102 protein-coding genes, 7 tRNA genes and 2 pseudogenes (1 of these 111 only partly in view) are annotated in these 105812 nt (G+C 51.5%); 37 read left to right on the top strand and 74 right to left on the bottom strand.

Annotated features, from left to right (window positions below; all coding sequences use genetic code 11):
- The 7 genes from E3E26_RS10130 to E3E26_RS10100 all read right to left on the bottom strand — a co-directional run.
- On the bottom strand, positions 1 to 1616 hold a 1616-nt coding region (locus E3E26_RS10130; protein WP_167901179.1), incomplete at its 3' end, for an NADH-quinone oxidoreductase subunit C.
- Between the two features lie 3 nt (positions 1617 to 1619).
- Positions 1620 to 2528, bottom strand: a complete 909-nt coding sequence (locus tag E3E26_RS10125) for a respiratory chain complex I subunit 1 family protein (RefSeq protein WP_240911713.1) — start codon at positions 2526 to 2528, stop codon at positions 1620 to 1622.
- A 4-nt stretch (positions 2529 to 2532) separates the two neighbouring features.
- Positions 2533 to 4512, bottom strand: a complete 1980-nt coding sequence (locus E3E26_RS10120) for a complex I subunit 5 family protein (RefSeq protein WP_167901178.1) — start codon at positions 4510 to 4512, stop codon at positions 2533 to 2535.
- A gap of 6 nt (positions 4513 to 4518) precedes the next feature.
- Positions 4519 to 5970, bottom strand: coding sequence for a hydrogenase 4 subunit D (locus E3E26_RS10115; protein ID WP_167901177.1), 1452 nt, complete (start codon positions 5968 to 5970; stop codon positions 4519 to 4521).
- 14 nt (positions 5971 to 5984) lie between these two features.
- Positions 5985 to 6482: a 4Fe-4S dicluster domain-containing protein gene (locus E3E26_RS10110; protein ID WP_167901176.1), complete on the bottom strand. Its 498-nt coding sequence runs from the start codon at positions 6480 to 6482 to the stop codon at positions 5985 to 5987.
- Positions 6483 to 6487: 5 nt separating this feature from the next.
- Positions 6488 to 8551 (bottom strand): formate dehydrogenase subunit alpha, encoded by a 2064-nt coding sequence (gene fdhF, locus E3E26_RS10105; protein ID WP_167901175.1) that lies wholly within the window; start codon positions 8549 to 8551, stop codon positions 6488 to 6490.
- 419 nt (positions 8552 to 8970) lie between these two features.
- A complete protein-coding gene (locus tag E3E26_RS10100) occupies positions 8971 to 9522 on the bottom strand; it encodes a TetR/AcrR family transcriptional regulator (protein ID WP_167901174.1) in 552 nt (183 codons plus the stop codon).
- 180 nt (positions 9523 to 9702) lie between these two features.
- Between E3E26_RS10100 and E3E26_RS10095 the strand changes: the two genes are divergently transcribed.
- From E3E26_RS10095 to E3E26_RS10070, 6 genes are all read left to right on the top strand, one after another.
- Positions 9703 to 9948: a HypC/HybG/HupF family hydrogenase formation chaperone gene (locus E3E26_RS10095; RefSeq protein ID WP_167901203.1), complete on the top strand. Its 246-nt coding sequence runs from the start codon at positions 9703 to 9705 to the stop codon at positions 9946 to 9948.
- A gap of 1 nt (position 9949) precedes the next feature.
- Positions 9950 to 11053, top strand: a complete 1104-nt coding sequence (gene hypD, locus E3E26_RS10090) for a hydrogenase formation protein HypD (RefSeq protein WP_167901173.1) — start codon at positions 9950 to 9952, stop codon at positions 11051 to 11053.
- Between the two features lie 92 nt (positions 11054 to 11145).
- Positions 11146 to 13458: a carbamoyltransferase HypF gene (hypF, locus tag E3E26_RS10085; protein WP_167901172.1), complete on the top strand. Its 2313-nt coding sequence runs from the start codon at positions 11146 to 11148 to the stop codon at positions 13456 to 13458.
- Between the two features lie 46 nt (positions 13459 to 13504).
- Positions 13505 to 14515, top strand: coding sequence for a hydrogenase expression/formation protein HypE (hypE, locus tag E3E26_RS10080; protein WP_167901171.1), 1011 nt, complete (start codon positions 13505 to 13507; stop codon positions 14513 to 14515).
- A 78-nt stretch (positions 14516 to 14593) separates the two neighbouring features.
- Entirely contained in the window at positions 14594 to 14887 is a 294-nt protein-coding gene (locus E3E26_RS10075; protein WP_167901170.1) for a hypothetical protein, read from the top strand.
- The gene (locus E3E26_RS10070; RefSeq protein ID WP_167901169.1) at positions 14884 to 16083 is read left to right on the top strand and encodes a cysteine desulfurase; all 1200 of its coding nucleotides are present in this window, start codon (positions 14884 to 14886) and stop codon (positions 16081 to 16083) included. Before E3E26_RS10075 ends, E3E26_RS10070 begins: the two co-directional genes overlap by 4 nt.
- 43 nt (positions 16084 to 16126) lie before the next feature.
- Here E3E26_RS10070 and E3E26_RS10065 read toward each other — a convergent pair whose 3' ends face one another.
- From E3E26_RS10065 to E3E26_RS10045, 5 genes are read right to left on the bottom strand one after another with little or no spacing between them, the layout of a single operon-like run.
- Positions 16127 to 17263 (bottom strand): ATP-NAD kinase family protein, encoded by a 1137-nt coding sequence (locus E3E26_RS10065; RefSeq protein ID WP_167901168.1) that lies wholly within the window; start codon positions 17261 to 17263, stop codon positions 16127 to 16129.
- Between the two features lie 4 nt (positions 17264 to 17267).
- Entirely contained in the window at positions 17268 to 18713 is a 1446-nt protein-coding gene (locus E3E26_RS10060; protein ID WP_167901167.1) for a potassium channel family protein, read from the bottom strand.
- 33 nt (positions 18714 to 18746) lie between these two features.
- Positions 18747 to 19697 (bottom strand): radical SAM protein, encoded by a 951-nt coding sequence (locus tag E3E26_RS10055; protein WP_167901166.1) that lies wholly within the window; start codon positions 19695 to 19697, stop codon positions 18747 to 18749.
- Between the two features lie 44 nt (positions 19698 to 19741).
- Positions 19742 to 19984 (bottom strand): DUF4405 domain-containing protein, encoded by a 243-nt coding sequence (locus E3E26_RS10050; RefSeq protein ID WP_167901165.1) that lies wholly within the window; start codon positions 19982 to 19984, stop codon positions 19742 to 19744.
- Positions 19985 to 19988: 4 nt separating this feature from the next.
- Positions 19989 to 20780 carry a hypothetical protein gene (locus E3E26_RS10045; RefSeq protein ID WP_240911712.1) on the bottom strand — a complete coding sequence of 264 codons (792 nt, stop codon included), beginning with the start codon at positions 20778 to 20780 and terminating at the stop codon, positions 19989 to 19991.
- 68 nt (positions 20781 to 20848) lie between these two features.
- Here E3E26_RS10045 and E3E26_RS10040 point away from each other — a divergent pair.
- Together E3E26_RS10040 and E3E26_RS10035 are read left to right on the top strand one after the other, a co-directional pair.
- Positions 20849 to 21134: pseudogene (locus E3E26_RS10040) on the top strand (Rossmann-like domain-containing protein); the annotation flags it as partial.
- 128 nt (positions 21135 to 21262) lie between these two features.
- Positions 21263 to 22507 (top strand): MFS transporter, encoded by a 1245-nt coding sequence (locus E3E26_RS10035; RefSeq protein ID WP_167901164.1) that lies wholly within the window; start codon positions 21263 to 21265, stop codon positions 22505 to 22507.
- Between the two features lie 20 nt (positions 22508 to 22527).
- Here E3E26_RS10035 and cdr read toward each other — a convergent pair whose 3' ends face one another.
- The 5 genes from cdr to E3E26_RS10010 form a co-directional block, all read right to left on the bottom strand.
- On the bottom strand, positions 22528 to 23853 hold the full coding sequence (gene cdr / locus E3E26_RS10030) for a CoA-disulfide reductase (RefSeq protein WP_167901201.1): 1326 nt from the start codon (positions 23851 to 23853) through the stop codon (positions 22528 to 22530).
- Between the two features lie 60 nt (positions 23854 to 23913).
- Entirely contained in the window at positions 23914 to 25080 is a 1167-nt protein-coding gene (locus tag E3E26_RS10025; protein WP_167901200.1) for a 60S ribosomal export protein NMD3, read from the bottom strand.
- Between the two features lie 53 nt (positions 25081 to 25133).
- Entirely contained in the window at positions 25134 to 25433 is a 300-nt protein-coding gene (locus E3E26_RS10020) for a DUF424 domain-containing protein (protein ID WP_012571264.1), read from the bottom strand.
- Between the two features lie 77 nt (positions 25434 to 25510).
- Entirely contained in the window at positions 25511 to 29728 is a 4218-nt protein-coding gene (locus E3E26_RS10015; RefSeq protein WP_167901163.1) for a S8 family serine peptidase, read from the bottom strand.
- 241 nt (positions 29729 to 29969) lie between these two features.
- Positions 29970 to 31007, bottom strand: coding sequence for a hypothetical protein (locus E3E26_RS10010; protein ID WP_167901162.1), 1038 nt, complete (start codon positions 31005 to 31007; stop codon positions 29970 to 29972).
- A 57-nt stretch (positions 31008 to 31064) separates the two neighbouring features.
- Between E3E26_RS10010 and E3E26_RS10005 the strand changes: the two genes are divergently transcribed.
- The 6 genes from E3E26_RS10005 to E3E26_RS09980 all read left to right on the top strand — a co-directional run bounded on the left by E3E26_RS10005 (position 31065) and on the right by E3E26_RS09980 (position 40201).
- The gene (locus E3E26_RS10005) at positions 31065 to 33530 is read left to right on the top strand and encodes a glycosyltransferase family 39 protein (protein ID WP_167901161.1); all 2466 of its coding nucleotides are present in this window, start codon (positions 31065 to 31067) and stop codon (positions 33528 to 33530) included.
- 243 nt (positions 33531 to 33773) lie between these two features.
- On the top strand, positions 33774 to 36125 hold the full coding sequence (gene ppsA, locus E3E26_RS10000) for a phosphoenolpyruvate synthase (protein ID WP_167901160.1): 2352 nt from the start codon (positions 33774 to 33776) through the stop codon (positions 36123 to 36125).
- A 158-nt stretch (positions 36126 to 36283) separates the two neighbouring features.
- Positions 36284 to 37669, top strand: coding sequence for an MATE family efflux transporter (locus E3E26_RS09995; protein WP_167901199.1), 1386 nt, complete (start codon positions 36284 to 36286; stop codon positions 37667 to 37669).
- A gap of 39 nt (positions 37670 to 37708) precedes the next feature.
- Entirely contained in the window at positions 37709 to 39133 is a 1425-nt protein-coding gene (locus tag E3E26_RS09990; protein WP_167901198.1) for an MATE family efflux transporter, read from the top strand.
- A 218-nt stretch (positions 39134 to 39351) separates the two neighbouring features.
- On the top strand, positions 39352 to 40020 hold the full coding sequence (gene upp / locus E3E26_RS09985; RefSeq protein WP_167901159.1) for a uracil phosphoribosyltransferase: 669 nt from the start codon (positions 39352 to 39354) through the stop codon (positions 40018 to 40020).
- 93 nt (positions 40021 to 40113) lie between these two features.
- Positions 40114 to 40201 (top strand) — tRNA-Leu (locus E3E26_RS09980).
- Positions 40202 to 40675: 474 nt separating this feature from the next.
- On the opposite strand, the gene rpiA is transcribed toward E3E26_RS09980, so the two are convergent.
- Genes rpiA through psmB form a run of 5 tightly spaced genes read right to left on the bottom strand, consistent with a single transcriptional unit; the run spans position 40676 to position 45665 of the window.
- Complete coding sequence (gene rpiA, locus E3E26_RS09975) at positions 40676 to 41359, bottom strand: ribose-5-phosphate isomerase RpiA (protein ID WP_167901158.1); 684 nt, start codon at positions 41357 to 41359, stop codon at positions 40676 to 40678.
- 4 nt (positions 41360 to 41363) lie between these two features.
- Positions 41364 to 41717, bottom strand: a complete 354-nt coding sequence (locus E3E26_RS09970; protein ID WP_370520117.1) for a hypothetical protein — start codon at positions 41715 to 41717, stop codon at positions 41364 to 41366.
- A gap of 39 nt (positions 41718 to 41756) precedes the next feature.
- Complete coding sequence (locus tag E3E26_RS09965; protein WP_167901196.1) at positions 41757 to 43091, bottom strand: pyridoxal-phosphate dependent enzyme; 1335 nt, start codon at positions 43089 to 43091, stop codon at positions 41757 to 41759.
- Between the two features lie 5 nt (positions 43092 to 43096).
- A complete protein-coding gene (locus tag E3E26_RS09960; RefSeq protein ID WP_167901157.1) occupies positions 43097 to 45043 on the bottom strand; it encodes a beta-CASP ribonuclease aCPSF1 in 1947 nt (648 codons plus the stop codon).
- 10 nt (positions 45044 to 45053) lie between these two features.
- Positions 45054 to 45665 (bottom strand): archaeal proteasome endopeptidase complex subunit beta, encoded by a 612-nt coding sequence (gene psmB / locus E3E26_RS09955; protein WP_167901156.1) that lies wholly within the window; start codon positions 45663 to 45665, stop codon positions 45054 to 45056.
- Positions 45666 to 45774: 109 nt separating this feature from the next.
- Between psmB and E3E26_RS09950 the strand changes: the two genes are divergently transcribed.
- Together E3E26_RS09950 and E3E26_RS09945 are read left to right on the top strand one after the other, a co-directional pair.
- A complete protein-coding gene (locus E3E26_RS09950; RefSeq protein WP_167901155.1) occupies positions 45775 to 46938 on the top strand; it encodes a hypothetical protein in 1164 nt (387 codons plus the stop codon).
- Between the two features lie 67 nt (positions 46939 to 47005).
- A complete protein-coding gene (locus tag E3E26_RS09945) occupies positions 47006 to 47293 on the top strand; it encodes a potassium channel family protein (protein WP_370520115.1) in 288 nt (95 codons plus the stop codon).
- A gap of 9 nt (positions 47294 to 47302) precedes the next feature.
- On the opposite strand, the gene E3E26_RS11405 is transcribed toward E3E26_RS09945, so the two are convergent.
- The gene (locus E3E26_RS11405) at positions 47303 to 47488 is read right to left on the bottom strand and encodes a hypothetical protein (protein ID WP_370520118.1); all 186 of its coding nucleotides are present in this window, start codon (positions 47486 to 47488) and stop codon (positions 47303 to 47305) included.
- 278 nt (positions 47489 to 47766) lie between these two features.
- Complete coding sequence (gene gdhA, locus E3E26_RS09935) at positions 47767 to 49029, bottom strand: glutamate dehydrogenase (protein ID WP_167901154.1); 1263 nt, start codon at positions 49027 to 49029, stop codon at positions 47767 to 47769.
- 623 nt (positions 49030 to 49652) lie between these two features.
- Here gdhA and E3E26_RS09930 point away from each other — a divergent pair.
- Positions 49653 to 51236 (top strand): sodium-dependent transporter, encoded by a 1584-nt coding sequence (locus E3E26_RS09930; protein WP_167901153.1) that lies wholly within the window; start codon positions 49653 to 49655, stop codon positions 51234 to 51236.
- Between the two features lie 156 nt (positions 51237 to 51392).
- Positions 51393 to 52121, top strand: coding sequence for an alpha-glucosidase (locus E3E26_RS09925; RefSeq protein WP_167901152.1), 729 nt, complete (start codon positions 51393 to 51395; stop codon positions 52119 to 52121).
- Here the strand turns inward: E3E26_RS09925 and E3E26_RS09920 are convergent.
- The 3 genes and pseudogenes from E3E26_RS09920 to E3E26_RS11325 all read right to left on the bottom strand — a co-directional run.
- Positions 52118 to 52435 (bottom strand): P-II family nitrogen regulator, encoded by a 318-nt coding sequence (locus E3E26_RS09920; protein WP_167901193.1) that lies wholly within the window; start codon positions 52433 to 52435, stop codon positions 52118 to 52120. The two genes, E3E26_RS09925 and E3E26_RS09920, sit on opposite strands and share 4 nt — an antisense overlap.
- 77 nt (positions 52436 to 52512) lie before the next feature.
- Positions 52513 to 52641 carry a hypothetical protein gene (locus E3E26_RS11275; RefSeq protein WP_255453737.1) on the bottom strand — a complete coding sequence of 43 codons (129 nt, stop codon included), beginning with the start codon at positions 52639 to 52641 and terminating at the stop codon, positions 52513 to 52515.
- A gap of 230 nt (positions 52642 to 52871) precedes the next feature.
- A pseudogene (locus E3E26_RS11325) lies at positions 52872 to 54557 on the bottom strand (1,4-alpha-glucan branching protein); the annotation flags it as partial.
- Between the two features lie 124 nt (positions 54558 to 54681).
- Between E3E26_RS11325 and rqcH the strand changes: the two are divergent.
- Complete coding sequence (gene rqcH / locus E3E26_RS09910; protein WP_167901150.1) at positions 54682 to 56631, top strand: ribosome rescue protein RqcH; 1950 nt, start codon at positions 54682 to 54684, stop codon at positions 56629 to 56631.
- Here rqcH and E3E26_RS09905 read toward each other — a convergent pair.
- Both E3E26_RS09905 and nikR read right to left on the bottom strand, forming a co-directional pair.
- Positions 56628 to 57047: an amino acid permease gene (locus tag E3E26_RS09905; RefSeq protein WP_240911711.1), complete on the bottom strand. Its 420-nt coding sequence runs from the start codon at positions 57045 to 57047 to the stop codon at positions 56628 to 56630. The genes rqcH and E3E26_RS09905 overlap by 4 nt on opposite strands.
- Positions 57048 to 57063: 16 nt before the next feature.
- Complete coding sequence (gene nikR / locus E3E26_RS09900; protein ID WP_167901149.1) at positions 57064 to 57480, bottom strand: nickel-responsive transcriptional regulator NikR; 417 nt, start codon at positions 57478 to 57480, stop codon at positions 57064 to 57066.
- Positions 57481 to 57561: 81 nt separating this feature from the next.
- Between nikR and E3E26_RS09895 the strand changes: the two genes are divergently transcribed.
- Positions 57562 to 58008, top strand: a complete 447-nt coding sequence (locus tag E3E26_RS09895) for a hypothetical protein (RefSeq protein ID WP_167901148.1) — start codon at positions 57562 to 57564, stop codon at positions 58006 to 58008.
- Here the strand turns inward: E3E26_RS09895 and E3E26_RS09890 are convergent.
- Entirely contained in the window at positions 58005 to 59012 is a 1008-nt protein-coding gene (locus E3E26_RS09890; protein ID WP_167901147.1) for a TIGR00341 family protein, read from the bottom strand. The genes E3E26_RS09895 and E3E26_RS09890 overlap by 4 nt on opposite strands.
- Before the next feature lie 572 nt (positions 59013 to 59584).
- Between E3E26_RS09890 and E3E26_RS09885 the strand changes: the two genes are divergently transcribed.
- Positions 59585 to 60916: a TrpB-like pyridoxal phosphate-dependent enzyme gene (locus E3E26_RS09885; protein ID WP_167901146.1), complete on the top strand. Its 1332-nt coding sequence runs from the start codon at positions 59585 to 59587 to the stop codon at positions 60914 to 60916.
- Here E3E26_RS09885 and E3E26_RS09880 read toward each other — a convergent pair.
- Complete coding sequence (locus E3E26_RS09880; protein WP_167901145.1) at positions 60913 to 61584, bottom strand: Ribonuclease P protein component 3; 672 nt, start codon at positions 61582 to 61584, stop codon at positions 60913 to 60915. The two genes, E3E26_RS09885 and E3E26_RS09880, sit on opposite strands and share 4 nt — an antisense overlap.
- The gene (locus tag E3E26_RS09875; RefSeq protein WP_167901191.1) at positions 61581 to 62036 is read right to left on the bottom strand and encodes an RNA-binding protein; all 456 of its coding nucleotides are present in this window, start codon (positions 62034 to 62036) and stop codon (positions 61581 to 61583) included. Before E3E26_RS09875 ends, E3E26_RS09880 begins: the two co-directional genes overlap by 4 nt.
- A 103-nt stretch (positions 62037 to 62139) precedes the next feature.
- Between E3E26_RS09875 and E3E26_RS09870 the strand changes: the two genes are divergently transcribed.
- Both E3E26_RS09870 and E3E26_RS09865 read left to right on the top strand, forming a co-directional pair.
- The gene (locus E3E26_RS09870) at positions 62140 to 62367 is read left to right on the top strand and encodes an AbrB/MazE/SpoVT family DNA-binding domain-containing protein (RefSeq protein WP_167901144.1); all 228 of its coding nucleotides are present in this window, start codon (positions 62140 to 62142) and stop codon (positions 62365 to 62367) included.
- Positions 62364 to 62735, top strand: a complete 372-nt coding sequence (locus E3E26_RS09865) for a PIN domain-containing protein (protein ID WP_167901143.1) — start codon at positions 62364 to 62366, stop codon at positions 62733 to 62735. Before E3E26_RS09870 ends, E3E26_RS09865 begins: the two co-directional genes overlap by 4 nt.
- A 9-nt stretch (positions 62736 to 62744) precedes the next feature.
- On the opposite strand, the gene E3E26_RS09860 is transcribed toward E3E26_RS09865, so the two are convergent.
- The 3 genes from E3E26_RS09860 to E3E26_RS09850 form a co-directional block, all read right to left on the bottom strand.
- Positions 62745 to 63779 (bottom strand): hypothetical protein, encoded by a 1035-nt coding sequence (locus E3E26_RS09860; RefSeq protein WP_167901142.1) that lies wholly within the window; start codon positions 63777 to 63779, stop codon positions 62745 to 62747.
- Positions 63769 to 64647 carry a DUF4855 domain-containing protein gene (locus tag E3E26_RS09855; RefSeq protein ID WP_167901141.1) on the bottom strand — a complete coding sequence of 293 codons (879 nt, stop codon included), beginning with the start codon at positions 64645 to 64647 and terminating at the stop codon, positions 63769 to 63771. The genes E3E26_RS09860 and E3E26_RS09855 overlap by 11 nt, the downstream gene beginning before the upstream one ends.
- A 222-nt stretch (positions 64648 to 64869) precedes the next feature.
- A complete protein-coding gene (locus E3E26_RS09850; RefSeq protein ID WP_012571102.1) occupies positions 64870 to 65454 on the bottom strand; it encodes a 50S ribosomal protein L15e in 585 nt (194 codons plus the stop codon).
- Between the two features lie 127 nt (positions 65455 to 65581).
- On the opposite strand from E3E26_RS09850, the gene E3E26_RS09845 reads away from it, so the two are divergent.
- Complete coding sequence (locus tag E3E26_RS09845; RefSeq protein WP_167901190.1) at positions 65582 to 66655, top strand: Xaa-Pro peptidase family protein; 1074 nt, start codon at positions 65582 to 65584, stop codon at positions 66653 to 66655.
- A gap of 68 nt (positions 66656 to 66723) precedes the next feature.
- Here E3E26_RS09845 and E3E26_RS09840 read toward each other — a convergent pair whose 3' ends face one another.
- Positions 66724 to 69216 (bottom strand): DUF5711 family protein, encoded by a 2493-nt coding sequence (locus E3E26_RS09840; protein WP_167901140.1) that lies wholly within the window; start codon positions 69214 to 69216, stop codon positions 66724 to 66726.
- A 345-nt stretch (positions 69217 to 69561) separates the two neighbouring features.
- Here E3E26_RS09840 and leuS point away from each other — a divergent pair, with 345 nt between their 5' ends.
- Entirely contained in the window at positions 69562 to 72456 is a 2895-nt protein-coding gene (gene leuS, locus E3E26_RS09835; protein WP_167901139.1) for a leucine--tRNA ligase, read from the top strand.
- 3 nt (positions 72457 to 72459) lie between these two features.
- Here the strand turns inward: leuS and E3E26_RS09830 are convergent, their stop codons facing one another.
- The 3 genes from E3E26_RS09830 to E3E26_RS09820 all read right to left on the bottom strand — a co-directional run bounded on the left by E3E26_RS09830 (position 72460) and on the right by E3E26_RS09820 (position 74413).
- Positions 72460 to 72828, bottom strand: coding sequence for a hypothetical protein (locus E3E26_RS09830; RefSeq protein WP_167901138.1), 369 nt, complete (start codon positions 72826 to 72828; stop codon positions 72460 to 72462).
- Entirely contained in the window at positions 72828 to 73637 is an 810-nt protein-coding gene (locus E3E26_RS09825) for a hypothetical protein (protein WP_167901137.1), read from the bottom strand. Before E3E26_RS09825 ends, E3E26_RS09830 begins: the two co-directional genes overlap by 1 nt.
- Before the next feature lie 218 nt (positions 73638 to 73855).
- The gene (locus tag E3E26_RS09820; RefSeq protein ID WP_167901136.1) at positions 73856 to 74413 is read right to left on the bottom strand and encodes a hypothetical protein; all 558 of its coding nucleotides are present in this window, start codon (positions 74411 to 74413) and stop codon (positions 73856 to 73858) included.
- Between the two features lie 145 nt (positions 74414 to 74558).
- On the opposite strand from E3E26_RS09820, the gene E3E26_RS09815 reads away from it, so the two are divergent.
- Complete coding sequence (locus tag E3E26_RS09815; protein ID WP_167901189.1) at positions 74559 to 75368, top strand: class I SAM-dependent methyltransferase; 810 nt, start codon at positions 74559 to 74561, stop codon at positions 75366 to 75368.
- A 3-nt stretch (positions 75369 to 75371) separates the two neighbouring features.
- On the opposite strand, the gene E3E26_RS09810 is transcribed toward E3E26_RS09815, so the two are convergent.
- The 11 genes from E3E26_RS09810 to E3E26_RS09760 form a co-directional block, all read right to left on the bottom strand.
- Positions 75372 to 76400: a polyprenyl synthetase family protein gene (locus E3E26_RS09810; protein ID WP_167901135.1), complete on the bottom strand. Its 1029-nt coding sequence runs from the start codon at positions 76398 to 76400 to the stop codon at positions 75372 to 75374.
- A 69-nt stretch (positions 76401 to 76469) separates the two neighbouring features.
- Positions 76470 to 77792 carry an RNase J family beta-CASP ribonuclease gene (locus tag E3E26_RS09805; RefSeq protein ID WP_167901134.1) on the bottom strand — a complete coding sequence of 441 codons (1323 nt, stop codon included), beginning with the start codon at positions 77790 to 77792 and terminating at the stop codon, positions 76470 to 76472.
- A gap of 152 nt (positions 77793 to 77944) precedes the next feature.
- Positions 77945 to 79069: a type 2 isopentenyl-diphosphate Delta-isomerase gene (fni, locus tag E3E26_RS09800; RefSeq protein ID WP_167901188.1), complete on the bottom strand. Its 1125-nt coding sequence runs from the start codon at positions 79067 to 79069 to the stop codon at positions 77945 to 77947.
- A gap of 57 nt (positions 79070 to 79126) precedes the next feature.
- Positions 79127 to 79570, bottom strand: coding sequence for a hypothetical protein (locus tag E3E26_RS09795; protein WP_167901133.1), 444 nt, complete (start codon positions 79568 to 79570; stop codon positions 79127 to 79129).
- A 10-nt stretch (positions 79571 to 79580) separates the two neighbouring features.
- A complete protein-coding gene (locus tag E3E26_RS09790) occupies positions 79581 to 79796 on the bottom strand; it encodes a hypothetical protein (RefSeq protein WP_167901132.1) in 216 nt (71 codons plus the stop codon).
- Between the two features lie 227 nt (positions 79797 to 80023).
- On the bottom strand, positions 80024 to 80734 hold the full coding sequence (locus tag E3E26_RS09785; protein WP_167901131.1) for a hypothetical protein: 711 nt from the start codon (positions 80732 to 80734) through the stop codon (positions 80024 to 80026).
- 4 nt (positions 80735 to 80738) lie between these two features.
- Complete coding sequence (locus E3E26_RS09780) at positions 80739 to 81323, bottom strand: hypothetical protein (protein ID WP_167901130.1); 585 nt, start codon at positions 81321 to 81323, stop codon at positions 80739 to 80741.
- Between the two features lie 179 nt (positions 81324 to 81502).
- Positions 81503 to 82285 carry an isopentenyl phosphate kinase gene (locus E3E26_RS09775; RefSeq protein WP_167901129.1) on the bottom strand — a complete coding sequence of 261 codons (783 nt, stop codon included), beginning with the start codon at positions 82283 to 82285 and terminating at the stop codon, positions 81503 to 81505.
- Positions 82282 to 83304, bottom strand: a complete 1023-nt coding sequence (locus E3E26_RS09770) for a mevalonate kinase (RefSeq protein WP_370520114.1) — start codon at positions 83302 to 83304, stop codon at positions 82282 to 82284. Before E3E26_RS09770 ends, E3E26_RS09775 begins: the two co-directional genes overlap by 4 nt.
- A 42-nt stretch (positions 83305 to 83346) precedes the next feature.
- A complete protein-coding gene (locus tag E3E26_RS09765) occupies positions 83347 to 84222 on the bottom strand; it encodes an MEMO1 family protein (protein ID WP_167901187.1) in 876 nt (291 codons plus the stop codon).
- A gap of 35 nt (positions 84223 to 84257) precedes the next feature.
- Positions 84258 to 85325 carry a pyridoxal-phosphate dependent enzyme gene (locus E3E26_RS09760; protein ID WP_167901127.1) on the bottom strand — a complete coding sequence of 356 codons (1068 nt, stop codon included), beginning with the start codon at positions 85323 to 85325 and terminating at the stop codon, positions 84258 to 84260.
- A 70-nt stretch (positions 85326 to 85395) separates the two neighbouring features.
- Between E3E26_RS09760 and udp the strand changes: the two genes are divergently transcribed.
- Positions 85396 to 86232 (top strand): uridine phosphorylase, encoded by an 837-nt coding sequence (gene udp / locus E3E26_RS09755; protein WP_167901126.1) that lies wholly within the window; start codon positions 85396 to 85398, stop codon positions 86230 to 86232.
- A 214-nt stretch (positions 86233 to 86446) separates the two neighbouring features.
- A complete protein-coding gene (locus E3E26_RS09750) occupies positions 86447 to 87187 on the top strand; it encodes a hypothetical protein (protein ID WP_240911710.1) in 741 nt (246 codons plus the stop codon).
- A 34-nt stretch (positions 87188 to 87221) separates the two neighbouring features.
- Here the strand turns inward: E3E26_RS09750 and E3E26_RS09745 are convergent.
- Positions 87222 to 87299, bottom strand: a tRNA-Arg gene (locus tag E3E26_RS09745).
- Positions 87300 to 87404: 105 nt separating this feature from the next.
- Here E3E26_RS09745 and E3E26_RS09740 point away from each other — a divergent pair.
- Positions 87405 to 87482, top strand: a tRNA-Gly gene (locus E3E26_RS09740).
- A gap of 147 nt (positions 87483 to 87629) precedes the next feature.
- Here the strand turns inward: E3E26_RS09740 and E3E26_RS09735 are convergent.
- The 5 genes from E3E26_RS09735 to E3E26_RS09715 form a co-directional block, all read right to left on the bottom strand.
- Positions 87630 to 88967, bottom strand: coding sequence for an NAD(P)/FAD-dependent oxidoreductase (locus E3E26_RS09735; protein ID WP_167901125.1), 1338 nt, complete (start codon positions 88965 to 88967; stop codon positions 87630 to 87632).
- 122 nt (positions 88968 to 89089) lie between these two features.
- Entirely contained in the window at positions 89090 to 89893 is an 804-nt protein-coding gene (gene mtnP / locus E3E26_RS09730; protein WP_167901124.1) for an S-methyl-5'-thioadenosine phosphorylase, read from the bottom strand.
- Between the two features lie 41 nt (positions 89894 to 89934).
- Complete coding sequence (locus E3E26_RS09725) at positions 89935 to 91236, bottom strand: hypothetical protein (RefSeq protein ID WP_167901123.1); 1302 nt, start codon at positions 91234 to 91236, stop codon at positions 89935 to 89937.
- A 92-nt stretch (positions 91237 to 91328) separates the two neighbouring features.
- The gene (locus tag E3E26_RS09720) at positions 91329 to 91538 is read right to left on the bottom strand and encodes a hypothetical protein (protein ID WP_167901185.1); all 210 of its coding nucleotides are present in this window, start codon (positions 91536 to 91538) and stop codon (positions 91329 to 91331) included.
- Between the two features lie 85 nt (positions 91539 to 91623).
- Complete coding sequence (locus tag E3E26_RS09715; RefSeq protein WP_167901122.1) at positions 91624 to 92475, bottom strand: damage-control phosphatase; 852 nt, start codon at positions 92473 to 92475, stop codon at positions 91624 to 91626.
- A 419-nt stretch (positions 92476 to 92894) separates the two neighbouring features.
- On the opposite strand from E3E26_RS09715, the gene E3E26_RS09710 reads away from it, so the two are divergent.
- The 5 genes from E3E26_RS09710 to E3E26_RS09690 are packed head-to-tail and all read left to right on the top strand — an operon-like array spanning position 92895 to position 96085.
- Positions 92895 to 94241 (top strand): signal recognition particle protein Srp54, encoded by a 1347-nt coding sequence (locus E3E26_RS09710; protein ID WP_167901121.1) that lies wholly within the window; start codon positions 92895 to 92897, stop codon positions 94239 to 94241.
- A complete protein-coding gene (locus tag E3E26_RS09705) occupies positions 94238 to 94477 on the top strand; it encodes an Lrp/AsnC ligand binding domain-containing protein (RefSeq protein ID WP_167901120.1) in 240 nt (79 codons plus the stop codon). Before E3E26_RS09710 ends, E3E26_RS09705 begins: the two co-directional genes overlap by 4 nt.
- A gap of 4 nt (positions 94478 to 94481) precedes the next feature.
- A complete protein-coding gene (locus E3E26_RS09700) occupies positions 94482 to 94982 on the top strand; it encodes a YkgJ family cysteine cluster protein (RefSeq protein WP_167901119.1) in 501 nt (166 codons plus the stop codon).
- 54 nt (positions 94983 to 95036) lie between these two features.
- The gene (locus E3E26_RS09695) at positions 95037 to 95753 is read left to right on the top strand and encodes a phosphoribosyltransferase family protein (protein ID WP_167901118.1); all 717 of its coding nucleotides are present in this window, start codon (positions 95037 to 95039) and stop codon (positions 95751 to 95753) included.
- 5 nt (positions 95754 to 95758) lie between these two features.
- Positions 95759 to 96085, top strand: coding sequence for a hypothetical protein (locus tag E3E26_RS09690; RefSeq protein WP_167901117.1), 327 nt, complete (start codon positions 95759 to 95761; stop codon positions 96083 to 96085).
- On the opposite strand, the gene E3E26_RS09685 is transcribed toward E3E26_RS09690, so the two are convergent.
- Positions 96071 to 96523, bottom strand: coding sequence for an Lrp/AsnC family transcriptional regulator (locus tag E3E26_RS09685; protein WP_012571076.1), 453 nt, complete (start codon positions 96521 to 96523; stop codon positions 96071 to 96073). The two genes, E3E26_RS09690 and E3E26_RS09685, sit on opposite strands and share 15 nt — an antisense overlap.
- Positions 96524 to 96590: 67 nt before the next feature.
- On the opposite strand from E3E26_RS09685, the gene E3E26_RS09680 reads away from it, so the two are divergent.
- Positions 96591 to 96668: transfer RNA gene (locus E3E26_RS09680), tRNA-Arg, on the top strand.
- 413 nt (positions 96669 to 97081) lie between these two features.
- Positions 97082 to 97837, top strand: coding sequence for a metallophosphoesterase (locus E3E26_RS09675; RefSeq protein ID WP_167901184.1), 756 nt, complete (start codon positions 97082 to 97084; stop codon positions 97835 to 97837).
- On the opposite strand, the gene E3E26_RS09670 is transcribed toward E3E26_RS09675, so the two are convergent.
- Together E3E26_RS09670 and E3E26_RS09665 are read right to left on the bottom strand one after the other, a co-directional pair.
- On the bottom strand, positions 97809 to 99131 hold the full coding sequence (locus E3E26_RS09670) for a lipopolysaccharide biosynthesis protein (protein ID WP_167901116.1): 1323 nt from the start codon (positions 99129 to 99131) through the stop codon (positions 97809 to 97811). The two genes, E3E26_RS09675 and E3E26_RS09670, sit on opposite strands and share 29 nt — an antisense overlap.
- 25 nt (positions 99132 to 99156) lie before the next feature.
- Positions 99157 to 99456, bottom strand: a complete 300-nt coding sequence (locus E3E26_RS09665) for an FUN14 domain-containing protein (RefSeq protein WP_167901115.1) — start codon at positions 99454 to 99456, stop codon at positions 99157 to 99159.
- A 124-nt stretch (positions 99457 to 99580) separates the two neighbouring features.
- Between E3E26_RS09665 and E3E26_RS09660 the strand changes: the two genes are divergently transcribed.
- On the top strand, positions 99581 to 99907 hold the full coding sequence (locus tag E3E26_RS09660; protein WP_012571072.1) for a PadR family transcriptional regulator: 327 nt from the start codon (positions 99581 to 99583) through the stop codon (positions 99905 to 99907).
- 98 nt (positions 99908 to 100005) lie between these two features.
- On the opposite strand, the gene E3E26_RS09655 is transcribed toward E3E26_RS09660, so the two are convergent.
- The 15 genes from E3E26_RS09655 to E3E26_RS09585 all read right to left on the bottom strand — a co-directional run.
- Positions 100006 to 100164: a 50S ribosomal protein L40e gene (locus tag E3E26_RS09655; protein ID WP_012571071.1), complete on the bottom strand. Its 159-nt coding sequence runs from the start codon at positions 100162 to 100164 to the stop codon at positions 100006 to 100008.
- A 58-nt stretch (positions 100165 to 100222) separates the two neighbouring features.
- Positions 100223 to 100310, bottom strand: a tRNA-Leu gene (locus tag E3E26_RS09650).
- 40 nt (positions 100311 to 100350) lie between these two features.
- Positions 100351 to 100956 carry a 30S ribosomal protein S2 gene (gene rpsB, locus E3E26_RS09645; RefSeq protein WP_167901114.1) on the bottom strand — a complete coding sequence of 202 codons (606 nt, stop codon included), beginning with the start codon at positions 100954 to 100956 and terminating at the stop codon, positions 100351 to 100353.
- Between the two features lie 14 nt (positions 100957 to 100970).
- Positions 100971 to 101996: a hypothetical protein gene (locus E3E26_RS09640; RefSeq protein WP_167901113.1), complete on the bottom strand. Its 1026-nt coding sequence runs from the start codon at positions 101994 to 101996 to the stop codon at positions 100971 to 100973.
- A gap of 6 nt (positions 101997 to 102002) precedes the next feature.
- On the bottom strand, positions 102003 to 102176 hold the full coding sequence (locus tag E3E26_RS09635) for a DNA-directed RNA polymerase subunit K (RefSeq protein ID WP_012571068.1): 174 nt from the start codon (positions 102174 to 102176) through the stop codon (positions 102003 to 102005).
- A gap of 21 nt (positions 102177 to 102197) precedes the next feature.
- Positions 102198 to 102275: transfer RNA gene (locus E3E26_RS09630), tRNA-Pro, on the bottom strand.
- A 17-nt stretch (positions 102276 to 102292) separates the two neighbouring features.
- Positions 102293 to 102490, bottom strand: coding sequence for a DNA-directed RNA polymerase subunit N (locus E3E26_RS09625; protein WP_055430130.1), 198 nt, complete (start codon positions 102488 to 102490; stop codon positions 102293 to 102295).
- A gap of 33 nt (positions 102491 to 102523) precedes the next feature.
- The gene (locus E3E26_RS09620) at positions 102524 to 102931 is read right to left on the bottom strand and encodes a 30S ribosomal protein S9 (RefSeq protein WP_012571066.1); all 408 of its coding nucleotides are present in this window, start codon (positions 102929 to 102931) and stop codon (positions 102524 to 102526) included.
- Between the two features lie 11 nt (positions 102932 to 102942).
- Entirely contained in the window at positions 102943 to 103371 is a 429-nt protein-coding gene (gene rplM / locus E3E26_RS09615; protein WP_167901112.1) for a 50S ribosomal protein L13, read from the bottom strand.
- A gap of 6 nt (positions 103372 to 103377) precedes the next feature.
- Positions 103378 to 103740: a 50S ribosomal protein L18e gene (locus E3E26_RS09610; protein ID WP_167901183.1), complete on the bottom strand. Its 363-nt coding sequence runs from the start codon at positions 103738 to 103740 to the stop codon at positions 103378 to 103380.
- Between the two features lie 53 nt (positions 103741 to 103793).
- Positions 103794 to 103881, bottom strand: a tRNA-Leu gene (locus E3E26_RS09605).
- Position 103882: 1 nt separating this feature from the next.
- Positions 103883 to 104665, bottom strand: a complete 783-nt coding sequence (locus E3E26_RS09600) for a DNA-directed RNA polymerase subunit D (protein ID WP_167901111.1) — start codon at positions 104663 to 104665, stop codon at positions 103883 to 103885.
- A gap of 29 nt (positions 104666 to 104694) precedes the next feature.
- Positions 104695 to 105114 carry a 30S ribosomal protein S11 gene (locus tag E3E26_RS09595; protein WP_012571062.1) on the bottom strand — a complete coding sequence of 140 codons (420 nt, stop codon included), beginning with the start codon at positions 105112 to 105114 and terminating at the stop codon, positions 104695 to 104697.
- Positions 105111 to 105653, bottom strand: a complete 543-nt coding sequence (locus E3E26_RS09590) for a 30S ribosomal protein S4 (protein ID WP_167901110.1) — start codon at positions 105651 to 105653, stop codon at positions 105111 to 105113. The genes E3E26_RS09595 and E3E26_RS09590 overlap by 4 nt, the downstream gene beginning before the upstream one ends.
- Positions 105654 to 105663: 10 nt before the next feature.
- Positions 105664 to 105812, bottom strand: the 3' end of a protein-coding gene (locus tag E3E26_RS09585; RefSeq protein ID WP_167901109.1) for a 30S ribosomal protein S13. It continues 301 nt past the right edge of the window; 149 of the gene's 450 nt are visible here — the last part of the coding sequence; its start codon lies off the right edge, out of view; it ends in the stop codon at positions 105664 to 105666.

Below are 105812 nucleotides of genomic sequence, written 5' to 3'. Positions count from 1 at the left end.
ATGAGCGGAGCATCGGCGACGCTGTAGCCCTTGAGCATCTCTGGAACGGCGGGCAAGTTGTTGTAAGTCGGCGCCCTGACCTTCCAGCGATAGACCTTGTTCTTCCTGTCGGTCATGACGTAGTGGATGACCTCTCCCCTTGGAGCTTCACTGTAGCCGAGGGCCTCTTCATACTCCGGAAGCTCCCCTATCGGCACGAAGACGTCTCCTCCCGGCATTTGGTCAATGGCCTGCTCAATTATCCATATGCTCTCGAGCACCTCGTCCATCCTGATGAGGAACCTTGCCAAGACGTCGCCCTCCTTGTAAACCGGCACCTTGAAGTCCAGATCCTTGTAGGCCGCGAAGGGCTGGTCTCTCCTAACGTCAATGTTCCTTCCGCTGGCCCTGCCGTTCGGACCGAGAACAGAATATGCCTTGGCAACTTTGTAGGGCAGAATTCCAACCCCCTCGGCCCTCTTGACAAAGGTTGCCGTACCGGTCGCTATCTCGATGAACTCCTCGACCTGCTTCCTGAGCTCCCTGATCTTCTCCATTATCATCTCCTTGCGGTAGTCGAGGAAGTCCCTCCTAACTCCTCCGACGATGTTGATTCCGTAGGTCTTCCTGTTTCCTGTGAGCCTCTCTGCGAGCCACATGACGGGCTCCCTGACGCGCCAAGCGTGCATGAAGCCAGTGTCAAAGCCAGTCAGGTGAGCCGCAACACCAGCCCAGAGCATGTGGGAGTGAATCCTCTCTATCTCAAGCATTATCGTCCTTATGTACATGGCCCTCTCAGGGATTTCAACGCCGGCTATGTTTTCAACCGCCTGAGCGTAGCTCGTCGAGTGCTGGAAGCCACAGATTCCGCAGATTCTCTCGGCTATGAAGAGCACCTGGTTGTAGGTCAGCCTTCCTTCTCCTATCTTCTCGATTCCCCTGTGGGAGTAAAAGCCGCGGTAGTCAACGTCAACCACCGTTTCTCCCTTGACGAATATCCTGAAGTGGGCCGGCTCGTCGAGTGCCAAGTGGTACGGACCAATCGGAACTGTCATTGTGTCGGGCGGCCCGGGCTTGTAGTAACACTTTGGAGTGTCCATCGGCGAGGCCTTGTAGTCATGGTCCTTCCTGAGCGGGTAAACCCCTTCCGGCCAGTCTTCCGGCAGGACGAGCCTCCTCAGGTCGGGGTGGCCTTTGGGGTTGAAGCCAAGCAGGTCGTAGACTTCCCTCTCCGCCCAGAGGGCTGCTGGAAGCTCCGCAGCTATGGAGGGGAACTCCGGGTTGTCCTCGTCGAGGTAGGCCTTCAGAATAACCCAGTAGTTCCTCTCCCCGTTTCCAGGCTCAACGGCAACGTTTATCACCGGAGCGTAGGCGAACTTTCCGGCGATGCTCCTCTCATCGGTTCCTATTCCCATCGAGAAGTGGGTTTCTTTCAGCTCGGGATGGTTGTGCCAGTGGAGGACCATCTCCGGAAGTGCCTCCCTATCAACGACAAACAGGTACTGGTTCCCCGTCAGCTTCTTGCACTCGAAGATTGCCCTCCTAAACTTCTCCACGAATTCCTTTAGATGACCATCCTCAAGGACGTCCTCAACTTCAGCTGATCTGCATCCACCTGCACACACGCTGCACTCCATAATTCACCACCCCACCAGCGCTATTATCAGGACAGCAAGGGACATCAGGAAGACCTTCTTGTTAAGGGAAACCGCCTGGTCGATCCTCAGGCGGGCGTTTGCAGCCTCAACGGCCACGGCAAGCGAATAAAGCAGAAATGTAACGACCAGCTGGGCGACGAGCAGTGCCACTGAGCTTGTTATACCGAGAGACCTCATGGCGGGAATCACAATCATAGACGCCAGCAACCAGAGCAGGACAACCCTCTTGACGAGCAGGGCGTACTTGAAGACTCCGAGGAGCCTTCCGCTGTACTCGGTGAGCGGGCCTCCGATTACTTCGGTCTCCGCCTCAGCTATGTCAAATGGAACGAAGCCGCCCTCAACGTAGACCGCGTAAGCCAGCAGGATGTAAGCGAGGGCAACGGAAAGCGAGAGGCCAGCGCTGAAGGGCATCTCAGCGACGTTGAGCGTTCCAAGCTTGAATGCCAGGACACCGAAGACGACGGCCAGCACTGGCTCAATCGAGAGTATCAGCATGACCTCCCTATGTCCGCCTATGTGCGAGAACGCGTTCTGGACGGAGAAAGCAGCAAGTACCATCACTACGCTGACCATTGCCATGACGTAGAAGAACACTATGAGGCTCTTTCCAAAAGCTAACACCGGCTCGTTTCCGAAGGGAAGCATTAGGCCGCCGGCAATGGCAGATGCGAGGGCTATGTACGGGGCCAGCCTGAAGATTGGGCTGTCAGTGGGGAGCACTGACGACAGCTTGAGAAGCTTTTCGAGGTCGTAGAACGTCTGCATTATAGGAGGTCCTCTCCTGTACTGAATCCTCGCTTTTATTCTTCTCCCTATTCCGTCAAGGAACGGTGGAAGGAGGAAGAGGACGATTGGAGCGGCGATAATGCTTACGTAGTCCATCACCATCACCTCACAACACGAGGAGTGCGAGTATTATCACCGTGGTCAGCATTGAAGCCAGGAAGAGCTCGTCCATGGACACTGAGATGCCCGCTGCCAGCACGGCGATGTTTTTGACTAGATCCATCATCGGCGCGAAGAATGCCTCGTCCAGGTACCTGACGGTGCGGTGGCGAAGCTCGTCAAGGGTGAAGGAGCGCTTCTTCTCCCTGCCGGTGTAGACGAGGCCCCTGGCGAGAACGAGGTAGACGGACATCAGAGCAGAGAGAAGGACCCTTCCGACCTTGCCAGCGGCACTTCCAAGCTTGTAGATGCCCTCCATCTCGGTAAAGTACTGCCTGTAATAGTCCCTGGCCTTCGCTCCATACCTCTCCCCCGGCAGGAAGAGCGCTCCAGTGTTCCAAGGTTTGACATCGGCGGTCTTTGGCCTGAAAACGAAGTATGAAGCAACCGCAATGAACGAAACTGCAAGGAGCAGGGCTATTGGTGAGAAGTACTCAAAGTCAGTGGATATCGAGCCCATTGTAACGGTGACGTCGCCGCCATTCAATGAAATCGTTAATATCGGGTAAGCGATAGCCGGAAGTACTCCAACGGCAAGTGAAGTTAAGGCAATGATTCCCTCACCGAGGAGCATGCCCGACGGGACTTCCCTGGCGTTCTCAGTCCTCTCGTTCGGTTCACCTCCAAAGGCAGAGGTGTAGAGCTTGAGCGAGTACGCAAGAGTCACCGCACTCATGAACACCGCCATTACGGAGCCAAAGACAAAGAGGCCGATTCCAGAGTAGTAGCCGGCCTGGTAAATCATCCACTTCGAGAGGAAGCCGCTGAAGAGGGGCACTCCAGCGAGGGAAAGCGCACCTATGACGGTGAAGAGCGACGAGTACGGCATTGCCCTCCTCAAGCCACCAAGCTCGTTGAGGTCAGCCGTTCCGGCGGAGTACTCGAAGTTGCCCGAGATGAGGAAGAGCAGCCCCTTGAAGAGGGTGTGGTTGAAGGAGTGGAAGACTCCGGCGAGGAAGGCCAGATAGGCCAGGCTCTCCATGCCCCTCGTTAGGAAGACCATACCCATGCCCACCGCGAACCAGATGTAGCCCATTTGTCCAACGCTTGAGTACGCCAGGAGTCTCTTCGCGTGGGTCTCTCTGAGGGCATAGAGGGTTCCGAAGGTCATGGTGAGTATGCCGACGATGACGAGAACGTAGCCAACGCTCTCACTGCATGGCAGGGCGTTGCAGAGGAGCCTTATCAGACCGTAAACCGCCATCTTCTCCATGACGCCGGCCATCAGCGAGGCTATATTGCTGGGAGCTGCCTCGTAGGCATCGGGCACCCAGAACTGGAAGGGCACGCTTCCAGATTTCGCAAGGAAAGTTACGAGGAACATCGCGTAGAGCAGCTTGAGCTGGGCCGGAGAAATGGACGATGCAACCTCCTTAAGCGTGGCGTAATCAACGCTGAAGCTTCCAGTGGCGGAGTAAATTATGCCGAGGGCCACGAAGAGGGGCACCGTGTTGGCGAGCTGCATGGTAAGGAGGTATTTAATTCCAGCGTCCTGCTGCCTCCAGCTCACGAAGACGAAGGAAGTTAGAGTCATCAGCTCCCAGAAGAAGACGAACCAGAGCAGGTTTGACGTCAGAGCCACGAATACAATCGACAGCACGAACGTGCCGTAGAGGAGGGTGTACGCCAGTGGTCTTCCGATATCTCTGTGGACTTCCATATAAGAGATGGAGTACACTGAAACCACGAGGCTGAGCAGGGCGATGATGAACAGGAACGGGAGGGAGAGGCTGTCTATGATTAGGGGAATGCCCAAAAAGCTCTCCTGAACGGGAAGCCCCCGGGATAGGGCATCAGCAGCTATGCCCAGGAGGGATAAGGATGCCATGGCTGAGAGGACGCTCGAAATCTTAATGCTCCGCTTAAAGTCCCCAACCAGGCCGGAAATCGCTGAGAGTGAGTAGAGCGCGATCGGAATTTCCATCATCCCGCATCACCCCATGAACCCTATCTGAGTCACGAGCTTCACGCTCAGGAACGGCGCAACGATGGACAGGACTATTAGGACTACGAGGACAAAGCGCATCAGAGGAGAAACTTCTGCACTCTCCTGGAGGGGCTCGCTGAACACCATCCTCTTAATCCACCCGAGCGATACCGCAAGGAAAACCGTGGCATCGGCCAGCACTAGGAAGAGCGGAATCCAGCCAACCCAGCTAGTTATTGAAGACGCGTTCATGAAGAGGTACGCCTTGCTGAAGAACAGGCCGAGCGGAGGAACTCCAGCCAGGCCGAGAAGGGCTAAGAACCAGCTTGCACCAACGACCGGAACGAGCTTTCCGAGGCCCTTAATCTTCTCCATGTCGAGCGTTCCAAAGGCGTAGCTGAAGGTTCCCGCGGTGAGGAAGGCAAGACCCTTGACGAAAGCATGGTTGGCCAGCTGGAACATGGCCGCCTGGAGGCCGTAAGCCGAGCCGAGCACGGCATAGAGCACGCCGACGTACATCACTCCGGCCTCTGCTATGGTGGAGTAAGCAAGGAGTCTCTTGGCGTCCTTCTGGAGCGGGTAGTAGAGAATTGCTATGAGCAGGGTCAGCGAGACAAAGACGAGCATAACGTAGAAAGCTGTCTCTGGAATCGGCTGCATGAACTGGGTAACCCTGGCGAGCAGATAGACACCCATCTCAACCATCGCTGCACCGTGGAGGAAGGCACTCGCTGGGGTAGGAGCGGCCATCGCGTCCGGAAGCCATGAATAGAGCGGGAACTGGGCGCTCTTGGTAAAGGCCGCAACCATTACGCCAAGGAACACGAGAAGCTTGAGCTCATCATTCAGGTTCTGGAGCGCATAGATGCTCAAATCATGGAGCTTGAGGATGCCAATGCCAACGGTGGTATAGAGGCCCACCATGGCACCGAAGTTCGGCACGAGCAGGGCCTTGTACGCAGCCCTCTCGGCTTTCGGACTCTTATAATACCCAACGACACCCCAGCAGGCGAGTCCCATTATCTCGAAGAATATGAGCAGCTGAAGCGTCGTGGAGGAGTATATGAACGCCAGCGTAGCCCCAACGAAGATGACCATCCAGGCGTAGAACCTGCCCTTATCAGAGTAGACTGGGTGCTGCTTGTTCCTCTCGCTCATGTAGTCAACCGCGTAGAGAAGGAACAGCACGCCAGCCAAGCTCACTACAAAACCGACCAAAACGCTCATCGGGTCGATTATAACGCCGTAGACCTCACCGAGGGAAGAAGTTTCGAGGTAAACGATGTGATGAGCGCCACCGACCTTTAGGTATTCAAGGACTCCAACCAGATTAGCCAGGAAGGAAGACACAACGGCGATGAGCATGAATACATCGGCCTTTCTACCGTCTAATTTGAACAGGAGTGGACCGAGGAGCAGGGGGATCAAAAAAGATATGATGAAGGGAGAGGCGTTCATCCCGGCACCTCCTTTCATCTGATGAGGTAGGCCTCGAGGACGTTGGTCCTGTCGCCGATGTCCTTAAGCTCGGCGACTATCTTTCCTTCTCTGGCCCAGAGGACATCGTTTATGTCGCCGTACTTGAGGGCCTCAGTTGGGCACGCTGAGACACAAGCTGGAAGCTTTCCTTCGGCTCTCCTGTGGGCACAGAGGTCGCACTTGTCCATTATCTTGTTGTACTCGTCTATCTTCGGAATGCCGAATGGACATGCAACTGCACACATGAGACAGCCGATACACTTGAGGGGGTCGAGAACGACTGCGCCATCATCGTCCTTGGAGAGCGCGTTAACTGGACACACTTCCATACATGGAGCCTTTTCACAGTGGCGGCAATTGAAGGCGACGCTGGTCAAGTCAGGGAACTCAAAAACCCTAATCCTCGCCTCCCCGTGCTCCATTTCACAGGCGACTTCACAGGCCTTACAGGCGATGCAGCGCTTGAAATCGATAAATATCTTCTTGCTCATTTAAATCACCCCTCAACCTTGGAGATCCTACATGCGGCCGTCTTCAGCTCGGGCATCTTGGCGTATTCGTCGAGGACGTCCGTAGTCAGGTAGTTGAAGTCCCAGTGCCACGGCGCGGCAACGACGCCCTCCCTGATGTGCGGTGTGACCTTAGCCTTGAAGACGAGCGCTGTCCTCCTGGTCTCGACCCTCACGAGGTCGCCGTCCTTTATGCCGAGCCTCTTCGCGTCGTTCTCGTTGATCTCAATGTACTCCTCCGGCCACCTCTTGCTCAGGCTCTTGCTCCTGTGGCTCATGGTTCCGGTGTGGAAGTGGCCAACGAGCCTGTAGTTAGTGAGCCAGAAGGGATACTCCTCATCGGGGACTTCTCCAGGTTCTTTATACTCCACAGGTATGAGCTGGGCCTTTCCGTTTGGCGTGAGGAAGCCCTGGACAAAGAGTCTCGGAACCTCAGTGTTTTCGTCTGGGCAGGGCACCATACAGCCTTTGAGGTTCTTCTTTAGCCTCTCGGGTGTTGCGCCAGCAAGGGGTGGAATCGTTCTGTTTATCTCTCTCAGGATGTCGTCTACGTCGGAATAGTTGAAGTACTCTCCAAGGCCGAGTTCTTTCGCGAGCATTACGATAATCTCCCAGTCCGGCTTGGCCTCTCCTGGTGCATCAGCAGCCTTAAAGCTCCTCTGGACCCTCCTCTCGAAGCTTATGGCGGTTCCATCTTTCTCGAACCATGCAGCGGCTGGAAGGACTATGTCGGCGTACTTCGCGGTCTCACTGAGGAATATGTCCTGGACGACGAGGAACTCGATGTTCTTAAAGGCCTCCTCGACCTTCTTAAGGTTCGGAAGGGCCTTAGCGGGGTTAGTTCCCATGACGTAGAGGGCCTTGAGCTTGCCCTCGAGGATTGCATCAATCATCTCAACGTAAGTGATTCCAGGCTTCTCCGGAATCTTGAAGCCCCACACTTCCTCAATTCTCCTCCTGTGCTCCTCAGCGTGGAGCGGGAACTTTCCTGGCAGTGATTCTGGCTCAACACCCATGAGTCCAGCACCCATACCGTTGTGAGCACCTGGTATCGCTCCGGACATAACGCCCTCCTTTCCGAAGTAGCCGCAGAGAACCATCATCTCAGTGAGGGCCATAACTGTCCTCGTTCCGTTGGCGTGCTGGTTCACACCCTCGTTCGTCAGCAAGGCGGCAGTTCCGGCCGTTGCAAAGGTGATTGCAGCTTTCCTTATGAGCTCGGCCGGAACGCCGCTGACTTTCTCGGCCCACTCTGGAGTGTACTTTTCGACGGTCTTGGCGAGCTCCTCAAAGCCTTCTGCACGCTCTGCCACGAAGTCCTTATCGTAGAGCTCCTGGGTGATTATGACGTTGAGCATAGCCAAGGCAATGGCAAGGTCGGTTCCAGGATATGGCTGCAGGTGCATGTCCGCGTACTTGGCTGTTTTCGTTTTTCTCGGGTCAATCACGATGAGCTTGGCACCGTTGTCAAGGATTGCTTTCTCAATGTACTGGCCGAAGAAAACCGGATTAGTTGCGGCTGGATTGTATCCCCAGAGGACGATGACCTTAGCCTTAAGGATGTCCTCGAATGGGTTCGTCAGGCCAGGATGTCCGAGAACCATTCCTTTACCTGCAACAGCTGTTGACTGGCACATCCTACATACATACTCGATGTTGTTCGTTCCCAAAGCTCTAGCTAGCTTCTGGAGGACGTAGTTCTCTTCTATGGAACATCTTTCACTTCCGAGAAAAGCGAGAGCTTCCGGGCCGTACTTTTCCTTGATCTCCTTGAGCCTCTGGGCGATTTCTCTAATTGCCTCTTCCCAGCTTATCTCGACGAACTTGCCCTCGCCTCTCTCTCCGACTCTCTTGAGAGGCTTCTTAAGCCTGTCTGGGTGCCTGAGATACTGGAATGAGGAAACACCTTTGGGACAGAGCTTGCCGTGGTTCCTGGTGTCATGTTCGTAGTCAAACTCAATTTTCTTGGGGTATCCATTCACATTTACTATGTAGAACCTACAACCAACGGAACACCACGGGCAGACCACTGGCACCAACTTCTCTGCCATATGCACCACCCAAGTCGGCTATGACTGACTGGTCAGTTTACTCGAACGCAGTGAGTAATGAATCATTTAAATAATTTTCCTTAACTTTGTGTTGTGCACATAGTTGATTTTTTAGTGCAAATCCATGACCATTTGGTCAATTAGTAACAAAAAGTACAGATTTTGTTATCTACCAAAATCATATTATTCAGATCAGTATGAGAATGCTAAAATGAGTAACAATTCGCGTATATGGAGCTGCACTTTGAACCACAATAACGAGATGAACACAAAAGAGCATCCTTAAGTTAAACAGATTTCCCATATGAAAACGGATTTGTTTAGTGATTACGTTTACCAACCCCAGACAACAGCACTCAAATGCACAAAGATGCTCAAGAAAAAAATGGATTATGCAAAAAATTATTCACAACAACACCCTAGTTTTTCAAACTTTTCTCTATTAACTTAATGAGTTCCGAAACGTAATCCACATCCGGGGTGCACGAATATTCAGCAAAAACCAATCTCGAAAAGAGGGCACCATAAAACGCCTTAAAAACCACCATGGCAGTTTTTTCATCCACGTTTGCGAGCTGTGATATCTTCTTGGCACCCTTGGAAATCGCCTCTGTGCAGAATGTTCTGTGGATTTCCTCAACCTCTTTTATTTTGCTCCTCACCGCCAGCGTGTAGAAGAAGAGGGACCGCAAGATAGGGTCGCAGTAATATACTATGTACGCCTTCGCAATACTGTGAAGAAACTCCGTAAGGCTCTCGTACTCCTTCTCGAGCTCCTCCCTTATTGCTGAGTACGGCAGGGACTGGAGAGCAACGATTTTTATCAGCTCTTCTTTACTCTTAAAGTAGTTGTAGAAAGTACCCTTAGCAACCCCCGCCCTCTCGACGATTTCATCAACGGTAGTCTTATCGTAGCCCTTCTCGGCAAAGAGTTCCTTTGCAGCTTTCAATATCCGTTCTCTGGTGTCCATTCCCAGCACTCCCCGCATTATACTGACTGGGAGGTCATTGGCGTTATATAAAAAAGTTGCGGCAATTCAAATAATTCGCGAGAAAGGCTGGAGAGTTTATCCCTGTAGTTGAGATTATATGAAATTCTTTTTTATGCAACATTTAAAAAGCTCCAGGCAAACCTAAAACAGGTGAGAGAGATGTGTCTGGCAGTTCCAGCTAAGGTCGTTGAGATCAACGGAAACGTTGCGATTGTTGATTTCGGAGGCGTAAAGAGGGAAGCGCGCCTTGACCTGCTTCCTGATGTCGAAGTTGGCGATTACGTGATTGTGCATACGGGCTTCGCAATAGAGAAGCTGGACGAGGAGCGCGCTAAGGAGATACTCGAAGCATGGGACGAAGTCTTTAGAATAACCCAGGGCGAAGAACTCCCGCGGAGGTATTGAAATGCTCGAAAAGTTCAGGGACAGGGAACTCGCCCAGAAGATAGTCAGGGAAATCCACGAAGAGGCAAAGGGCCTTGAAGAGGTTCGTTTCATGCACGTCTGCGGAACCCACGAGGACACAGTAACGAGAAGCGGAATCAGATCACTGCTTCCGGAGAATGTCAAAATCGTCAGCGGCCCCGGCTGTCCCGTCTGCATAACGCCGGTCGAAGACATAGTCAAGATGCAGGAGATAATGCGCCAGGCCTATGAGGAGGGCGAAAGAATCATTCTCACGACCTTTGGCGACATGTACAAGATACCAACGCCAAGAGGAAGCTTCGCCGACCTGAAGAGCGAAGGCTACGACGTCAGGGTGGTATATTCCATCTTTGACGCCTACAAGCTCGCCAAGGAAAACCCCGACAGAACAGTGGTTCACTTCAGCCCTGGCTTTGAAACCACTACTGCACCAGCCGCTGGAATGCTCAACGCAGTCGTTGAAGAAGGATTTGAAAACTTCAAAATCTACTCCGTTCACCGCTTAACGCCCCCAGCAGTTGAGGCTCTGGTGAAGCAGGGCACGAGGTTCCACGGATTAATAGACCCAGGCCACGTCTCCACAATAATAGGAGTGAAAGGCTGGGAATACATAACCACCGAGTACGGTGTTCCCCAGGTTGTTGCCGGCTTCGAGCCGGTTGACATGCTCCTCGCGATCCTGCTCCTGATAAGGATGGTCAAGGAAGGCAGAGTTGAGATAATCAACGAGTACACAAGGGTCGTCAAGTACGAGGGCAACGTCACCGCTCAGGCTCTCATCGAGAAATTCTTTGAGGTAAAAGACGCGAAATGGCGTGCCTTAGGGGTTATTCCCAAGAGCGGACTTGAGCTAAAGGACGAGTGGAAAGAGTTCGAGATAAGAACCTACTACAACCCAGAGGTTCCCAAGCTCCCAGACCTAGAGAAAGGCTGCCTCTGCGGGGCAATACTGCGCGGCTTGGCACTTCCACCGCAGTGCCCGCACTTCGGCAAGACATGCACACCAAGGCATCCAATAGGCCCATGCATGGTGTCCTACGAGGGAACATGCAGCATCTTCTACAAATATGGGGCTTTGTTCTGACACCAAAGGTTCAAAACTCCTCTCAAGTTTTTAACTTTTGGTTTTAGAAACCTATAAAGGCTGCAAAAACCAAGAAGGAAGCGGTGAGAGGAATGAAGGCCTACAGACTTCACGTTCAAGGCATCGTTCAGGCCGTCGGATTCCGGCCGTTCGTTTACAGGATAGCTCACGAGCACGGTTTAAGGGGTTACGTCAAGAATCTCGGCGATGCAGGTGTTGAGATAGTCGTTGAGGGTCATGAGAAGGATATAGACGCGTTTCTGCGAGATCTGAGGGAGAAGCTCCCCCCTCTGGCCAGGATCGAGAAGATTAAAAAGAAGGAGATCCCGATTCAGGGCTTTGACCGCTTCTACATCGAAAAGAGCTCCCAAGGAGGGAGCGGGGGAGACTCGATAATCCCGCCTGACATAGCCATATGCGAGGATTGTCTAAGGGAGCTCTTCGACCCAACCAACAAGCGCTACATGTACCCCTTCATTGTCTGCACCAACTGCGGACCGAGGTTCACAATCATCGAGGATTTACCCTATGACCGCGTGAACACAACAATGAGAGAGTTCCCGATGTGCGACTTCTGCGAGAGCGAGTACAAAGATCCTCTCAACAGGCGCTACCACGCCGAGCCCGTCTGCTGTCCGGTCTGCGGGCCGAGCTACCGGTTATACACCAACGACGGTGAGGAGCTCATAGGTGACCCCCTGAAGAAGGCCGCGGAGCTAATAGATAGGGGCTACATCGTGGCCATCAAGGGAATCGGCGGAATCCACCTAGCCTGCGACGCGACGAGGGAAGATGTGGTTGCCGAGCTAAGGAAGAGAACCCACAGGCCACAAAAGCCCTTCGCAATAATGGCGAAGGACGTGGAAACTATAGAGGAGTTTGCCTTCATATCCCCGGAGGAGCTGGAGGAACTGAAGAGCTACAGAAGACCCATCATGACGCTCCGCAAGAAGGAGCCCTTCCCGCTTCCGGAAAACCTAGCTCCCGGCTTGCACACCATCGGTGTGATGCTCCCCTACGCCGGCACCCACTACATCCTCTTCCACTACTCCAAGACTCCGGTTTACGTCATGACCTCTGCCAACTATCCGGGCATGCCAATGGTCAAGGACAACGAGAAGGCCTTCGAGGAGCTGAAGGACGTTGCCGACTACTTCCTCCTCCACAACAGGAAGATACTCAACAGGGCCGACGACAGCGTTGTCAGGTTCGTCAATGGGAGGAGGGCGGTTATAAGGCGCTCCCGCGGCTTCGTCCCGCTTCCAATAGAGATTCCCTTTGACTACAGAGGATTGGCGGTCGGTGCAGAGCTCATGAACGCCTTCGGAGTGGCCAAAAACGGTAAGGTTTATCCGAGTCAGTACATAGGAAATACGTCGAAAGTGGAAGTCCTTGAGTTCATGCGCGAGGCGGTGGAGCACTTCAAGAGGATTCTCAGGGTTAGGGACTTCGATTTAATCGTGGCCGATCTCCATCCAAGCTACAACACCACCAAGCTCGCCATGGAAATGGCCAACGAACTCGGCGTCGAGTTCCTGCAGGTCCAGCACCACTACGCCCACATAGCCTCGGTCATGGCGGAGCACAACCTTGACGAAATAGTCGGCATAGCGGTCGATGGAGTCGGATACGGAACGGACGGGCACACGTGGGGCGGCGAGGTGATCTACCTCTCCTACGAGGATGTTGAAAGGCTGGCACACATCGATTACTATCCGCTTCCCGGCGGTGATTTGGCGAGCTACTACCCACTGAGGGCTCTGATGGGAATTTTAAGCAAGGTATACGGCATAGAGGAGCTGGAAGAGGTAATAGAGAAGTGCTGTCCAAAGGCCATCGAAAGCCTCCGCTACGGAAAAGTCGAGTTCAACGTCGTCCTCACCCAGTTGGCGAAGGAAGTAAACACGAGCTACGCCTCATCTACGGGTAGAGTGCTCGATGCCTTCTCCGTTCTGCTCAATGTGGCCTACAGAAGGCACTACGAAGGCGAGCCGGCAATGAAGCTTGAGAGCTTCGCCATGCGCGGCAAGAACGACCTCGGCTTCAGCGTTCCTGTGGAGGGCGAGCTGATAAAGGTGGAGGAGCTCTTCCAGCAGGCACTTGAGATCAATGCCTCTCCTGCGGACGTGGCCTATTCAGTCCACCTGGCCCTTGGAAGGGCTTTCGCGGAGATAGCAGTGGAGAAAGCTAAGGAGTTCGGCGTCAAGAACGTTGGAATCAGCGGTGGTGTTGCGTTCAACGAGCTTATCGTGAAGACGGTGAGGAAGATAGTGGAGGCTAATGGTTTGAGATTCTACTCGACTTACGAGGTGCCGAGGGGCGACAACGGGATAAACGTCGGCCAAGCCTTCTTCGGTGGACTTTACCTGGAGGGATATCTAACGAAGGAAGACCTGATGCTGTGAAAAAGTTAAAGGTGCTCACCATCAAGATGAAAATGGAGGGATAAGCATGAAAATCAAGCTCGAACACGGAGCCGGTGGAGAAATAATGGAGGAGCTCCTGAGAGACGTCATACTGAAGAACCTCAGCCTGAAATCTGCGGGTGGAATCGGCTTGGATGCCCTCGACGACGGGGCCACAATACCCTTCGGGGATAAACACATCGTTTTCACCATCGACGGCCACACCGTGAAGCCCCTCTTCTTTCCGGGGGGAGACATAGGACGCCTGGCAGTTAGCGGAACGGTGAACGATTTAGCCGTTATGGGCGCAAAGCCCCTCGCGCTGGCGAACTCAATGATAATCGGGGAGGGCTTCGACGGGGAAGACCTGAAAAAAATCCTCCGCTCGATGGACAAAACCGCCAGTGAAGTGCCCGTTCCAATAGTCACAGGCGACACGAAGGTCGTCGAGGATGAGATAGGCATGTTCGTCATAACGGCAGGCATAGGAATCGCAGAGAGACCTATAAGCGACGCTGGGGCGAAGGTCGGCGACGCCGTCCTCATCAGCGGGACGATAGGCGACCACGGAATAGCACTGATGAGCCATCGCGAAGGGATAAGCTTCGAGACCGAGCTTAAGAGCGACGTGGCCCCAATCTGGGAGGTCGTTGAGGCAGTTGCAAAGGCCATCGGTTGGGAGAACATCCACGCCATGAAGGACCCCACGAGGGGTGGTTTAAGCAACGCCCTCAACGAGATGGCCAGGAAGGCAAACGTTGGGATACTGATAAGGGAAGCCGACGTGCCGATAAAGCCCGAAGTCAGAGCGGCAAGTGAGATGCTCGGCATAAGCCCATTCGATGTAGCAAACGAGGGTAAGGTCGTGATGATAGTTCCGAAAGAGCACGCTGAGGAAGCACTAGAGGCTATGAGAAAGACGGAGAAAGGAAAGAACGCGGCGATAATTGGTGAGGTTATAGAGGACTACCGCGGAAAGGTCTTAGTTGAGACCGGCATAGGCGGAAAGAGATTCCTTGAGCCGCCTGCGGGAGACCCCGTTCCGAGGGTTTGCTGATTTTCCCATTTTTGTCCTTAACCTTGGGTTTAGGAAAGTTATAAATCGTCTCCCTCCGAGTTCTCAATCGGTGGGAGCATGATAATCGCCAAACCCTGCGTTACAATGAAGGGTATCGTGATTGGGGCATATTCCTGGGACAGAAAGATCAAAGTTGACCTTACCGGGACGGCCCAGTGCCTGAAGGAAAAGGGCTACGTAATCAAAAAGCTCATTCCAGGGATGATGCTAATCCTCGAGATGGAAGGCTATGAGGTCAGCGTCTATCCAAGCGGCAAGATAATCATCAAACTCCTCGAGGATTCGAAGAAAGGTGAGGAGATGGCTAGAACCATATACGACTGCGCCGGAATACTGGAGGTGATTTCATGAGGATTCCGGAGGATGTTAGGAAGGACATACCCCTGACGAGCGAGGTGATTTACTTCGACAACACAGCCACTTCACTCACGCCGAAGCCAGTGGTTGAGGCCATGGACGAGTACTACCTGAAGTACCGCGCCAACGTTCACAGGGGCGTCCACAGGCTCTCCCAGATGGCGACGCACAAGTACGAGGAGTCCAGAAAGATCGTTGCGGACTTCATCGGGGCCAAGTTCGAAGAAATAGCCTTCACAAAGAACACGAGCGAGAGTTTAAACCTAGCCGCCCTCGGTCTGGAGCACATCTTCAAGAAGGGCGACAAAATCGTAACCACTCCCTACGAGCACCACTCCGATCTGCTTCCCTGGCAGCGCCTGGCCGAGAAACTCGGCCTTAAGCTGGAGTTCATAGAGGGCGACGACGAGGGCAACCTTGATTTAAGCGATGCGGAAAAGAAGATAAAGGGAGCGAAGCTTGTCGCTGTTCAGCACGTCTCGAACGCGCTGGGAGTAATCCACGAGGTGGAGGAGCTCGGAAAGATGGCCAAGGATGAAGGCGCGATATTCGTAGTCGATGCCGCCCAGAGCGCCGGCCATATGGAGGTTAACGTTAAGAAGCTCCACGCGGACTTTTTGGCTTTCTCCGGCCACAAGGGGCCCATGGGGCCGACTGGAATAGGCGTGCTATACATCAGGGAAGAGTTCTTTGATACCTTCGAGCCGCCCCTCATAGGCGGTGGGACTATTGAGGACGTTAGTCTAGACGGCTATAAGCTCACAGAGCCGCCAGAGCGCTTCGAGGCCGGAACGCCGAACATAGGTGGTGCGATAGGCCTCGCAGCAGGAATCCGCTACATCGAGAGGATTGGGCTGGGCAGAATCGAGAGACAGGAGCACAAGCTTGTTAAGAGAACCACCGAAGGCCTCGACGAGCTCGGGGTCCCGTGGTATGGACCGAAGGACCTGAAGAAGCATGCAGGAGTCGTAAGCTTCAATGTGCCTGGACTTCACCCCCACGACGTCGCTGCTATACTCGACGACCACAACATAATGGTCCGCTCCGGCCACCACTGTGCTTTGCCGGTGATGAAAAAGCTTGGAATAAACGGGACGGTGAGGGCTTCATTCCATGTCTACAACAGCCTCGAAGAGGTCGAAACTTTCCTCGGAGTCATGGAGGAGCTGGTAAATGGTCTGAAGACCTAATGCCCTTTCCCTATGTTTATTGTTCTATGCCTGAGAGACCTATCTAAATAACCCTCACCATCCGCTCCATCCAGGGGCTTACACGAACCCTGATATAACCCCTGAGCTTCTCATCGACCTTCTTATCACCGGTATATACCCTGATGGTACCGTTTTCAATCTTTGAAGGCGTCGCAACGACGATTATGTTCTCCTTTGGAATGCGCCTCAGGACTTCTGGAGAAAACTGCTGGTTGCCCCTGCCAAAGAGGAATCCAAGACCCCCGATCACAGTGACAACTATCCTGGGATTTCTGTCAGCAAACTCCAGAAGGTCTTTCTCGGTGGCATCTTTAACTAAAAGCTCAGCCTCTCCGTCCTTCACCTGGACTACGTCGACACCAAGAAGGGTTCCCTCTATACCGAGCTTCTCCTTTATTCTCTTTACCGTCGAGCCAGCACCGAGGAAGTAAATCCCATCGCTTTCAAGGATTTCCTCGGCCAATGCCTCGGCTATAGCTTCAAGCTCTTCCTCCTCGTCGAGTGGGGTCGCTTCCTTGCTCCCCTGGACAAGGGTCTCGACGTAGGGGACGAGGGCTTTTCCATAGAGCCTTGCTTTAACCTCATCGTGGCGGTAGGCATTCTCATCTATGTCCTTAACCCCCCTCTCCACGAGCTTTGCCCGCCCCCTGAGCCACTCCACCAGAACCCTTGCGGCATCCTCCGGGGAGGTTGCAAAAACTCCCGAGTACATCTTGACACCGGTAGGAATTCCCAGAATCGGAACCTTCTCATCGACGGCCGAGTGAACGTCCCTTGCCGTTCCATCTCCGCCAGCGAAGATTATGAGCTCAACCTTCCCGAGCATGCGCCTGGCGAGCTCCCGCGTGTCTTCCGAACTTGTATCCGGTATCTTAACTCCGAGGATTTCACGAGGGCTTATTTCCCTGTGTTGTATCACCTCAAAAGGGAAGTTGAACTCCCTCAAAACATCCTCACCGAGACCATTTGGTCCGGTAAGGAACTCTATCGAGCGGGCTTCTTCATAGTGGGAAAGCTCTTCCAGGAAGAGCCTGACCAGATCAGAAGTTACCGGTCTCGCACCGCGCTTAATCGCTTCCTCAACGACTCCGTCGGTGCCCTTCAGGGCAACCCTGCCTCCCATGCCCGCTATGGGGTTGATGATCAGCCCGACCTTCATGGACTCACCTCATGTATTTCCTGGCAAAGACGGTAAGGAACACTGCCCACATGAACATTCCGAACAGCGCCTCAACGGACGCTATAACCCTGCCCACTCCCACGGGGTGGTAGTCGCCATAGCCAAGAGTGGTGGCGGTCACAACGCTGAAGTACTCGTAGTCGAGAAATCCCATGTTACCTGAAATGCCTTCCACGCTCTGGGTTAAGAAGAAGAGGAGCGGGAAGAAGACGTTAACGGCCGCGAGCCATAACAGTATCGGCCTCTTCCAGTCCATTCCGTACTTGCATGTCAAATCGGCGAAGAGCCATTCAAAGGTCGCCTCCAGCTTCAGCAGGACCTTCTTAATTCCCCTCACCCTCGCTGTGAGGCGGGACTGCCTTCTGGAAACCATTTCTTTGTAATAATACTCATCGGCACGCTCTAGATCACCGTTCCGCTCCCAGCTAGTTCTCGCTATCCTGTAGAATATCTCCGCCATCCTCGGGTTGTTGAAGCGGCAGTCCTCAACGACAACGAAGCCCTGAACGTTTAGCTCGAGGGGAAGGTGGGGCAGAACCGTCACGTTCCAGGTGGCATCGCCGTAGAAGCCAACCCTTCTGAAAATGAAGTTACCCATCACGATGACGTGAACGAACTCAGGGGACTTTATCCTGCCGCCAAGAATTTCAGCGTGACCAAAGACATTGAGGTTTTCAAGGACGAGCTGGCCATGGAAGTGCCTCACGCTCAGTCTAACCTGCCTCTTAAAGCGCGCGGATTGGTCAAACCTGACGTCCCTGAAGGCGAGTACCGTTGCTTTCACACTCCTCTCCGACGAGCCAGAGGGTGTTATGCCGTGCTCCTCGAGAATGCGCTTCATAAGTGGATACCTGACGTTCACACCTATTCTGCGAACGTTATCCAGATTGCTAAGCTCTATCCTGCCCGTTGCCGTCTTTCTCTCACCGTATTCCTCCTCACTCTTCTCGGCCTTTCCAACGTACTCTGTCGAGTTAATCATGAGATACCGGACGCTCGAGTTCCTGACGTATATCGAGTTCGAGAACCTCACGCGGAGAATATTGAGGCCAAAGACATTGGAACCATGGACAAGGAGCGTTCCGACCTTACTCTCAAAGACGACTATTCTGCCTGCGTAGGAGTTGTAGAAAGTAATTCCCGGAACTGTAACATCGTCGAATAGAATTGTCTTAATCCGCGAGTTTTTGAAGACTATCGGTTTTTCAGCCCTGAACTCACTTATTTTAACTTCATACAGGTAGACACCCTCAAAGTATGTCTGACCCTCCTTCAACCTCTTGAGAAAGGCTTCCTCTTTGATGCGCTTTATATCCTCCCCGAACAGGCGTTCGCCCTCGTCGTAGGGGATATGGAGGGCGCAGTACTTAGAGCCTTCAAGGGACTTCAACCTGCACTTTTTACCGCTTTCGTAGGTATACTCGCACATGGCTCTCCCAAATAGACTCGCTCGAGCAGGTAATTAAGGTTTTCTCCTGCTTTCCAGAGCTCTCATGTAGAACTTCTCCCCGTTATAGTCCAGCTCTATCAGCAGACCCCTCCTCAAAAGCTTCTCAACGACGCTCCAGTCAGCATGGGCTTTCCTCAGGAGCTCCCTAACGGCCTCCTCACGCATAGGATGAACAGCGGTGATGCTCAGTATGTCCTCCTCAACGTTGCCCGAGAAAGCGAAAGCGTTGCCTTCATAGCCTATGAGGTACTCCACCCTATTCTCCCCCAGGACACCAGCAAAGGCCTGAAAAGCATCGTTTATCGTTTCCTCGCTTGGCGGCTTTACCCAGGATTCCGCGGGGGGCCTCGTGGGGATGGCTATGTAAGCTTTGTCTGGGTCCAGCTCCTCCAAGAACTCGGCGATTCTCTTGAACTCATCGCCGTAATCCACGTTGACCAGCATGCTCTCGATTACAAGCTTTCCGGTGAAGTCCGCTGCAAATTCGAGCATTCCGTCCAAGATTTTCTCAAGGCTCAGGCTCTTGTGAGGCCTGTCTATTCTGCGCCAGAGGCTTTCGCTCACCGCATCGAGCTTCAACGAGACGAAGTCGAAGCTCAGGAGTTCCTCCCTGACATCATCACGCCATATCAGCGAGGAGTTCGTGAGTATCGCCAAAGGGATGCCAAGCTCCTTCAAAAGTTCGATTTCTTTTCCCAGGTTTGCATCGAGAGTTGGCTCGCCGTCTGGAACAAAAGTTATGTAGTCTATTCTCTCCCCCAGCTCCTCAGCGGCTTCTACCTTTTTCCGAACTTCCTCGAAGATGAATTCCGGTTCGTAAAAAGCCCTCCTCTCGACCTCCATCCTCAGTGTTCTTCCTATCTGACAGTAAACGCAGGCGTAGGAGCAGACCTTGTCGGGAATGTTGTTGACACCCAAGCTTTTTCCTAACCTTCTCGATGGAACTGGACCAAAGGCTATCATGGCACCACCAGAATTAGGTTAGCCTAAAAGCGTATAAACTTTGCTCACGAACGGAGCTTCCTGAAGTAGGCCTTCATCGCAGACCAGTTAAGGGCTATGTGGACGAACGACAGCCCGAAGAAGGCGAAGCCGATGTATGTGTGGAGGGTATCGGCCAGACTAACCGGCAGGTTTAACCCGAATTGAGCTGCCAGTGGAGCAACCAGCAGAATTATTCCTGTTATTCCTGTAATTAACCATAGAGCAAAAAGGGTGAGTGAAACCCACATCCTCAGCTTATAGCTCATGGCACTACCCCCTCACAAACCTCTGACCGTTTATTATGATAACGTCCGCCTTCAGTTCATTATCTTCATAACTTGCGAGGACTTCAACCCTCTCTCCAACGTGGAGAAGGAGAAGCATGTCCTTCCAGTTGTATTCAGCCCCATCCGGCCCCGTCCACTTGCCCCTCACCACTATCGTCTGCCCCTCCACGACAAAATAGCGGTCACTCAAGTTGACCTCCTCAACGACGCCTGTGATGTTCAAAGTCGTGACGTTGAGCACTTCCTCGGGATTCGTCACGGTGAGATTGATATCCTCGGGGGGCTGTCCGATGTAGAACCCGATGGTTACCCTCTCCTCAGTACCGTAGGGACAGCCACTGCCGTATTTAAACACGACGTCAAGGGTGCCGTTGCCGAGAACTCTGACGGTGTACTGCTTGAAAGCTGTGTATGGGTCAAGGAGCTCCGTCTCAGTCTCGTTGATGACCTCAACGTTTTCGGGATTCTCCGTAACTATCTCCCAATCAGAGTACGGACAGGGCTGGGCGTGTTTGAACTTCACGGTAACATTGAGGATAACCTCCGTCCCAGGCTCAGGAACGTAGGCCTCAGCTGGAACCACACAGAGCAAATCGGAACCCTCATGAGAAACTGCAGATCCAGCGTATATGACGCCGTTTGACGCGATTACAGAGGAATTAGACGGAAGAACTGAGGTGGTGCTGGAAAGCCTTTTCTCTTCCCATTTAACCACGAAGGGAAGGGCAGTGAACAGGATGCAAAGGATGAATGCCGCGATGAGTTTCCGTTCCATACATCAAAAACTTACATATGAAAGAGAATTTAAGCTTTTTGGTACAATTGTCCGTAAACGAAAAACTGAGTGACTCGCGGGAGTACTGGCTTTTGCCGGAGGTCGATGCAGTAATGGCAAGTGCAACCTGCATCCTGAACGGAACCATCGACATGCTACTTGACAGGGCTAAAAACGCCAGAATCTTCTCTTGACCGGTCCAACAGGCCAGGTTCTTCCCGAGTTCTTTAAGGGCACAGGGGTAACACACATAGCCTCGATGAAGGTTGTGAACATCGAAAATGCAATACTCCAGCTGAAGCTTGGCTGCTTCAGGGATTCTCCGACGAGAGCAAGAAGTACGTCGTTGAGCTTGATGGAGTTTTCTTCTTTTGTCGTTTCTTCTACACATATTCAATGAACAATTCTGAACATTATAGTCTTCTCCGTGTCACAAATCTTTTTAAACCGAAAGCGACTCCCGAAGGCCTCAAGGTGAGAAAATGAGTCAGAGAGTTTCGGTTGCGGTTAGAAACGCAATGGTCTCGAACCGCTACCGCTACGTTCCCAAGATGCCGCGGTGGTTTTACTCCTTCGTGCCATTCAAGGTAGCCACGGGTGGAAGTTCCGCCTTGGTCAGCCTGTATCTCCTTGAGCTTGGCGGGAACGCCTCAACCGTCGGTCTTACTTTCGCACTGGCGAGCTTGGCATCGATGCTCGGCGCCCTTTTCTGGGGAAAGCTCAGTGATAAGACTCTAAGGAGGAAACCCTTCATACTGCTCGGCTTCGCGAGCGTGCCAGTTTTCCTAACGCTTATGGCATTCGTCAAAACACCGGCTCAGCTCATCGCTATAAACACTGCCTACGCATTCTTCCTTGCATCGACGCTTTCCGTGCCGATAGCCCTGGTTTTAAGGAGCGTCAGAAAGCACAGCTGGGACTACGGCATAGGGAAGTTTAACGAGATAAGCGGCTGGGGCTGGGTGCTCGGTCTAGTTCTCGGCTTCGGCCTGTCAAGGTTTCTCACGATTCCCCAGCTGTTCGTAGCATTCGCCCTCCTCGGTCTGCCATCGGTGTTCATGGCCCAGAGGATGATACGCGAGGTTCCGATATACGTCAACAGAAAAGCCATAAGAGCATTCGGCAACTACGTCATCGAGAAGGCTCGCTACTTCCCGAGTTTCATCCTCCACACCAACTTAAGCCTTCCAAACGGTCTGAAAAGGTTCTACATATCGTTTCTGCTCTTCTGGATAGCGGCAGGACTGTATTTCCCGCAGGTCCCCGTGCTCCTTACGGAGAACGGCTTCACCAGAGAAATCATTTACCTTGCCCTGATCGTCAACTCCACCATAGCAGCCCTCAACTACACTCGCGTCGGGATGAGCATGGGTGAAAACAAGGAAGGAACGCTCAGAAAAGGCCTCCTTCTCAGGACGGGGGCGTTCGTAGCAATCACCGTCGGCGCGCTGATCTCTCCAGCACTGCTCCCCCTGGCGTTCGTCTCATACGCTCTGGCTGGCTACTCCTGGACCTTCATAGGCGTCTCATCCACGGCCATAGTTAGTGAAAAGGCTGGTGAAAAGGAAAATGGAAGCGCCATGGGGACCTACAACGTCGTGAGCTCTGCTGGTTACATAGCCGGGAGTGCCCTCGGCGGATATGTCGTCTCGGCCTTCGGCTTTGGCATGACCTTTGGCCTTGGGGTGGCCCTTTTGGGTGGGAGCGTACTGCTACTGAGGAGGTAAAAGAGCTGTAAAAAAGAGCTTCAGAACTTAAGAACTCTTGCGAGAACGATCAGCGGGTCCCAGACCGGGGCGAACGGTGGAGCGTAGGCCAGATCCGTGAAGAAAACATCCTTCGTGGTGAATCCCGCCTGAATCATGGCCGCTGCAGCATCAATCCTTGGCAGTATCTCCCCACCGACGGCCTGAACGCCGAGCAGCCTGTTGGTCTCGTTGTCAACGACGCCCTTGAGATAGATCTCCTTAGCTCCAGGATAGTAGTGCGGCCTCGTCTTCGCCTTTATGAAGGCGGTTCTAACGTCGTAGCCCTCTTTTACCGCCTCAGCTTCAGTTAGGCCAGTCTTACCTATCTCAAGGTCAAGGAACTTGGTTATGCTGGTACCAAGGACACCCGGGAAGGTTATTTCCTTGCCGGCGATGTTGCTCCCAGCCACGTACCCCATCTTATTGCCGGGCGGAGCCAGCGGAATCCACACACGCCTGCCGGTTATGATATGCCGAGTCTCGGCTACATCTCCAGCTGCATAGACGTTCTCAACACTTGTCTGCATTTTCTCGTTCGTCCAGATTGCCCCAGTTTCGCCTATTCTAACTCCGAGCTGTCTGGCTAGTTCGGTGTTGGGTTTTATGCCCGTCGCGATTATAACAAGGTCAGCAGGATACTCAGCGGCGTCGGTGACTACCTTTTCGACCCTTCCGTCACCTTCTATCCTCATCGTCAGCTCCTGCAGGCGGAGGTTGAGGTGAGCTTTGAGCTTCTCCTCTACAATGTCGGTAATCTCCTTGTCGAAGGTCTTCCGGAGAATTCTCTCGCTCCTGCCGATGAGCGTTACGTTCTTGCCCTGGGCGACAAATGCCTCGGCCATCTCGAGGGCTATGTAACCTGTTCCGATGACGACGACGTTTTTAACGTCGTTCTTCTCAAAGTACTCCTTTATGGCGACGGCATCCGGAGGGAGGTCCGCGGTGAAAACCCCCTTAAGCTCGGTTCCCTCTATGGGCGGAACCTGAGGAGAGGCGCCATTGGCGAAGACGAGGTAGTCCCACTCGTAGGTGTGTTCCCCGTCCCCCTCGCGAACCCTTACGGAACCCTGTTCGACCTCTATTACCTCCGCCTTCATGTGGAGGTCTATGCCGCGCTTCTTGATGAAGACCTCCGGCGGATAATGCATGAGCTTCTCCTTCGGCGAGATTCCTTCTACCACGTATGGAACTCCGCAGGGAGCGTGGCTGACCCATTCTGTTGCTTCAAAGACCTTAACGTCCCATTCCGGCTTCAGGCGCTTGATGCGAGATGCAGCGCTCATTCCAGCTGCTCCACCACCTATGATAACGACTGTCTTTCTCATGAGCATCACCAAAAGAGGTTCAAAACCTTCGGTTAAAAAAGTTGGTGGGACAAAAGCGAGTCATTCCCTTCTCCGCAGGAAGTACTTTCTACCCTTCACCTCGACCATCCTGTAGACCTCGCCCTCTCTAAGCTCTATCCTGGGCTTTTCAAGCTCATAGGTCTCGTAGGTCTCCATGTCCATGAGCTGGACCTCGTTCGGAGTTATGCTTGTCACCATGGCCTCGTTCTCCTCGTACTCCGCCCAATCTATGCCCTCCCTCTTCACGGTCTTCCAGTCCCTGTGCTCGCTTTCGTTGGTCGAAAGGTTCCTGAGGCTCATGCCCTTTCCATCAACCCGTTCAACTTCATAGACATTGCCGCGCTTGTCTTCGACTATGTCTCCTTTCTGGAACTTCGGGATTCTAACGCTCACGCTCGTGCGATAGACTTCCTTGCTCGTCTGCCTGTCCATGCCCACGAGTTCATAGGCCTCACTTATGGTTCCGCCGAAGCGTTCCTTTATTGCTTGGGCAAGCTTTCTGGCACTTGATGTCGAACCCATGTAGAAGTCCAAGCCCTCTTCCTTCTCTATGGTATCTTGGATGAAGCCCATTCTGTCCTTGCGCATTATCTCGTCAACCTTCTCCTCCACGAGCTTGCCTATCGCTTTACGTTCCTCTTCAGTTAGAGGTCTATCTTCCGCCCTGACCTGAAGGATAGCCTCAAAGTAACCGCCGAGGAACTTCTGACAGCGGGGACACACCGTCTGGCGGACGTAGACCGTCACGTACTTGACTTCGTCGTGGAGCTCACGCTGGAGCTCGTGGATTCTGGCCTTAACACGAACTTCATAGGTTATTATGGCAGGGAAGTACTCGATGTGCCAGTCCACTGGCTGGAAGGCTACTACTGCCGCTCCAACCGGGAGATCGTTTATTTCCTCAAGTTCTTCCATTGAAACTACCTCAAAGCTCCTCACGCGTTCATCGAGGGAATCCCCGAGCTCCTCAAGAAGAGCACCCTCAGCAACTTCAAAAATAAGCTCCTCAAGCTCGTAGGTGCTTGGGTCAACCCACACTCCCCGCTTCTTGTAGCTCCCACAGTTTTGACAGAGCTCGGTGTTTATCTCTCTTTCGATAAGCAGGACAGGGTTCTCTTTACGGAAGCACACCTGGCAGAGACCATCCACCAGCGGCCCACCCTCGCTCTCGCTTATTCCACATCTGTAGCAGAACCTCTCGCTCATAGTTCTCACCGGAGAAGAAGTGAGAAGGGAGGTTTAAAAAATCTCTGATTTCCTCAGAGGAACATCTTGGCCATTTGTGCATGTGGAATTCCCTGGATCCTCAGGACTCTATCCTCGTCCACATAGCCCAGCTCTATAGCCTTTCTAACGCATCTTTCGCCCGTGAGGTTAGCTATCGTGGCTTCCTCGAGAAGGCTTTCCAGGGCATCTTCCTCAACTAATTCTCCTTTGTAAAAGCGTTCCTTCACTTCTAATTTGAGCTCTCCTTCTCTGAAGGTCTTTCCAAGAAGCTCCTCGTCGCATGCTGCCAACAGAACTTCTCCCTGAACGCGATAGACCTTGATGTATATCATGAACGTCACCGAGAAGAGAAACATCCGGTGGTTTAAAAGCATTGGGTAGAAAAATCAAGAGAGAAGAAAAGAGGGCATCAGCCCTCGGAACCTTCTATCTCGTTAACGGCCTCCTCGAGTATCCTGTAGGCCTTGAGGATGTTGAGGTAGGCCTTCCTGACGTACGGAAGTGCCGCAACGGCAAGGTTCTCTCTGTACGGGTTCATGTACTTCTTGCCCTCCTCGTAGTACTCGTCGGCGAGCTCCTTGTAGTATAGGGCCTCCTGGAGGGTCTCGTTGTCAACACCGAGTTCAACGGCCTTCTGGTAGAGCGGACCGAACTTCTGGTCGTACCTCCAGTAGAGCATGTACCAGACGTAGTTCCAAGTGCTGATGATGTAGCGGGCGGTTCTGTACTCGATGGTGACTGTAACCGGGGAGGCGTACTGGACCTTGGTAATGACGTATACCGCGTTGGTGCCCTCGAGAGTGTAGTAGCTGAGCACATGGTCGCCACTGACTTTGACGTACTGGGTGTCGACCGGAAGGGTCACGAGAAGGTATCCAGTCGTACCGCTGGAACCTTCAGCGGTAATTTCTATCATCGTGCCGCTGTCCGAAACCTTGGTTACGCTACCAAGTCCCGTGGCGATGTATGGTTCTATCTGAGTTGCATAGTAAACTTCGCTGCCAGCGAGCTCCTTCACTTTGACCGTGAATGTTCCGGAGTAGTCCATGTAGTAGTCACTGATGACGTGGATATTGAAGGTCTCCTCAAACTTAAGTGGGACGAAGTAGACATCCACTTCACCGTTGTCAGTGTAGTACTCCCTGCCGTTCACGATGACCTTGGCTGGAGCGTTTATCAGCTGCATGGTCGCAAGGTCAAGGAGCTTGATCTTAAGCACTGACTGCTTGCCAAGTGTGGCCTCTGAATAGACTGCCACAAACATCTCAGGACTGCCCACCTGGAATATCATAGGCGCGTAGGTGAGAGCCTCGCCAGTGTCGGAATCGACGAGACCCATAACTCCAAGGTAAGTTCCATAGTTGTTTAGCTCAACAGTGGCCTTTATGGTCTTGCTGGTGCCATCTGTGAATGTAAACGGAGTACTATCAACGCTGACGTTGCCGTTATCGCCGAGTATCTGGTAGTAGAAGACGTACTGGATTGGGTTGTAGCCAACTGTGTCGTAGCCGTAAACCGCGATGAGGTAATAGCCCGGCTCTGGCATAAACCTCTCAAATACCTCGTCGGAGGTTGGGCCTATCTGCTCCCAGTAGAGGGTGTAGTTCGTGAAGTTCACGAGGTCCTCGTAGGTCGGGAAGTAGAACACATACAGATCGAGGTCAGCGTTCGGGTCTTCTGGCTGGGTGATTCCGAACTTGATGTAATAGTCAGAGCTGGTAATCCCCACTGCACCTATGATATCCCAGTCGCTCTGGTTGACTTCCCTGATCATGGCGTATGCCTCGTCCAGCCTGCCAACACCATAGCCGACGACGCTGGCGTTGAGGGTCATGTAGTTGTTCTCAACGACTGCACTAACGCTGACGTTGTTCGGTGAAGGGATGTCTTTCTGGATGATTTCGGGGGTTATTGAGATAGAACTAATCTTGACTTCAATCTCATAGGTAGAGGTGTCATATCCGCTATAGTACTTGGTGAAGGTACTGCTGTAAGCGGTTATTTCCCAAGTTCCCTCTTCCGGATCAGGTATGTACCATGTGTACTCAAAGATGTTTCCTGCAGGGTTAGCACCGACGTAGTAGTAACCTGGCACATAGCCAGCAACAACACTGCCAGTGGGCTTTGCGATTATAAGGGTGGTTCTACCCATTGGATTGCCGTTCTCATCGGCGGGAACACGAAGTGTAACCTCAAGCATCTTGGTTCCACGTGGGACATCAACGAAGTAGTGCTTGGCCTCACCGGGGCTTTCGACGTCCGAAAGCTTAACGCTGGTCTCTCCGTTCGGGTTCATTGGGATGTCAACGGTAACCGCCACATAACCGTCAATGTAGCTGGTGTCCGGGTCGTCTATGTAGATGAGACCAACGTAGGTGCCGCTCTTCTGGAGCTTGGAGTAGTCAATGTTTATGGAGAACTGTCCGATAGTGGCGTTTCCTGCGATGACCTCAGTGGTGTTCGGGATAATCCAATCAACGTTCGTGCTTATCTTGTAGGTCTTTTCCGCAGAGGTGTACCAGAGACCCCAGCCAGGTATGTAGTCCATCGGGTAGAAGTATACCGGAACGCTTCCTGGGTACTCATCCCTTATGTAGACGCCGCGGTAGAGGTACGGGAGTTCAAACATTGCCTGGAAGTAGCCATTGAACTCTATCATGGCTGGTGAAAGCGGTATTAACTCCTGACCTATTGGATTCTTGAAGCTCGTGAAGGTGGTTCCAGCATAGATGTAGGTAGTTGGCTCCTGGCTGAGCTCTTCAAGAGTCTGTATGGCTTTGTCGACCTGTATGAGACCGAATCCCTGATCAATCATTGTCTGATTGGTGGGAGCAGCGCTCATCTCAAGGGCGCGCTTTATCATGACCGGGTCATAGTTAAGACCGTGCTGCTTTGCATAGCTGATCATAAGTGCAACTGCACCGCTGACGTGCGGGGTGGCCATCGAGGTACCGCTCCATATTCCATAGTATCCGTAGGAGTAGTTGTAAACGATAGTGTACCACATTGGGAGACTGGAGAATATCAGTGTTCCTGGGGCCATAACATCAGGATCAAGGAGGCCATCCATCCTCGGGCCCCTGCTGGAGCTCATTGCAGGCCCATTGGCAACCCCCTCGACACCGTACCAGAACTCCCACCTTTCGCTGCTCCAGTAGTTGCCGACAGTGATGGCAAGGTCAGAGTCACCAGGCGAGCCGACGGTGTTGGTCGTTGGACCGTCGTTTCCAGCCGCTATTGAGAATACGACTCCAAACCAATCGCTAAGCAGGTTAACGTAGAATATTTCGGGGTTCTCGAGACCGTCGTTGTACTCCGGAGAGCTTCCAAGGGACATGCTTATAACATCCGCACCGTTTAGGGTAGCATATATCATTCCGTTGATAATCCAGCTTGTTCTTCCGAATCCATACTCACCAGGAAGTACCTTGACTTCCATGAGCTGGGCGTTGGGAGCTACACCGTAAACGCCGTAGAACACTGGATCAGTGGGCAGGCCGACACCTGCAACGGTACCGCTGACGTGAGTTCCGTGACCGTGAGCGTCCCACATGAACATTGCGTAGTACGGCGCCTCGAACTCGGCAAACGCAACGTTAACGAGGCTGGTGTTAAAGGTGAAGTATTCACCAGTCTCATTATAGAGGCCAACTCCAGTGTCATCAGTAAAGTTATTGTTCATGTTGGTGTCCATGTATGCGGTGTAAGTGCCGTTGTTGTCAACGATGAGAACTGGGTAAACGTCGTCCTTATCACCATCAAAGTTCAAGTCAAAGTACCTCTCCGGGAGGAGTCCGATATAGTACATGTCACCGGTTATGTTGCCGACGTAGTAAGTGCCCATTGTGTAGTTGGTGAATTCCTCAGGGTGGTCATAGTAGAGGTAGTAAACACCCCAGTCAAGTGTAACGTTCTGGTTGACCGCTATGGTGCCATTGGTGACAACACTAGTGTTGTAATAGATGTCAGCAATTCCCTCATCGCTCGCATCATATACGTCAATTATCTTCCTTCTTCCGTCGAGGGTCATCTGAAGGAACGGGTGTCCAACGTCAACTCCGGTATCGAGAACGGCAACTGTAACGTTGTCACCGAATACGCCGTAGTTAATCCAGGCATCGTAGGCCTTGATAGTGAAGACGCTCATGAACATGTTAGGCAGCTCGGGAACGTCTTTGGAGGGTTCCCCACTACCCACTTCTGGCAGAACTGGCTCCTCAAGCTTGACGATAGCGTCCTTCCAGACGTAGAGGATTCCCGGAATATCAGCAAGCTCCTCAACTTTAGAAACAGGCATAGTAACGACGATGAATTGGTACTGAGGCTTGCTTATAGGGTCGATTTCACCCAGCTTCTTTAGGGCGTTGTAAACGTCCATGGCATGCTCTCTGTCAGGTGCAACTATGAGCCTGACGGTCTTGTCACTGGTCTTGATGATCTTCTGTATCTGTTCTTCTATGGTTGAACCGCTGATCCATTCCCTTTGTGAGGGAGTGTCGCTCGTTTGAATGGTAGAGGTTGAGCCCATTACAGGCGCAGCTGAGACTGGCACTGTTGATAGCGCCATTGGAATTGCCGAGAGTAGCATCACTACCACGACTAAAAGGCTCAGAGCCTTCTTATTCATCCTGACACCTCCTAATCGTAATGCTCATCTATACTGTGAAGAGCCCATGGATATAAAGATTTCGTTCTATGGAGTAACCCTAACGCCTCTACTAACCATGTAACACCAGTAGTGACTCTTTTTGGGCATTAGAATGCCAGTTCATCAATCTCAGTAGAACAGAAAGTGAATCTGATACAGAGCGATGTGACTCTCACACTCTTCTTAGAATCCACCTTGACTCGGATAGGAACAGCACCGGTTACTCCTTTAGAAACAGCAGTGCCCCCAGAAGGAATATCAGCAGGAAAGCGTCGATTCCAGGATCGAGGGCATATACCATAATGGCAAGCACAAATGCAAAACTTTTTGTGTTTTTCTCACTCTCCCTCAGGAGGAAACCTAACAAAAAAGCCTCCAGAAGTCCAAAAAATCCAAAATCGGCAATTGCCTGTCCGAAAAAGAAGTACGTGTAGTTGCCGCTCGCCCCAAAGAGCCCGGCAATCATATGCCTCGGATTGTTGCTGAACAGCAGACTCCCATGGAAGATGCCAGTCGGAAGGGAAAGACGAACCAAGTTGTGAAACACTAAAAAAGTAAAACCAATCCTAATCAGAATTGCTTCGATGCTGCCGCTGAGCCATATCACCAAAAGGCCTAAGAGGAGACCACTTCCCAGAGTTTTGGCATCAACTCTGAAAATCCCACGAGAGTACAGGTCAAAGACGTAGGCGAGATACATCAGCACTATAAGGGAGCGGAACGTTCCGAGGAAGAATATGAAGGTAAAGATCAGGAATAGTAGAGTCTTCACTTTGGTGCTAGTGTCTGTGTACACAATGCCGAGGGCCCCCAAAAACGCAGAAAAGACAAGCGGTCCAACTAGCTCATACCTCAGGTGTTTCTCAAATAGAGGAACACCCACGGCCAGATAAAGACCAACCGGGATAAGAAGGGCAATAACCAAAGCATGAACTGCAAATCTGTTGTACACATTGATACGGAGACAATAAGCCACGATGAGCAAGATGGCCAACAGCGGGCCGAGGGGAGATTCAAGGAATGAGAGCACGAATATACCCAGAGTGTAGAACCAAGGATTTATCTTGAATCTGGTTGAATATCCGAGAGCAAATACTGCAAAGAACGCCAGAGCATAAACCACGCCTAACAGTAGCATCGAGGGAGAAAGGCCCTTAGCATAAATCAGCTCCCTCAACTCGCCGTCAAAGTAGTTGGAATAGAGGGAGATGAGGAGATAACTGAAAAAGGCGAGGCTAAAGATTTTTAACCCCCTCACTTTACCACCAACTAATGTTAAAGGGAGAGCTTAAAAGGTTTGAGGGGTGCCGGTGAGATGAAAACCAGGGCTGAAAAGCGTTACCTTCCACTGCTCCTCGTCGCGTCTTTTATCATCAGGCTGATACCCCACAGAACTCTTCTGCTGGCGACCTACGACGAGTACCTTCACAGAGACATAACACTGAGGCTCGCCGAGCAGGGATTAAGTGCGATATCAAAAGATATTCCCTCCCTTCTCGGTCTAAGGGCCTACAGCTACCCACCGCTCTTCCACATCATCGGAGCAGCAGTGTATAAGCTGTTCCCCTCGGATTACATATTCTTCATACTCCCGCCCATCTACGGCACCATAGCTGTGTTTGGCTTCTATCTCGCCTTTAAAGAGCTCATGGAAGATAGAAAGCGCGCACTCCTTGCGACGGCGCTTTTAGCTTTCGCTCCGAACTTCATATACAGGACTGGGCTTTACATACCTGAGAACCTCGGACTGGCAATGTTCTCCTTCAGCCTGCTGTTCCTGATAAAGTTCCTGAAGACCAGGCGTCTCAAGTATCTGATAGTCCTCGGCGTTCTGCTTGGGGTGTACATGCTCACCCACAGGGGATGGATATTCTTCATGATGGCAGCCGCACTGATAGTTTTCTCCTACCTGTGGCCAACGGTAAAGAGGAACCTCCACTACTTCCTCGCCCTGCTAGTTCTGGCGTACATAGCATACCTCCAGGTCGAGTTCATTAACTCCCTCGTTGCGGACTTCTTCCTGAGGCTGCAGAAGACGGAAGTCAGCTTCTTGGGCTACTTCAAGTGGATAGGGATCATCCAGCTCGTATTTGGCGCTCTCGGAACGAGATACTACCTCGAAAAAGATCCCATAAGGCGGGGCTTTGCCCTCTGGGCCTGGGCATTTATGTTCGCCGGCGGTATCTCCTTCCGCTTCCGTGACCCCTACGCAACGATACCTCTCGCTGCTATGGCCACCGAGTTCCTGATGGACGAAGTATTCCCAAGGATGACTTTACTCCTTAGAAAATCCTTTGAGGATGTCAAAGGATTCGGAGCGGGCTGGATCAGAAAGGTCACAGCAAAGAAGAGCTTCGCGACAGCAGTTATCATGTTGATGCTCTTCGTTCCCTTCGCCCAAGGAACCTACGGTGCCTTCAAGTACATCAACCCACCGACCATTAGCGACAAGGAGGCCTATCAGTGGGTTATCGACAACACTCCTGAGAACGCCACCATACTCGTCTGGTGGGACATGGGATACCTCATCATAGGCAACACCCACAGGAAGGACGTTGTCATCTGGAAAAAAGTCTATCAGGGCTTCTTTGGTGAGGCGCCAACGGCAATGGAAGCGAGTCAGGCGTACAACGACCACGTTGTAATGTTCAGCTCCAATCAGAGGGAGCGCGTCTATTTCCTCATGAAGAAATACAACGTGAGCTACATCTTCGTGGACAAGACAAGACTGAGCTACGGCCTCATCAAGTACGGCCTCATGGAATACGCCCCCTACGATACCCACTTCAAGCTCGAGTTCTGCAACGGCAACGCCCAGATATACCGCTTCATTCCGGAGCCTGAACTGAAGCCGGTGGATCCCTTCCCGCTGAACTACACCGGAACCTATGAGCCCCTCATAAGCTTCCTGGAGAAGTTCTGGACCGGCTACAACTACGCAGACTTCGATGACCGCTACAAGGCCTACTTCAACCTCAACGCTTGGATGGTAAAGCTCTACACGAGGCTCTACGAGAAGACGGGAGATGAGGCATTCAAGGAACGCACCGACTGGCTCCTCCAATGGCTCTCTTACAAGCAGATGGACAACGGAGCCTTCCCGTGGGGCGTTCCGCCGAATGATTTCACGCTCTACACGGCATACACCCTTGAACCCCTGAAGGACATCAATTTCGATGGTAAAGAGAAGTCAATTGAGCTCCTCGAGAGCCGGGAGATGGAAGACTACTTCATGACGACGCCGAAGGACGAGAAGGGGTCACTTGTCGTCAACGCCATGCTACTTCCTCTCTACAAGGAGCTGGGAATACTCAACGAGACCACTGAGAAAAATGTGCTTGAGGAAATACTTAAAGAGCAGAAGAGGGGAGGCAGCTGGAACGATAACGTGGGAACGACCGTGGCGATAGCCTCAGGCCTCGCCAGGTACTACCAGCTGACGGGCAATGAGACGGTGCTCGAGTCGATAAAGAAGGCCGCGGAGTGGCTGAGGGATCAGCAGGAAGAGAGCGGAAAGCTAAAGGCTGAGAAGTTTGAGTACGCCTACTCGCGCGCCACCTACGCTCAAATGGCCTATATATACCACGTCGCTGGATTCACCGAGGATGAAAACAAGACGATACAGTTCATCTTCAACACCTTTGATCCCAACAGAGAAGTCCACCCACTGGACACAATATTAACCATGTACCGTCACTTCGGCTACGCCTACGGCCAGGATAAAGCCCTGGACATGATAAATGAACTGCTGAGCCTTCATCCCCTCGTAAAGTTCGAGTGAGGCTTGTATTTTCATTTTTGTCATATTTTCATCCTCATGCCCAACCACTTCAAGCGATATGAGTGAGAAATCCCAACATAAAATGAAGAATTAGGGGAGCCTTATTTTACCAATGGACACATTGAATATCTCTTTCATTCCTGTACGCCAGAGAACACCTCTGGATAGTTAATTTTAAATATGAACTCTCGATATATCACCCGCAGTAAGCAACTGCAGTAAACCACTGTGGAGGGGATTTGGATGAGTGAATACAAGTTTATAAAGTGGTTTGAGGAGCTCGGAAAGAAAGATGTTGCCCTTGTTGGTGGCAAGGGTGCAAACCTCGGCGAACTTACCAACGCCGGCATTCCGGTTCCGCCCGGATTCTGTGTTACTGCTGAGGCCTACAAGTACTTCGTTGAGAACGTCCGCGTTGAGGACGGTAGAACCCTTCAGGAGTGGATTATGGACATCATCGCCCAGACCAACGTTGATGACTCCAAGCAGCTCCAGGAGAACACCGCTAAGATAAGGGAGAAGATCATCTCCATGGAGATGCCAGAAGAGATAGCCAAGGAGATCGTTGACGCCTACAAGAAGCTCAGCCAGCGCTTCAACAAGGACGCCGTTTACGTTGCCGTCCGCTCTTCTGCCACCGCTGAGGACCTTCCTGAGGCTTCCTTCGCCGGCCAGCAGGAGACCTACCTCGACGTCTATGGCGAGGACGACGTTCTCGAGAAGGTCAAGCGCTGCTGGGCCAGCCTCTGGACAGCTAGGGCCACCTTCTACAGGGCCAAGCAGGGCTTTGACCACAGCAAGGTCTACCTCAGCGCCGTCGTCCAGAAGATGGTCAACAGCGAGACCAGCGGTGTCATGTTCACCGCCAACCCGGTCACCAACGACAGGAGCGAGATCATGATCAACGCCGCCTGGGGCCTCGGTGAGGCCGTCGTCAGCGGTGCCGTTTCTCCGGACGAGTACATCGTTGAGAAGGGCACCTGGAAGATCAAGGAGAAGTACATCGCCAAGAAGGAGATAATGATAGTCAGGAACCCCGAGACCGGCAAGGGAACCGTCACCGTTAAGACCGCCGAGTACCTCGGCCCAGAGTACGTCGAGAAGCAGGTCCTCACCGACGAACAGATACTCGAGGTCGCCAAGATTGGTGCCAGGATCGAGGAGCACTACGGCTGGCCACAGGACATCGAGTGGGCCTACGACAAGGACGACGGCAAGCTCTACATCGTCCAGTCCAGGCCGATTACGACCCTTAAGGAGGAAGTCAAGACGGAGGAGGCCGAGATGACCGAGGAGATGAAGGTTCTTCTCAAGGGTCTTGGAGCCTCACCCGGTATCGGTGCTGGTAAGGTTGTCGTCATCTTCGACGCGAGTGACATAGACAAGGTCAAAGAGGGCGATGTCCTCGTCACCACCATGACCAACCCGGACATGGTTCCGGCCATGAAGAGGGCCAGCGCTATTGTCACCGACGAGGGCGGAAGAACCTGCCACGCTGCCATCGTCAGCAGGGAGCTCGGTATTCCAGCCGTTGTCGGTACCAAGGATGCTACCAAGGTCCTCAAGGACGGCATGCTCGTTACCGTCGACGGTACCAGGGGTGTCGTCTACGAGGGCATAGTCAAGAGCCTCGTTAAGGGCGAAGAGGAGAAGGCCGCTGGCGGTCAGGTAGTTGTCGCCGGTGCTCCGCTCATCACCGCCACCGAGGTCAAGGTCAACGTCTCGATGCCTGAGGTCGCCGAGAGGGCCGCCGCCACCGGCGCCGACGGAGTTGGCCTCCTCAGGGCCGAGCACATGATCCTCGGCATCGGTGCCCACCCGATCAAGTTCATCAAGGAGGGCAAGGAGGAAGAGCTCGTTGAGAAGCTCGTCGAGGGCATCAGGAAGGTCGTTGAGGCCTTCTACCCGAGGAGGGTCTGGTACAGGACCCTTGACGCCCCGACCAACGAGTTCCGCGAGCTCCCAGGTGGCGAGGACGAGCCAGAAGAGAGGAACCCGATGCTTGGCTGGAGAGGCATCAGGCGCGGTCTCGACCAGCCGGAGCTCCTTAAGGCCGAGTTCAAGGCCATCAAGAGGCTCGTTGACGAGGGCTACGACAACATCGGTGTCATGCTCCCGCTCGTCAGCCACCCAGAGCAGATAAGGAAGGCCAAGGAGATAGCCATGGAGGTCGGCCTCATTCCGCACAAGGACGTCGAGTGGGGTGTCATGATCGAGACCCCGGCCAGCGCCCTCATCATCGAGGACCTCATCAAGGAGGGCATCGACTTTGTCAGCTTCGGTACCAACGACCTCACCCAGTACACCCTCGCCATCGACAGGGACAACGAGCGCGTCTTCAAGCTCTACGACGAGAAGCACCCGGCCGTTCTCAAGCTCATCGAGAACGTCATCAAGGTCTGCAAGAAGTACGGCGTCGAGACCAGCATCTGCGGCCAGGCCGGCAGCGACCCGAAGATGGTCAAGCTCCTCGTCAGGATGGGCATCGACAGCGTCAGCGCCAACCCGGACGCCGTCGAGCTCGTCAGGAAGACCGTCGCCAGGGAAGAGCAGAAGCTCATGCTCGAGGCCGCCAGGAAGAGGCTCTTCGAGTGAACCTCTTCGAGCAGCGCTCCGCGCTTCCTTCTTTTCTATCTCCTTTGATTTCTATCTCCTGTGACTTAACGCATTCTCCGGTTTTCCGAAAAACAGAAATGGATTCTTTATCCACGGCAAGGCTTTTATATTAGCGTTTCGACATTCATTTGATTGGCATGGACGGCGACAGAAGGGACAAAATAGATGCGATGAGGCAGCAAATCGTCGAGGGACACGTGGAGAAGACCCTCATCAAGTTAGCTTCCCCGCTCATAATCAACAACTTAGTGCAGGTTCTTTACAATCTCACGGACACCTTCTGGCTCGGCAAGCTCGGCAGGGAAGAGCTCTCTGCACCGGGGACCGCGTGGCCCCTCGTGTGGTTCTTTATGAGTATAGGGATGGGCTTTGCAATAGCAGGCTTCGCCTTCGTGAGCCAGTACGTGGGAGCCAAGAGGTACGACGAAGCAAACAGGGCGGCCGGCTCACTTTACTCCCTCATGATGATATTCTCCGCAATTGTAGCTGTCGTCGGTGTTCTGATAGCGCCTCTGGCGATGGATTTTATGAACGTCACGCCTGAGGTTTATGACTATGCCCTGAGCTACACGAGGATAGTCTTCATCGGGATACCATTCTCCTTTACGCTCTTCGCTTTCAACTTCCTCCTGAGGGCTATAGGAGACACTAAGACGCCGATGAAGATAAACGCATTCACGGTCTTCCTTAACATAGTCCTAGACCCGTTTCTGATCTTCGGCTGGCTTGGCTTTCCGGAGCTGGGCGTCGTCGGAGCGGCTGTAGCTACGATGGTCTCAAACAGCATCGGTTCGCTCATAGGCGGCTACCTGCTCTTCAAGGACAAGGTTGGAATCCACCTAACGCTGGAGAACCTGAAGCCAAACTGGGACTTCTACAAGCGTATCTTCAGGGTAGGCATTCCGTCAAGTGTCGGCTTCTCCACGGATGCCCTAGGCTTCGTTGTGCTTACAAGGATTATATACGGTTACGGAACTGTAGCCTTCGCAACGTACAGCATAGCCAACAGGCTGATCAACTTCATGTTCGCCTTTGCCAACGGCATAAGCCAGGCCATGGGTACGATGGTAGGTCAGAACGTTGGGGCAGAGAAGTACAAGAGGGCCAAGAAGATAGCCGAAAAAGCGATGCTCATCAACTTCATGATCCTGAGCGCTGGAACGGCCATAGTCATCGTTTTCAGGCCGCAGATATTCGGCTTCTTCATAAAGGACCCAGAAGTTTTAGCGGAGAGCGTCAAGTTCGTGAAGTACTTCGCGGTCTCACTGCCCTTTTTCGGCATACTCTCCGCGGTAAGCAACGTCTTCCAGAGCGCCGGCCACACTAAGAAGGCCATGGTGCTTGGCATGATAAGGCTCTGGATCCTGAGAATTCCCCTCGCTTACGGTCTCGGACTGTTCCTGAATGACACCATCGGCGTCTGGCTTGGTATGGGGCTGAGTAACATCCTCAGCGCACTGTTCGCTCTCGCCTGGTTCCTCCGGGGGAGCTGGATGAGAAAGATAATAGAAAAAGCACCATAACCCTTTTATATCAGCGTTTCGATTGCCGTCTGATTGAATATGAGGGACTCCAAAGTTCAGAGGATGCGCGAGGAAATTCTCCACGGGCCCATTGAGAAGACGCTTCTGTCTCTCTCGCTTCCGCTCATAATCAACAACTTAGTGCAGGTTCTTTACAATCTCACGGACACCTTCTGGCTCGGCAAGCTTGGAAGAGCAGAACTTTCAGCCCCTGGAACGGCATGGCCAATGATAGGGACTCTCATGGCTTTAGGCATGGGCTTTGCAACTGCCGGCTTTGCTCTGGTCGGCCAGTACGTTGGAGCTGGAAGGTACGACAGGGCCAACAAGGCAGCTGGCTCGCTCTACTCCCTTGTCCTCATATTTGCGACAATCGTTGGCGTATTCGGCTACTTCGTGACCCCCCATGCGCTTCATTTCATGAAGGTCTCGGAGAGCGTCTATCCCTACGCCCTGGCCTACACCCGAATAATTTTCCTTGGCATACCCTTTGCCTTCACCAGCTTCGCCTTCAGCTTCCTCCTGAGGGCGGTTGGTGACACCAAAACGCCAATGAAGCTCAATCTTTTAACGGTGGCCATTAACATAATCCTTGATCCGATACTTATCTTCGGCTGGCTCGGCCTTCCGGAGATGGGGATAAAGGGAGCCGCCCTGGCAACGATAACGGCCAACAGCGTTGGCTCACTCATTGGGGCTTACCTCCTCTTCAGCGGTAGGGTTGGGGTCCACCTGACGCTTGAAACCCTCAAGCCCGATCTGGAGTTCTACGGCAAGATATTCCGCATAGGGCTACCCTCGAGCGTCGGACAGTCGGCAAACAATTTTGGCTTCGTAGTCCTGACGAGGATTATATTTGGCTTCGGTGATGTGGCTTACGCTGCCTACATAATCACCACCCGTCTCGTGAACGTCCTCACGAGCATAGCCAGGGGAATAGGAATGGGAATGGGCACAATGGTTGCCCAGAACGTCGGTGCGGAGCAGTACGAGAGGGCCAAGAAGATAGCCGAAAGGACGATGATGGTGAACTTCGCGATAGCCTCGCTTTCAGTCCTCCTCATAGGGATCTTCCGGGAGGAGATTTTCCGCATCTTCCTCGATGATCCTGCCGTGATAGGGGAAAGCGCGATAGTGCTCAAGTACTTCCTCATCTCAGTCCCGTTCTTCAACGGCATCTTTGTCGTCGTGACCAACGTCTTTAGGAGTGCGGGCCATACCAAAAAGAGCATGACGCTGAGCATACTGCGTCTCTGGGGACTCAGGATACCTCTCAGCTACGCTTTTGGATATATACCGGCGATAACAATACTCGGGCTCACGATACCCCTTGCCGAGCTCTTCAACTTCACCAGCAAGGGCGTTTTCTTTGGTATGGGCTTGAGTAACTTCATAGCCGCCGGCGTTGCATTAGTATGGTTCGTGCGGGGCACATGGATGAAAAGGATAATTGAAAGATGGTAATCTCCCCATTTTGCTCCCAAAAGGCAGAGCCTGAAAAGTCGTTAAGTAAAGATACTCGTGAAAAGTTTCCTGCTTTCACGAGTAAGAACCGATAATTTTTTAAAACTTTCTTGGAAATTCTAAGTAAAAATTCGAACCTAAAATCAGGGGTGCAATCAGCGGCTCAAATCAAGGGTCAGACTAATAAACCCCCTCCCCAACCCCCTTTTGGTGATGGCATGATCAGGGACGAACGCTGGGAAGGTGTCTACTCTTTTGAGGACTCCCCATTCATTATGGAGATTTTGACTGAGTTAAGAGACGAGAGCACAGGTCCGATAGCCTTCAGGAAGGGTCTTGTCAAGCTTGGCAGATACATGGCCTACGAGATAACCAAGACAATGGAGACCGAGAGAATCAGGATAAAGACGCCCCTCGAAGAGACCGACGGAATCCTCATCACTGACAGGCGCAACGTTGTCATAATAACCGTTTTGAGGGCGGCAATACCTCTTATGGAAGGGCTCATTAAGGTTCTCGACCACGCCCGCGTGGGAATAGTCTCGGCCTCCCGCGGTAAGGCTCCGAAGTTCGAAATAGAAATGAAGTACGTTAAGGTACCCCAGATAACGGAGAAAGATACAGTCATCATAGCCGACCCAATGATAGCGACGGGTTCGACGCTGATTAAGGTTCTCGATGAGGTCAAGAAGTACGGGAAGGCCAAGCGCTATGTCATCGTTGGTGTCCTTGCGGCTCCGGAGGGAATAAGCAGGATAAAGGAAGCTCACCCCGACGTGGAGATGTTCGTCGCGGCGATAGACAGGGAGCTCAACGAAAAGGGCTACATCCTGCCGGGCCTTGGCGATGCTGGAGACAGAGCATTTGGAGCGCCGATTAAGGTCTGAGGTGCGTTTCTTTCCTTTCTCGATTTTCCAGGATGCACGACCTACGTTAAATTTATAAGTTCGCTCCTGATTATTCCTTCTGACCCGCAGTGCGCGGGGGTTGCCGAGCCTGGTCAAAGGCGGTGGACTCAAGATCCACTCCCGTAGGGGTTCCGGGGTTCAAATCCCCGCCCCCGCACCATTCTAACAAACTTTTGCCGAACAAAAGTTTGATCAAAGTTGGTATGTTTCTTTTAGATTCCTCGATTCTCATGTGGTTTGTTCGTTATCAGACGGTCCTACAGTGTTTCGCTCCAACATGGCGCCCAGAGGGGGCCAAGAGAAAATAGAAACAACTTAGAAGATCCCAATGCTCAACAAGAAACCAATTTGTGATTTGCCACTTTTAGAAAGATATACAAACTCTTCCAGCAAGTTTTGAGGGAGTTTAAAACTTTGATCAAACTTTGCAGTGTAAAGTTTGCTTTGCTTCGCATGTTGAGACTGCGTCTCAACACGTCGGGAAGCTTCGCTTCTCACGAAGCGCTGGCGGAAAGATTCTAACTGCTTCTGAAATGCTGAACCACAAGGTTTTGTGCACTTAACAGTCCAGATCATTCACAGAAGGCCAACATAGAAGAGATGCATAGAAAGGACAAAAATCGAAGAATTGAATTCAGCGCTCCATCCTCTTAACTCCCTCTCTCGTACCGACGAGGACGATGTCAGCTATGTCAGCAAAGATGCCGTTCTCGACAACGCCTGGAATGTTGTTGAGCTCTATCTCGAGGTCAAGGGGGTCGTCTATCCTGTGGAACCTTGCGTCGAGGATGAAGTTGCCGTTCTCGGTAACGACCGGACCGTCCTTTTTGCTCCCCATCCTCAGTTCGGCTGTGGCGTTGAAGACCTCAAGTTCTTCGGCTATCGCGCGCCAGGCTGCCGGAATAACCTCTATGGGGACCGGCATCTTCTGGCCGAGCCTCTCAACTAGCTTGCTCTCATCAACGAGGACGAGGAAGGTTCCGGCGCGGTACTCGATGATTTTCTCCATCGTCAGAGCGGCGCCGCGCCCCTTGATGAGATTGAGGTGCGGATCTACCTCGTCGGCCCCGTCGACGGCTATGTCTATGGCATCGACCTCGTCGAGGCCGAGAACCGGAACGCCGTACTCGAGAGCGAGAAGCCTTGCCTGATAAGAGGTTGGAACACCGTAGACGTCCTCAAGCTCCTCCTCCATGATGAGCTTGCCGAGGTACTCGATGAAATAGGCGGTCGTTGAGCCCGTGCCGAGGCCCACTACCATGTCATCCTCGATGAACTTCAGGGCCTCCTTCGCGACGGCTCTTTTCAGTTCTTCCATACGCTCACCCCGCTACCGTTCCGTTCTGCGTGAGTTGATACAGCAGGCTCTGGTTTGAGTAGAACTGAGGCTGGAAGTTTATCATGAGTGTGTAGCTGAGCATGGTGAAGTAGAGCCAGAACAGGAACCAGCTCCAGAAGGCCTTCTTCAGAATCATGCGCTCGTCCTCTATCTCTGGCGGCAACTCCTTTATTAGAGCCAGCACGAACTTGTCGATGACGAAGTATAGCGCGATGCCGAGCAGCCAGCCGTACTGAACCTTAGTCGCCGCTATTCCGCTGATTAATCCGGTGATCAGTCCCCATAGATACACGGACAGTGAAAACTTATGCTCAATTGCCAGCTTCACATTCTTCACCTACGGTTAGCTTTTAAAAGATGTTTTAAAACCTTTCCGTTAGGCAGAGAGCGTCTCGAGGAACTTTCTACCCTTCTCCGTGAGCCCGTAGTACACGCGCCGTCCCTTCCTATGGGATTCCTCTATGAGACCGAGGCTTTCGAGCTCGCGCAGGTGCTGATAAACGGCCTGATACTTGAGCGGCTTCTCCAGTGCTTCCCATATCTCGTAGCCATACATGCTCCTTTCGCCGAGCAGCTTTAGGATTTTGAGCTTGGTTCCTCCAAGGGCGAACTTTTCCCTGCTCTCCGAGTAGTGGCCCTTCAATCCGGAGCTCGTCACGATTAGGGCTATTCTGTCGTCCCTCTCAAAGTAGCCCTCCTCGGCGAGCTTGAGGAGCGCCGGGACTATTACCACTGAAGCGTACTCGGCAAAGATACCCTCCTTCGCGAGGAGCCTCTCGCCCAAATCAAGCTCGTCCTCCCCAACGAGGACTGCAGTTCCGTCCGTCTCCCGTATAGCCTCAAGGGCGAGCTCCTTTGTGAGGGGGTTCTTGACGTAGAGGGCCAGAGCTTTGGTGGGCTCGGCCTTAGGCTCAACGCCGAGAACCTCGCTTGCTATAGGGGAACACCTCTCAGTTTGAACCGCTATAAGCTTGGGCATCTCATCGATTGCACCAATCTCCAGGAGCTCCCTAAAACCTTTGTAGATGCTGTAAAGGTTGCTGCCGCTTCCAGTGGGCACTATCACGTGAGTAGGGTTGAGCTCCTCCCAGAGCTCGAAGGCCACCGTTTTCTGGCCCTCGAGGCCAATCAGGTTGCTCTCGGGAGTGACGTTGTACAGGCCCTTACCCTCGGCCAGCCCCTCAGCGTAGCTTATGCCCTCGTCAACGCTCTCGCCGTAGCGTATGATTTTGGCCCCAAAGGCAGCAATCTGAGTTAGCTTGCACTTCTCTATGAGCTTGGGGACTACCGTGTAGGCCTCTTTGCCAGCTCTGGCTGCATAGGCCGCCAGGGAAGCCGCCGCGTTCCCGTTGCTGGCGACGACGAAACCGTTCTCAGCGTGGGGCAGGCCATAGGAAACGGCAACCGTGATTAGCCTGTCCCTGAAGGAGCCGGTCGGGTTCCTCGTTTCATCCTTGATGAAGACGTTTAGTCCGAGTTCCTCGCCAAGTTTGGCCCTAAGAAGAGGCGTTCCACCCTCGTGGAGGCTGATAATCTCATTAACGTCTGGCAGAAGCTCCCTGTAGCGCCAGACGCCCTTATCCCTGTTTCGCCATCTTGACACATCAACATTCTCGTAGTCGTAGGCTATCCTAAGTGGCTCGCCGCAGGAGCACGTGGGGGGAATAAGAGAAGAATAGAGCCTCCCGCAGGAGGGACACCTAACGAACATACCCATCACTTCAGCCTGATTGCGTCGAGGTTGTTCGGGGCCCTCGTGCTGATGCCGAACTTCTTGTGGATGCTTGTTGAGAGGTCAAGGCACTTGTGGGGCTCTCCGTGGACTGTGATGACCCTCTCGGGCCTCGGTCTCAGCCTTGCTATGTAGCTTATGAGCTCCCTCCTGTCGGCGTGACCTGAGAAGCCGTCGATGGTGTGAACCTCCATGTTGACCTTGACGACCTCGGTCTTGCCTCCCTCGCCGACGAGCGGGATTTCCCTGAGTCCCCTCTGCACCTGTCTTCCAAGGGTTCCCTCTGCCTGGTAGCTGACGAATATCATGCTGTTCTTTGGATCCGGAGCGAGCTGCTTGAAGTACTCCACGCTCGGTCCGCCGACAAGCATGCCCGAAGTAGCTATGATTATCGCCGGCTCACCGCTGTCTATGATGTCCTGCCTCTCCCGGGAGTTGGCGACGGGCTTGAATATCGGGTTGAGGAACGGGTTGTAGCCCTCGTGGAATATCTGCTCGCGGAGGTGTCTGCTGAGGTATTCTGGATAGGCCGTGTGTATGGCAGTGGCCTCCCAAATCATTCCATCGAGGTAAATTGGCACCTCTATGCCACCAACCCTCGCGTACTCCTCGAGAACCATCATTATCTCCTGGGCCCTACCGACGGCCATGGCTGGAATGAGAACCTTGCCCTTCCTCCTTATTGTCTGGTGAATGACCTCAATCAAGCGCTTCTCAGCTTCCTCACGCGGCATCTGGTAGTCGTTGCTTCCACCGTAGGTGGACTCCATGACAAGGGTCTCGAGCCTCGGGAACCTCGAAACGGCCGGTTCGAAAAGCCTCGTTGGGATGAACTTGAAGTCTCCGGTGATTGCTATGTTGTGGAGGCCGTTGCCTATGTGGAGGTGGACTATGGAAGAACCAAGGATGTGGCCGGCGTTGTGAAGGGTAAGGCGCATGTCCGGCGCTATGTCCCTGACCTCGCCGTAATCCAGGGTTATGGTGTGCTTGATGACCTCCTTGATGTCCCTCGGTCTGTAGAGCGGCTCGACGCCGTTCATCTGCTGAATCTCGATGAAGTCCTGCTGGAGGAGGACCATAAGGTCCCTGGTCGGTGGGGTCGTGTATATCGGTCCGTCGAAGAGCTTGTAGCGGAAGAGATACGGAAGCATACCACTGTGGTCAAGGTGAGCGTGAGTTATGATTATCGCATCGAGAAGGCCTGCATCCAGGACGTAGCGGAACTCCGGAGCATCGAAGTGAGGGAAGGCCTTCTTGGGGTCACGGAGGGCAGCTATGTTAACACCGAAGTCAACCAAAACGTAGCTCTCGTTGGTCTGGACGAGAAGGGCACTCCTGCCGACTTCCCTGAAGCCTCCGAGACCGGTTATCCTTATCCACTCGCTCTTGAGTTCGGGCTTGCGGTAGATGTTCCTGCCGACCTGACGGAGGAACTTCCTCCTGTCCTTGCTCTCGGTCTGGAGTATCTGCCTGATGGAGTATATCGTCTGGCTCTGAAGCGGAGGAGTTCGTATCACCTTGGGAGCCCAGTGAACCTTCTGGGTTATCAAGCGGAGTGTTTCACCGTTCTTACCTATCACTAGACCCGGCTTCTTGGCTTCTATGAGGACTTCACCCACGGACGGGTCAAAGCTGATGCTGGTTATCTCTGCCTCCGGCGGAACTATCTCCTTTATCATCTCCTCAGCCTTCTCCGGCGGGAGGAGAACCTCCGGATCCGGCCTGACGCTTATCCTTTTCTTGAGAACCTTGGCGAGGTTCTTGATGAGCTCCCCATCCTGCATTATTGCCTCGGGGTTCTTGACGTAGATAACGAGCTCAGGCCCCTCGAACTCGACGTCTGTTATTCTAGCCCCCCTCGGAACCATCTGGGAGATTACCGCTTTTATATCGCGTAGAATGTCGTCAACGAACGTCTCTCTCCTTATCAAAGTCACCACCTCACTTCAGAAGAGCCTCTATTTCCTCTCTGTTCAGCTCCCTGTAGCCCTCCTCCGTCACGGTTACGAGTGTTATTCCATCGCCTGTGAAAACATCACGCCTCGTGGCAATTTTTATAGCCTTGAGGGCAAGCTTAACGCCCTCTTCAACATTAATGTCGTCCTTATACCCATCTTCAAGAACTGCGAAGGCTAGCTCCATTCCAGAGCCGGCTGCGGTGAACTTATCCTCTGTAACGCCGCCCGCCATATCGAGGGAATACAGTGCGGGCTTCTCATCATAACCGGCTATGAGAAACCATCCGAAGTACGGCATGAACCTGCTCCCGTGGAGAATGTTAGAAGTAAGCGTTGCGAGGGCCTTAACGCCCATCTCCCTCCCGACCTTGGCCCTGTAGAGCCTAACCTCAGCCCTCAGAAGTCTAACAAGCGAGAGAATGTCCCCGACGCTTCCAGCTCCAGCCAGGGCCAGATGGTCATCTATCTGAAACACCTTAGTGACTTCCTTTGACAGCACCATGTTGCCGAGCGATGCTCTCCTGTCCGCCGCTAGGACAACGCCGTCCTTACATACAATGCCGACCGTAGTCGTTCCCTTTAGCTTTTCAGCCAATTACAACACCCCTGCTAGTATGCTTTTAGAATAGAAGAACTTCTACAAGTGCGGTTTAGGGGAATAGTATTTAAAGGTTTCGTCCTAAGGGGACTTCTAGGGTGGTAGAATGAAGGAGGTAATACTCTTAACGGGCCCTCCTCTCAACGGCAGGGATGAGTACATAACCGAGGCCCTCAAGCTTGCCAACGGAGAGAGCTACACATACTACCACGTCTTCGAATACATAAGGGAAGTCGGTAAGGAACTGGGCGTTAAAATAACCCGGAAGAACGTTCTGGATTTCGCAATAAGTCACCAAGACCTGATGAACGAGATAAGGGACGAAGCATTCAACAGAATAAGAAAGGAAATAGACGAAAGCGACAAGAAGTACCACCTTGTCTCAACTCCCAGCCTCTTCCGCTGGGGAAGCGGAAGTGTTATAGGCTTCACTACCAGCAACCTCAAGCTCCTGAAGCCGAACCGCGTTATAATAGTCCTCGACGACGTCCTCTCCGTCAGGCGGAGGATAATAAACGACCCTGAGTGGTTCGAACGCTTTGGCAAAGACCCCGAGAATATAAAGCTCACTACTCTCGTCATGTGGCGTGAGGATGCCATAAACCACGTGAAGACCCTCGTCCGCGAGCTTAAGAAGGAAGGCCTTGAAGTCCGCTACGTCCTCCAGTTCGGCATAAGACACCCACATGAAGTCTTCCTTAATCTGATTTTCAGGGAGAATGAGAAGCCCCTCGTCTATCTCAGCTACCCGATGACCGGCCACGAGGAGGAGTACTACCATCGCGTCAGGGACTTCTACGAGAAGCTGAGCAAGCACTTTACGGTTCTCGATCCCGGTGCTCTGGACGACTGGTGGGTCGTTGCCGAGTATGATAACCAAGTGAACAAAGACCCCTCAATTAAGAGGATCAAAATCAAGCACCTGCTCGACGGCGACACTGTTGAGGAGCTCGATAGGACTGACATAGAGCAGGCCACCGACATACTAAGGCGCCAGCTCGTGGAGAGAGACTTCAATTTAGTTGATGTCAGCAAAGCCATAGCCGTATATCAGTATGCAGAGGGAGTCTCAGCTGGGGTTATCAGTGAAATGGCAGAGGCATACAGGACTCTGGCTGCAATATACCTTTACTACCCGTTCGAGAGGAGACCAAGCCCCTTCATGGAGTTCTACGGCATGCAAAATCCATCTAGAAGAACTATGTTCAAGGGCGAGGACGAGATGATAAAGGCCATGGTGGAAGAGAAGGACTACTGGGCGAAAGCGTGATGGGCATGGGAAAAGAGGGTGAATTCGAGCTCGTCAGCTTTCGCACCTTTTCCACGAATTTTTGAAGGTGCTCTACTACGTCAAGGGCATTCTCCTGGGCCTCTTCGGGGTGATAACTCTCTTTGGATTCCTACTGGCCAGGTGGGAGGGCCTAACGTACGCCAACGGAGTTTACTTCGCGTTCATTTCAGCGTTTACCGTCGGCTACGGGGACATAGTTCCCCACACTCCTGGGGGCAAGGTTCTCTGTGCCTTCGTGCTTCCAATCCTAGGCATGATACTGACAGGCATAATGATCGCCGCGGCTATGAAGGTCATAGAGAGGCTCTATACGGAGAGAATCGGGAAGTTCTGAAATAACAAATTACACACCACCCCCAAGAGCCTCTTTTAGTTGTTTGTACTTTTCATGGCCATTTTTGTCAAAGTCGCATGGTAGAACTTCATCCCAGCCAACGTTACCAAAGAGGGGCTTTTCATTGGTGGCGAACAGGAAGTATCTGTTTACATGGTACAGGAACGATGCGTAATTGTTTGAAAACCTCGCCAGACTCTTGTGGCGCTTTCCAAGGATTAAGGTGTGGAAGAACTGATTACGAGCACAAAAAACATCACAAATTCAAGGACATAAATTATTACCCCGTATATTATTGCCAGAGGTATTCTCAGCAGGGCCTCTATCCTCTCCCCCATTTACATCCCCCTGTCCAATTTGTTTACATATCAAGGTTGTAAAACAGGAAGACTTTAAAAAGTTTTCCCCGTGAGAGTTTTATTGATAGACATTGGGAGAAAAGACATAGGAACAAAGTGAAAGGAGGCAAGAAATCACTTCTTGACCCATCCGCGGTCCTTCATGGCCTGGTAGACCCTGCTGACCGCGACGACGTAGGCAGCGTCACGCATGTTGATGTTCTTCTCCTTGTGGGTGTTGTAGACGTCCCAGAAGGCCTTAGTCATCTTCTTGTCGAGCTTGGCCCTGGTCTCCTCGACGGTCCAGTAGTCGCCGGTTATGTTCTGAACCCACTCGAAGTAGCTGACGGTAACACCACCGGCGTTACAGAGGAAGTCCGGTATGATGAGGATGCCCTTCTCGTAGAGGATCTCGTCGGCCTCCGGGGTGGTCGGACCGTTGGCGAGCTCGGCAACGATCTTGGCCTTGATGTTGTCGGCGTTCTTCTTGGTGATGACCTCCTCGATGGCGCTCGGGGCGAGGACGTCGACCTCGAGCTCGAGGAGCTCATCATTGGTGATGTTCTGGGCGCCTGGGAAGTCCTTAACGCTGCCGTTCTTCTTCTTCCACTCGAGAACCTCATCGGCGTTGAGGCCGTCCGGGTTGTAGATGCCGCCCTTGCTGTCGCTGACGGCGATGACCTTCATGCCGTACTCCTCGCTCATGATCTTGGCCATGTAGTAACCGGCGTTACCGTAACCCTGGATGGCGATAGTCTTGCCCTTAAGGGTGTCCCAGCCAAGGGCCTTGGCGGCCTCACGGACGGTGAAGGCAGCACCCCTGGCGGTGGCATCCATCCTAGCGACGATACCGCCGACGCTCGGCGGCTTGCCAGTGATGATACCGAAGGCCGGGGTCTTCCTCCTGCTGATGGCCTCATACTCGTCCATCATCCAGGCCATGATCTGCGGGTTGGTGTAAACGTCAGGAGCGGGAACATCGGTGTACGGGCTAATGATGTCGTAGATAGCCCTTATGTAGCCCCTAGCGAGCCTCTCCTTCTCCCTGTCGGAGAGCTCCTTCGGGTTGCAGATGATGCCACCCTTACCTCCACCGTAGGGGAGGTCCATAACGGCGGTCTTCCAAGTCATCCAAGCGGCTAAGGCTTTAACTGTGCTTAATGTTTCCTCAGGGTGCCATCTAATTCCACCCTTTGTTGGACCGCGAGCCCAGTTGTGTTGGACTCTAAAACCAGTAAAGAGTTTTACAGAACCATCGTCCATCTCAACTGGAATTGTTACTTCAAGAATTCTTTGTGGTCTCTTAAGGAACTCGAGGGCCTCTTCGCTTATGTCCATATACTGGGCAGCCCTCTCGAGCTGCTGAACTGCAATCTCAAACGGGTCTATCTCGACCATCTTTTACCACCTCGGGTTTCGGTAATTTGCGATAGGCTCTTAGGCATTTGCATATATAAACTTTTCGCTAAAGGAGGCAGGAGAACGGTTAATTTTAAACAAAAAGTTATATCTGGAAATTTTCGGCCAAAAGAAAAAACCTGCCGAAATTTTAGGGCAAAAACAAGGCTGTACATCCAAGATTTTTTATACATTAACGAACATTAAGGGACACGCTTGAATAAGAACGAATGAAATAAAATTGAAACGGGACGCCCTCAGCGAGAAGTCGGTCATCATCCCATCAGCTCACTCTCTGTTCCAGTCATCGGGCATTCGTTTGTCATATTCCTTACATATATTAACCCTTCGCAAGTGCCTATTGGGAGCCAGCCGGATGTTGTCACCCCTTATTAACATATAGGCATGACATTGTCATAACGACTATTTTCTAATTACGAAAGACTAACGTACTAAAAAAATGATAAGAATTAAATTTCAACCATTTTGTGGTCTAGTAAATCGTCTTTTGTCGAAAAGAGGCATCAGAAAGCTTTTTATAGAATGCAATACCCTATACATAATGCCCCGTTATAGTACACGGGGTTTCGTTGCCCACACATTTAAGAACGGGGGTGAATAGTGTGGAACAAAGGGATCAATGGGCGACTAAGATTGGTTTAATTTTAGCCATGGCCGGAAATGCAATAGGTCTTGGAAACTTCTGGAGGTTCCCATACCAGCTCGCTAGCAACGGTGGCGGCGCATTCATGATACCGTACTTCATAGCGTTGGTGTTCCTGGGAATCCCTGTGATGTGGATTGAGTGGACCACCGGTCGCTACGGTGGTAAATACGGACACGGTACAATCGGACCAATGTTCTACCTCATGGCCAGGGAGAGCCTCAAGCCAAGGACAGCCATGATCTTCGGTATCATCGGTGGAATGCTGGCCTTCTCGGTCGCTTCCCTGCTCAGCTCATACTACTATCAGGTCATAGGCTGGTCCGCGGCTTACACCTACTACAGCCTTACCGGAGCATACTTCGGCAAGGACACCGTCCAGTTCTTCCTGGACTATGTCGCCAACACCAAGGCAGTGATATTCTTCTGGGGACTGACGATGCTCTTCCTTGGAATAGCAGTTGGACAGGGAGTTAGCAAAGGTATCGAGCGCTGGGTTAAGGTCATGATGCCCCTCCTGTACGTGTTCGCTATACTCCTGGTTCTCAGGGCACTGACCCTTGGCTCACCCGTAAAGCCAGAGTGGAGCGCCATTAAGGGTCTCGAGTACATCTGGAAGCCTGACTTTCAGACACTCAGCCAGAACTTCTTCAAGATAAGCCTGGCAGCGGCGGGACAGATATTCTTCACACTGTCCCTCGGTATGGGTATCATACACAACTACGCAAGCTACCTCGGTCCTGAGGACGACGTTGCCCTCTCAGGTCTCGCCACAGTTTCACTCAACGAGTTCGCAGAGGTCATCCTCGGTGGTTCTCTCGCCATCCCGATAGCCTTCGCCTACCTCGGTCCAGAGCAGGCCGTCAAGGGTGGTGTCGGTCTCGCATACATGGCCCTTCCGAACGTCTTCGCCAACATGCCGGCAGGTCAGATATTCGGTGCAATGTGGTTCCTCCTGCTCTGGTTCGCGGGATTCACTTCAGCTATAGCCACCTACAACTACCTCGTCGCCATGCTCGAGGAGGACATTCACATCGATAGGAAGGTTGGCACCTGGCTAGTGTTCATATTCCTGTTCCTGCTTGGACTGCCGGTTGCCCTTGACAGCACCCTAGCGTACCTCAGCGAGCTCGACATGTGGGTTGGTTCCTACTTCCTCGTGCTGCTTGGTCTCTTCGACATCATAGTCGCAGTTTGGCTCTTCAAGCCCGACAACTTCTGGGAGGAGCTCCACAAGGGTGCTTACATTAACGTTCCAGAGTGGTACAGGCCAATAATGACCATAATAGCGCCGCTGTTCATGCTGTTCCTCCTCGGTGGCAACACCTGGGACTACATAAGGAACGGAGCCTTCTCAGTATCGGAGTACTATGTCACCCAGATACTTGGATACGACTACACCCCAGAAATCATCAGCCTCATCACCAGGGCCAGGATAGTTATCATCATAATCCTCGTCATCGGTGCTATCGAGGCTTACATGGCCATCAAGAAGAAGTACGGCGAAGAGCTCGCAAAGAACGAGGTGCTCATAAAGCTCTGAGGTGATGAAGATGGACACGGGTGCTCTGGCATTCCTGGTATTTGCGTGGGGTTCAATATTTATCCTGATGTACTGGAGCATTACAAAGCTCCTTCGTGCCGAGAAGGAGCAAAAGGCTTAAAGCCCCCTTTTATTTTATCTTTTGGAGGTGCTTCTATGAAAAGCCAAGAGATTCTGCGAGATGTAGCGCAGACCATTGAAAATATTGAGAAAAAAATTAACTCCCTCACCAAGCTCTCAGATAAGAATAAGCAGAAAGCCCTAAAGCTCCTCGAAGAGGCGAGGAGGAACTTCATGGAACTGTCGGAGAACGTTGCCGTGGACAATCAGGAGCTTGCCAACTTTTTCCTCAAGAGGGCTGTCAAAATCAAGAACAACACCAACGACAGATACCTCGAAAAGATGGGAGAAAAGGAATATATGAAGGACATTGCGGCCCTCAACAAGTACTCAAAGGCTGCTCCCTACGACTTCGCTGGGGAAGTTAAGGTTCTCCACAGAGCCTACCGGGCGTTCTTGTTTGGGATGATCCCGTTCTACATCGTCTCGGGAATCTTCGGCCCGGTTTATGCCGTGACAGCCCTTATACTGATAATCCCGACGCTCTTAGCAATGCTTAGTATGAGGAAGAGGGGAAGCCTTGGCCTCATGCTGGCCTTCGCGGTCATGCCCATACCCATGGTTATGGGGGCGTTTTCGATAAGGTATGGAATATACGCACTGACTAACCAGGAAGAGCTCATGAGGATAGCTCAAGAGCTCGGCAAGAGCCTCGCCTTCGCTCAGGCTATAGCAGCCATAATATTGCTCTCGGGAGCGGCCAGCTTGATTCTGCTCGGCTACGCGAGCTATGCCCTCTACAAGCACAGGCATGCGTTCCTTTAATATAGGGCCTCGCTGCCCCTCTCCCCCGTTCTTATCCTGATGGCATCGTGAACGGGCAGAACGAATATCTTCCCGTCCCCGGGAATGCCCCGCCTGGCGTTTCTAGCGATAATCTCTATGACCCGCTCAACGTCCTCGTCCTTCACTACGAGCTCGATCTTCACCTTGGGCAGAAGATCATAGGGAGGAACCCCACCCTGAACACCCCTACCCTGGACGGGGTAGACCGTCATCGGGATAATACCAGCACTCTTCAGGGCCTTCTTGACGTTCTCAAAATCCTCATTCCGAATAATTGCTTCGATCTTTTTCATGGTTACCACAACAATATTTTGGAGAAACTCCCAAAAAGCCTTTCGGAAGAGCAAAGAAAAAGAGCAAAAAGCTGGCTTCACTCAATCTGATCCACGAACTTCTTCAGGCGCTTGATGGAGATGCTGATTTTCCTTGCCAGCTCCGCGAGGCCATCCCTCCTCAAGCCCTCTATCGAGTGAACTCCAGCCTTCTTCAACTTGGCCAAGCTTTTGGCCAATATCCCTTATCTTAAGCAGTTACTTTCGGGCTTTTTGAGAGTTTTCTTGCTCTCTTGCTGATCCGCTTCGTCTTTTGAGGGGCAACTCTCGCCTCTTTCGCCATCAGGGAAGAGTCAGCACCCCTTTCCTCGATAACACTGCGGCTCTCCGCCCTTCTCGTGGGCTTCTGGACAAGGGCTTTGGCAACCTCCCTCGCATAGGTCCTTTACTCTTCCATCTTGACGAGTTCTTCGGGTTTTTCTTCCTTCTTCTCAGGCGGAACCTCAGGCGGCTCGACGTATTCCGGGACCTCAGGAGGATTCCTGCTCACGTAGTGAGCAATGATGATGGGTCTGAATGGATTGTCGCGCTCTTCGAGCTCCTCGAGAAGCTTGAAGTTAAACTGCCCAGTCTTCATGTACATTTCAAGCTCATTGGCCAGCCTGTGGAAGTCACTTGCGTGGAGGAGAACCCTCCTCCTACCGTACTCCTTTGCCTGACCCGTCGTGATGAGAAACTGCCAGTCACTCGCCTCCAAGATGAGGAGTTCCCTTGCGAGCTGCTCCAGAATTCTGTCAGCGAGCCGGTCTTTACCGTAATATTTAGTCGCCAGCGCCACCATCCTGTCCTCCGCTGAATACACGTACTCCCAGGTCCATTCCGTCTCCTCGTTCCACCATGTCGAGTGGTCCGCATTCTTGCCCCAGGAACCCTCGGGGAGTTCTATCTCGTGCCTCTCGCCGGAGTAGCTATCAAGAAACTCCGAAAGCGTCGTCGTCCTTATCTCGCACTCTGCTATGAGCTCAAGAACCCTTCCAAGCCATTTAACCCCCTCAAACCACCAGTGGCCGAAGAGCTCAGTGTCATACGGCGAGACGATTATCCCCTTCTCGCCGAACTTCTCCTCATGCTCCGCCAGGAGGCGCTCAATCAGCGAGACAAAGTCTCTCGCATGTTCCTCAACGCGCTCCATAGCTTTGTCAGGGTCGTAGAACTCCTTATCACCGAGGTCGACGTCCTTGCCCGTTACCCGCCAGTATTGGCCGCCACTCTCCTCGGCCTTCTTGTGGAACTCCCTGTACCAGAAGTCACCGGGGTAGCCGAAGTGGGCACTCCAGACCTGGTGGCCAGCCTCACGGTTTCTGGCGAAGATCGCAATGTTGCTTCCCTTAATCCAGTAAGGCCTGAGTGTGCTCTTCTCCGTCTCGGCCAGAGGTACCTCACCGTACTCCTTCGTTACAGGCCCCTCATCAATTAGGTTGCTCTCCACGAAGAAGTATTCCAGACCAAACTCCTCGAGAAACTTCTCGATTCCCTGTCTCCGCACCTTCCTCCCGCCCGGCAGTGGCCATTCTCCCCCGGACCTGTAGGCGCATTCGGGCAACCATATCCCCCTAGGCTTCCTGCCGAAGTGCTTCTCATAGGTTAGAATGCCGTTGGCGAGCTGAGAACGTATGGCCTCGTCCCTGCCAAGCAGGGGCAGGTAACCGTGGGTCGCTGCTGAAGTTATCACCTCGATGTAGCCCTCCTCCTGAAGCTCGCGGAGCTTTCCTATGATGTCGCCATTGATAGCTTTCCAGTAGTCATGGACTTTTCTGAAGTGGTCGAGCATGAAGCTTACAGCTTTCTCGTCGTACTTTCCACTCCTCAAGTCTTCCTCCGTTGCTTTCAGTTTGCGTGCCATGTACTCCTCAAAGCCACGCTTGATATAGTCGTCGGCCAGCTGCTCGGCGAGAACCGGCGTGACGTTTATGACCAGCCTGAATCTCATGCCTTCAGCTCTCAGCCTCTCAAGCTCCATAAGCAGGGGCAGGTAGGTCTCGCTCATAGCCTCGTAGAGCCACTCCTCACCGAACGGCCATTTTCCATGCTTCCTCACGTAGGGGAGGTGGGTGTGGAGAACAAAGGTTAGGTATCCTTTCACTATATATCACCTAGAGTGTTATGTACGTTCAACTATTTAACCTTAACCTTTGATTTTTCGTTCGGGAGATGAAATCAGCCAGCAACCCTTTAAACTTCTCTGAGAAATCTCAACGGGTGAGAGAATGAAGGAGGAGATGAGCAGCGTTGACATACGCTATGTCGTGAGAGAGCTTCAATCGTTGGTCGGCTCTCGCGTTGATAAGATATACCACGACGGCGACGAGATAAGAATAAAGCTCCGCACAAAGGAGGGCAGGCAGGACTTCATTCTTCAGGCCGGGAAGCGATTCCACGTCACGACTTACGTAAAGGAAGCCCCCAAAATGCCGTCAAGCTTCACGATGCTTTTGAGGAAGCACCTCAGCGGCGGCTTCATCGATGCCATAGAGCAGCACGACTTCGATAGGATTGTGAAGATACGGGTTGGCGATTACACGCTCATAGGCGAGCTCTTCAGGAGGGGAAACATCATACTCGTTGACGGAGAGAACAGGATTGTCGCCGCTTTACGCTATGAAGAGTTCAAGGACAGGGCGATAAAGCCGAAGGCTGAGTACAAGTTCCCGCCAGCAAGGGAGAACCCGCTCGATGTTGAATGGGAGCGCTTTAAGGAGTTAATCCTGGAGGAAGAAGTTGAGGTCGTCAGGGCATTGGCTAGAAAGCTCAACATGGGCGGCCTATACGCGGAGGAAATTCTTCTTCGGGCAGAGATGGACAAGAAGAAAAAAGCGAGCGAGCTGAGCGAGGAGGAGCTCAAGCTGATTTTCGACACTATGAAGGCCCTCTTCACCGAGGATCCGAAGCCGAACATCGTCTACAAGGACGGTAACATGCACGATGTAGTGCCGGTAGAGTTGAGGATTTATGAAAACTTCGGAAAGCGCTACTTCAGCACCTTCAGCGAGGCCCTGGATGAATACTTCGGGAAGATAACCCTCGAGAAGGCAAAGATTGAACAGACAAAGAAGCTCGAGGCCAAGAAGAGGCAGCTCCTTATGACGCTTAAGAAGCAGGAGGAGCTGCTGAAGGGCTTCGAGGAGCAGGCGAAGGCCAACCAGGAGATAGGCGACTTGATATACGCCAACTTCACGATGGTCGAAAGGCTTCTGGATGAGTTCAGGAAGGCAACTGAAAAGCTCGGCTGGGAGGAGTTCAAGAAGAGAATAGATGAAGGCAAGAAGGCAGGGAACAAGGCGGCGCTTATGGTAAAGTCCGTTGACCCTAAGGAGAAGGCCGTGACGATAGAGCTCGAGGGGAAGAAGGTCAGGCTCTACCTCAACAAGAGCATAGGTGAAAACGCGGAGCTCTACTACGAGAAGGCCAAGAAGGCCAAGCACAAGCTTGAGGGGGCACTTAAGGCCTACAAGGATACCAAGAGAAAGCTGGATGAAATCGAGAAGCTCATAGAAGAGGAAATGAAAAAGGAGCTTGCGGTAAAGAGAATAGAGCGCAGAAAGAAGAAGTGGTTCGAGAAGTTCCGCTGGTTCGTGTCGAGTGAGGGCTTCCTCGTTCTGGCAGGAAAGGACGCGAGTACCAACGAGAATCTGATAAAGAAACACATGGACGAGAACGATCTCTACTGCCACGCGGACGTTTACGGAGCGCCGCACGTCGTTATAAAAGATGGTCAGAAGGCTGGAGAGAAGACTATCTTCGAGGCCTGTCAGTTCGCCGTTTCGATGAGCAAAGCCTGGAGCCAGGGGCTCTACAGCGCCGATGCATACTGGGCGTATCCAAACCAGGTGACAAAGCAGGCGCCGAGCGGAGAGTATCTCGGCAAAGGTGCATTCATGGTCTACGGAAAGAGGAACTGGCTCCGCGGTCTACCGCTTAAGCTGGCCGTTGGTGTCATCGAGCACGAGGGCGAAAATTACGTTGTCTGTGCGCCGGTGGAGGCAATAAAAGTCCACACGGATAAGTACATCATCATAAGACCAGGTTCACTGAAGAAGAGTGAACTCGTGAAGAAGATCAGGCGCATCCTCGAGAAGTGGGGCTACAAAGTTAGGGAAGAGGACATCATGGCTACCCTGCCTCCCGGGAACGGCGATATAGTCGAGGTCATCGGCTAGAGGCTCTTCCCCCCACCAGCGACAAAGCCGACGACGAAGCTCAGTAGCGCTATTACGTATCCCTCAGCGAGCGTTCCAAAGAAGTCCTGCCCGTATATGTGCCACGCGGTGAGGGTAAACACAAGCATTCCAACCATTCCAATGCCCGGCCCAAGCCTGCCGCCGAGAAGCCCGAAGAGTATCCCGACGAGTATCATGAATATACCCGCGAAGAACGTTATGAAGAGAAAGATAGTGCCCGTAGTGTTAGGGTTGAGCCACCAGAATGCACCCTCAAAGCCACTGGAACTTGCCAAAACCTCACGGAGGATGCCAAGGAACGTTATTTGCCCACCCCAAGGCAGCCGGAACCATGGGAGAACAAAGGAGAGGGCAACGACGAGTGAGGACAGAAAACCGAGTATCCTCATACCCATCCCCTCCAGGATTCAATCACACCAGTTCCCTCCCCGTGGTCGTCATCACAAGCTTTCCGTGCTTGACGCCCTTCAGGCTTATGAGCCTCTCGGCGATCTCCTTTATCCTTCCCGCCTTACCCTTAACGACCACAACCTCGAGGCAGTTGTGCTCATCCATGTGAACGTGAAGGCTCGAAACAATTTCATCGACGTAGTCGTGCTGGAGGTCAAGAAGCTCTTTAACCACGTCTGCTTCGTCGTGGTTATATACGATGGTTATTGTACCTGCAACTTCCTTGTCCCCCTCCTCCCACTCGTGCCTGACTATAAAGTCCCTCATTAAATCCCTAATCGCCTCACTCCTGTTAACGTAGCCTTTCTCCTCTATGATTCTGTCAAACTTCTCGAGCAACTCGTCCGGAACAGAGACACCAAAGCGCGTGATCTTCATAACACCACCGTGATATTTTTGAAGTTCATCGTTAAAAACGTGACGCGAAACCCTTTTATCTCCAAATGATAATGGAAAGCCATGCCGATGGAGGAGCTTTACGCAATAGCGCAGAGAGAGCTTGCGAAGGACCTTGTGTTCGAGATAGAGGGCGAGCCTGTTACGCTCTCAATACGGGGAGTCCTGCTTGCGAGGGTCAAATCTAAGAGCTACAACTTCTCGTTCTTCGAGCTGAGCGAGAATGAGTTCGTTCTGGCTGTCCAGATGAAGGGCTTCACCGTTTACCTTGGCATAGAGGCCGACGAGGAACTGGAGGAGGAAGCCTATCCCGAGCTCGTTAGAATCCTGCTCGAACACCTCACACCGCAGATAGCGCTCCTCATAACGAAGGCAGAGAAGGATTACAGGGGCAGAGCAGACTTGCTGCTCGATGACGACATGAGCCCCGAGATGAAGGAGTTCTTCTACGGCCTGCTCGTCAAGCACAGGAAGGGTGAACTGGTCTATGAGCAGACCGAGGTTGCTTAGCCTGGAAACATGAGTTCAAGGAGAACTATCAGTGCTATCATCAACGCTAGGACGAGCATGGTTCTCTTTGTGTAGAGTCTCGCCGCTCTCCTCTCGTAGTAGCTCCTTGGCGAGACGTTGAGGATGTACAGCCCGAGCAGCGAGCCGGTTAACAGGCCAAGAACATTCTCAAGAGTTAGAATCAGCGAACCGCCGAAAACATCCCACCAGCCCATGACGAGGGATATTCCAATGACCGTCGTTGGGGGGACGAGGGCGGCAGCAATGGAAACGCCGGCCAGTATCTCGGGTATCTTGCTGACTATAGCCACGACACCCGCGTAGCCGAGTATAACGGCCAGCAGGATGTAAACGAGGCCGGAATTTCCGCGGATCGCTATCTCGTGGGTCGGCTGAGAGGGCATGGCTCCAGCCAGCTTGAGGATGAGCGTCACGATGGCGGCGGAGAGAAAGATAACTACGAGAAGCTTAAGGATGGAATAGACGGCGTCTAGGGCGTCTCTCCCCTTGCCCATGACGACGTTGAGGGAGAATCCGTAGAGGGGGCCGAGGATAGGAGAGAGGAGCATGGCAGAGATTATCATCACGATGCTGTCGTTTATCAGTCCGAAAAGGGCTATTATGGAAGCGACCGCGCCGAGGGTGAGCTGAATCGGATCAACCGTTGCCTGGTTGTTGGCGTCTTCTATGAGCTTCTCTATAGCTGCGAGGCTCCAGCGGCGCTTGAACTTCCTGAGTGATTTGAGGGAGTTGGCGTACTTGACGGACTTGCCGCTCACCTGCGACCACGTTATCGCCGAGTGCCCTTTTCTGAGGTCTATAGCCTTCATGAGCTCGTCTGCAAGGTCGTTTATGATGAAATCAGGGACAAGGGCCACGAACTTGAGGACGCGGTGATCGTTGCCCCTCACCTCTTCCACGTAGAATTGGACGTTCCACTTACCAAGAACCGCGGAAACTTGCTCTCCCTCGGTTTCATCACAGTAGATCTCAAGCCGGAGCATTAGGCATCGTATGATATTGTAAGGGGAGGTTAATAACCGTTTCCGCTACGATTGCCCTTGCCGCAATCAGTGAGGTTGGCTCCTCACGCAGAAATACACCCGTCCATGGAACGATCTTTCAAAAGGTCATCGGCCCTAATACCGAACGGAGCAATCCTATCCAAACCCGGGTGAAAAGTTTTGGCTGGCATGTATCCCAGAACATCCCTTCGCAGCCCAGAGATTGCAAAAATGTCAAAAAACCCAACATATTCTGTGGAAATAATCGTCATTTCTCCAGTCAACTTGAAGAAAAACATTTAAGGATTGCAATCCCTTGAACTCCGATGCACCATGATGGCCAGGAGTGATTGTTTTTGGCCTCTCTGAGATCCCCCTGAATGTTCGGGTTAGCCTAACAGCTCAAGGGCGGGATCGTTTTTGGCCTGACTGATAGGGGGGCTCGTTTTTGGAGGTTCTAGAGGATTAAGCTTATGCCTCCACCCAGCTGGAGCTTTCTGCTTTGGGTTAGTCCTTACGCTCTTTATTCCCTCGCCTTTGGGACTTCTTCCAAAAATCAGGAGGTGGTTTGAATGAAAGCCGTTCTGCCGGATTCCAAGATACCAAAGAGGTGGTACAACATTCTGCCTGACCTGCCGGAGCCTTTGGCGCCGCCCCTCGACCCGGAGACGGACGAGCCAATGGAGCCAGAGAAGCTGCTCCGCATCTTCGCAGCGGAGCTGGTGAAGCAGGAAATGACCATGGAACGATACATCGAGATCCCAAAGAAAGTTCGTGAGCTCTATGCTAAAATAGGCCGTCCAACGCCCCTCTTCAGGGCGACGAACCTCGAAAAGGCCCTCGGAACGCCGGCGAGGATATACTTCAAATACGAAGGGGCTACCGTAACAGGCAGCCACAAGATAAACACCGCATTGGCTCAAGCGTACTACGCCAAAAAGCAGGGAATAGAGAGGCTCGTTACCGAAACTGGAGCCGGGCAGTGGGGAACTGCCCTGTCTCTGGCAGGAGCACTCATGGGAATAAAGGTCAGGGTTTACATGGCCCGCGCAAGCTATTTCCAGAAGCCCTACAGGAAGACTATAATGCGTCTCTACGGTGCCGAAATCTACCCCAGTCCAAGCGACAGGACTGAAATCGGCAGGAAGTTTTTAGCCGAAGACCCCAACCACCCCGGCGGCCTTGGAATAGCGATAAGTGAGGCCATTGAGGACGTTCTAAGGGACGAAAAAGCGCGCTACGCCCTTGGAAGCGTGCTCAACCACGTTTTAATGCACCAGACGGTCATTGGCCTGGAAGCCAAGGAGCAGATGAAGGAGTTCGAGAAGCCAGACGCCATAATTGGCTGCGTTGGGGGAGGAAGCAACTTCGCCGGCCTGGCCTATCCCTTCGTCAAGGATAGACTAGACGGCAAAGATGACTACGAGTTCATAGCGGTTGAGCCAAGGGCGGCACCGAGCATGACGCGCGGCGTTTACACCTACGACTACGGGGACTCTGGAGGGCTAACGCCGAAGATGAAGATGCACACCCTCGGCCACACCTACTACGTCCCGCCGATACACGCTGGCGGCCTGAGGTACCACGGCCTGGCTCCAACGCTGAGTATTCTGATAAACCACGGAATAGTTAGGCCAGTAGCCTACCATCAGACGGAGGTCTTCGAGGCGGCCCGGCTCTTTGCCAGGACGGAAGGTATAGTTCCAGCACCCGAGAGCGCCCACGCGGTCAAGGCTGCAATAGACAGGGCCCTCAAGGCGAAGGAAGAGGGCAAGGAAGAAGTCATCCTGTTCAACCTCAGCGGCCACGGCCTGCTCGACCTCAAGGGCTACGAGGACTTCCTCGACGGAAAGCTTGAGGACTACGAGCCAGAAGAGCTTCCAGCTTTGAAGGGGGAGGCTTAGCTTTTCCTCCCCAAAATCATCCTTGGATAGAAGTTCAAGCTTGCCTTGGCCTGGGGAATCTCCATGCCAAGCGCTATTCCGAGGCTCATTAAGTCCCTCGGCCCGCGGACTTCCCATCTGCTCTCGGCTGAACTCGTGAGGAAGCGCGGGACGTCGTACTTGTTCACCAGCTGCCAGACCTTCATCATGAAGCGCAGAGTATGGGCCCTCTCGTAGGGGGAAGCGCTGAGAAGGGGTGATATGGAAAAGCCTATGGCAACGTCCCTTTTGGCCGCTATCTTGGCCAGAACGTGGTCGAAGCCAGGGTCTTTCCTTCCGAGCCACGGGCTTATAAGGGCATCGACGCCGGCCTCTAGGGCGAAGCGGTTGACCCTCATGTCGCCGCCCTGGACGTAGAGGAGAACCTTGAGGTTGCGGTTCTTCACTTCCCTTATTAGGCTCGGCTTTTTCGTGACGATAAGGAGGGCAACCTTTCCGTACCTCTCTTTCAGCTCCTTGATTTCTGCCTTCAGGGCGTCGAAGTCGGGGCTCTTTTCCAGGACGAGCCTTTTGGTGAAAACTACCTCGTCAAACCACCCACTGGCCAGCTCGTAGGCATCCTCACTCCTTACGTCCATCTCAACCCAGTGCTCGCGGGAGAAGGAAACTTCCTCAGACTCGAGGGTCATTCCTCCAGCCACTCCCTGACGGCTTTCACCACCGCATCCTTCCTCATTGGGAAGGCCTTGATCTTTATCCTGACCTGGATGACGTCTTCTCCTTCATCAACCTCCGCCTCGCCGAGGTAGGCCTTCTGCTTGTTAAAGCGGACGTAGAGCGTTCCTTCCTCATCGATCTTCTCATCGAGGTGGTCAAGTACGTAGGTCTTATCCCACTCACTCAGGAGTTCCTTAAAGTAGTCAATGAACTTTCTAACTGCCTTGCTCCGCTTTATCTCGACGTTCACGACTTTAATAGGGTTGCCGAAGAAGCCTCGCGTTTCCACTATGTCAAAGAGAACGTCATCGTCGTCTATCTCCTCCGGGATGAAGGTGCCTATAGCCTCAAGAACCTTGTCTTCATCTTCAGTTGCATGGATGAAGGTGGTCAGCCTGACGTGATGTGCCTTTATCTTCGCCATTTTTCTCACCGGATTTGATTCGACACGGCGCTTTAAAAGGTAACCCACGCAATTATTGGGTAAAATTTATAAGACTACCCACTAAATCAATATTGGTGGGAAAATGCTCGCAAAAGTGGACTCAAAGGGGAGACTATACCTCCCCAAAAGCATTAGGAAGGGTATATCTAGAGAGGTGTATCTCGTTGACCTCAACGGCGAGATACTAATCGTCCCAAAACCGGAGGACCCTTTGATGGAGCTTGAAGAGCTTGGAAAACTCCTGCCAGACAAGTCCATCGAGGAGCTAAAGAAGGAGATACTAGAAGAGGCCCTGAGGGAGCTGGAATGATATACGCGGACACCGACTTTTTCCTCGCCCTGCTAAAGCCAAACGACTGGCTCAAGAAAAATGCCCTCAAGATTTACAGCGACCACAAGGGCAACATAACAACTTCGGAGGTGACATTCATCGAGCTGATGCTTCTGGCAAAGCGCTACAACCTTGACCCGGTGAGACTCACCGCTGCCGTCATGGCCATATGCAACATAGATGATGGAGAGCCTCTAAAGGCAGCATTTTACATAAAAGAGCATGGATTAAACGTTTTTGACGCTTTCCAGGCAGCTCACTGCAGAGGGACGATAATCAGCTCTGACAAAGCTTTTGACAAAATTGGAATCAAAAGGATAAAGTTAGAGAATCCAGAAGAAGAATAAGGGCAAAATCTAACGGAACCAACGCCCCATAAAATCATCACGCCCAAACTTGTATCCTAGAACTCCCCCAGTGAGAATCCCAAGAACCAGACCGAGAAGGATCAAGTCGAGGTTCATAGAACCCGTCTCGGCAGTGGTTTTGTATGAGAGCATCAAACTGGAGTCTTCCCCATAGCAATCACAGAGGTTGTACTGACTGGTAATCTTCGGAAACACTTCCCCGTTATCGACGTTCACCATTAGAGTTGGGATTGCATCAAGAACACCGTGAAAAACGAAGACGTAGCCAGTTGCCTCTTCTGACTTGAAAACGGGGATAAATTCATCGTTCTTGACGATTCCAGCGTAGATAGACCCGTTTGCCTTGAAATAGTAAAGCTCGGGGAAGAAAATGACTAGGGTACTGTCGGACAGCTGCGCGGCTAAGAGCGAATCCACGAAAGCCGAGGCATTAATGATGGACAGGTACTTCTCAAAGGACTTCAAAGGCACCCTCACTACGAAACCCCTTCCGAAGGCCTCAGAATAGGAAGAAAAGACCACCGTGTCGTTTTCCAACCTTGAGGGACCAAAAATCCCAGGAGATGGAGAAGGAATAGCCCAAGTAGGCTCTATGCATCCGTTTTTAATTCTGTAAACCGTTATGGCGGTGTAGGTTGAATTGTAAGGGTAAACCCGCGAGAATGGCTTTCCATCTATCCTAAGGAGCGGGTAGCCACCCTGTAGAAGGAGATACCAAGAACCATTGGAGTAAAAAACCCTGTGAAACTCCGATGAGAGGTCTCCACGCCATACTACGTAGGAACTCCCATTGGATACGTAGAACATGAAAGATTCCCTCGGGAGTCTGTCCTCAGTGAGATTGATGACCCTTAAGTCATCGCCTAGATTGTAAACGCCGTATGTGGAGAGCTCAACGAAAAAGTCGTCATCTCCGGGAACAACTTCGGTGGTTATTTTTACGTCCGGATATGCTGCAGAAACCTGTGACGCTATTAAGAAAAGTGTAAAGACAAAAAAGCTAATAAAAACCCTAAAATACATACCTCTTACCCCTGTCATTGCAATACTCCTCCATTTTTTGTATATTCTGAAGATTGGTGTCATAATAGTAAGCCCTGTGCGGGTAATCCTTGGTATAACTCACATAGGCACATGCTCTTTCTCTATACTCCACAGCAGTTCCTGGATCGGGTGATCTAACTCTGCCATCACATTCCATTTCCATGAAGATGTTGCTCAGATTGTTCTCCTCTTTAAGTTCCTCAATCTGATTATACACAACGTTGAAATCCTGCAGTGTTCTAGTTGTTCCCTGATAGTAATTAGGCTGAATAAACACGTACGTAAAGTATTTCGCCAGAAGCCCAATATCCGTTTTTGTAATATCACTAATATGATCAGGATATGAATAATGAAAATACGGTATCCAAATGAATTGCTGACCCTTGTTTCGTATATACGCTGAGATTTCTTGAATATCTTCTTCATAAACAATCCCATCACTAACCTGCCAAGGATATTCAAGATACCAATAGAAGCCCACTTGGTAGCCGCTCGTGTTGTTGTATACTCCATCGACCCACCCCTTCCAATATTGAATTCCTCTAACTCCTCGGGTTCTACTCTCGTCAATAAGAACTGGAATCACAACTAGATAGTCAATTCCCCTCAATATTGGATCTACCCATCTTCCAAGAGATGCCCCATCTTGATATCCATCATTGTAAGAATACCCACTAAACGGAATATTCCCATAGAGTAAGTTCCCATTTTCATCTTTTGCAGAAGAGTGTAATGCTACTGCATAGGTGAATCCTCTGTCTTCCAACTGAGATGGTGTTCCTGCAGAGGGAAATGTTCCGTAACTTCCATCTTGTGCTTTAAAATACCACAATCCATATGTTGCCATTATATCACCTCAATCTATAGTTCTTAATTGTAACTATTTAAACTTTTTGACTTTTTACACTGTTATTAGTATTAATGGAATTTTATCTTGTTATTCTGGTTTAGTTTGACCGTATAAAATCCCACAAATAATACACATCTCAAAGATGCCTAACACATTAATTCGCAATCAAAGATCGGACAATATATAAAACCCAAACAGAAAGAGGACGGGGAGAAAACTTCACTTGGTCTTGCCCTTGTTGGCCCTCACACTGGGCCTGACCTTCTCGGCGCCCTTGCCCTTGTTCCTCAGGCCGCGGCTCTTCCTGCCGGCACTGGTGAGGCCGCGGAAGACCCTGCCCTTGTGGGCCTTGCCTGCTATCCAGGCAATCTTCGGGTCGCTCTTTATGACCGGGTGGTGCGGGTCGACCATGATGACCTCGAACCACTTGTACATTCCATCTTCGCCGACCCAGTAGCTGTTGAGAACCTCAAGGTTCGGGAACTTGCGAGCGGCCTTCTCCTCGGCAATCCACTGGAGGCTCTTCTTCGGGCTGTACTTAACCATACCCATCTTGGAGGGCTTCCTACCACCCTTCCACCTGGGCCTCTTCCTTCCGCCGCGCCTGACGCGAACGCGAACAATGACGTAGCCCTGCTTGGCCTGGTAGCCGAGGCTCCTGGCCCTGTCGAGTCTGGTCGGCCTCTCAACGCGAACGACGACCGGCTCGCGGCGCCACTTTATCATCCTCTTTTTGAGAAGCTGCCCAACGTAGCTCTTCTTCGGGCTCTTCCAGGCTTCCCTAATGTACTTGTACATTCCCATCTTGCTCCCTCCTTCCTCGTTTGTGGTTCTCCCTTACGGGAACATCCCGCGGGTTTGCCCCGCCTAGTCGGGCGAAGTTCGAGATTAGGTTTTTAAAAGTTGCGGAGTAGTCGGAGCGGTGAAAACCATGCGCCTCAACAGGCTCGCTTCTCTGCTCAAGGAAAAAGCCTTTGACGGAGCGCTGATAAGCCCGGGGACGAACCTCTACTACCTAACGAGCTTCCACATCCACGAAGCGGGAGAGAGACTGACGATTCTGGTCATCAATTCTGACGGGGAGTACCACCTTTTAGCGCCAAGCCTCTACGAGAACGTCATCATGGATTTCCCTGTTACCTTCTGGCGTGATGGAGAGAATCCCTACGGGAAGCTCGCCGAAATCCTAAAGGAACTCGACCTGTCATCTGGCAGAATCCTGGTGGAGAACACGATGAGGGCAGACTGGCTGATAGGTATTCTCAAGCTTGGAAGCTTCGAGTTCCATCCGTTAAGCATTCTGATGCGCGAGCTTAGAATGAGAAAAGACGCTGAGGAAATTAGGCTCATGGAGAAGGCGGCAAAGATCGTCGATGAGGTCTTCGAGGAGATAATCGGCATGGACTTAATCGGAATGCGTGAGAAAGACCTCTCCCTGAAGATTGAGCTCCTCATAAGGGAGCGCTCCGATGGAGTCTCCTTCGAGCCAATAGTTGCCAGCGGTGAGAATGGGGCAAATCCCCACCACGCGCCCGACGAGAGGAAACTGAGGGAGGGAGACCTCGTTATCCTCGACTACGGCGCCAGGTGGGAGGGCTATTGCTCCGACATAACGAGGACTATCGCGTTAGGAAAGCCAGACGAGAAGCTCCTGGAGATTTATGAGGTCGTCAAGAACGCCCAGGAGAGCGCCTTCCAGACTGTCCGCGAGGGCATAAAGGCGAAGGAGGTTGACAAAGCGGCAAGGGACTACATAGCCAAGGCGGGCTACGGCGAGTACTTTACTCACAGAACCGGCCACGGTCTGGGCTTGGATGTCCATGAGGAGCCCTACATAGGGCCAGATGGAGAGGTAACCCTAGAAAACGGCATGACCTTCACGATAGAGCCGGGCATCTACGTGCCGGGCCTGGGGGGAGTTAGAATAGAGGACGATGTGGTCGTTGAGGGCGGAAAGGGAAGAAGGTTGACGAAGGCACCGAGGGAGCTGATCACGATTGGGTAGGATTGCAGCATGCCACACGGCCCAGTGGGGATAAGGAAGAATGAAAAGAAATGCAGCCACCCTTGCCATTATCTCTTTCTTCTTCTCACAAGTGGAACCGTGATGAAAAAGAGCATGAAAGCTGGCCCGCAGATGCCGCTGTCTGTGGTGTCTGTCGTCTGGGTCTCGGTGGTACCTATTGTGCTTGTTGTAGTAGTTTGGGTTTCCGGCGGTTTTTCAACATTTAATGTGAAAGTCTTCTCGTCTCCTTGAATCCACTTGCCATTATCCAAGTAAAAAACCCGGATCTTGTAGGTGTACTGCCCAGCATATACTGGAGCAGTGAATTTAGCGATGAGTGATAGTCCTCCAGACCCTGCATTTACGGCCTCTTCTTTACTCCAGACTTCAGAGGATTGTAGTATCCTAACAAGCACTTTTGAATCCGCGGAAAAGTTGTACTGGACTTTTATTGGAATTGAAACCTCCCCACCGGCATAAACTTGGAGCGGCGGTGAATAATCCAACACTAATGGCCGTCTGGAGAAGAAGTAAACCATTGAGTAAGATCCTACTGCAACATAATTTCCGTCTTCAGACATGGAAACACTGTAGACACCATCGCCGGTATCGTAACTCCACAGTAACTCTCCATTCCTGTTAAAGAGATATACTTTGTTGTCCCCGGAGCCTGCCACAATGTAAGAGCCACCCATGGAAAGAGAAACACTGTAAACTCCCTTACCGGTTTTGTAACTCCATAATAATTCTCCAGTCTTGTTGAGGAAGTAAACTCTATTACTATACGAACCTGCTGCAATGTAATTTCCGTCCGGAGATATAGAAACGCTGAGGATGGGATAACCAGTTGGGTATTTCCACAATAGCTCTCCATCCCTGTTGAAAAAGTAGATCCAGTGATCATAAGAGCCTACTCCAATATACGAGCCGTTGGCGGATATTGAAACACTCGAAATATAACCATTGGTTTTGTAACTCCATAACAACTCTCCATCTCGATTGAAGAAGTAAACTCTGCCATTATCTGAACCCGTTATGACATAATGTCCGTCTGAGGAGACGGAGACACTCCTAACCTGGCCTCCAGTCTCGTAGCTCCACAATAACTCTCCCTTGCTATTGAGAAAATAAACATTGTCCTTTGAGCCTGCCGCAATGTAGGAACCGTTTGCTGAAATAGAAACGCTATATACTCGACCACTGGTCTCGTAATTCCACAGCAATTCACCTTGCCGATTGAAGAAGTAAATCTTGTTATCCGCCGAGCCAACTGCAACGTAAGAGCCGTCCGCCGAAATAGAAGCGCTATGGACATAGTTGCCAATCTTGTAATCCCATAACAGTTCTCCAGCCTTGTTAATGAGGTAAACCTTCAGGAATGCCCATACTGCAGTGTAGTTTCCGTTCGCTGAAAGAACAACACCTTCCACCCACCCTCGGGGTGATGTGTTGGTATCCCACAGCAAGGTACCATTCTCACTAAAGAAATACACCTTGTCAGAGGATATTGCTACATAGTTTCCGTCTACGGAGATAGAAACACTCCAAATATAGCCTTTGGTATCGTAACTCCATAATAACTTACCCTGCCGGTCAAGAAGATAAACCTTGCTATCTAAAGGAAATATCACTGCTATATATCTTCCATCAGAAGACATCGAAAGCCGGCTATGAATTGGATAGTGCACACTGTGAACCCTCTCCCCCTTGTAACTCCACAATAACTTTCCATTGTTGTTAAAGAAGTAAATTTCATTACTGAAATCGAGACCCACTGCAACATAAGAACCATTTGCTGAAACAGAAACCCTGTAAACCCTGTCATTGGTTTTGTAATTCCACAGCAATTCACCTTGCCGATTAAAGAAGTAAACATCATCCCAAGAGCCGACTACAACGTAGTTTCCATTCGCCGATAGGGAAACACTGTACGCTTCACTACGAGTTTCGTGACTCCATAACAGTTCTCCATTCCGATTGAAAAAGTAAACTTTGCCATGGTAATTTCCTGTCTCGTTTTTCCAACCGGAACCCGCAGCAATATAAGATCCATCACGGGACATAGAAACACTCCAAACAAAGCCCTTAGTCTCATAATCCCATAATAGTTTTCCATCCTTATTGAAAAAGTAAACCTTATCGCCAGAACCCACTACAATGTAAGAACCGTCTGAAGAGACAGAAACACTATAAACTGTGTCACCAGTCTCGTAATTCCACAGCAATTCACCTTGCCAATTAAAGAAGTAAACCACGTGATCCCCAGAGCCTACCGCAACGTAAGAGCCATTTGAAGAGACAGAAACACTGTGTATCCAGCCACCCACATTGTAACTCCACAACAACCCACCGGCCCTGTTAAAGAAGTAAATCTTGTTATCTGGTGGAGCGGAACCTGCCACAATGTAGCTCCCATCTGCCGAAGTAGAAACTGCTGTAAAATGACCATCAACGTCATGGCTCCACAGAGGTTCTTTTTCTATCACCTGAGCTTTCACCCCAGTCGGCACTAATGCTACCAGCAACAGTACGACAAAGATCCAACCAACTATTTTCCCCACATTGATCCCTCCTGCAGATTAATTACATCATGGAGATGGGATATTTTTCTAGTATAAGAAGATTTTGTTTAAATTGCATCTGTAAATAAGTACACTACCTTCTTTAAAGGGAATAACAATTTCCCAAGGATGCAACATTGTTAAAAGGCCCTATCATTGTCTTGTAGACAATCCACTCAGCACCCAAAACCTTAAATACTCAAAACCGTTATTCGGTGCGATGCCTATGAGGGGGGAGTGTCTTCTCCACCGTTCAAATCGCATCGATAACTGATTTCCCCGATAACCCCCCTATTCTGGACTATCGTTCAAGCTCTTTTGGAAAAACTTTGAGGAGGTATGGGCATGGCTGAGCTTAACTTCAAGGCCATTGAGGAGAAGTGGCAGAAGCGCTGGCTGGAAGAGAAGGTTTTCGAGCCGAAGAGGGAGAACAGGCCAAAGTTCTACATAACGGTCGCTTTTCCATACCTCTCGGGCCACCTTCACGTTGGCCACGCGAGAACCTACACGATTCCCGACGTCATAGCGCGCTTTAAGAGGATGCAGGGCTACAACGTGCTGTTCCCCATGGCGTGGCACATCACCGGGGCCCCGATAGTCGGAATCGCTGAGCGCATAAAGAACCGCGACCCCAAAACCATCCACATTTACCGCGACGTCTACAAGGTGCCCGAGGAGATACTGTGGAAGTTCGAGGATCCGAAGGAGATAGTCAAGTACTTCATGAAAGCCGCGAGGGAGACCTTCATAAGGGCCGGCTTCTCCGTTGACTGGAGCAGGGAGTTCCACACCACCAGCCTGTTCCCGCCCTTCAGCAAATTCATAGAGTGGCAGTTCTGGACGCTCAAGGACATGGGGCTGGTCGTTAAGGGCGCCCACAGGGTTAGATGGGACCCCGTTGTTGGCACCCCGCTCGGCGACCACGATATAATGGAGGGCGAGGACGTTCAGATACTGGAGTACGTCATCATCAAGTTTATCCTGGAGGAGAACGGCGAGGAAATATACATGCCGGCCGCTACGCTGAGGCCGGAGACTGTCTATGGCGTAACCAACATGTGGCTGAATCCAGAGGCGATCTACGTCAAAGCAAAGGTCAGGCGCGGCGATAGGGAAGAGACCTGGATAATCAGCAAGGAGGCAGCTTACAAGCTCTCCTTCCAGGACAGGGAAATTGAAGTCATCGAGGAGTTCAAGGGCGAGAGACTCATTGGTAAGTACGTGAAGAACCCTGTGACGGGCGACGAGGTCATAATCCTGCCAGCGGAGTTCGTTGACCCTGACAACGCGACCGGAGTTGTCATGAGCGTTCCTGCTCATGCCCCCTTCGACCACGTGGCTTTAGAGGATTTGAAGAAGGAGACCGAGATACTGCTGAAGTACGACATCGACCCGCGTGTGGTTGAGGAGATAAGCTACATCTCGCTGATAAAGCTTGAGGGCTACGGTGAGTTCCCGGCGGTTGAGGAAGTTGAGAAGCTGGGTGTAAAGAGCCAGAAGGACGAGGAAAAGCTCGAGGAAGCGACCAAGAACATCTACAAGGCAGAGTACCACAAGGGAGTCTTCAAGATTGAACCCTACGCAGGCAAGCCCGTTCAGGAGGTTAAGGACCTAATAGCGAAGGAGCTCCAGGAGAAGGGCATCGCCGAGATAATGTACGAGTTCGCCGAGAAGCCGGTCATTTCAAGGTTCGGCAACCAAGCGGTCATCAAGATAATCCACGACCAGTGGTTCATCGACTATGGAAACCCCGAGTGGAAGGAGAAGGCGAGGGAAGCTCTAGCCAACATGACGATTTACCCAGAGAGCAGGCGTACACAGTTCGAGGCAGTAATAGACTGGCTCGACAAGAAGGCCTGCGCGAGGAAAGTTGGCCTCGGAACACCACTCCCATGGGATCCAGAGTGGGTAATCGAGAGCCTGAGCGACTCGACCATCTACATGGCCTACTACACCATAAGCAGGCACATCAACAAGCTGAGAGAAGAGGGCAGGCTCGACCCCGAGAAGCTCGACAGGGAGTTCTTCGACTACCTGTTCAGGGAGGAGTTCAGCGAAGAGAGGGAGAAGGAGCTGGCTGAGAAGACGGGCATTCCAGCGGAGATAATCCACGAGATGAAGGAGGAGTTCGAGTACTGGTATCCGCTCGACTGGCGTTGCTCGGCGAAAGACTTAATCCCGAACCACCTGACGTTCTTCATCTTCAACCACGTGGCGATATTCAGGAAGGAGCACTGGCCAAGGGGCATAGCTGTAAACGGCTTCGGAACGCTCGAAGGCCAGAAGATGAGCAAGAGCAAGGGCAACGTGCTGAACTTCATCGATGCCATCGAGGAGAACGGCGCAGACGTTGTGAGGCTTTACATAATGGGTTTGGCTGAACACGACAGCGACTTCGACTGGCGCAGGAAGGAGGTCGGCAAGCTCAGGAAGCAGGTCGAGAGGTTCTACGAGCTGGTGAGCGAGTTCGCGGGCTATGAGGCCAAAGAGGGCGTTGAGCTGAAGGACATCGACAGGTGGATGCTGCACCGCCTGAACAAGGCCATTGAAGGAGCCACCAAGGGCCTGGAGGAGTTCAGAACGAGAACGGCCGTGCAGTGGGCGTTTTATTCAGTCCTGAACGACCTGCGCTGGTATCTAAGGAGAACCGAGGGAAGGGACGACGAGGCAAAGCGCTACGTGCTGAGAACGCTGGCGGATGTATGGGTCAGGCTCATGGCTCCGTTCACACCGCACATCAGCGAGGAGCTCTGGGAGAAGCTCGGAGGAGAGGGATTTGTGAGCTTGGCGAAGTGGCCCGAGCCTAACCCGGCCTGGTGGAACGAGACCATCGAACTGGAGGAGGAGTACGTCAAGAACCTCCTCGAGGACATCAAGGAGATAATCCGCGTGGCAAAGATAGAGGACGCAAAGAGGGCATACATCTATACTGCTCCAGAGTGGAAGTGGCGCGTTGCTGAGGTCGTCGCTGAAAAGAGGGACTTCAAGGCAGCCATGTCCGAGCTCATGAAGGATCCAGAGATGAGGAAGCACGGCAAGGAGATAAGCAAGATGATACAGCGCCTGATAAAGGACAGGACCTTTGAAATCAAGCGCATCGACGAGGAGAAGGCCCTGAGAGAAGCCAAGGACTTCATCGAGAAGGAGCTTGGCTTGGAGATAATCATCAACCCAGAGGAGGACAGGGGTGGAAAGAAAAAGGCCGCGATGCCGATGAAGCCGGCGGTGTTCGTGGAGTGAGATTTATTTTCCTCTGTGTACCTCTTGCGTTTTTGCAATTTTTTGTTTTTCCGCATAGCCTCCTAAAAACCCCAACAGAAGACTTCCAACAGGCCAGTATCCCAAGGTAAACATAACAGGGGTGATAGCAACTAAAACATAGACAGTAATTCCAGGTAATTTCTGGTTTAGAGCTAACAGAGTCCCACGCCGAAATATAGAAACCCCCAAAACCGCTATAATAAGGGATGACATTGTTCCCCAGTATTCGTTCCCAATTTCCAGCCAGCTAACTGAAAAGTAAATGACCGCACTTGCCGCAATCCCCAAAAGAGAAACAAGAAAAACATCCTCAAAGAAAGTTAAGAGAACGTGGAATGGAGACCTCTTCATCATGACCACCCCATTTCTTTAGCTGGAACAATGTTTTTTGAATACTCAAAGATAACACGAGCCTCCCCATGATCTTCCTCCTCTTTATACCCAGTTATTGTCAAGACCTCAGTATTACCAATTTTTCTAACTTCAACAACTACAAAATCAGGACGAGAGCCACCCCTAATTAATATTTCCATGAGGCTTTTTTTAACTTGCCTCATGTCGGGTAGGGGAAAAACAATGTGATCTACTTTATGGTCAAAAGAAGGTTCCGAACGAAACGTATTAGGTGAAGATCTCGGCGGACCTACTATAAAAACTTCGAATGAATCAATAACAGTTTTTCGTTTAATATATATTGGAATATCAAAAATTGGGATAGCCTTTATAAACAAATCGAGAGCACATCTATAGGTAACTCTATTAGTTCCCTCAATATAGTTATACCTAACCTTGAGCCAAGGAGCGGGCAGATTAAAGTAATGATCATAAGGACTACTATCACCTGCTCTAATACTTTCCTTAACAAACCATTTATACGTTTGAGGGTAAGATACACCTCCCCTACCCCAGTGATCCAAAATTGTCAGATACTTTCCAGGGACATAATACATTCTGATACCCCATGCATCATAAGGTTGCCCAGATAAAAATTTCCAAGAACAATAAAAGTAGTCCTCTAACCCTCCGTAGACAACTTTTCCTCGTTTATGAGAAAAATTCACAGAAAAAACATCCCCAGCACTTGCGCTCTCAGCTGTCATCCCGACCATCAGCAGTCCCAGTAGGACTGCAAACAACAGCTTCCACTTCATTGAGCTCATCTCCGATAATGTTTTGCAAAATGATTATGAACTTGTATGTTTATAAACTTTTCTTTTTTTAAAGTAAATTTGAAACAATTGTAAAGAATTACTATTGACACGGACATGATAACCAGAGAAAACCGAGATAACAATTCAGAGCCTTATAAAGCACGTAAACAGGAGTAAATACCGCTGAAGCCGGCGGTGTTTGTGGAGTGAGTCCGAGATTATTTCCTCTATTTTTTCTGCGTTCTGTTTGCCTCCTGAAGTAACCTCCGGCATTCTTTATTCATATCACTCAATTCTTGGATGATGTTCTCATAGGTCGGAGGGTACACACGGGTGAAGTTTATTATTGTATCAAGGCCATTAGAGGCAAGAGGAACGTCCTCGTGAGTCATGTTCTCGCTTTGGACTGTGTAGTACACCACTTCGAGAAGCTCCACACAGTCTCCACCGGAAGGAAAAAGGCTGTCATTTTCATACCCCAACCAGGCACCCAAGTGATCGACATCCCTTTCCAGCCTCGAAAGCGAATATTTTGTATTGTTCAATTCAATGAGCAAGGCAAGTTTGGATTCAGTATCGAGGGGAGTGTCCATAAGGGCATTCGTTAGTTTTGCATGACGCCTTAACTCGAAAATTTCATGTATAAGCTGAGAAGTCACAAGAGTTTCCTTTATACTCTTCTGTTCTTCTCTCAAACGCTCGTTTTCATGTGAAACTGACCAAAGCTGGACGATCAAAAGAAAAATAATGAAGAGATACAGGGCATCTCTTGCTCCCAGCCTCATAATATCACCTGTGCGTTACATATATTAGTCGCCCTCATTCTTAACTTACGAGATTTAAGTTGGATATGAATTCAACACTATCTTATAAAACTTTTTCTCCGAAAACTCCTTAAAGCTAATTCCTTAGCATTTTTTGGTGTTTTCCATGCTCGCTGACGAGGAAACATTTAAGAAAGATGTCCTATCCAAAACCCCACTCCGAGACGAGCCGCCGCTACCTCCAGACTGGCTTCACATCGAGATGCTCGAACGCTTCCGCGTCCTCCAGCACGCACCGCTGAGGAAGGGGATGAACGTCCTTGAAATCGGCTGTGGTGCGCATGCATTAACAACAGTTCCCCTCGCTTACCTCGTCGGCGAGACCGGCCGCGTTGTGGCGGTTGACAGGGCAAGATGGCGCTTCTTTGAAGAGATATCCTCCGTAGCTGGCCTAAAGCATAGGATAATCCCCTTCAAGGTGGACGCGAAGGAACTGCCTTTTCCGTTTAAGGCCTTCGATTTAGCCGTTCTCGTTCATGGAGTTAGAAGCCTGAAAAATGAGGAAACGATGGTTAGGGTCTTCTCCGAGATGCTCCGCGTGGCAGAGGTGGTTTTCATAGCGGAGAGTCTTCCCATAGCGAACAACGAGAGGCAAAGGGCACACCTTGAGCTCTACAACCTGCGCGAGGACATCTTTGAGGCGCTCTTCGGCGAGAAGGACGACCTGCACTATCTCCCGCTGGAAAGGCTGAAAGAGCTGGTGGAAACGGCCGGTGGAGAGATAATCGAAAGCGGAACCTTTGAGCCGGGCCTGCCGCACTACTTAGCCTACATCCCGCGGGAATACGTGGAGCAGATAAAAGACGAGAAAAAGCGCGCTGAACTTCTGGAGCGGTGGGATAGAGCCTACGAGAAATGGAAAGCTGGTGCGGAGCATCCGCCGGTGGGATGGGTTCTAGCGGAAAAAGAGGAGTAAAGCTCAGAACTCCCTCTCCACGAGGAACTCGGCAAGGAGCTCTAAATCCCTGCGTGCTTCGCTCTCGGGAAGGATCTTCAGAGCATCGTTGGCCTCCCTGACGAGGTTCTTAGCGTATTCTGCGGCGTAGTCTATGCTGCCATACTTCCTGAGGAGCTCGATGGCCTTAGCCACTTCCTCCTTAACGTCCTCATGAATCAGAGCATCGTCCTTGGCGTCGCCTGCGTACTTTCCAAAGACTCTCATAAACTCAGCCTTGTCCTCTTCGCTGGCGTTCTGGAAGAAGTGGCTGACTATGAGGGTCTTCTTGCCCTTCCTTATGTCGCTGCCGACGGGCTTGCCGAGCTTTTCCTCATCGGCGATAAGGTCGAGAACGTCGTCCCATATCTGGAAGGCTATGCCAACGTTTCTGCCCCACTTCGAGAGCGCCTGAATGTACTCCTCGTTGTCAGTTCCAACGATAGCACCTATCGTTGCGGAGCCGTCAAAGAGTGCTCCGGTCTTGCCGCTTATCATCTGGAGATATTCATCAACGGTGACCTCTTCCCTCGTCTCGAACTCGATGTCGAGAGCCTGTCCCTCGCACAGCTCGTTGGAAGTCTGGACGAGGACTTCTAAAATCCTCGCTTTCTTCTCGGGACTGACCTCGGCTCTGGCAACAGCCTCAAAGGCCTTGCTGAAGAGCAGGTCGCCGGCGAGGATTGCCATGTTGATGCCCCAGACCTTATGGACAGTCGGCCTTCCGCGCCTGAGCTCGTCCATGTCCATTATGTCGTCGTGGACGAGGGAGTAGTTGTGTATAAGCTCGACGGCAGCCGCTGGATAGAGTGCCTTGCTTGGATCACCGCCAACGGCTTCAGCCGCCCTCAGGACGACGAACGGGCGAACCCTCTTGCCGCCGGCGAGCGGATAATGCCTGGCAGCGTCGTAGAGCTTCCTCGGTTCTCTCTCCGGAATGAGCTTGAAGAGCACATCATCAACGTCCTTTGCCATCTCCTTAACCCTTGCAAACAGCTCATCGTACTTCGCCATTTTATCACCCCGTGAGCGATGAAAGCAACGTCAAAAGGAAAAAGGGATAACTCTTTATCAGTTTTACCCCTACTTAATCTCCACAGTGTAGCCGTTGCGCGAGACGAAGACGTCCCTGCCTATGAGGTAGCCTTCTTCTTCAGCCAGCTCAGCGTAGTGGGTGAGCATCCTGAAGTCGCCGTGGCCAGGGACGATATTCTCTGGGTTGAGCATTCTCAGTAGGTAGCGGTGGTCTTCCCTGCTGGCGTGGCCTGAAACGTGGAGATCCTTTATCATCCTAACGCCCTTCATCCTGAGCTTGGTTTCGAGAACGTAGCGCTGGGCCCTGTTGAGGGGGTTGGGAATGGTGCCGGCGGAGAAAACGACGGTATCGCGCTTGCCTATGTCGTAGAGCTCCCCATTTGCCATCCTGGTTAAAACGGCACCGGGTTCACCCTGATGACCGGTAACTATGAGAAGGTAATTTTCCCTTGCCTGGGAGACTTCTTTAAGGACTTTTCTGACGGCGTTTGGGCTCCTCACGGCCTTTGCGCCTTTCATCTTTATTAGTCCGAGCTGTTTGGCTATCCCAGTGTACTTAGCCAGGGAGCGGCCAACTAAGACAGCCTGCCTGCCCATCTTGTTGGCTATCCAGATGAGCTCCTGAAGGCGTGCTATATGGCTGGCGAAGGTTGTGGCTATCAGTCCGTCAGATTCCATGCCCTCATAGAGGAAGAAGTCCTCGAGGAGCATCTGAGCAACTGCCTCGCTCGGTGTTTTGGTGGGTTCAGCAACGCGCGTCGATTCGGGGATGAGAACCTTGACACCCTCCTTCCCGAGCTCTTTAAGCCTGTCGTAATCGGGCCTCTCGCCGAGAGGGCTGTTGTTGTCGAACTTGAAATCTCCTGTGTGGACAACGGCGCCTTCGGGCGTGTGAACTACAACAATGGCAGCTTGAGGGATGGAGTGGGTAATCTGAACGAACTCGATTGCTAAGTTCTCGCTCACCTGGACTATCTCGCCGTATTCTGTCTCGTACATGGGGTTCTTGACCTCGAAGTACTGCTCGCTCTTGACCTCGCTCTTGGCGAGCTTTATGGTGTAGGGAGTTCCATATATCGGCACGTCTGGATAATGGGGAGCGAGCTTGCCGACGGCACCTATGTGGTCGAGGTGGCCGTGGGTAAAGGCTATCGCGACGACTTTCTTGTTTCTGATTGGTGAATCGTCAGGAATAGCCCCAAGCTTCTGGAGCTCCTTCGTGGGGAACTGCTGAATGTTCACATCCTCGTGGATGAGGACACGGTCAAGCCTTATTCCCATGTCGATTATAACGACCTCTCCGTTGTATTCGACGGCGGTCATGTTTTTACCGACTTCCTCGTAACCGCTGAGCGTGTAAATCTTTATCATACTCTTTCCTCCTTCGGCCTCTAAGCTCATAAGAGCATAAGGCCCCGTTGGAAATAGTAAGCCGGGTGAGTTTAAAAAGGTGTGCATCGAAGAAGAGGGCGTCAAGAACGTAGACACCGACTAGACACAACCTAAAAATGTGAAACAGAAGGTTAAATCCGCCTGTCCCGCAGGTAAACAGGCAGGTCTATTCTCTGCTCCAGCCACTCCCTCGTGAAGCCTGTAATCACGAGCGGAACCTTCCTCAGTTCCTCGACGTTTCTGGCACCGACGAGGAACATGGTGTTCCTTATCTCCTCAATGTAGCGCTCCAGCACCTTGATGACGCCCTCGACGTCACCCTTAACCGCTGGCTTGAGGAGCGGTAGGGCCACGCCTGCGAAGATTGCACCCATTGCCAGAGCCTTCGCCATGGTTATGCCGTCGCGCATTCCTCCGGTAGCGATAATCGCCAGGTCCGTTGAGTAGCGCACTTCAGCAACGCTTATAGCCGTTTTAATCCCCCAGTCCCAGAACTTCAGGGCCAAGTTTCTCCCCATCTCGTCCTTTGCCCTGTAGTACTCGACACCGCTCCAGCTTGTCCCGCCGAGACCGCCAACGTCTATGGCGTCAATCCCTATGCTTTCTAGCCTTATCGCTACCTCCATGGAAACGCCTGCCCCGGTTTCCTTTGCTATTATCGGGTAGGGGAACTCGGCCTTGAGCTCGGCGAGGGCCTTCAGCACTCCGCGGTACTGTGTGTCTCCCTCCGGCTGGACGCTCTCCTGGAGGGGGTTCATGTGTATCGCCAGAGCATCGGCCTGGATGGTTTCAACTGCTTTAAGGGCCTCATCTATACCGTAGCGCCCCGGCATCGTCTCGGCGAACTGTGGCGCGCCGAGGTTGCCGACGAGGAAAACGTCGGGAGCGACGTCTCTAACGTAGTAGCTCTCCCATGTTTCCGGCTTCCTTATCATGGCCCTCTGACTTCCGACGCCCATCGGGATGTTCAGCTCCTGGGCGGCTTTTGCGAGGGTTTTGTTTATCTTCCCGGCGAGCTGAGAGCCCTTCGTTCCGCCGGTCATGCCGGCTATCATTATCGGGTAATCGAACTTCCTCCCGAGAAACTCAATGCTAAGGTCGATTTCATCCTTGTCTATCTCGGGCAAGCTCATGTGGACAAAGTGCACATCCTCAAATCCGTTGCTCACATGGGCCTGGACGTTCCGCTTGAGGCAGTGTTCGATATGTTCAAACTTCCTGATGATCGTGAGCTCTTCCTTATCGAAGGCCTTCATCTCAACCACCAGAAGAGAAAAGGCGGGGGAGGTTAAGAGATTTTTGGGCACTAAAGATTAGCTTGCACTTTCTCTGAAGAGTTTTGTAGAAAAGTGAATCCATACCAATACCAAGGCAACTAAACTCACTAAAAAGAGGGATACCCCCAGGTATACAACAAGCTCTGGCCGTTCATAACTTCCATATGATAGAAGGCCTTTCTTCATACCACTAACAGCTAAACTATGCCCGGTATATACAGCCAGTGCCAAGAACACGGTGGCAACTAAGTTTACTACAAGGTTTACATCCTCACGATAAAATATACCAAAAAGTAGCAATATTCCTCCCATTACGAAGAAGTATGTAGCGGTGCCATAAGTAAGCTCGACCGTATCTGGATCTTCAAAATACGGATCGTCTCTGTTAAGCTGATAATCAATCACAAAGGTTAGTCCTAGAATAATTAAAAGGACAGCTATACCTTGCATCAGACCCTTAATTATACTCACCATCTGCATAGTATCACCCCTAATTCTCATCCTCATTGTCTTTTGTTCCAAACCACAGAAGAAGAATATTTCCAGTTGCAAGTATGAAAACAACAAGGGAAACCAATTCAGGTATCTTGAGAGGTATCCTTTTAGTAATGGCATGTATTAACGGTTTAAAGCCAAGAAAATAGAAGTAAAATGCCACGAATCCAATCACTACACTAGCGAATACCTTCAAAACGATGATTCTCAAATCAATAAAAGAAATTAATGCTATAAGAATGCTTAAAAAAGGATTAACCAGACAAACCCTATAACCTCAGAAGAAAACTCTATACCAACTATAATCTGAACGCCATAGTAAGCTCCAATGCCTAAAAGAAGTAACGATAAAAGCCTCATCAGGATTTTAAGTAAAGTGATATTCATTTTTGTGACCTCCAGTTTCTGAATAAAATTATAAAAAAGGAACTCTAAACTCTACCCGTTTTCTGGTTTAAGAATATATTTCTCATAATACCACCAAACATCTTCTATCATCATTCGTTTTATTCCATGTTTTTCTGCAACATCTCGAGGTCCAACGTTAACATCAAATACCTCTTCCAATTTTGAGATTCTCAGCAAATCTTCCTTTGGCGCAATCACTTTTGCTGAAATGAATCCCTCAATTAGTTTAAACTCCTTAACACCTTGCTTTTCCTGAAGTTCTTTCCTTAGATTCTTCTCAAGACGCTTGAGCTTTTCTGACTCGTTCACTTCCATAGGATAAGGCATCTGACCAATGCCTTTAGGATATGCTCTATATCTCACTGCAATAATTTTAACGTTATTTCCTAAAAGCCTCAGTAACTCTGACTTCCTAAGGGGTCTCTTAAACGTAATTGTAGCACTAACAACCTCTCCATCTCTTAAGCTATTCAAACGTTCTTTGTTCTGTTGAACAAAAGCAAGAAGTTCCTCCTTACTGGTCACATTAGGAATAACAGCAAGGTAGCCATTTCTAACTAAAACAACCTCATGTGGAAGTTTCATGAATTCCATATTCTCACTGTTATTATATGGAATAATAGTAGTAGCCTCTGGAATACTATTTGTGTTTCGTAGAGATGATGCTTCAAGCAGTAATGTTGACGATAATATTAACAGCACAGTAAGTGCTCCAAATATTAATGTTTTCTTCATTTCCATCACCTCAAGCCCCTTCTATTTGTTCAGTCATTGTACACCAATCAAAACACCATGGGGGTGTTGGGAGATACCAAGGTACGCATCCAGCATATTCGGACTCACTCCATAAAGTGAAAGCAGTCCCCCTATCCTCCGGATCCCTCCAGAATTCCACATACACAACGTACCATGTATCAGGTGTCAGTTCATCGGAATTAATTACTTTGAGTTCGAACTCTTCATCTCCTCCTAGATCCGCTTCTTCTGTCCACATATCAGTAGGGTTTGGGAGTGTAGTCCAGTAAGAACCCACAACGATTATATCTCCCCACTCCCCAATTGTCATATAGTCCCAGACGTCTCTATCTCTTCTAATTTCGTATTGGTAATATGCATCCAGTGCCAAAAATGCCTCTAAATCTTCATATGACCAAACAAAACTTTGTTGCGTTTCTGCATAATCTGGGGAGTCTGGATAAATGAATACACTTACAGAAGTCCATGAGCTTGGTGCCCAGTTGCAATTTGTACAACTGCCACTAGCTACTACTTGTTGTATGCCTATAGCCACTATTAACAACACAACAAGTGGCGCAAGCAGTCTTTTCATGCTTGCACCCCCCACTAAATACTGCAACAATACTTCTGACTTCAAGACTTATAAATATTTCCTTTTACGAGTTGCAATCTATTACGATTTTTTTTCGTGAGTTCTTACTTTTCAACCGCACTTTCAGAAGCCTTATTAATCAAAAGAAACCAGAGTAAAAGACTGAACAAAGAGGAGCATTAAATCTCGGGCCTGATCCTCGTCCCGAAGCCGTCTCCCATTATCGCTCCGCTTAGCCTTCCAGCTATTTTGCCGTTCACGAACCAGACCTCCGAGAACTGGGCTATTTCTTTGGCCTCCCTGAGCTTGTTGACTATACCACCGGTGACATCTGTTCCAGCTGCACCGGAGAGCCTTTCAATTAGCCTGTCAATCTCCCTGACCTTGAGCTCCCATATGAGGCTTCCTTCGCCAGGTTTGCCATCGTAGATACCGTCCACATCCATGAGAAAAACGACCTTCCTCGGCTTCAGCATTTTGGTCAGGTATGTAATTATCTGGTCGCCGGAAAGTATGTCAATGCCCCTTTCAAGGTCAACTGCCACGTCGCCAAAAAGAACTGGAATGAACTTCAGCTCAACCAGCCTTTTGATGACCTCCACATCACCATAGGCGACTGAGCCACCCTCAGTTATGAAGACTGAGGACGTAGAGACCGAGAAGGCCGGAAGGTTTTTCTCTAGGAAAAGGTCGATTATCTTTTCGTTAAGCTCCAGCATCGCCTGATGAGTTTTTGAGAAGCCAATGCGCTTACTCTCTGGATTCGGCTCGATGCCCTCCCTGAGGTTGTACTCCTTCGCGAGTGGGTGACCGTAGCTACCGCCACCGTGAACGATTACGAAATCTTCCTTGGGATAAAACTGGGCTATCTCACTTGCTATCTGACTCACAACATCCTCGTGGAAGGACTTCTCCACATTTTTGTCACTTATAACACTTCCACCAAGCTTGACAATTATCATGGCAGAACCTCCTCTATCCTCAATCCTTCATTGCTGATTTTAGTTATCATTGGCGTTCCCCCGGCGATGGTTATTGCAGTTGCCACCTCACTCTGCTTCTCAGGGGCGAGGGCGTACATGCATCCGCCTCCTCCAGCGCCGGTTATCTTCGCTCCTAGCGCTCCGGCAGTTCTGGCAGCGTAAACAAGCTCGCTGAGCTTCTTAGTCGAAACGCCGAGGGCATCAAGAAGGCCGTGATTGATGTTCATGAGCTTGCCGAGCTGGGAGAAGCGGACTTCATCGTCGAGTTCAGAGAGAAGAACGTCCCTGGCTTTCTCAACTATCTTGCCCATAGAAACGAGGATCGGCTCTATAACTTCAGGGATTTCCTCGTAGTTCCTTCTGACCATCGCGACGAGCTCCTTAGTTGAGCCACTCGAGCCGGTGTAGCCAACAACTATTGGCAGCTCCATGAAGGGGAGGTGCTCGAAGTTGCCCTTTTCGTAGTGAAGGAAGCCCCCTATAGCCGAAACAGTTGGATCTATGCCGCTCGAAGCACCCTGGACGAGGAGCTCGACCCTGTGGCCAAGTTTGGCTATTTCCTCGTTGCTCAACTCTAAGCCAAGGAGCCTCGAGACGGCACCGATGGTGGCAACTGCAACTGCTGCCGATGAGCCAAGGCCAGCTCCAACGGGAATCTGGGAGGTTATTGAGACTGTGACACCATTTCCGCTCTTGTCGGCCTCCTCTCTGACGAGCTCTATTGCCTGTCTGACGTAGCTTAGAACCTCAGCGGCCTTTCCATAGTCACTCTCAAAGTAAATCTCGTCCTCTGAGAAGGAGACCGTCAATCCGGGCACCTTGATGTCCTTGGCCTCAATCTTTATCGCCCCTTTGTTGTTGAACTCTGCCCAGACGTAGGTTCTTAGATCTATCGCAGCTGCTATGGCAGGCTTTCCATAGACGACGCTGTGCTCGCCGAAGAGAATAATTTTAGCAGGAGCTGATGCAAGAACCCTCATCTCTGACCCTCCAAACAAGAAAAGGAAAGAAAGTTTATGTGAGTTTTGGTCAAATAGAGCTCACTTCCTGAAGACTATAGAGGCATAGCCAACTATCGCGTCCGTGCTCCTGCTCACCTCAAAGCTCGTCGTGTAGTGTAAAAGCTCAGCTTCAAGAGCTCCAGCCAAGCGGGAGTAAACAATGGCAGTTCCAACTCCCCCGGGTCCGCACATGGTGTGGTTCATCTTCCTCAGTTCGCTGAACATTCCCTTGACGTCGAAGTCGAGGATTTTCTGAATAACTCGGAAGTCCCACTCCTTGACGCGGTGTGGGAGCTCGTCTGCCCTAGCCCTAAAGGGCATGTAGCCGTAGGCTGGACCATAGTGCATGAAGTCAGTGCTCGCTATGACCACAACGTCTCTGTTGAGCTCGTTAGCGGCCTCGTAGATTGCTTTGCCAAGGTCCTCTGCAACCTCCTCGTCCTGGATGCCGAGGGTTATCGGGACTATCCTAACGTCCCTTCCAGCTTTCTCGGCGAGATACTGAATGAAGGGCAACTGAACCTCAATTGAGTGCTCGTACTTGTGGGCCAGCTCCTCAAGGTCTGCTATTCCAGAGAGCTTCGCTATGGCCTTGGCCATCTCTGAATCGACCTCGATTTCCCCCAGCGGGGTCAGCCAAGAGCCGGATGGATAGACCGCTATCGGCGAGCCAATGCCAGTGTGGTTCGGCCCGAGAATTACAAATGTCTCCGGCAGACCGTCCTCGTAGATGGCCTTAAATGTTCTTGAGGCTGTGTAGCCAGAGAATATGTAGCCTGCATGAGGCACAACACCCGCTGTTATCTTCCTCTCGCTTCCGTGCTCACCCAAGTCTCTGAAGAACTTTCCAAGCATCTCGATGAGCGCTCCACCCTCTGGATAGAAGCTCCCAGCAACGGCCGGATACCTCGCCATATCCATCACCTCCAGGAGGTAATCAACTCAAAAGTTTAAATACCTTGGGTTAGTTTAAGGCCCGAGCCGGTGAGGGGAAGGAGGACTTTCGAACCCTCGGGGACAGAGCCGTCTTTTCTGAGCCTCCACAGGGCGGCCAACACCGTTGCTGATGTCGGCTCAACGATGAAGCCCCACTCCCAGAGCCAGCGAATGGCTTCCGCTATTTCAGCATCACCAACGCTCATGCATTTCCCTTCGGTCTCGATTAGTATTTTCCTCATCTCTTCCAGCCTCGGCGGCTCCGGTATGGCTATGCCCTCCGCGAGGTGACTTTTCTCTTCCGAGCGCTTGCAGAGACTCTCGTAGCCGGAAGCCTGAACCGCCACAAAGTGAGGAAGTCTGTCAATCTCGCCCATCTTTTTAAGCTCGGAGAAGCCTTTCCAGAGGCCGATGAAGAGGGAACCGCTGCCGGTTGGGACTAAAACGTAGTCTGGAACGCCAGCGCTCTCGTAAACCTCAAAGGCGATTGTTTTCGTCCCCTCGATGAAATATGGATTAAGCCAGTGGGAGACATAGGTGATGCCTCTCCTCTCGGCGAACTCGATAGCCGCCCTGTGGACTTCCATCCGCGAACCATCGATGACGTGAAGCTCCGTGCCAAGTCTTTTCAGGAGTTCAAGCTTTCCGGAGCTTGTGAGAGCGGGCACGAAGATGTGGACGGATATTCCCGCAGCTTTGGAAAAAGCGGCCAGACTTAACGCCGCGTTCCCCGAGCTGTCGAGGACAACCTCAGTCAAGCCCTCTTTCATGAGCTTGGCAATTGTTACGTAGGTGCCCCTGTCCTTGAAGGAGCCCGTTGGCTGGAGGTATTCAAGTTTGAAGAGCACGTTTACTCCATCCAGAGCAAGCTCCACGATTGGAGTTATTGCCGGAATGATGACAGGTAGATGTCCCTCCGAGACGGGTAGAAAACTCAGGTAGCGCCTGATATCAAAGTGGTTCCGCAGGTTCTCCCCAAAGCGGCCGCTTATGTTCTTCTCCACGAAGAGGGTTCCCCCGCAGTCGCACCTCAAGCGAAATTCCTCTGGATACCTGAACCCACAGCGTGAACATACAAGCACCCGAACCACCCAAGGGTTTTTAGAGGCTTCTTGCTATACCTATGTCACACAAGATAAAAAGGTGATTGAGATGGGTGAGAAGTTCCTATCTGCCGAAAGGCCGCAGACCGAGGAAGGATATCAGTACCACATAGCATGCAAGCCGGGGGATGTTGCAAGATACGTCCTCCTGCCAGGTGATCCCGAGAGAGTTCCGAAGATAAGCTCCCTATGGGATGAGGCGAAGGAGATAGCCTTCCACAGGGAATATAGGACACACACCGGAAAATACAAGGGTGTTCCAATCAGCGTTACTTCAACTGGAATAGGCGGGCCTTCAACGGCGATAGCGATTGAAGAACTCGCAGCCATAGGGGCGGACACCTTCATAAGGGTCGGCTCGACTGGAGCGATACAGCCCGGGATGGAGATAGGGGACCTCATAATAGCAAAAGCCGCGGTTAGGCTCGAGGGCACTTCAAAGCAGTACGTGAGGATTGAATATCCAGCCGTTGCCGACTTGGAGGTTACCCTCGCACTAATCGAGGCCGCCGAGACCCTCGGAGTGCGCTATCATATCGGCATAACTGCCTCGACTGACAGCTTCTACCTCGGCCAGGGAAGACCCGGACTGAACGGCTACTTCCCGAGCTTCGCCAAGAACATCCTCGACGACCTCAGGCAGGCCCGGGTCACCAACTTTGAGATGGAAGCGGCGACCCTCTTCACGCTGGCGAACATCTACGGCCTCAGGGCTGGCTGTGTCTGTGCCGTCTTCGCTAACAGAGTAACCAATGAGTTTGGCAAGGCTGGTGAGAAGGAGGCCGCCTTAGTTGCCAGCGAAGCCGTCAAGATACTCGCCGAATGGGACGAGGAGAAGGAGCAGAAAGGCAAGAGAGTGTGGTTCCCGGGATTGAGGAAGCTTTAGCTATTCTGTTTGACCTTTAATTTTCTGTGGAATTAACTTGCATCACGCGAGACTCTTTGAATTTTTGTTCAATCTTCACAATTTCATGAAACATTCAAAAAATTAGCAATATTTGTGACATTTTATATCAAAAATTTAATATTTAGAAACTAATTGTTTTGATTATGCTAAAATACACCACAAGTCTTATAATCAAAATATTCAAAGATAAATAATGGGGGTTTTCAATATGGTCAAGGTAAAAACTGTAAGGGAATATTTAGGAGAAATCACACCTGGAGGAATTTTGCTATTATCATATGACCAGTACTCTTTGGGTTGGAAAATTGGAGTTAAACTTGTGAAAGAAGAGATAGAGAATGGAAATTTTGCACTTTTAACTAATGTTGCAGTTCCTTTTAGAAAGTTCTGCGCAAAAATAGAGGCTGCAGGATTAGATGTGATCCAGGAAGGTAAAAATGGCAATCTAGCGATAATAAATGTCTTTGAAGGAGAAGCCCACTACGATTTCGTTTACAATGTGGACAAGGTCGATGGGGGAACCTTCATTTCAAAATATGTTGAAGTCAAAAAGCAGATAACTAAAAAATACAATTTAAAAGAAAGGAAGGTAGTTCATGCGTTTGTAACTTTAGACACATTATACGAGCGGTTTGGAGCGTCTACTGTGAAGAAACTATTCCAAGCGCGTTTGTTTGCTGGTGAAAAGCTAGTGGAGAAGGGATATTGGTTCTGGGATATCCTTATTGTCAATAGGGACGTTGTGTCCAAAGAGCTTCACTCTTGGATGGTCAGCATTAGTGACTATGTAATATTCACACAAGGTATCCTGAAGGAGAACGAGTTTGTTGAGAATATTGCAGTGCTAAAAGGACTATCCAGAGGATTCAGACCGGTGGTACTTCAGATGAAAACTCCCGCGGTACTAGCACCCCGAGAAAGGATCCACATTTAAGCACCCCAGTATGTATGTCAGAAAAGAACAATTATGGCGCCCCGGCGGGGATTTGAACCCCGGACCTCGAGGTCCGCAGCCTCGCGCCCTATCCAGACTAGGCCACCGGGGCACTACCCGCTAAACCTTCTTAGGGACGCTTTATAAATTTAACCTTTTTCTGCCACCGAAAGATTTATAAAGCGCCCAGCGGTGAGTATCTAACGGGCCGCGCAGTGCGGTGGTAGTCTAGCCTGGTCTAGGACAGCGGCCTGCCACGCCGCTGGCCCGGGTTCAAATCCCGGCCACCGCACCACAAATTTTGCTTGTGCAAAGTTTGATCAAAAGTTTCTGGCTGTTCTAAAATGCTCTTTTAAGTGCATATTCATGTTAGAATTGCTGTTTTGGTAGGATTCCTCGTTAAAGAGAAATGGAAACAGGATAAACACAAGAAAAGAAAGCCTCAAGTCCTCAGCTTCGCGAGGGCATCTTCGGCAGCCTTGACTATCTGGTAGCCGACGGGTGAGGCGGTAAGGAGGGGGTGGGTGGCTATCTGCAACGTGTAGAGCTCACTCGCGGTTAGGCGTTTCTGTATTGCCAGAGCAAGGATGTTTATCATCTCGCCAACGCTCTTTCCGCCGGCTATCTGGGCACCGAGAATCGCTCCTCTATCCCTTGAGAATATTAGCTTGACCGTGACCATTGAAGTGTCGGGGAACTTTGCCGGATGCCTGTCCGGCCCTTTTCCGTAGCCGACTATGACCTCGAAGCCCTCCCTCTTGGCCGCCTCCTCGGTTAGACCTGCTGCAGCCAAGGTTAGGCCGGCAACGTGGGTGGAGTAAACGCCTATTGTCCTCCTGTTCTCCCTGACTATCTGGAGCTTAAAGAGGTTGGCCCCAGCGATTCTCGCCTCGAAGGTTGCGGTTGATGCAAGCATTAAGCCATAGGGCTTGCCCGTGAAGAAGTCCCTGTGCTCGACACAGTCACCGACTGCAAAAATGTCCGGGTGAGAAGTCCTCATATACTCGTCCGTCCAGATGCCGTAGCGAGTAACCTTCAGGCCGGCTTTGATGGCTAGGTCAACATTCGGGCGGTAGCCGATGGAGAATATCACCAGATCAGCGTCGAGCTCCTTACCGTCGACCAGCTTAACCTTCTCGACCTTTTCGCTTCCCAGAAGTCTCTCAACCTGGCCGTAGACGATATTTATGCCAGCCTCCTTAAGTCTCCCTTCGATCATCTCACTGAACTCGGGGTCGAAGGAGCTCCTCAGGAGCCTGCTCCTAACGAGAAGAGTTACGTCCTTACCGAGCTTCCTTATCTCGTCGCCAACTTCGAGGGCTATAAAACCTCCACCCACGATAACGACTTTTTCGGCGCTCTCAAGCCTCTCGCGGAGAGCTTTCAGGTAGTGGTAGTCCTTGGGAACGGTGTAAACACCTTCAAGCTCAGCCCCGGGTATCTCCGGAAAGAGGGGCTTTGAGCCTGTTGCTATGACGAGCTTCTTCCAGGCAATTTCTTTTCCGCCCTTAGTCCTCACGACTTTGGTCCTCGGATCTATCTCAACGACCTCATCGACGAGTGTCTCCACACCAAGGGGCTCGAGAAACTTTTCGGCTGGAAGGATATCATCGTCAACGCTCTTGAAAGTTCCGAAGATGTACGGAATGCCACAGGGAACCATACCAACAGTTTCCTTCTTGATAACGAGAACGCTCTTGTCAGGATAAAACCTCTTGGCGGAGATTGCGGCGGTTAATCCACCCGCGCTCGCGCCTATAACAACAACATCGTACTTCATATTAGGTCCTCCTAAAGGTTTTCAGTAAGGATTACCCACCAAAGGATTTTAACCTTTCGTTAACCTTGAGTTCAAAACGCAGGCACAGAGGATTTCACCAATGAAAAAAGAGAACAGGAGAGTCACTCTCCAGTCGCGCCCTTGAGGGCATCCTTACAGCCGCAGCGCCTCTCCCCGGGGATGTATTTGAGGGACTTCATGAGGAGGTACTTTATCTCCTCGCTCTTCTGGGCCATAAGCTCGACGACCTCGGTGTGGGTGAGCTTCTCCCTACTTATTCCCGCTGCAAAGTTAGTGACTATCGCCACGCTGGCGTAGCACATTTCAAGCTCCCTGGCTAATGCCGCCTCGGGGCACTGGGTCATGCCAACAACATCCGCACCGAGTATTTTGAGTGCCCTTATTTCGGCCCTCGTTTCAAAGCGTGGGCCCTCCATGCAGGCGTAGGTTCCCGCTGGGTGGTATTTGAAGCCGAGCTCCCTGGCAGCAGTTATGAGGGCCTTCCTTAGCTCGGGGCAGTAGGGATCAGTGAAATCGACATGGGCAACGAACTTCCTGTCGTGGGGGCTCTCGTCTCCGTCATAGAAAGTGTAGTGCCTCGTCTTCGTGAAATCAATAAGCTGGTCGAGAATGACGAAGTCGCCGGGCTTCATAGCCTCGTTGAGCGAACCAACGGCCGAAGTCGAGAGAATCCTTTCAACGCCGAGTTCGTGGAGGGCCCAGATGTTTGCACGGTAGTTTATCTTGTGAGGTGGAACGCTGTGGCCTTCGCCGTGCCTGGCCAAGAAAGCTATCTCCTCCCCGTTGTACTCCCCTATCTTCACCCTGACCTTCCCGTATGGAGTGCTAACCCATTCCTCTCTGACGTTCTGCAGAAGCTTCGGGTCGTAGACTCCAGAACCTCCAATAATGGCTATCCTCGGCATGGTATCACCTGAAGAGAAGAAACGGGAGAGGCCTTAAAACGTTAGTGTTTTTCCCAGATGGCCTTCTGGTGCATAGCCTTCTCCTCGATGTTCTCCTCAAGCCTGCCTTCGGTCTGGAGCTCGAGGATTTTGGTGAGTATCTCGCTAAGCAACCAAGAGCCCCATTTGGGATCCTTAACTTCAAGGGCCGCATCGATGGCTCCGTCTATGTCCCCAATTTTGAGTTTCGCCACGGCTATGCTGCCGAAGGCAAGGGAGCGGAGATAATGACCCCGGACACGCTGAGCAAAGCTTAGTGCATCATCGAACTTTCCGAGTTTGGCCAGGTATGTAGTGACCTTAACGAGGAGAGCATCATCGTTTGTGCGATTGCCTATCTTCTTTATGAGAGGCTCGTACTTTTCATCCACAGGTTTACTGAGGAGTTGATCAAGAATAAAGCCGGTGATTTCCTCAAACTCCGAACCTTTCAGGAAGTCGATAAGGTGAGAAAGTAGCTCCTCCCTATCCAAGGACGTCTCAACTATTCCCCTGAGGATAGACAGTCTAGCATTGGGGGAAAGTCTCTCGAGTATCCTCGCCACGAACTCGAGCTCCCCCTGGTTGCCTAGTCCAACGAGGAGCGATTTCAGAACGTCAAAGCCTGTCTCAGACGACATGCTGAGGGCTATCTCAACGAACTTTTCGTAGGTGGCCTTGGGAACGTCTGAGGTTTTCAGGTAAACTGCTACTTCCTTCATGGCTTCCCCCAGCCAGTACTCGCTCTTCAGCTCGGAGAGGATCCTGATGGCACTTCCAAACTCCTCCCTCTTGAGATGCTCCTTTATGGCTTCGATTGCACCTATCGAATGCCAAGGCTCCTCATCGATCTGTTCTATAATGAGCTTGGCCTTGCGCATATTGCCCTTCTTGAGGTAGACGCGAAGTATCTTCAGAAGGAGGTCGTTGCGCTTTACAGTGTCATCAATGTCCGTGACGTAGAAGAGGGCATCATCAGTCATGTCCAGCTCCAGAAGCTTGACCACTAGTTCCTCTAGAAGATCGTCCCGCAGTGGCTGAGGAAAGGCCATTATAGATTCGTAAGCCTGATGAAACACCTTCCGAGCTGTTTTTGAACCGGTCCTCTCGAGGTACGTTCCTATCTCCATCAGTGCTTTAACCATCAGAACAGGGTTTTCAATAGAAGCCGTAGCAGTGAATGCGTACTTAAAAGCAGTTTTATATCCCGGGTTCTTGGCCCTGTGCATATAGTATCCTATTTTAGCGTAAGTGACCGCACGAAGATACTTATCCCTAATATCAGAAGCTAATCTGAGGGCCTCACGATAAACATCCACTGACATGATTTCCACCGGGGAAATTTACGATATCGGAGTATTTAATGATTTCCAACATGCAGAACACAATGGGGGATACTTAGTCAAAAAACGAAAGATCAGCCAAGCTCGTCGTAAACGACACCCACGACTTCACCATCGTCGAGGGACACGAAGCTTACCTTTGTCTTCTTGCCGCTCTTAGGGTCCACAACAACAAAATCTGGCTTTGAAAGGTACTTACTGGCGGGCATTCTCCAGACATCGCCGTAATGAGCCCTAAGCTCCTTCAAAAATCTATCCGTATCACGTCTAATTACCGTTGTCATCGGTATCACCGTTTATATGTACTACTTTAAAGTATAAAAAGGTTTCCTATAGACATTCGTTAAAGTTAATATCGACAATTGTCTATCACGCACCCCTTATGCACACCAATGAACCCTGGGGAACATTCAACTCTCTGGAAATTGGCCTGCACTTCGCCTTAAGCAGAAAGAATATCCTCGAGTCCTTTAAATCGCTCAGCGTCTCAAAGTTCGCCTGCCCCTTCGCGATGATGACATCAGCCTTTCTGAAAATCTCCTTAAATTCCTTGGATGCATATTCCATAGGAGCCCCCGGAAGGCGTGAACCTGTGGAGACCACATGAGCCAGCTCTTCAAAGCCAGCTTCTCTCAAGTCTTCAACGGTTGCATCGTTGATTATCGGCCCCTCTTTGGCGGCAACGTATATATTGAGCCCGGGGAACAGTTTTCTTATGAGCCCAAGGAGCAGTTTGTCAAAGTAAATTTCCCCACAGTTGTCGACGAGATACAGCAGGCTCTTTGCCCTCCTCAGCTCTTCAAACAGCACATCGCTCTCATCCACGTAGAGCTCTTCTTCAGCCATACGGAGGATGTCCTCCTCTATCTTTTCGGGGTCGTAGCCGACCGCGAAATCAATCACGTTGCCAGCTATAGCCAGCTTCAGAGCCCTGCCAAAATCTCCCACTTCCCCAATATCAGCGGCAACCTTTGCTGCGAGTTCAGTAGAACGACGCTTGTAGTCCCTGAACGGATCATCGTCTCCCAGAAAGCGGTAAAGTTCAAGGAACAACCTCCCGCCATCGGTTGCTGGCACAGAGCTTTCGTCAAAAAACTTACCAATTCTTCTGGCGAAAAATATCATTGCTTCTCTGCGCTTTTTTAAATCCGGAGTGCTCATTTCAACTATTTTCTGAGCCTGATTTACAGCGCATGCAATGCACTCGTAGTGAATCTTCATGCCACCACCAAGGGAAATAGAAAAGGTTTGAGCTTATAAAATCACTCCATGAGCCTCTCAACGTACTCGAGCTCCTCCGGGAGGGGCTTCCTTCTCTTCTTCATCTCCCTCTCGAGCATGTATTCGTAAAGTGCGGTCATCCATATCATCTCTCTCACCCCCTTTTGGTCTCTCCAGTTTATACTAACTAGATTTCAAGTTTAAAAGCCTTATGAGACCTTAAAACTCCATAAATGTCCTTAGAATGTCCCTGTTCACCCAAAAAAGCAATGATGGCGGTTTTTGATATTAAATGGACAAGATTGAACAGTTTAAAGGGCTTTAACAGAGCCGTTTTTGTCAAAAGAATACATTCGAACAGGAAAAAGCAACCCAACTGTTTATAAACTTTGGAGACCCCATCACTACGGTGGGAGAAGATGGCCTTAGAAAAGCTTGGAAAGGCACTCAACAATGCCCTGAGGAAGCTCGCTCGTTCAAGCACCGTAGACGAGGCGACGATTAAAGAGGTAGTGCGAGACATTCAAAGGGCGCTCATTCAGGCTGACGTTAACGTTAGGCTCGTTCTAGACTTAACTAAGAGGATAGAAAAAAGGGCCCTGGAGGAAAAGCCTCCAGCGGGAGTTTCAAAGAAGGAGCACATAATTAAAATAGTCTACGAGGAACTGACGAAGTTCCTCGGCACGGAAGCTAAGCCCATAGAGATAAAGGAGAAGCCGACCGTTCTGCTGACTGTGGGTATCCAGGGTTCCGGTAAAACGACCAGCATCGCAAAACTCGCCAGATACTTCCAGAAGAGGGGCTACAAAGTCGGTCTCGTATGTTCAGATACCTGGCGTCCGGGAGCCTACCATCAGCTCAAGCAGCTCGTTGAACCCTTCGGCATAGAGGTCTTTGGTGATCCCGAGGAGAAGGACGCCATAAAACTGGCCAAAGAGGGCGTCGAGTACTTCAGGGAGAAGGGCGTTGATATAATCATCGTGGATTCAGCAGGAAGGCACAAGGAGGAGAAGGGCCTCATAGAGGAGATGAAACAGATAAGCGCTGCCATAAAGCCCCACGAGGTAATCCTTGTCATAGACGGAACCATCGGCCAGCAGGCTTACAACCAAGCGCTGGCCTTTAAAGAAGCCACTCCAATAGGCTCAATAATTGTTACAAAGCTCGACGGTTCCGCCAAGGGTGGTGGAGCGCTCTCGGCGGTTGCAGCAACCGGGGCGCCCATAAAGTTCATCGGTGTGGGCGAGAGGATTGATGATTTAGAGCCCTTCGACCCCAAGAGGTTCGTCTCAAGGCTCCTTGGTCTGGGTGACATTCAGGGCCTTCTCGAAAAGTTTGAGGAGCTCCAGAAGCAGCAGGAATTCAGTGAGGAAGACTTAGAGAAGTTCCTTAAGGGCAAGTTCAACCTCAAGGACATGTACGCCCAGCTTGAGGCTATGCAGAAGATGGGCCCGCTGAAGCAGATACTCCAGATGATTCCGGGAATGGGCTACTCCCTGCCGGACGATGCCGTCAGGGTTGGGGAGGAAAAGTTGAAGAAGTTCAAGGTCATAATGGACTCGATGACCGAGGAAGAGCTCGAGCATCCCGAGATAATCAACTATTCAAGGATAAAGAGAATTGCCCGCGGTTCAGGAACGAGCACCCAAGATGTAAGGGAGCTCCTTCACCAGTACAATCAAATGAAGAAAATGTTCAAGAGCATGGATAAAAGGAAGCTCTCCAAGATGGCCCGCAAGTTTAACCTCGGGGGGTTTGGGCTATGATAGAAGCCTTCGTGCTAGTTGTTGTTAAGCCCGGGACTGAGGAAAAGGTCTACAACGCCCTGGCGGGGGAAAAACACATTAAGGAGATATACCGCGTCTACGGCGAGTACGACATAATCCTCCGTGTGGAGGTCGAGAACATAGGAGAGCTCGACAGGTTTCACGACGAGATACTCAGAAGGATAAACAACATCGAGATGACCGAGACACTCATAGCAAGCTCCTACCGGGGGTGAAGGCTTGGAGAATAGGTGGGTCGCGACCATCCACCTCGACACGCTGAAGGTGGAGTACGACCCCACCTTTAAATTTAAGTGTGTTGAGAACTGTGGAAAATGCTGCTACGAGCTGGAGATTCCGATTCGGGATGAAGATATAGCCCAGATAGAGGAGCTCGGCTACAACGCATGGGAATTCGTCGATTATGAGAAGATGTTCTACCGTGGGGACAAGTTCTTAAGCTACGCCCTCAAAAAGCGTCCCTTCGATGGAGGCTGCGTTTTTCTCGATCCAGAGACCATGCGGTGCAAAATCTATAACCACAGGCCTCTAGCGTGCAGACTCTACCCCTTTGTCTTCGTGAAACACGGGAATAAAATGGAAGTCTACGTCAAGGAAGATCCCTTCTGCCCGGGCATTAACCATCCAGAAGGAGAGCCTGTAACAAAGGAATTCCTCCTCAGAGAGTATAGGGACGTCATAGAAGATTACCGCAGGAAAGTTGTGAACACAGGTGAGTAACCGAAACATATTTATACATTTTCTTGTTAATTTTTGGCCACCGGAGGTGAGAGAATGAGTCAGCTAAAGTCGGTTCAGGAAAAGCTCAGGCTTGTCAGGGTGCTCAGACTGCTTAAGAAAAATTACACCTACGAGGAGCTCTCTAAGATAACGGGCCTCCCCATTACAGTCCTCAACAGATACGTCAGGGGAAAGGTCCTTCCGAGCGCTGAAAGAACAAGAGAGCTCCTGGAGCTGCTGCTTCCCTACATAAACATTGAGGAGGAAGTTAGAAGGAGGATAAAATTCGATGAGTACGGCTTCTTCGACAACATGCCAGTCCTTAGCGACACGGCCCTGATGAGCCTTATAGCGGAGGACGTTGCAAGTAGGTACATGGACAAAAACGTGGACAAGGTTCTCACTGCTGCAACCGATGGAATAGCACTTGGTGTTCACGTCGCGAGGGAGCTTAACGTCGACGTCGTATACGCCAAGAAGAAGAAGGAAGTCGGCGTCGAGAAGTTCTACGAGGTCAGCTACGTCCCAAGCGCTTCGGGAAGCGTTACGACGCTCTATCTGCCACAGTGGGCACTCAAGAAGGGCGAAAATGTCCTCATAGTCGATGATGTCATTAGGAGCGGCGAGACCCAGAGGGCACTCCTGGAGATGTGCAGGCAGGCAGGAGCGAAACCAGTCGGCATGTTTTTCCTCATAAGTGTCGGGGACATCATAGACCGCCTGAAGGAGGAGTACAACATTCCAGTGGAGAGCCTCATAAGGCTGGAGTGATCTAAATGAAGGTTTTAATCTACAACGTCGATGGCTTAACGATTCCCGTGGAGGTCGAGCCCGGCCTCCCTTTCACATTCCACTGCAGCATCGAAGAGTGCGAAAAAGAGATAGTCATTGAGGGAGTCGTGAAAACCGTCAATGAGGATGAATTCAGCAAGGTTCTCGAAAGCACGATAGCCGAGAACTCCGACTTTGAGAGAATAAGGGAGATAACGGCCAGGAGCCTGATATTCGAGGGGACTGTAAACGGAAAAGAGGTTAGACTTCCAGTGGAAAGCCTCGATGACTTCGCAAAGCGCTTCATGGACGAAGTCCTAGTCCTCCGTTAGTTTGAGCCTCAGGTCTTCTTTCACCACCTGCATGGCGACGCTCGTGTTCGTTTTTTCCACACCGTCCAGCGAGAGGAGCCACTTAACAAAGCGGTTCATATCAGCCCTGTCTTTGAACTTGGCGATAACCACAATATCGAACTCACCGGTTATGTCGTAGACCATTATCACCCTGTCGTTTTCGGCAATCTGCCTCTCAATTTCGGTGATTTTCCGCCCCTGAGCTTTCACCCCGATGACGGTCGTAAGGCCGAAGCCGAGCTTCTCGTAATCGAGGATTGGCGCAAATCCTTTTATTATCCCTTCTTCCTCCATGCGCTTAATCCGGTTGTAGACAGTACCAACGGCAATTTTAAGCTCGCGTGCTATCTCACGGTAGGAGAGACGAGCATTTTGCTGGAGCAGGGAAAGTATCCTGAGGTCGAGTTCATCCACCATCCTCACCACCGGAGAGAATAGACCGTAAACTTTAAATACCCTTCCCTTTGAGGGAATAGCGGGCAGTGGACCGGTAGCCTAGCTAGGATAGGGCGGCGGCCTCCTAAGCCGCAGGTCCGGGGTTCAAATCCCCGCCGGTCCGCCAGCACACTAAACTTCTGCCGATCAGAGTTTTATCAGAGTTCGCATGTCGCTTTTAGAATGACCGTCGTTCAGCGAGTTTACTCCTCAATTGCAAGTCTTATAGTGTTTCACTCATAGAAACCGTCCACTCACTCAATTTGGAGTTAAATCCACATACTCCAGACTTACAAAGACATGCAAACTCAATTCAGTCCCGCTTTTACTGGCTAACACCTGATCAAACTTTGCGAGACAAAAAGCTAGAGGAGGTGAGAGCATGGTGGAGGACGTCCTCCTGCTTTACATAGCAAGTATAAACGCTGAGAGAAGACGTAAGAAGAAAAAGCGCTTCCTCCTCTGAACCCTTCCGAAACCTTTAAATATTTTCCTGATTTTTAGTTAATTCGAGTAAGAAAAAAGTTGGAGGTGGTGACCATGGTCTACGTGGCTGTTCTGGCAAACATCAATGGCAACCTTCCAGCACTTGCCAAGGCTCTTGAGAGGATTGAAGAGCTTAAAGAGGAAGGGTATGAGATTGAGAAGTACTACATCCTCGGAAACATCATTGGACTCTTCCCGTATCCAAGGGAAGTCCTTGACACTCTAGATGACCTCATAAAGAAGGACACCGTCAAGGTCATCCGCGGCGAGTTCGACCAGATAATAGCGGCGAGCGATTCCCACGCGGAAGGGCCGGACTACATCGATAGGCTTGATATCCCCGCTCACATAAAAGCGGCCCTCAAGCACACATGGGAGGTACTCGGTCACGAGGGAAGGGAGTTCATCCGCGACCTGCCGATATACCTTGTGGACAGGATCGGCAAGAACGACGTCTTCGGAGTCTATGGAAGTCCCCTGAACCCGTTCGAAGGGGTAGTTCTTCCAGACCAGCCGACGAGCTATTATGAATCCATAATGAGGCCCGTCAAGGACTACGAGATACTCCTTGTTGCCTCACCAAAGTACCCAGTGAATGCCATGACAAGATACGGCAGAGTCGTCTGCCCAGGGAGCGTGGGCTTCCCACCGGGAAAGGAGCACAAGGCAACTTTCGCCCTTGTTGACGTCGATACACTTCACACCAAATTCATAGAGGTAGACTATGATAAGAAGCTCATTGAGGAGAGGATAAAGAAGGAAGGCCTCCCAGAGGAGCTCATCAGGATTCTCTACCACGGAAAGATTTAAGCAGATTCAGGGCCTCTTTAACATCTTTTCTTTCATAGGCTAAGAAAGTGAGGAATCCAATTAGGAATACCGTTTTTGACAGGAAGATCAGCAACTGGAGGGCAAGGGCAACGATGAGGGGGCTGTATATCCCCCAAGAAATTCCGAGCAGTTTGTGGGAGTAGTGGGCAGAGCCAATGAGTATAACCCAGTACCCCAGGAGAAGGCCGAGCATAACGCCGATCGAACCGAAGAGAGGTATCAGATAAAGCCACGAGAGGAGGGAAGTAACACCACCAAGGAGTGCAACAATCGTCCCATTTCTCACGTAGGCCGTCGAGTTGAGAGCAACTATGCTCGGGTTGTAAGAAATGTAAACCTCCATCGCCATCAGGGCAAGGTAAAAAGCCGGGCCTACATCAAAGCTGAAAAAGAAGGAGAGAACCTCCCTACCAAGGAGCATGAGAGCAAATATTGCCGAGCCGGTTGCTAGAATTAAAAGCCTCGTTGTCTTCTCGGCGAGAAGCCTGACATACTCATTCTCATTCCTTCCATACTTATAGGAAAAGAGAGGCATTATCGCAGACTGAAGCACCTGGGGAAGGTAAGTGAGCAGGAATGCAGCCGAGAGAACCGCAGAGACTTTTCCCGCCACTTCAGCCCCTGCCAGGTATTCGCTCATGAAGTAAGGTCCCTGAATGAGAAACACGCCCGAAAGCGTGCCGAGGAATGCAAAGGACGAGTAGGATAGGAGAAGCTTAAGTTCACGCTTTCTGGGCCTTCCTAGGAGGTTAAATTTCACCAAGTAGACAAGGGCAAAAGCGGAGATAAGCCCAAGAAAGAGCAAGTAGGGAGCAAAGACATCATGAACCAAAAAGCCTGTCATGAAGCCCAAAAAGGCGAGTGTTATTAAATAGGCGTAGTGCTCACCGCGGTGGATGCCATAGAGGAAGTTCCTTAGAGTAAGCTGTACCCCTCTAAAGACCGCCAGAAGGGAGAGGTAAACGTTAAACGGAAGCAACAGAAGACCAGCCAACGGAAGAAGAAAAGAGGGAAGCGTGATTGAACGAATGGCCTCCTCTCTGTTACTTCCAAGGAACTCCGATGCATACTTCCCGAGGGCAACCGCAAAGAAGCTCAGGGGAATCGCCAGAAAGAAGGCCTGCGAAATCAGGGAGTTTGCCCGACCGAGCTCTTCAACACCAAATCTCCTGGAGACGATTACACTGTAGAGAAATCTGCTGATTCCCGTCAGTCCCAGGGCAATTATCGACGCCAGTGAATGTCTCAGGAGAACGCGGCGCTCATAGCTCATGGATAAAAAGATAGGAGTGGAGAATTTAACCTTTACTGAAGCCGAGATAGAAGCCAGCTATGAATGCACCGGTTCCCGGCAGAATCCCAAGGGCTTTCTGGCCAAGGGACGCTATCTGAGCCGTTAGGTCCCCCGTGAGGTTGAAGAGCTTGTCAGTGTTTATTGTTATCACTCCCTTCTGCTGAAGCCAGAAGAGGCTGAGCAGGTAGGCGCCTATTAAAGCCATCGCCAACTTCATGACCTTCTTGATGGCAAATCCGGTCAGGAATCCTGCTATTCCACCGACACCCATATCCCCAATCATAGCATTTAAGTTCAAATCCATTCACACCACCACTGACACCTACATCAATGGAAGATAAAACGTTTTTGCCCAAAACGTTTAAATTAAACGGCTTCAAAATATTTGTAGATCATAAAAGTTTTCATAAAAGTTTGGGAGTGGGAACATGACGAGCCCCATGGAGAGACTCAAAAATAAGATTACCAAAGAGGTTCTGTGGCTCTACATCCTCCGCCTGCTCAGAGAGAGGCCAATGTACGCCTACGAGCTGAAGGAAAGGATAAAAGAGGCGTTTAATTTCGAGCCAGCAACCGTTAGCTCATACGTTGTCCTCTACAAGCTGGAGAAGGACGGCTACGTAACAGCGGAATGGCAGGAGAGCGAAACCGGGAAGCCCTCAAGGAAGTACTACAGGCTCACACCAGAGGGGGAGAAGCTCCTTAAAGAGGGGATAGCTTTTCTCGAGCAGATGCTCTTGAAACTCAAGGAATAAATGCTTTCCTCAAAATTTCTCAAATCTCCCTGGCATCTAGTGCCAATGAAATATCGAAGAAAAGCTCCAAATGGAGAAATACAAGAGGGCTAAAGCCCTCAGCGTCCCATTCCACCGCGCGGCTCCCTAGCCTTCGGGCGAAGGCCCTTGTAGCCGCACTTCCTGCACTTCTTTGCCTTCCACGGATTAGTGGCACCGCAGCGCATGCAGATGTACTTCCTAAATATCCTAGCCTCAGCCTCCGGGAATCTCGCCATCGTAATCACCCCATGATCTTGAATCCAACACACCTATTCATTCTCACTTTTAAAGCTTTGGTGCGGGGGACGGGATTCGAACCCGCGCAGCCCTACGGCAGCGGATCTTAAGTCCGCCCCCTTTGGCCAGGCTCGGGCACCCCCGCGCGAGGGAGAGTAAATTAGGCAAATTAAAAAGCTTTGCCCTCAGGTTCTGACTATGCGCATCTCGAAGTCCTCAACCGGAACCTTGAAGTCCTCCCTGCTCTCTATCTCCTTCCTGTTGTAGAGTATCTCCCTAGCGAGGATCCAGTAGATGAGCGCGAGGGCCTTCCTACCCTTGTTGTTAGTTGGGATGGCGACATCAACGTAGCTGAGGAAGTTCTCGGTGTCAACGAGGGCAACGATCGGAACCCCTATCTCAATGGCCTCCTTCATGGCCTGGTGATCTGCCCTCGGGTCAGTGACTATGAGAACGTCCGGCTCGAAGAAGTTCTTGACCTGCGGGTTGGTCATGGTTCCCGGAAGGAAACGGCCCGGTATGGCTCTGGCTCCGGTGACCTCGCCGAACTTCTTGACCGGCTTCTGGCCGTAGAGCCTGACGCTCACAGCAAGGATGCCCTCCGGGTCGAACTTGGCGAGGAACTTGCCGGCAACCCTAAGCCTCTCGTCAGTCTTCCTGACGTCAAGGACGTAGAGGCCGTCCTGCCTAACGCGGTAGATGAACTTCTTCATGTCCTGGGTCTTCTGCTGGGTTCCGATGTGGACACCGGCAGCAAGGTACTGGTCGAGTGGAACGAGGTATTCCTCCATTTTTCACACCTCCTTCATCCTTCAAAGGTTATTATCCTACCCCTTTCGCCCAAATCTTCGGCGATTCTTATCAGCTCGTTCAGCTTGGCGATGGAGTCTTTCCGGAGCACCATCGCCGGACATCTCAAACCCACCGCAAGGTGGGCCAGAGCCTCGTCGGAGGACTCGTAGAGAGCCTCCGCGAGGATCGGAGTAATCCTCTCCGACTTCGCGTCGTTCACAAGGTTGTATAAGTCGGTGAGCGTGCCCAGATTGATAGGCTTTATAGACAGCGCATTGTAGTAGCGCCTGTCGAGTATGTCTTTCTCGCGGAAGAGGTGCTCACCGTCCACGAACACCTCGTGGGTGCCAGCTATTAGCTCGAGGAACAGCTCTTCGTCGCCGATAGGCTTTATGTAGGCTACGTTGTTGTCCTCGACGATTGAGAGCAATTCTTCGGTCTCCATTGGCCTCTTCTGGACGAGACCGAGCGCCACCTCAAGGCCAAGCTCATCACCAGCTTTTTCGGTGGCTTTTGACAGAGCCTCAACAGTGCTGCCCTCAGCATTCTCAAGCACCTTTGTGGCCGCATCGACCACGTCGGTTATCTCCATGAGGTCACGAACCATAACGTAGTAGTCAAAGTCCTCACCGCTGGCTATCTCGAGGATCGGAACGGGCAGTTCAGTGGTGAAAGTTCCTCCGATGTAGCTGTAGAGGGGCATCCTCTTGACGCTCGCCGCGGCTTTGGCAACTGCTATTGAAACGGCAAGAGCGGTGTTGGCACCAATGTGGCTAAAGTCCTCGGTTCCGTCTATCTCCCAGAGGTAACTATCTATGAGCTCCTGCTCCGTGGCGTCGAAGCCTATCAGCTCGGGCCCTATAATCTCATCAACCTCGCTGACGGCTCTGTGAGCCTCAGCTATGTAGAGGCTCGGGTTCTCGTCTATCGGAGCCGCGAATCTTCCAAAGCCCGAGCTCGTAATAACGTCTACCTCAACGGAGTACTTCCCGCCCTTGAGCACCGCGACCCTGCCGATTACGTTCTCTATCACCGTCATCTCTCATCAGCTCGGCCTTATTACGGTGAGCGGTATTATGCCCTTCTCGAACTCAAGCAGCGCGGCATCGAGCGGCGTGATTCCTTCCGGGACGTCTATGAGTATGGGCGCACCCATCGCTATCTGGAGGGCCCTCGCCCCCACAATCCTCGCCCTTTCAAACCTCGTGTACTTAAACATTCCAACCACCCGTGCAAATTTTGGTGGGGCCGCCGGGATTTGAACCCGGGTCTCCGGCACCCCAAGCCGGGAGGATAGACCAAGCTACCCCACGGCCCCCCAGAAATGCGGTTTTTTCAGTATACCCTGTAAACCATTACCTGGTCGATGAGCTCGACGTGGCTCAGCAGGGTTCTCCTGCAGCAGTACCTCTCGATCCCGAGGTCATCTAGGACCTTCTCGGGATCCTCGCCCTTCTCAACGCGGGCCTTAAACTCATAGTATTTGTCGCCTATTACCTTCCCACACGTGAAGCACCTGACGGGGACTATCACCCGTATCACCTTCTCAAATGAATATTAAAGGGGTCAGCGGTAGGACTTCTGCCTCTTGGCTCTCGGACCCTTAGTGGAGCGGTTGGGCTTGTGCGGCTCGGTTCTCCTGCTGTCTCCGACGAGCATTGTCCTGTCGTACTTCATAAACTTTTCCTTGAGGTTCATGTCGTTTGTCCACTCCACGAGGGCCCTGGCAATGGCAACGCGGGCAGCCTCTGCCTGACCCATGAAACCGCCGCCCTCGACCTTGACGTCGATGTCGACCTTGCTGACGATCTCCTCGCCGGCAAGGACGAGGGGCTCCATAATGGTGAAGCGCGCAATTTCTGGCTCGATTATCTCAACCGGCTTGTGGTTGATCCTGACGCGACCCTTTCCTTCCCTAATGGTGGCCCTCGCAACGGCCGTCTTCCTCTTTCCAGCAGTCTGGATGACCCTCATCTTCTCTCACCTCAGAACTTTCCACCGAGGAACTTGGCGACCTCGCCAACGGTAACGTACTTGGGTGTGGCAAGTCTCGACATGTGGGCCTCGCTTATGGTCTCAAGCTCCTTGCCCTCGAACTCCTTCGGAATTCCAACGTAGACCTTGAGCCTCTTGAAGGCCTTCCTTCCGCGGTCGGTCTTCCAGGGGAGCATGCCCCTGACTGTTCTCCTGACTATCTCGTCGCTCCTCTTGGGGTAGAACGGACCCTTCCTTGGGTTGGTCCTGGTTCTCAGCTCGGTCCTCTGCTTGTACTTGGCGAAGATGTCCTCTCTGTTGCCGGTGATGATGGCCTTCTCGGCGTTAACTATGACCACTTCCTCGCCCTCAAGGAGCATCTTAGCGACCTTCGAGGCGAGCCTTCCAAGTATGAGTCCTTCAGCGTTAATAATCCTCATGGCCCATCACTCCATTATGATTACTCCACTTCCCTTCGGGTTTCTCTCAATGAGCTCCTCAATCGTGATGGCCTCTCCACCGGCCTCGATTATCTTCTTCTTAGCAGTCTCACTAAACTTCCAGGCAGCAACGACGACCTTGTGCTCGAGCTTTCCGGCTCCAAGAACGCTTCCCGGGACGATGACAGTGTCGCCCTCCTTGGTGTAGCGGTTGATCTTGCTGACGTTCACTTCAGCCCTCTGCCTCCTAGGCCTCTCAAGACGCCAGGCGATGTCCTTCCATATCTTAACTCCTTCCTCGTTCGACTTCTTTCTGAGGTAGCGGATGAGCCTCCTCAGATTGATGTCGGTTGGACCGGTTCTCTTCATGAGCATTCCTCCTTCACAATTCTCGCACCGAGGGACGGGGTGAACGTGAATTATGGTGCGGGGGCGGGGATTTGAACCCCGGAACCCCTGCGGGACGGGACCCTGAATCCCGCGCCTTTGACCAGGCTCGGCAACCCCCGCGTCAGTCCGCTAATTTATGGAGTTCGCTTATAAATCTATCGCTCTTCCTCATGAGGATTTTGAGGGCTATGGTGACGATTTCCTCAACGGGGAGCTCTCCATTGCTTTCCACAGTAAAGACGAACGTATTGGGCACTACCTCTTCCCTAATCTTATCGCCCTCGTACGGCTCAAACTTTCTCGGAAGGTAGAAAGCCTTCGTGGTGGTTATGACGAGCTCCTCGTCGGTCTCCTCAACGGGCAGACCGCGTTTCTCAGCTAAAGCCTTGAGCTCCTCCCAGTCTGGAACATCTTTGCTCACGTGGATCTTCGTGAGATACTTGTAGTAGACGAAGCCCGGCTGCCACTTGGCGTGGTCCTTTCCGCGACCAAGCTTGGCATAAGCGTTCAGCGTGAGCTTCTGACCTTCGGCCAGCTTGACTATCGGTATGTTCGGGTTGGCCGGCTTAACTCCCTCGTCGTCGCTCTTGAGGTCACCGGAGTAGACCATACCCGGCCCCTCTGCCTCGAGAGAGAGGGTAACGGTGTAATCGTCAAGCTCGAGGGCATCGAGGGAGAACCTCTCCACCGGAGTGGTGAGCGGAATCATGGCCAGCCTGTGGGCAATTATCTCGTCAAACAGGGCGGAATCGTTCTCGAAGAACTCAACCTCGTCAACCGCAAAGGTCGGAACCTCGGCCAAGATGGTTCTCCTGAGGGCGTTGGCGAAGGGAACATCAATTCCCTCAACGATGAACTTAATCGAATCCTCCCTTTTCTCAAGAATGCGAAACTTTGGCTCCATTTGCATCACCAAAAAAGAAGTTGTAGGGGTCAGACACGCCTACCCCTTCTTCCGCCCTTTGGCCTGGTGCCGTCGTGCGGAATCGGGGTGACGTCCTCAACCCTTCCTATCCTCAGACCTGCCCTAGCGAGGGCCCTGATGGCTGCCTGGGCACCCGGGCCTGGGGTCTTGCTCTTGCTTCCTCCAGGGGCGCGGACCTTGATGTGAACACCGACGAAGCCCTTCTCCATGGCCTCCTCGGCGGCCCTCTTGGCGGCTATCATAGCCGCGTAGGGCGAGGGCTCGTCCCTGTCAGCCTTAACGACCATACCACCGCTCCACCTGGAGACGGTCTCGGCCCCGGTGAGGTCGGTGATGTGGATGATGGTGTTGTTGTAGGAGGAGTAGATGTGGGCAACGCCCCACTTCTCCTTCTTCTTAAGGTTAACAACCTGCTGCTCCTCGCTCATGAGGCCTCACCCTGCTTAGCCTGTTCGATAACCATTCTCTCGGGGTGGCTCTCCTTCGCGAAAGGAGAGGTCTTGGAGTAGGTTATGGTGTCTTCCTCCTCCTTGAGGACGAGGTAGCCCGGAGAGCGGATTATCTGGCCGTTGACCTCGATGTGGCCGTGGACTATGAGCTGCCTGGCCTGCCTGATGGTCCTGGCGAGTCCCTTCTTGAAGACAATGGTCTGAAGGCGCCTGTCGAGGACGTCCTCAACGGTAAGGGAGAGAACGTCATCCAAGACGGCATCGGCCGGAAGAAGGCCGAGCCTGTTGAGCCTCTGGAGGAGCTGGACCCTCTCGATCTCAGCCTGCTTGCCCCTCGCCGCAAGGAGGTGCCTGGCCCTACGCCTGAACTCCTTGAGCTGGGTCTCGTGGCGCCAGAGTTCCTTCTTGTTCTTGAGGGCGTACTTCTTCATGAGCACGCGCTCTCTGTCAAGCCTCTCCTTAATCCACGGGTGAGAGGGAGTCTCGTACTTCTTCCTCTGCCTCTTAGGGTCTCCCATTTACACCACCTCACTTCTTTCTCCTTCTCACGCCGACGGTGGTACCGTGCCTGAAGTTCGACCTAGTTCTCTGTCCCCTGAGCGGCAGTCCGAGCTCGTGCCTTATGCCGCGGTAAGCCCTGATTCTCCTGAGCCTGTTGATGTCCTCACGCCAGGCCA

The sequence above is a fragment of the Thermococcus sp. LS1 genome (assembly GCF_012027395.1).
Lineage (GTDB): Archaea > Methanobacteriota_B > Thermococci > Thermococcales > Thermococcaceae > Thermococcus.
The sequence above is the reverse complement of the archived record's forward strand: the minus strand, read 5'-3'. Positions and strand labels throughout refer to the sequence as shown.

What these genes read in the sequence shown, in the direction of transcription:
- E3E26_RS09665 (WP_167901115.1), bottom strand. Translation starts at nt 99,456, where the DNA reads ATGGATTTGAACTTAAATGCTATGATTGGGGATATGGGTGTCGGTGGA.
- E3E26_RS09995 (WP_167901199.1), top strand. Translation starts at nt 36,284, where the DNA reads ATGGACGGCGACAGAAGGGACAAAATAGATGCGATGAGGCAGCAAATC.
- E3E26_RS09685 (WP_012571076.1), bottom strand. Translation starts at nt 96,523, where the DNA reads ATGGTGGATGAACTCGACCTCAGGATACTTTCCCTGCTCCAGCAAAAT.
- E3E26_RS09875 (WP_167901191.1), bottom strand. Translation starts at nt 62,036, where the DNA reads ATGGCGAAGATAAAGGCACATCACGTCAGGCTGACCACCTTCATCCAT.
- E3E26_RS10110 (WP_167901176.1), bottom strand. Translation starts at nt 6,482, where the DNA reads ATGAGCAAGAAGATATTTATCGATTTCAAGCGCTGCATCGCCTGTAAG.
- E3E26_RS09850 (WP_012571102.1), bottom strand. Translation starts at nt 65,454, where the DNA reads ATGGGAATGTACAAGTACATTAGGGAAGCCTGGAAGAGCCCGAAGAAG.
- udp (WP_167901126.1), top strand. Translation starts at nt 85,396, where the DNA reads ATGGGTGAGAAGTTCCTATCTGCCGAAAGGCCGCAGACCGAGGAAGGA.
- rqcH (WP_167901150.1), top strand. Translation starts at nt 54,682, where the DNA reads ATGAAGGAGGAGATGAGCAGCGTTGACATACGCTATGTCGTGAGAGAG.
- rpiA (WP_167901158.1), bottom strand. Translation starts at nt 41,359, where the DNA reads ATGGAAGAACTGAAAAGAGCCGTCGCGAAGGAGGCCCTGAAGTTCATC.
- cdr (WP_167901201.1), bottom strand. Translation starts at nt 23,853, where the DNA reads ATGAGAAAGACAGTCGTTATCATAGGTGGTGGAGCAGCTGGAATGAGC.
- E3E26_RS10015 (WP_167901163.1), bottom strand. Translation starts at nt 29,728, where the DNA reads ATGAATAAGAAGGCTCTGAGCCTTTTAGTCGTGGTAGTGATGCTACTC.
- E3E26_RS10005 (WP_167901161.1), top strand. Translation starts at nt 31,065, where the DNA reads ATGAAAACCAGGGCTGAAAAGCGTTACCTTCCACTGCTCCTCGTCGCG.
- E3E26_RS09990 (WP_167901198.1), top strand. Translation starts at nt 37,709, where the DNA reads ATGAGGGACTCCAAAGTTCAGAGGATGCGCGAGGAAATTCTCCACGGG.
- E3E26_RS10035 (WP_167901164.1), top strand. Translation starts at nt 21,263, where the DNA reads ATGAGTCAGAGAGTTTCGGTTGCGGTTAGAAACGCAATGGTCTCGAAC.
- E3E26_RS10075 (WP_167901170.1), top strand. Translation starts at nt 14,594, where the DNA reads ATGATAATCGCCAAACCCTGCGTTACAATGAAGGGTATCGTGATTGGG.
- fdhF (WP_167901175.1), bottom strand. Translation starts at nt 8,551, where the DNA reads ATGGCAGAGAAGTTGGTGCCAGTGGTCTGCCCGTGGTGTTCCGTTGGT.
- E3E26_RS10100 (WP_167901174.1), bottom strand. Translation starts at nt 9,522, where the DNA reads ATGGACACCAGAGAACGGATATTGAAAGCTGCAAAGGAACTCTTTGCC.
- E3E26_RS09640 (WP_167901113.1), bottom strand. Translation starts at nt 101,996, where the DNA reads ATGACGGTGATAGAGAACGTAATCGGCAGGGTCGCGGTGCTCAAGGGC.
- E3E26_RS10115 (WP_167901177.1), bottom strand. Translation starts at nt 5,970, where the DNA reads ATGAACGCCTCTCCCTTCATCATATCTTTTTTGATCCCCCTGCTCCTC.
- E3E26_RS09655 (WP_012571071.1), bottom strand. Translation starts at nt 100,164, where the DNA reads ATGGCGAGATTCCCGGAGGCTGAGGCTAGGATATTTAGGAAGTACATC.
- gdhA (WP_167901154.1), bottom strand. Translation starts at nt 49,029, where the DNA reads ATGGTCGAGATAGACCCGTTTGAGATTGCAGTTCAGCAGCTCGAGAGG.
- E3E26_RS09590 (WP_167901110.1), bottom strand. Translation starts at nt 105,653, where the DNA reads ATGGGAGACCCTAAGAGGCAGAGGAAGAAGTACGAGACTCCCTCTCAC.
- E3E26_RS09780 (WP_167901130.1), bottom strand. Translation starts at nt 81,323, where the DNA reads ATGAAAAGACTGCTTGCGCCACTTGTTGTGTTGTTAATAGTGGCTATA.
- E3E26_RS10025 (WP_167901200.1), bottom strand. Translation starts at nt 25,080, where the DNA reads ATGAGCGAGAGGTTCTGCTACAGATGTGGAATAAGCGAGAGCGAGGGT.
- E3E26_RS09675 (WP_167901184.1), top strand. Translation starts at nt 97,082, where the DNA reads ATGGTCTACGTGGCTGTTCTGGCAAACATCAATGGCAACCTTCCAGCA.
- E3E26_RS09600 (WP_167901111.1), bottom strand. Translation starts at nt 104,665, where the DNA reads ATGGAGCCAAAGTTTCGCATTCTTGAGAAAAGGGAGGATTCGATTAAG.
- E3E26_RS09795 (WP_167901133.1), bottom strand. Translation starts at nt 79,570, where the DNA reads ATGCAGATGGTGAGTATAATTAAGGGTCTGATGCAAGGTATAGCTGTC.
- hypE (WP_167901171.1), top strand. Translation starts at nt 13,505, where the DNA reads ATGAAAATCAAGCTCGAACACGGAGCCGGTGGAGAAATAATGGAGGAG.
- E3E26_RS10045 (WP_240911712.1), bottom strand. Translation starts at nt 20,780, where the DNA reads ATGGAACGGAAACTCATCGCGGCATTCATCCTTTGCATCCTGTTCACT.
- E3E26_RS09865 (WP_167901143.1), top strand. Translation starts at nt 62,364, where the DNA reads ATGATATACGCGGACACCGACTTTTTCCTCGCCCTGCTAAAGCCAAAC.
- E3E26_RS10095 (WP_167901203.1), top strand. Translation starts at nt 9,703, where the DNA reads ATGTGTCTGGCAGTTCCAGCTAAGGTCGTTGAGATCAACGGAAACGTT.
- hypD (WP_167901173.1), top strand. Translation starts at nt 9,950, where the DNA reads ATGCTCGAAAAGTTCAGGGACAGGGAACTCGCCCAGAAGATAGTCAGG.
- E3E26_RS09670 (WP_167901116.1), bottom strand. Translation starts at nt 99,131, where the DNA reads ATGAGCTATGAGCGCCGCGTTCTCCTGAGACATTCACTGGCGTCGATA.
- E3E26_RS09825 (WP_167901137.1), bottom strand. Translation starts at nt 73,637, where the DNA reads ATGAGCTCAATGAAGTGGAAGCTGTTGTTTGCAGTCCTACTGGGACTG.
- E3E26_RS10120 (WP_167901178.1), bottom strand. Translation starts at nt 4,512, where the DNA reads ATGATGGAAATTCCGATCGCGCTCTACTCACTCTCAGCGATTTCCGGC.
- E3E26_RS10050 (WP_167901165.1), bottom strand. Translation starts at nt 19,984, where the DNA reads ATGAGCTATAAGCTGAGGATGTGGGTTTCACTCACCCTTTTTGCTCTA.
- E3E26_RS09690 (WP_167901117.1), top strand. Translation starts at nt 95,759, where the DNA reads ATGAAGGTTTTAATCTACAACGTCGATGGCTTAACGATTCCCGTGGAG.
- E3E26_RS09595 (WP_012571062.1), bottom strand. Translation starts at nt 105,114, where the DNA reads ATGAGCGAGGAGCAGCAGGTTGTTAACCTTAAGAAGAAGGAGAAGTGG.
- E3E26_RS09845 (WP_167901190.1), top strand. Translation starts at nt 65,582, where the DNA reads ATGCGCCTCAACAGGCTCGCTTCTCTGCTCAAGGAAAAAGCCTTTGAC.
- rpsB (WP_167901114.1), bottom strand. Translation starts at nt 100,956, where the DNA reads ATGGAGGAATACCTCGTTCCACTCGACCAGTACCTTGCTGCCGGTGTC.
- E3E26_RS09815 (WP_167901189.1), top strand. Translation starts at nt 74,559, where the DNA reads ATGCTCGCTGACGAGGAAACATTTAAGAAAGATGTCCTATCCAAAACC.
- E3E26_RS09890 (WP_167901147.1), bottom strand. Translation starts at nt 59,012, where the DNA reads ATGCTCCGGCTTGAGATCTACTGTGATGAAACCGAGGGAGAGCAAGTT.
- E3E26_RS09905 (WP_240911711.1), bottom strand. Translation starts at nt 57,047, where the DNA reads ATGGGTATGAGGATACTCGGTTTTCTGTCCTCACTCGTCGTTGCCCTC.
- E3E26_RS09735 (WP_167901125.1), bottom strand. Translation starts at nt 88,967, where the DNA reads ATGAAGTACGATGTTGTTGTTATAGGCGCGAGCGCGGGTGGATTAACC.
- E3E26_RS09715 (WP_167901122.1), bottom strand. Translation starts at nt 92,475, where the DNA reads ATGAAGATTCACTACGAGTGCATTGCATGCGCTGTAAATCAGGCTCAG.
- E3E26_RS10065 (WP_167901168.1), bottom strand. Translation starts at nt 17,263, where the DNA reads ATGAAGGTCGGGCTGATCATCAACCCCATAGCGGGCATGGGAGGCAGG.
- E3E26_RS09870 (WP_167901144.1), top strand. Translation starts at nt 62,140, where the DNA reads ATGCTCGCAAAAGTGGACTCAAAGGGGAGACTATACCTCCCCAAAAGC.
- E3E26_RS09950 (WP_167901155.1), top strand. Translation starts at nt 45,775, where the DNA reads ATGAAGGAGGTAATACTCTTAACGGGCCCTCCTCTCAACGGCAGGGAT.
- nikR (WP_167901149.1), bottom strand. Translation starts at nt 57,480, where the DNA reads ATGAAGATCACGCGCTTTGGTGTCTCTGTTCCGGACGAGTTGCTCGAG.
- E3E26_RS10020 (WP_012571264.1), bottom strand. Translation starts at nt 25,433, where the DNA reads ATGATATACATCAAGGTCTATCGCGTTCAGGGAGAAGTTCTGTTGGCA.
- E3E26_RS09820 (WP_167901136.1), bottom strand. Translation starts at nt 74,413, where the DNA reads ATGAGGCTGGGAGCAAGAGATGCCCTGTATCTCTTCATTATTTTTCTT.
- E3E26_RS09925 (WP_167901152.1), top strand. Translation starts at nt 51,393, where the DNA reads ATGAAAAGCCAAGAGATTCTGCGAGATGTAGCGCAGACCATTGAAAAT.
- mtnP (WP_167901124.1), bottom strand. Translation starts at nt 89,893, where the DNA reads ATGCCGAGGATAGCCATTATTGGAGGTTCTGGAGTCTACGACCCGAAG.
- E3E26_RS09885 (WP_167901146.1), top strand. Translation starts at nt 59,585, where the DNA reads ATGAAAGCCGTTCTGCCGGATTCCAAGATACCAAAGAGGTGGTACAAC.
- upp (WP_167901159.1), top strand. Translation starts at nt 39,352, where the DNA reads ATGATCAGGGACGAACGCTGGGAAGGTGTCTACTCTTTTGAGGACTCC.
- E3E26_RS09660 (WP_012571072.1), top strand. Translation starts at nt 99,581, where the DNA reads ATGACGAGCCCCATGGAGAGACTCAAAAATAAGATTACCAAAGAGGTT.
- ppsA (WP_167901160.1), top strand. Translation starts at nt 33,774, where the DNA reads ATGAGTGAATACAAGTTTATAAAGTGGTTTGAGGAGCTCGGAAAGAAA.
- E3E26_RS09860 (WP_167901142.1), bottom strand. Translation starts at nt 63,779, where the DNA reads ATGTATTTTAGGGTTTTTATTAGCTTTTTTGTCTTTACACTTTTCTTA.
- E3E26_RS09775 (WP_167901129.1), bottom strand. Translation starts at nt 82,285, where the DNA reads ATGATAATTGTCAAGCTTGGTGGAAGTGTTATAAGTGACAAAAATGTG.
- E3E26_RS09620 (WP_012571066.1), bottom strand. Translation starts at nt 102,931, where the DNA reads ATGAGGGTCATCCAGACTGCTGGAAAGAGGAAGACGGCCGTTGCGAGG.
- E3E26_RS09765 (WP_167901187.1), bottom strand. Translation starts at nt 84,222, where the DNA reads ATGGCGAGGTATCCGGCCGTTGCTGGGAGCTTCTATCCAGAGGGTGGA.
- rplM (WP_167901112.1), bottom strand. Translation starts at nt 103,371, where the DNA reads ATGAGGATTATTAACGCTGAAGGACTCATACTTGGAAGGCTCGCCTCG.
- E3E26_RS09710 (WP_167901121.1), top strand. Translation starts at nt 92,895, where the DNA reads ATGGCCTTAGAAAAGCTTGGAAAGGCACTCAACAATGCCCTGAGGAAG.
- E3E26_RS09695 (WP_167901118.1), top strand. Translation starts at nt 95,037, where the DNA reads ATGAGTCAGCTAAAGTCGGTTCAGGAAAAGCTCAGGCTTGTCAGGGTG.
- E3E26_RS09895 (WP_167901148.1), top strand. Translation starts at nt 57,562, where the DNA reads ATGCCGATGGAGGAGCTTTACGCAATAGCGCAGAGAGAGCTTGCGAAG.
- E3E26_RS09920 (WP_167901193.1), bottom strand. Translation starts at nt 52,435, where the DNA reads ATGAAAAAGATCGAAGCAATTATTCGGAATGAGGATTTTGAGAACGTC.
- E3E26_RS09830 (WP_167901138.1), bottom strand. Translation starts at nt 72,828, where the DNA reads ATGAAGAGGTCTCCATTCCACGTTCTCTTAACTTTCTTTGAGGATGTT.
- hypF (WP_167901172.1), top strand. Translation starts at nt 11,146, where the DNA reads ATGAAGGCCTACAGACTTCACGTTCAAGGCATCGTTCAGGCCGTCGGA.
- E3E26_RS09725 (WP_167901123.1), bottom strand. Translation starts at nt 91,236, where the DNA reads ATGTCAGTGGATGTTTATCGTGAGGCCCTCAGATTAGCTTCTGATATT.
- E3E26_RS09810 (WP_167901135.1), bottom strand. Translation starts at nt 76,400, where the DNA reads ATGGCGAAGTACGATGAGCTGTTTGCAAGGGTTAAGGAGATGGCAAAG.
- E3E26_RS10060 (WP_167901167.1), bottom strand. Translation starts at nt 18,713, where the DNA reads ATGTGCGAGTATACCTACGAAAGCGGTAAAAAGTGCAGGTTGAAGTCC.
- E3E26_RS09750 (WP_240911710.1), top strand. Translation starts at nt 86,447, where the DNA reads ATGGGGGTTTTCAATATGGTCAAGGTAAAAACTGTAAGGGAATATTTA.
- E3E26_RS09610 (WP_167901183.1), bottom strand. Translation starts at nt 103,740, where the DNA reads ATGAAGAGAACCGGTCCAACCGACATCAATCTGAGGAGGCTCATCCGC.
- E3E26_RS10055 (WP_167901166.1), bottom strand. Translation starts at nt 19,697, where the DNA reads ATGATAGCCTTTGGTCCAGTTCCATCGAGAAGGTTAGGAAAAAGCTTG.
- E3E26_RS09855 (WP_167901141.1), bottom strand. Translation starts at nt 64,647, where the DNA reads ATGGCAACATATGGATTGTGGTATTTTAAAGCACAAGATGGAAGTTAC.
- E3E26_RS09805 (WP_167901134.1), bottom strand. Translation starts at nt 77,792, where the DNA reads ATGATAAAGATTTACACGCTCAGCGGTTACGAGGAAGTCGGTAAAAAC.
- E3E26_RS09705 (WP_167901120.1), top strand. Translation starts at nt 94,238, where the DNA reads ATGATAGAAGCCTTCGTGCTAGTTGTTGTTAAGCCCGGGACTGAGGAA.
- E3E26_RS09880 (WP_167901145.1), bottom strand. Translation starts at nt 61,584, where the DNA reads ATGACCCTCGAGTCTGAGGAAGTTTCCTTCTCCCGCGAGCACTGGGTT.
- leuS (WP_167901139.1), top strand. Translation starts at nt 69,562, where the DNA reads ATGGCTGAGCTTAACTTCAAGGCCATTGAGGAGAAGTGGCAGAAGCGC.
- E3E26_RS09635 (WP_012571068.1), bottom strand. Translation starts at nt 102,176, where the DNA reads ATGTTTAAGTACACGAGGTTTGAAAGGGCGAGGATTGTGGGGGCGAGG.
- fni (WP_167901188.1), bottom strand. Translation starts at nt 79,069, where the DNA reads ATGAAGGCCTTCGATAAGGAAGAGCTCACGATCATCAGGAAGTTTGAA.
- E3E26_RS09785 (WP_167901131.1), bottom strand. Translation starts at nt 80,734, where the DNA reads ATGGAAATGAAGAAAACATTAATATTTGGAGCACTTACTGTGCTGTTA.
- E3E26_RS10125 (WP_240911713.1), bottom strand. Translation starts at nt 2,528, where the DNA reads ATGGTGATGGACTACGTAAGCATTATCGCCGCTCCAATCGTCCTCTTC.
- E3E26_RS09720 (WP_167901185.1), bottom strand. Translation starts at nt 91,538, where the DNA reads ATGACAACGGTAATTAGACGTGATACGGATAGATTTTTGAAGGAGCTT.
- E3E26_RS09965 (WP_167901196.1), bottom strand. Translation starts at nt 43,091, where the DNA reads ATGTTCGTTAGGTGTCCCTCCTGCGGGAGGCTCTATTCTTCTCTTATT.
- E3E26_RS10070 (WP_167901169.1), top strand. Translation starts at nt 14,884, where the DNA reads ATGAGGATTCCGGAGGATGTTAGGAAGGACATACCCCTGACGAGCGAG.